A 115,343-nucleotide genomic window follows, 5' to 3' on the forward strand; every position below is an offset into this window, starting at 1 on the left:
TTCTAGGATGCCGGCCTCATCTGATGCGCTCTTCGGGGTGTTGAGGGTGTGTGACTGGTCGTTGTTTGAGAACTGCACAGTGGACGCGAGCATCTGTGGCCAAGTTTTTAAGGGCGCACGGTGGATGCCTTGGCACCAGGAACCGATGAAGGACGTGGGAGGCCACGATAGTCCCCGGGGAGCCGTCAACCAGGCTTTGATCCGGGGGTTTCCGAATGGGGAAACCCGGCAGTCGTCATGGGCTGTCACCCGCTGCTGAACACATAGGCAGTGTGGAGGGAACGCGGGGAAGTGAAACATCTCAGTACCCGCAGGAAGAGAAAACAACCGTGATTCCGGGAGTAGTGGCGAGCGAAACCGGATGAGGCTAAACCGTGATGGTGTGAGACCCGGCAGGGGTTGCCATCGCGGGGTCGTGGGATTTTTCTTGACCGGTCTGCCGGCCGGTCGGCGAGTCAGAAACCGTATGGGTAGTCGAAGGACATGCGAAAGGTCCGGCGTAGAGGGTAAGACCCCCGTAGACGAAATCTGTACGGCTCGTTTGAGAAACTCCCAAGTAGCACGGGGCCCGAGAAATCCCGTGTGAATCTGGCGGGACCACCCGCTAAGCCTAAATATTCCCTGGTGACCGATAGCGGATAGTACCGTGAGGGAATGGTGAAAAGTACCGCGGGAGCGGAGTGAAATAGTACCTGAAACCGTGTGCCTACAAGCCGTGGGAGCGTCGTTCATCAGCTTGCTGGTGGGCCGTGACTGCGTGCCTTTTGAAGAATGAGCCTGCGAGTTTGCGGTGTGTAGCGAGGTTAACCCGTGTGGGGTAGCCGTAGCGAAAGCGAGTCCGAATAGGGCGTCTGAGTTGCATGCCCAAGACCCGAAGCGGAGTGATCTAGCCATGGGCAGGTTGAAGCGCGGGTAAGACCGTGTGGAGGACCGAACCCACCAGGGTTGAAAACCTGGGGGATGACCTGTGGTTAGGGGTGAAAGGCCAATCAAACTCCGTGATAGCTGGTTCTCCCCGAAATGCATTTAGGTGCAGCGTCACGTGTTTCTTGCCGGAGGTAGAGCACTGGATAGGCGATGGGCCTTACCGGGTTACTGACCTTAGCCAAACTCCGAATGCCGGTAAGTGAGAGCGTGGCAGTGAGACTGTGGGGGATAAGCTCCATGGTCGAGAGGGAAACAGCCCAGAACACCGACTAAGGTCCCTAAGCGTGTGCTAAGTGGGAAAGGATGTGGAGTCGCAGAGACAACCAGGAGGTTGGCTTAGAAGCAGCCACCCTTGAAAGAGTGCGTAATAGCTCACTGGTCAAGTGATTCCGCGCCGACAATGTAGCGGGGCTCAAGCACATCACCGAAGTCGTGTCATTGCAGCATATAGGGCCAACGCCTGCTGTGATGGGTAGGGGAGCGTCGTGTGCCGGGTGAAGCGGCGGTGGAAACCAGTCGTGGACGGTATACGAGTGAGAATGCAGGCATGAGTAGCGATACAAGAGTGGGAAACTCTTGCGCCGATTGACCAAGGGTTCCTGGGTCAAGCTGATCTGCCCAGGGTAAGTCGGGACCTAAGGCGAGGCCGACAGGCGTAGTCGATGGACAACGGGTTGATATTCCCGTACCCGCTTTGAAGCGCCAACGCTGAACCAGGTGATGCTAAGGCCGTGAAGCCGGCCCGGAGTCTTCGGACAAAGGGACGTGGTGGAGCCGCTGAACCAAGTCTGTAGTAGGTGAGCGATGGGGTGACGCAGGAAGGTAGTCCAGCCCGGGCGGTGGTTGTCCCGGGGTAAGGGTGTAGGCCGAGTGATAGGCAAATCCGTCACTCATTGAGGCTGAGACCTGATGCCGAGCCGATTGTGGTGAAGTGGATGATCCTATGCTGTCGAGAAAAGCCTCTAGCGAGTTTCATGGCGGCCCGTACCCCAAACCGACTCAGGTGGTCAGGTAGAGAATACCGAGGCGTTCGGGTGAACTATGGTTAAGGAACTCGGCAAAATGCCCCCGTAACTTCGGGAGAAGGGGGGCCATTCCTGGTGACGGCACTTGCTGTCAGAGCTGGGGGTGGCCGCAGAGACCAGCGAGAAGCGACTGTTTACTAAAAACACAGGTCCGTGCGAAGCCGTAAGGCGATGTATACGGACTGACGCCTGCCCGGTGCTGGAACGTTAAGGGGACCGGTTAGCTTGGATTCGTCCAGGCGAAGCTGAGAACTTAAGCGCCAGTAAACGGCGGTGGTAACTATAACCATCCTAAGGTAGCGAAATTCCTTGTCGGGTAAGTTCCGACCTGCACGAATGGCGTAACGACTTCTCGACTGTCTCAACCATAGGCCCGGTGAAATTGCATTACGAGTAAAGATGCTCGTTTCGCGCAGCAGGACGGAAAGACCCCGGGACCTTTACTATAGCTTGATATTGGTGTTCGGTTCGGCTTGTGTAGGATAGGTGGGAGACTTTGAAGCAGCAACGCCAGTTGTTGTGGAGTCGTCGTTGAAATACCACTCTGGTCGTGCTGGATGTCTAACCTGGGTCCGTGATCCGGATCAGGGACAGTGTCTGGTGGGTAGTTTAACTGGGGCGGTTGCCTCCTAAAGAGTAACGGAGGCGCCCAAAGGTTCCCTCAGCCTGGTTGGCAATCAGGTGTTGAGTGTAAGTGCACAAGGGAGCTTGACTGTGAGACTGACGGGTCGAGCAGGTACGAAAGTAGGGACTAGTGATCCGGCGGTGGCTTGTGGAAGCGCCGTCGCTCAACGGATAAAAGGTACCCCGGGGATAACAGGCTGATCTTCCCCAAGAGTCCATATCGACGGGATGGTTTGGCACCTCGATGTCGGCTCGTCGCATCCTGGGGCTGGAGTAGGTCCCAAGGGTTGGGCTGTTCGCCCATTAAAGCGGTACGCGAGCTGGGTTTAGAACGTCGTGAGACAGTTCGGTCCCTATCCGCTGTGCGCGTAGGAGTGTTGAGAAGGGCTGTCCCTAGTACGAGAGGACCGGGACGGACGAACCTCTGGTGTGCCAGTTGTCCTGCCAAGGGCATGGCTGGTTGGCTACGTTCGGGAGGGATAACCGCTGAAAGCATCTAAGCGGGAAGCCTGCTTCGAGATGAGCACTCCCACCTCCTTGAGAGGGTAAGGCTCCCAGTAGACGACTGGGTTGATAGGCCGGATATGGAAGCCCTGTGAGGGGTGGAGTTGACCGGTACTAATAGGCCGAGGGCTTGTCCTCAGTTGCTCGCGTCCACTGTGTTGTTCTGAAACAACGACCCCAACCCGTTTGGCTACGGGGTTGGTGCGGTTGACAGTTTCATAGTGTTTCGGTGGTCATAGCGTGAGGGAAACGCCCGGTTACATTCCGAACCCGGAAGCTAAGCCTTACAGCGCCGATGGTACTGCAGGGGGGACCCTGTGGGAGAGTAGGACGCCGCCGAACAATCATTCACAGAGAACCCCCATCCGGGAAACCGGATGGGGGTTCTCTGCGTTTCCGGGGCTTTGGGACTTCAAGGTCTCAGAGCTGGGGAAGGCCTCAGAGCTGGAGTTTGAATCCGACGTGCGACGGGACGAAGCCGAGCTTCTCGTAGAAGCGGTGGGCGTCGGTGCGGGTCGCGTCGGAGGTGAGCTGGACGAGGTCGGCACCGAGTTCGCGGGAACGCTCGATCGCCCACTGGATCAGTTCGGTGCCGAGGCCGCTGCCCCGCTCGTCGGCGTGGATGCGGACGGCCTCGATGACGGTCCGGGTGGAGCCCTTCCGGGAGAGGCCGGGGATCACGGTCAGCTGCAGGGTGCCGACGGTCCGGCCGGCGCGCTCGGCGGCGACCAGGTGCTGGTGCGGGTCGCCGTCGACGCGGGCGAAGGCGGCACGGTACGGCGTGAGGTCGTCGGGGCTCTCGCGGGTGGCACCCAGGGCGTCGTCGGCGAGCAGGGCCACTATCGCCGGCAGGTCCTCCGCGGTGGCCCTGCGGATCGTCAGGTCAGTCATGATCAGAGGATAGGCGCGCCCTGTTTCCCGTACCCCCGCCGCCGCTGCCCGTAGAGCCCCCTCACGCCCCTTCTCGGGGGTGATCTGCCGTCACTCCCCGGGCTTGGCGCTGGTGATGACGGCGAAGACGGCGCCGTGCGGGTCGTGGAACTGGGCGAGGCGGCCTACGCCGTGGACGTCCATGGCGGGGATCCGCACGGTGGCCCCGAGCTTGTCGGCGATGGCGAGGCTGGCGTCCACGTTGGGGACCTCGAAGTAGGGGAGCCAGTGCGAGGTGGTGCCGCGGGCGGTCTGTTCGGGGCCGAGCTGCATGATGCCGCCGTGGGCGTCGTCGCTGCCGGCGCCGGCGGGGGTGAGGACGGTGTAGGAGGTGCCTTCGAGTGGCACGTCCTGTTCCTGCCAGCTGAAGACGGTCCGGTAGAAGGTCTTGGCGCGTTCGGCGTCGACGCTGTAGCACTCGGCCCAGCAGAGGCTGCCCTCCTCGTTGACGACCTCCAGGCCGCGGGTGTCGTGCGGCTGCCAGACGGCGAACTCGGCGCCGGTCGGGTCGGTGTAGCCGGCCATCCGGCCCGCGGTGAAGACGTCGAAGGGGGTGAACCGGACGTGCCCGCCGGCTTGTTCGACGAGTTCGGTGGTGCGGTCGGCGTCGAGGGTGGCGAAGTACAGCGTCCAGGCGGGCAGGGAGCCCTCCTCGGCGAGCGGGCCGAGGGCGGCGACCGTCCGGCCGTCGAGCTGGAAGAAGCCGTACCCGCCGGCTTCGGGGCCGGCCGGGTCGAAGGTCCAGCCGAACAGGGCGGTGTAGAAGTCGACGGAGGCCCGGGTGTCGGGACTGCCCAGGTCGAGCCAGTCGGGGGAGCCGGGGCGGAAGGCGGTGTTGAGCATGGGCACTGCTCCTCGGACGGGGCCCGGACGGGCGCGATCGTGCCCCCCTGCCCGTCCCAGCCTGGCACCTCGGCGGGGGCGCTGCACGGCAGGGGCCCGGGGGCGCTCCTGCCGCGGGGGCGGTCGGGCGCGGGTGCGGGCTTGTCGTGGCCGGGCGGTACGGTGCGTAACGAAAGGTCCACCCGTACTGGTCGAAGGGGGTCCCGGTGGCCAGGCAGGCGCAGTCGGGGCAGGAGGCGCCGCGCCAGCTCGCGCAGGTCGAGGGCGTGCTGGAGCGGATCACGTACGCCAACGAGGACACCGGTTACACGGTGGCCCGGGTGGACACCGGCCGGGGCGGGAACGACCTGCTGACGGTGGTGGGCGCGCTGCTGGGAGCCCAGGTGGGGGAGTCGCTGCGGCTGCACGGGCGGTGGGGCTCGCATCCGCAGTACGGGCGGCAGTTCACGGTGGAGAACTACACGACGGTGCTGCCGGCGACGGTGCAGGGCATCCAGCGGTACCTGGGTTCGGGGCTGATCAAGGGGATCGGTCCGCGGTTCGCCGAGCGGATCGTGGAGCGCTTCGGGGTGGACACCCTGGAGGTGATCGAGCACGAGCCGGGCCGGCTGATCGAGGTGCCGGGGCTGGGGCCGAAGCGGACGAAGAAGATCGCGGCGGCCTGGGAGGAGCAGAAGGCCATCAAGGAGGTGATGGTCTTCCTCCAGGGGGTCGGGGTGTCGACCTCGCTCGCGGTGCGGATCTACAAGCAGTACGGGGACGCCTCGATCGGGGTGGTGAGGAACGAGCCGTACCGGCTGGCGTCGGACGTGTGGGGGATCGGCTTCCTGACGGCGGACCGGATCGCCCAGGCGGTGGGGATCCCGCACGACAGCCCGGAGCGGGTGAAGGCGGGGCTGCAGTACGCGCTGTCGCAGAGCAGCGACCAGGGGCACTGCTACCTGCCGGAGGAGCGGCTGATCGCGGACGGCGTGAAGCTGCTGCAGGTGGACGTGGGCTTGGTGATCGACTGCCTGGCGGAGCTGGTCGCGGCGGAGGGGGTGGTGCGGGAGTCGGTGCCGGGGGAGGCGGGCGAGGCGATCACCGCGGTGTACCTGGTGCCGTTCCACCGGGCGGAGATCTCGCTGGCCAACCAGCTGCTGCGGTTGCTGCGTTCGGATTCCGACCGGATGCCGTGGTTCGGCGGGGTGGACTGGCCGGTGGCGTTGGAGTGGCTGGCCAAGCGTACCGGGGCCGATCTCGCGCCGGAGCAGGAGCAGGCGGTGCGGCTGGCGCTGACCGAGCGGGTTGCGGTGCTGACGGGTGGTCCGGGCTGCGGCAAGTCGTTCACGGTGAAGTCGATCGTGACGCTGGCGCTGGCCAAGCGGGCGAAGGTGGTGCTGGCGGCGCCGACCGGGCGGGCGGCGAAGCGGCTGGCGGAGCTGACCGGGGCGGAGGCCTCGACGGTGCACCGGCTGCTGGAGCTGAAACCGGGCGGGGACGCCGCGTACGACCGGGACCGGCCGCTGGACGCCGATCTGGTGGTGGTGGACGAGGCCTCGATGCTGGATCTGATCCTGGCGAACAAGCTGGTCAAGGCGGTGCCGCCGGGGGCGCACCTGCTGTTCGTGGGGGACGTGGACCAGCTGCCGTCGGTGGGCGCCGGCGAGGTGCTGCGGGATCTGCTGGCGGAGGGCGGCCCGATCCCGTCGGTGCGGCTGACCAGGATCTTCCGGCAGGCCCAGCAGTCGGGGGTGGTGACGAACGCGCACCGGATCAACGAGGGGCGGCCACCGCTGACGGACGGTCTGCCGGACTTCTTCCTGTTCGCGGAGGACGACGCGGAGTTGGCGGCCGGTCTGACGGTGGACGTGGTGGCGCGGCGGATCCCGCAGCGGTTCGGCTTCGACCCGCGGCGGGACGTCCAGGTGCTGGCGCCGATGCACCGGGGTCCGGCCGGGGCGGGGAACCTGAACACGCTGCTCCAGGGGGCGGTGACGCCGGCCCGGGAGGGGCTGGCGGAGCGGCGGTTCGGCGGGCGCACGTTCCGGGTGGGGGACAAGGTCACGCAGGTGCGCAACAACTACGACAAGGGGCGCAACGGGGTCTTCAACGGCACAGTGGGAGTGGTGACCGCCCTCAGCGTGGACGACCAGCGGTTGACGGTGCTCACCGACGAGGACGAGGAGGTGCCGTACGACTTCGACGAACTGGACGAGCTGGCCCACGCGTACGCGGTCACGATCCACCGCTCACAGGGGAGCGAGTACCCAGTGGTGGTGATTCCGGTCACCATGTCCGCTTGGACGATGCTCCAGCGAAACCTGCTCTACACCGCTGTGACCAGGGCAAGGAAACTGGTGGTACTGGTGGGGTCACGGAAGGCGATCGCCCAGGCCGTGCGGACCGTCAGTGCAGGTCGACGGCATGCGGCGCTCGATCATCGACTGGCAACTGGATGATTATCCAACAGGATGGTTGCCTCTAATGTTCTCTTGACGTGAAGAGATTTACGGCAGAGCCTAGGGTGGTGCCGATCTTGTCCGGTTCGTACCGGCTGCGGCAGCAGGTTTTGTAGGGGCGGGCCCTTTCGGGCCACCCCGGGTGCGCGGCTGTCCTCCAGATGGGGGATGGTAGAGACAGTCAGGGCACCTTGGAAGAGGATTCATTTCGTCGGTGAGGAAGACGTGAGCGACAACTCGGTAGTACTGCGGTACCAGGACGGCGAGTACGAGTACCCCGTCGTCGAGAGCACTGCGGGCAACGCCGGCTTCGACATCTCGAAGCTGCTCCCGCAGACCGGCCTGGTCACCCTGGACAACGGCTTCGGTAACACCGCCGCGTACAAGTCCGCGATCACCTTCGTGGACGGTGACAACGGCATCCTGCGGTACCGCGGCTACCCGATCGAGCAGCTCGCAGGGCAGGGCGGCTTCATCGAGACCGCGTACCTCCTGATCAACGGTGAGCTGCCCAACGCGGACCAGCTGGCCGAGTTCAACCGCGAGATCACCCAGCACACCCTGCTGCACGAGGACGTCAAGCGCTTCTTCCAGGGCTTCCCGCGGGACGCCCACCCGATGGCCATGCTGTCCTCGGTGGTCGGCGCGCTCTCCACGTTCTACCCGGAGAGCCACAACCCGTTCGACGCCGGCCAGCGCCACCTGTCGACCGTCCGCCTGCTCGCCAAGCTGCCGACGATCGCCGCCTACGCGTACAAGAAGGCGATGGGCCAGCCCTTCGTCTACCCGCGCAACGACCTGAGCTACGTCGAGAACCTCCTGCGGATGACCTTCGCCGTCCCCGCCGAGGACTACGAGCTCAACCCGGTGATCGTCAACGCCCTGGACAAGCTGCTCATCCTGCACGCGGACCACGAGCAGAACTGCTCGACCTCCACCGTGCGCCTGGTCGGCTCCAGCCACGCCAACCTGTTCGCCTCGATCTCGGCGGGCATCTCGGCGCTCTGGGGCCCGCTGCACGGCGGCGCCAACCAGGCCGTGCTGGAGATGCTGGAGAGCATCCAGAAGGACGGCGGCGACGTCGACGCGTTCATCACGAAGGTGAAGAACAAGGAAGCCGGCGTCAAGCTGATGGGCTTCGGCCACCGCGTCTACAAGGCCTTCGACCCGCGCGCCGCGCAGGTCAAGCTGCTCGCGCACGAGGTCCTCGGCCAGCTCGGCAAGAACGACGAGCTGCTGAACATCGCGCTCAAGCTGGAGGAGCACGCCCTCAAGGACGACTTCTTCATCTCGCGCAAGCTCTACCCGAACGTGGACTTCTACACCGGCCTGATCTACCGCGCCATGGGCTTCCCGACCAGCATGTTCACCGTGCTGTTCGCCCTCGGCCGGCTGCCGGGCTGGATCGCCCACTGGCACGAGATGATCAACGACCCGACCAGCCGGATCGGCCGTCCGCGCCAGATCTACACCGGCGTCGAGATCCGCGACTACGTCGCCCTCGGCGACCGCTGACGCTGCACCCGGAAGGGCCCGGTCGCCACTTGGCGGCCGGGCCCTTCCGCGTCCCCGTGCGGTGGGCCCGGGTGGGCGCCCGCGCGGGGGCGGAACCGTACGGCGCACGACTCCGGGGCCGGGCCGAAGCCGGGGACGGCCGCTCAAAGCGTCCCTGACCCGCCGCAACCCCGGCGTCGTGCGCGAAGGCCGTCAAGGTCGACGACCGTCCCGGGGCCCGCCGGAGCCCCGTCGGCGGCAGTCGGTGGAAGCGCGGGGACGCATTGCCGTTCGTCGCGTCCCCGCTCATCGGAAAACTGCCGCACTACCAACCTAAGACGTATCAGGGTGCGAGAAGTTACGCCCGGGGGGTGTGAGCTGCCTCTCGCCACGCTCCGTGTGCACCTCATGCCGAGCCCATATCACACGTTCCCGCGCGCGCGACGTCACCCTCCCCGCAGTCACGGCAACCGAGCGTGATAGGAATCGTGGCATTCCGGTACGGACCGTCCCGCACCCTCGCAGCGTGGCGGCGGAGCTGGGGAGGGAGTGCGCAGATGGCCAGGAACGTCGTTGTCACCGGCGGTGGCACGGGAATCGGGTACGAAGTCGCGCGGCGGTTCGCCGAGGCGGGCGAACGGGTCGTGATCGTGGGCCGCCGCCGCGCGGTCCTGGAGAAGGCCGCGGCGGACCTCGGGCCGAACGTCACCCCGCTGGTGTGCGATCTCGCCGACCCCGATGCCGTCGAGGCCGCGCTCGCCGAACTGCCCGAGCGGATCGACGTCCTGGTCAACAACGCCGGCAGCCGGGAGACCGTGATCGGCGCCGGGCCGCACGCCCTGCTGGCCCGCTGGCGCGGCGACTTCGAGCGCAACGTGCTGACCGTGGTGCTGCTCACCGAGTCGATCCGGGACCGGCTCACCCCCGGCGCCGGCCGGGTGGTCACCATCAGCTCGATCGCCGCCCTGCGCGGGGCCGGCTCGTTCGGCGCGGCGAAGGCCTCGCTGCACGCCTGGAACCACTTCCTGGCCGCCCAGTTGGGTACCTCCGGGATCACCGCCAACATCGTCGCGCCCGGGACGGTGGCCGGCACCGAGTTCTTCGGCCCCCGGCTGGACGAGGCCGAGGTCTCCCGCCGGGCGGCCCGCACCCTGCTGGGCCGGATCGGGGAGACCGGTGAGGTCGCGGCCGCGGTCTACTTCCTGGCCTCGCCCGAGGCCGGGTTCATCACCGGCGAGATCCTGCACTGCAACGGCGGCGAGCTGCTCGGGCGTTGACGCGGTGACGCGTTGACACGGTGGTGCTTTGGCGCGTTGACGCAGGGAAGGGCCCGGACCTGGCGGTCCGGGCCCTTCCGCGTCGCGCGGGCGGGTCAGGCGGGCTGGAAGCGGCGCAGCCGCAGGCTGTTGGTGACCACGAAGACCGAGGAGAAGGCCATCGCGGCGCCGGCGACCATCGGGTTGAGCAGCCCGGCGGCGGCCAGCGGGATCGCTGCCACGTTGTAGCCGAAGGCCCAGCACAGGTTGCCCTTGATGGTGCCGAGCGTGCGGCGGGAGAGCCGGATGGCGTCGGCCGCCGAGCGCAGGTCGCCGCGGACCAGGGTGAGGTCGCCGGCCTCGATCGCGGCGTCGGTGCCGGTGCCCATGGCCAGGCCCAGGTCGGCCTGGGCGAGGGCGGCCGCGTCGTTGACGCCGTCGCCGACCATCGCCACGACCTTGCCCTCGGCCTGGAGCCGCTTGACGGTCTCCACCTTGTCCTCGGGCAGCACCTCGGCGACCACGTCCGCCGGGGCGATGCCGACCTCGGCCGCGACGGCCTCGGCGACCGCCCGGTTGTCGCCGGTCAGCAGCACCGGACGCAGACCCAGCGCGCGCAGCCGGGCGATCGCCTCGGCGCTGGTCGGCCTGACCGCGTCCGCGACCTCCAGGACGGCCCGGGCCTCGCCGTCCCAGCCCACCGCGATCGCGGTCCGCCCGGCCGCCTCGGCCGCGGCCTTGGCGCGGGCCAGGACGGGCGGCAGGTGCTGGGCCCGGTCGGCGAGCAGGGCCTCGCGCCCGGCGACCACCGTCCGGCCCTCGACGACGCCCTGCACGCCCCGCCCGGGGAGGTTGCGGAAGTCCTCGACCGGCGGCAGCGCGCCGGTCCGCTCCGCGGCGGCGGTGGCGATGGCGGCGGCGATCGGGTGCTCGGAGGCGTGCTCCAGGGCGCCGGCCAGGCGCAGTGCCTCGGTCTCGTCGACGCCCTCGGCAGTGTGCACGGCGAGCAGGGCCATCCGGCCGGTCGTGACGGTGCCGGTCTTGTCCAGGACGACGGTGTCCACCCGGCGGGTGGTCTCCAGTACTTCGGGGCCCTTGATCAGGATGCCCAGTTGGGCGCCGCGGCCGGTGCCGACCATGAGCGCGGTCGGGGTGGCCAGGCCCAGGGCGCACGGGCAGGCGATGATCAGCACGGCCACGGCGGCGGTGAACGCCTCGGTGGGGCTGTCCGAGGCCAGGAGCCAGCCGACCAGGGTGGCGAGCGCGAGCAGGATGACGATCGGGACGAAGACGGCGGAGATCCGGTCGGCGAGGCGCTGGGCGGCGGCCTTGCCGTTCTGCGCGTCCTCGACCAGCCGGGCCATCCGGGACAGCTGGGTGTCCGCGCCGATCCGGGTGGCCTCGACCACCAGCCGGCCGCCGGCGTTGACGGTGGCGCCGGTGACCTGGTCGCCGACGCCGACCTCGACCGGTACGGACTCGCCGGTGAGCATCGAGGCGTCCACCGCCGATCCGCCCTCTACCACCACGCCGTCGGTGGCGATCTTCTCGCCCGGCCGCACCACGAACCGGTCGCCCACGGCCAGGCCGCCGACCGGGATCCGGACCTCGGCCCCGCCGCGCAGCACGGTGACGTCCTTGGCGCCGAGGTCGAGCAGGGCGTGCAGGGCGGCCCCGGCCCGGCGCTTGGAGCGGGCCTCCAGGTGGCGGCCGAGCAGGATCAGCACGGTGACGGCGGCGGCCGTCTCCAGGTAGAGGGTGGAGGAGGCGTCGGTGTCGCCGATCGCCAGTGAGAAGTCGTGGTGCATCCCGGGCAGGCCCGCGTGGCCCCAGAACAGTGCCCAGAACGACCAGCCGAAGGCGGCCAGGGTGCCGAGCGAGACCAGGGTGTCCATGGTCGCGGCGCCGTGCTTGAGGTTGGTCCAGGCGGCGCGGTGGAACGGCAGGCCGCCGTAGACCACGACCGGGCCGGTGAGGGCGAAGGCGAGCCACTGCCAGTTGGCGAACTGGAGGGCCGGGATCATCGACAGCATGACCACCGGGACGCTGAGGACGGCGCTGATCAGCAGCCGGTCGTACAGCGGGTCGGCGGTGTCGGTACCGGTACTGGCGTCGGCGCCGGTCGGGAGGGTGGGGGCCGGGGGCGGCGGGAGTTCGGCGGTGTAGCCGGTGCGCTCGACCGTGGCGATCAGGTCCTCGACCGTCACCCCGGGGCCGTAGTCGACCCGGGCCTTCTCGGTGGCGAGGTTGACGGTGGCCTCGACGCCGTCCATCCGGTTGAGCTTCTTCTCGATCCGGGTCGCGCAGGAGGCGCAGGTCATGCCGCCGATCGACAGCTCGACCCGGTCCCGGATCCCGGGGGTGCCCTGGACGCCGGGGGCGGTGGTGACCAGTTCGCTTCGCTCGCTCATGCGGATCGGCTCCTCGGCAGCTCCTCGGTGGGGGTGTACGGCGGGGTCCGCTGCCCAGGCCCCGCCGTACCGGGCGTACAGGGGGCCTAGGCGCTGCGGCCGACCAGTTCGTAGCCGGCCTCGTCGACGGCGCTGCGGACCTGCTCGTCGTTCAGCGGGGCGAGGGAGGAGACCGTCACGGTGCCGGCCTTGGAGTCGGCGGCGACCTCGGTGACGCCGGTGAGGGCGGAGAGCTCCTCGCTGATCGCCTTCTCGCAGTGGCCGCAGCTCATGCCGGTCACGGTGTAGGTGGTGGTGCTGGACATCCGGGCCTCCGGGAGGTGTGGCGCCCCGGGCGTCGGCCCGGGCTCTACTCTGACAACACCATACCCCTCAGGGGTATTTCCGGGAGGGGTGGGTGAAGTGGCGCGCGTCACGGACGCGTGCGCCGGTCGAGCGTATGCGCCGGACCGCCTCAGGCCGGGGAGGCCGGGAGCTGGGCCGGGATCGGCGCGCGCTCGCGCCGGATCAGCAGCCGCAGCCAGAGCAGCCCGCCCAAGGAGACCACGAGCAGTCCGGCCGTGTCGTAGAGGGTGTACAGGTGTACCTGCTCGCTGGTGGGGTCGGGCATGTGGCCGAGCCCGAACAGGGCGCGCTGCCAGGAGCTCGCGGTGGTCTTGGCGACCAGCCAGACGGCGATGCCGCTCGTGCTGTCCCAGAGCGCGTGCAGCAGCGATACGCCCAGGTAGGTGACGGCGACCGGGGTGGTGAAGCGGAACCGCCCGCCGCGGCGCTCGCTGAACAGCACCCCGCCGACGATCGCCGTCCACAGGATGTGGCCGACCGGCGCGAGCACCCCGCGCAGGATCTCCGTCTCGACCAGGTCCTCGAGCGAAAGCCCCTGGATGCTCAGCACGGCGTTGAACGCGTACCCGGCGCTCTCGAACGCGGCGAACCCCGCGCCGACGGTGGCGCCGAGCACCAGCCCGTGCCGCAGCCCGCTGACCCGCAGTCGGCGGCTCACCATGACCAGGGCGGCCAGCTTGGCCGCCTCCTCGATCAGCCCGACGGCGACGTACATCGAGGCCGAGGGCGAGACCAGGTAGCTCTCCAGCACCGAGGCGCCCAGGACGCCGATGATGCCGCCGACGCCGAAGCAGGCGAAGATCCGGTCCGGGCCGAGGTCGCCGGCGTAGCGCTCGTAGGCCCAGATCACCACGGTGGCCGGGACCAGGAAGCTGCCGAGCAGCACGATCGTCGGGACGAGGTTGCTGTTCCCGGTGAGGAACGTGACGACGACGGTGGCGCCCCAGAGCAGCAGGCCGACGGCGAAGACCCTCAGCCAGTGGTCGGACGTGGCCGTCGTGCGGGCCGGGGCGTCGGAGATGCGGGGGGTGTTGCGGTAGCCGGACACCGGTCAGGGCCTCCTCGGGGTAGCCGCTTTGGTCGAACTGTATGACAAATGGGGCATTTAGGGGCGATCGGGACGCCCGTGCGGCGGGGCGGCGATCGCGGCAGACGGAAACGCGGTAGGCGGGCGGGTGGGTGCCGCGAACGTCCCTTATGTTCGGTATGTGTTCCCGACCCGCCGTGCCCAGTCCCCCTCGGCCCCCAGCGCCGCCGGGCTGCCGCCGGACCGGCGGCGCGGCGCCCTGCTGGCCGCCGACCTCCAGGACGTGCCGTTCTGGCGGCGGGCCAGCCCGGCGCTGCTCGCCGTGCTCCTGGTCGCACTCGCTGACCTCCTCTCCGGCAAGGACCGCTACCTGGCACCGCTGATGACCGTCGTCCCGGCCGCCGCCGCGCTCACCCTCAGACCGGGCGAACTGCTCGCCGTCTGCGCGCTCGGCCTGCTCGCGGTCTTCGGGCTCAGCCACTACGACGAGGTCGACAACATCAACGACGCGCGCTTCCTTTACGGTGCGATGGTCAGCTATGCCGTGTTGACGCTCTTCTCCGCCTGGGTCGCCAAGATCCGGATGCGGCGCGCGGCGGCCTTCGCGGCCGTCAGCTCCGTCGCCGAGGCCGCCCAGCGGGCCCTGCTGCGGCTGCCCGGGCCGGCCGTCGGGCCGCTGCGGCTGGCCGTCCGGTACGTGTCGGCGGCCGACGCCTCACGGATCGGCGGGGACCTGTACTCGGTGCTGGAGACGCCGCACGGCACCCGGGTCGCGGTCGGGGACGTCCGGGGCAAGGGGCTCTCCGCCGTGCAGACCGCGGCCGTGGTGCTCGGCGCGTTCCGGGAGGCCGCGTACGACGAGGCCGGGCTGCGGGGCGTCGCGGCGCGGATCGAGGCCAGCGTCGAGCGGCACGTCCCGGACGGGGAGTTCACCACCGCGCTGTTCGCGGAGTTCCGCACGCCCGGGGTGATGGAACTGCTGCAGTACGGGCACGTCCCGCCGATCCGGGTCGACGGTGACGGGCGGGCGCACGTGCTGGACGCCCCCGACCCCTGGGTGCCGCTCGGCCTCGGACGGCTGGCGACGGGCGAACCGGCCAGCTGGGACCAGCCGTTCGGGGCGGAGGACGTGCTGGTGCTCTGCACGGACGGGGTGGTCGAGGCGCGGCACCGCAAGAGCGGGGAGTTCTACCCGCTGGCGGAGCGGGTCGGGCCGCTGGTGCGGGGCGCCACGCGGTCGGAGGGGGATCTGGAGGCGGCGGTGGGGCGGGTGTACGCGGACCTGCTCGCGCACACGGGCGGGGAACTGCGGGACGACGCCCTGCTGTTGCTGATCGCCAGGACGGACGGCTGAGGGCCGGCCTCCTCCCCATCCTCCTCATCCTCCCCGCGCGGGCGTCCGCGCGAGGAGGAGGGTGCCTCAGGACGCGGTGACGTCGGCGAGGGCGCGGAAGAGGAGGGCGGTGGAGGTGGCGCCAGGGTCCTGGTGCCCGATGCTGCGCTCGCCGAGGTAGGAGGCGCGGCCCTTGCGGGCCTGGAGGGGGACGGTGTCGCGGGCGCCCTGGTCGGCGGCCTCGGCGGCGGCGGCCGCCGCCTCGGGGAGGGTGGCCCCGGCGCCGGCCGCGGCACGGAAGGCGGCGACGGCCGGGGTGTAGGCGTCGACGATGGTCTTGTCCCCGGGCACGGCCTTGCCGAGGGTGCGGACGGCGTCCAGCCCGGCCGCCAGTGCCTCGGCGACGGCGGCCGGGCCGGCCGGGTCGGTGGGGTCGGCCAGGGCGGGATCGGGCAGGGCGGCGCCGATCGCGCGGAAGGCCTTGCCGTAGAGCGGGCCGGAGGCGCCGCCGACCTTGGAGATCAGCGTGCTGCCCACCTTGGTGAGCACCGCGCCCGGGCCGGCCGGCCGGAGGCCGTCGAGGGCGGCCAGGGCGGCGGAGAAGCCGCGCCGGAGGTTGCTGCCGTGGTCGCCGTCGCCGATCGCCGAGTCCAGCTCGGTGAGCCGGCCCTGCTCCTTCTCGACGGCCGCGGCGATCGCGCGGACCCAGGCCTCGGCGAGGGGGGTGTCGAAGTCCATGACGTCTCCCGGCTCAGGCCCGCTTGAGGGCGGGGGTGTCGACGGGCGCGTCCCACAGCTCCAGCAGCTGCGGGTCGGCCTTGGTGAGGGTGAGCGAGAAGCCCGCCATGTCCAGACTGGTGACGTAGTTGCCGACCAGGCTGCGGGCCACCGTGATGCCGCGCTCGGCGAGCCGGGCGGCGACCTCGCCGTAGGCGATGTACAGCTCCAGCAGGGGGGTCGCGCCGAGGCCGTTGAGCAGGGCGATCACCTCGTCGCCCGGGGCCAGGTGGTGGTCGGCGAGGATGGTGTCGACCACCTCGGCGGCCAGCGCGCGGGCCGGGCGCAGCTTCTCGCGGCGACGGCCGGGCTCGCCGTGGATGCCGACGCCGACCTCGATCTCGTCCTCGGGCAGGTCGAAGCCGGGCTTGCCGGCGGCCGGGGTGGTGGCAGCGGTGAGCGCGATGGCGAAGGAGCGGGAGGCGGCGTTGACCCGCTCGCCCAGGGCGGCCACCTCGTCGAGCGGGGCGCCGCGTTCGGCCAACGCTCCGGTGGCCTTCTCGACCAGGACGGTCGCCCCGGTGCCGCGGCGGCCGGCCGTCCAGGTGGAGTCCTCGACCGCGACGTCGTCATCGACCAGGACGGTGCGGACCGCCAGGCCCTCCTCGGCGGCGAGTTCGGCGGCGAGCTCGAAGTTCATCACGTCGCCGGTGTAGTTCTTCACGATGAAGACGACGCCGGCGCCGCTCTCCACGGCCTTGGCGGCGGCCAGCATCTGGTCCGGTACCGGGGAGGTGAAGACCTCTCCGGGGCAGGCGGCGTCCAGCATGCCGGGGCCGACGAAGCCGCCGTGCAGCGGCTCGTGGCCGGAGCCGCCACCGGAGATCACCGCGACCTTGGGCCCGGCCGGGCGGGCGGCCCGGGTGATCACCCGGTTGGGGATGTCCACCGTCAGCTCGGGGTGGGCGGCGGCGACTCCGGCCAACGCGTCCTCCAGGACGCTCTCCGGGGTGTTGATCAGCTTCTTCAACGCTCTTCGCTCCCTTGTGCGGGTCGTCGGCCGTGGACGCTGCTGCCCCGACGCTACGCCAGACGGGGGTGGTGGGCACGGGGTGCGACACGCGGGATTCGCGTCACTCTCCCGGAGTAGCAGCGTCGGCCGCGGGGTCGGTCGTAGGGTCGGGCGCATGAGCGAACACGTGGGTATCGTCCTGGTCTCGCACAGCGCCCGACTGGCCGCCGGGCTGCGCGAGCTGCTCGCCGAACTCGCCCCGGGCGGCGTGCGGGTGGTGTGCGCGGCGGGTACGGAGGACGGCGGGCTCGGCACCAGCTACGACCTGATCGCGCGGGCCGTCGCCGAGGCGGACGGCGGGGCGGGCGTGGTCGTGCTGCCGGACCTCGGCAGCTCGGTGCTCACCGCCGTCACGGTGCTGGAGGACGAGCCGCGCCCGGGCGTGCGGCTGGTGGACGCGCCGTTCGTGGAGGGCGCGGTGGCGGCCGCCGTCACCGCCTCGACCGGGGCGGCGCTGGCGGAGGTGGTCGCGGCGGCCGAGGAGGCCCGCTCGTTCCGGAAGCTGTGAAGCCGCGGGGCCGGAGACCGGGAAGAGGGGGCGGCTACTTGGCGTCGGCGTAGCAGTCCACCACCGCCGTCGTGAGCGGGAAGCGGACCGGGGTGTCGCCGAACACCAGACGGCGGGCCTCGTCGGCCGCCTCGGCGACCGCGGCGGCCACCTCGTCGGCGAGGTTGGCCGGGGTGTGCACGATCACCTCGTCGTGCTGGAAGAACACCAGGTGCGGGCGTTCCGCCGGGCCGGCCGTCGGCAGCTCGCCCAGCCGGCGGCGCAGGGCGGCGAGCAGGGCGAGTGCCCAGTCGGCGGCGCTGGCCTGGATGACGAAGTTGCGGGTGAAGCGGCCGCGGGCGCGGGCCTGCCGGCCGCCGGCCTCGCCGGCCGTGTCGGGGGCCTCGGTGAGGTCGAGGAACTCGGCGGAGGCGGGCGGGCAGACCCGGCCCAGCCGGGAGGCGACCACCCCGCCGTCCTCGCCGGTGCGGGCGGCGGCCTCGACGTAGCCCATCGCGGCGGGGTAGCGGTGGCGCAGGGTGTTCAGCAGCGGGCCGATGTCGCCGCTGGTCTGCCCGTACATGGCGCCGAGCAGGCCGAGCTTGGCCTTGTCGCGGTCGCCCTGGAAGGCGTTGGCGGCCAGCGCCTCGTACAGGTCGCCGCCGGCGGCGGTGCGGGCCAGCCCGGCGTCCTGGGAGAGGGCGGCGAGCACCCGGGGCTCCAACTGGGCGGCGTCGGCGACGACCAGCAGCCAGCCCGGGTCGGCGACGACGGCGCGGCGCAGGATGCGCGGGATCTGCAGTGCGCCGCCGCCGCGGCTGGCCCAGCGTCCGGAGACCACGCCGCCGACCACGTACTCGGGCCGGAACCGGCCGCCGCGGGCCCAGGCGTCCTGCCAGGCCCAGCCGTGCGCGGCGTGGATCCGGGACAGCTCCTTGTAGCGGATCAGCAGCGCGGCGGCCGGGTGGGCGACGCCCTTGAGCTCCCAGGAGCGGGTGGAGCCGAGCTGGATGCCGTTCTCGGCGAAGGCGCGCAGCACCTGGGTGTGCGAGTCGGGGTTGAACGGGCGCCCGCCGAGGGCCTGTTGGAGTTCGACGGAGAGGTCGGCGAGCAGTCTCGGCTGGGCGCCGGGGACGGTCGGGCGGGGGCCGAGGAGTTCGGTGAGCAGCTGGTCGTGGACGTCGGCGCGCCAGGGCAGCCCGTCGTACGCGATCTCGGCGGCGACGAGTGCGCCGGCGGACTCGGCGGCGACCAGCAGCCGGAACCGGTGCCGGGCGGCCGGGTCGGCGATCGCGGCGAGCCGGCGCTGCTGCTCGGCGTGGACGGCGACGACGGCGGTCAGCGGGTCGGCGCCGGGCGGCAGTTGCAGCCGGTCGGGCGCGAACAGGGTGTCCTGCCCGTCGTCGGCCTCGGCGGAGCCGGGCTCGGGCAGGTCGTCCGGGACGGGCAGGCCGCGCAGCCGGGACCAGGCGGCGCCGAGCGAGCGCGGCGCGCCGAACCGGCCCTCGTGCGCCAGCAGCAGGGCCTCGACCAGGCGCAGGTCGTGGCAGCGGGCGAGCCGGTCGGGCAGCCGGGGCAGCAGCGGCGCGTAGGCGCTGTCGGTGGCGGCCCACACCCAACGGGAGTGCTCGGCGGCCTCCCGGGCGGCGACGGCGGCGGCGAGGTCGGGGACCTTCTCGGGCGGGCCGAGCGGGGTGCCGGCGTCGTCGAGCGGCTGGAGCCGGCCGCCGGGGCCGTGCGGGTCGGGGGCGAGGGCCGTCCTGGGTGCCACGGGGGCGTCTCCTCTCCGGCGCGCTGTTCTGGCGTGCGGGTACGGGCACGGGTGTGCGGTCGTTCGGGTGTCCGGGCTCGACGTTAACGGGTGGGTACGACAACGGGGGCGGGGGCGCATAGGCAGGGTGGGTGACACGGCGTAGGGTCGGCGAAATGACCGAGAACCCGTTCTTCAAGCCCAGCCCCCTGGTCTACGAACTGCCGCCCTTCGCCGAGATCCGGCCGGAGCACTTCCTGCCCGCGTACGAGCGCGGGATGGCGGAGCAGCTGGCCGAGATCGCGGCGATCACCGCGGATCCGCGGCCGCCGACGCCGGACAACACCCTGGTCGCCCTGGAGCGTTCCGGGGAGCTGCTGCGCCGGGTGGACGCGGTGTTCCGCAACCAGTCGTCCTCGGACACCAGCGAGCCGGTCGACGAGGTGGAGACCGCGGTGAGCCCGCTGCTGGCCGCGCACCACGACGCGATCCACCTGGACCGCGCCCTGTTCGCCCGGATCGAGGAGCTGTACGGGCGCCGCGCCGACCTGGGTCTGGACCCGGAGTCGCTGCGGCTGCTGGAGACCCGGCACACCCGTTTCGTCCGCTCCGGCGCCCGGCTGGGCGAGGCGGAGCAGGCCCGGCTGCGCGAGCTGAACGCCGAACTCGCCGCGCTCGGCACGACGTTCCAGCAGAACGTGAACGCCGCCAGCAAGGCCGCCGCGCTGGTCGTGGACGCGGCCGAGGAGCTGGACGGGCTGTCCGCGGACGAGGTCGCCGCCGCTGCGGAGAACGCCCGGGTGCTCGGGCAGGAGGGCCGGTTCGTGCTGTCCCTGAAGAGCACCTCCGGCCAGCCCGAACTGGCCCGGCTGACCGACCGGTCGGTGCGCGAGCGGCTGCTGGCGGCCTCGCTCGACCGGGGCCTGGCGGTCAACGGCCCGCTGGCGATCCGGATGGCCGGGCTGCGCGCCGAGCGGGCCGCGCTGCTGGGGCACCCGAGCCACGCCGCGTACGTGGTGGAGGACGAGACCGCGGGCACGGTGGAGGCGGTGTCCGGGCTGCTGGCCCGGCTGGTGGGTCCGGCGGTGGCCAACGCCGGCCGGGAGGCCGCCGAGCTGGCCAAGCTGGCGGCGGCGGACGGGATCGAGGAGATCGCCGCGCACGACTGGGCGTACTACTCGGAGAAGGTCCGGCAGAGCTCCTACCAGGTGGACGCGGCGGTGCTGCGCCCGTACTTCGAGCTGGAGCGGGTGCTCCGGGACGGCGTGTTCTTCGCCGCGGGGCTGGCGTACGGGCTGACCTTCACCGAGCGGCCGGACCTGACGGCCCACCACCCGGACGCGCGGGTCTTCGAGGTGTTCGAGGAGGACGGCGGTTCGCTCGGCCTGTTCATCGGTGACTTCCACGCCCGGGCGTCCAAGCGCGGCGGTGCCTGGATGGACGAGCTGGTGAGCCAGGCGGGGCTGACCGGCCGGCGGCCGGTGGTGATCAACAACCTGAACATCGCCCGCCCGGCGCCGGGCGAGCCGGTGCTGCTGGCCTGGGACGAGGTGCGCACGCTCTTCCACGAGTTCGGGCACGCGCTGCACGGGCTGTTCTCGGACGTGCGGTACCCACTGTTCGCGGGCACCTCGGTGCCCCGGGACTTCGTCGAGTTCCCCTCGCAGGTCAACGAGATGTGGATGGTCCGGCCGGAGGTGCTGGCCAACTACGCGCGCCACCACGTGACCGGGGAGCCGCTGCCGGCCGAGCTGGTCGAGCGGATGGTGGCGGCCGAGGGCTTCGGGGAGGGCTTCCGGACGGTGGAGTACCTCGCGGCGACGCTGCTGGACTGGGCCTGGCACACCGTGCCGCAGGGCCGGGAGATCGCGGACGCCGAGGAGTTCGAGGCACGGGCGCTGGCGGAGGCCGGGATCGCGGTGCCGGCGATCCCGCCGCGCTACCGGACGGCGTACTTCCAGCACGTCTTCGCCAGCGGCTACAGCGCCGGGTACTACGCGTACATCTGGTCGGAGGTGCTGGACGCCGACACCGTGCAGTGGTTCGAGGGCAACGGGCGTGCGGTGCGGGAGAGCGGCGAGCTGTTCCGGCGCGAGCTGCTGTCACGCGGCTACGGCCGGGACCCGCTGGAGTCCTTCCGTGCGGTGGTCGGCCGGGCGCCGGAGACCGGGCCGCTGTTGGCGCGGCGGGGCCTGGTCTAGCCGTTTCCCGGGCGGCCCCGGTGGCGGTCAGCGCGGTGTGACCGTGACCGTCACCGGGGTGCCCGGGCGGGCGTGCGGGAGGCGGATCCGGACGGTTCCGGCCCGCCCGCCGGCCGGCTGTTCGACGTCGACGCGGGCGGCGGCGGGGGTGACGGTGACGTCGGCGCCGTGCGGGAACGCCGCCGGGGGCAGGACGAGTTCGCTGCCGTGCCGGGTGCCGTCGGCGCTCCAGCGGACGGTGGTGGCGCCGGTGCGCACGTCCGTTCCGGCGACGGCCGCCGGGTACGGGCCGAAGGCGGGTTCGTCGCCGGGGGCGGGGCGCCCGGCCGGGTCGAGCGCGCAGTAGCCGCCGGTGCCGCGGCACCAGTACCACATGGTCCAGCCCTCGGCGAAGCCGTCCATCGCGGCGACCTGTCGGCGGACCAGCAGGGTGTTGCCCGGCCTGCGGGAGTCGGGCGGGCCCCATTCGCCGACCAGGACGGGCAGGCGGTGGGCGGCGGGGTAGGCGGTGATCGCGGCGGTGTAGCGCTCGACGAAGCCGTCGGCCGGGTCCCAGTCGGCGCCGTTCTCGACCGCGGTGTCGTAGAAGTGCGGTGCGTAGCCGAGCCGGGGCGGGCCGGGGCGAGGGTCGTCGAAGCCGGGCAGCCGGGTGGGCACGCCCTGGCCGACCAGGACGGTGGGTTCGACGAACAGCCAGGCGCGGGAGTCGACCCGGCGTACGGCGGCGATCAGGCGGCGGTACATGTCGGCGAGCCGGCCCTGTTCGAGGGCGGCGGAGGCGGCGGCGAGGACGGCCGGGTCGGTCGGGTCGCCGTCCACCGGGCCGAACGGCTCGTTGAACAGGTCGTAGCCCAGCAGCGAGCGGTGGCCGCGCAGTTCGAGGGCGAGCCGGGTGTAGAAGTCGGCCTGCCAGGCGCGCAGGTCGGGGTCGTCGTAGAGGTGGCGGAAGGCGGCCTGGACGGCGGGCTGGAAGTACCCGGCGAACCAGTCGTTCGGGTCGGGGGTGAACGGCAGGCCGTCGTCCCGGGTGGCCCAGGGCGGGATGCCGCGGTCGCCGCCGCCGAACGCCGGCCCGTAGACGTCCTGGTGCAGGTCGATCAGGGCGAGCAGGCCGTACCGGTCGGCCCAGCCGAGGAGTTGGCGCAGCCGGTGCAGTTCGGTCGGGTCGAGGCGGCCGCGGACGGGCTCCAGCCTGTTCCAGGAGACCGCCACCCGGATCAGGGTGAAGCCCTGCGCGGCCAGGGACTTGAGGTCGGCCTCGGTGGTCTCGGCGTACTTGTCGAGGTTGAAGCCGCGCAGTTGGAGGCGGCGGCCCTGGGCGTCGGTGAAGGCGGTGCGGCCGTCGGGGCCGGTGGCCGTTGAAGCGGGGAACCGCGCGGGCGGGCCGCCGTGGGCGCCGTCGTGCGCGGCGGCGGGGGTGGCGGGGGCCGCGGTGAGGGCCGTGGTGGCGGCGAGCAGCAGGGCGGCGGCGGTGCGGCGCAGGCGCATCGGGACCTCGTACGGCGCGGGGGTGGGGGCCCGATGATGCCTGCGGTGCCGGGTGTCGCACAAGGGCCTTGCACGGAAGGGGAGTTCAGTCGGCGTCCGGAGCCGGATCCGGAGCCGGGGCCGGGGTGGCGGGGGTGGGCAGGTCCGCGGCGGCGGCCAGGCGGCCCCAGAGCAGGTCGGCGAGCGCCTGCACCATGCGGGTGCGTGAGCAGGGTCTGGTCTCCAGCCACCAGTCGCCGGCCGCCAGCACCATGCCGGTGATGCCCCGGCCCCAGGCCTCGGCGAGCAGCTCGCGGTCGGCGCCGAGGTCGACCTGGTTCTGTACGGCCCGGGTGATCTCCGCGGCGATCTGCCGCAGTGCGGGGGCGAGTGCGGTGCCGGGGCCGCTCGGGTCGCCCGGTTCGGGGTGGGTGAGCAGCCGGTAGACCTGCGGGCGGGCCTCGATCCCGGCCAGGTAGGTGTCCAGGACGTGTTCGACCCGGTCGCGGCGCTCCAGCGGTTCGGCGAGGGCGGCCCGGACGGCGGCCAGCAGACCGCTGGTGTGGCGCTCGGTGAGGGCTGTGATCAGGCCGTTCCGGTCGCCGAAGTGGCGGTAGAGGATCGGTTTGGTGATGCCGGCCTCGGCGGCGATGGCGTTCATGCTGGCGGTCGGGCCGTTCCGCTGGATGACCCGGTCGGCGGCGTTGAGCAGCTGCTCGCGGCGGGGCTCTCGGGACATGTGCTGCTCCTTGGATTCGGGGTCTGACTGGGCGTTGACACCGGTTACCAATCAGTAGCAGACTCCGACGATGTTACCCGAGGTAACCCCCCTGGTCGGCCGTACCCCTTCTTCGGAGGCAAGCACCATGAGCAGCACGTTCTCGCTGGACCCGGGTGCGGACCAGCTCGCCGTACGCGACTGGCTGCACGGCTTCGCCGCCGACGTCGTCCGCCCCGCCGCGGCCGAGTGGGACGAGCGTGAGGAGACCCCCTGGCCGATCATCCAGGAGGCCGCCAAGCTGGGCATCTACTCGCTGGACTTCTACGCCCAGCAGTACTTCGACCCCTCCGGCGTCGGCATTCCGATCGCCATGGAGGAGCTGTTCTGGGGCGACGCGGGCATCGGGCTGTCCATCGTCGGCACCACGCTGGCCGCCGTCGCGGTGCTCGCCAACGGCACCGACGAGCAGATCGGCACCTGGACGCCGCAGATGTTCGGCACCCCGGACGACCTCAAGGTGGCCGCGTTCTGCTCCTCCGAGCCCGACGCCGGCTCCGACGTCTCCGCGCTGCGCACCCGGGCGGTGTACGACGGGGCCAAGGACGAGTGGGTGCTCAACGGCACCAAGACCTGGGCCACCAACGGCGGGATCGCCGCCGTCCACGTCGTCGTCGCCACCGTCGACCCGGAGCTCGGGGCGAAGGGCCAGGCCTCCTTCGTCGTCCCGCCGGGCACCCCCGGGCTGAGCCAGGGCCAGAAGTTCAAGAAGCACGGCATCCGCGCCTCGCACACCGCCGAGGTGGTGCTGGACGGCGTCCGGGTGCCCGGCAGCTGCCTGCTCGGCGGCAAGGAGAAGCTGGACGAGCGGCTGGCCCGGGCCCGTGAAGGGGTCAAGCGCCCGGGGGGCAGGGGAAACGCGGCGATGGCCACCTTCGAGGCCTCCCGGCCGGCCGTCGGCGCGCAGGCGATCGGCATCGCCCGGGCCGCGTACGAGGTGGCGCTGGACTACGCGAGGACCCGCGAGCAGTTCGGCCGCCCGATCATCGACAACCAGGGCGTGGCCTTCCAGCTCGCCGACATGAAGACCCGGATCGACGCCTCCCGCCTGCTGGTGTGGCGGGCCTCCTGGATGGCGGCCAACAACCAGCCGTTCACCGCGGCCGAGGGCTCGATGTCCAAGCTGTACGCGGGCGAGACGGCCAAGTGGGTCACCGCGCAGGCGATGCAGATCCTCGGCGGCAACGGCTTCACCCGGGAGTACCCGGTGGAGCGGATGCACCGGGACAGCGCGATCTACTCGATCTTCGAGGGGACCAGCGAGATCCAGCGGCTGGTGATCGCGCGGGCGATCTCGGGGATGCCGATCCGCTGAGCCCGCTGAGTTCGCCGGGCTACCGGGCCGCCCAGAAGGCGAGTCCGGCGGTGAGCGCGCCCACCGCCGCGCCGACGATGGTCTGCGCGGTGGTGTGGTCCCGCAGCACCACCCGGGACCAGCCGATCGCCGCGACCAGCGGGGCGAGCAGCAGCCACAGCGGGCCGAGCGCGATCCCGAGGCAGACCACCGCGCCGGCGGCCACGGCGGTGTGCACGGAGACCTTCCACCAGACGGTGATCACCAGGATCGGGACCAGCGAGGCGAACATCGCCAGCACCATCGCGGTCAGGTCGGCCGGGGCGTCCAGCCAGAGCATCACGGCGAAGCTGGTCGCGACCGAGCCCATGATGAACGGGATGACGGTCAGCCGGCGCTGCCGGTGGCCGACGTGGCGGTCCTCCAGGGTGCCCTTGCGGATGCCGCGCTGGATGAACATGGTCGGGATGACGGCCGCGAACAGGGCCGCGAAGGCCGCCCAGCCGAGGCCCGTCCAGCCGTAGCGGATGACGCCCATCAGCGGGAGCATCGCGATGATGACGTTCTTCGGCTCGACGCCGTCGGTGACCCGGCGGGCCCAGATCGTCCGGCTGGTGGGGGCGGTCGTGGCCTCGGTCGTCATCGGGGTGTGTGCTCCGGGTGCGCAAAGGGGTCGGCGTGAGGGCTCGGCGTGAAAGGTCGGCGCGACGGGGGCGTCGGGGCGCGGGCGTCGGGACGGCCCGGCGCCGATCGGATGATCGTACGCGAGCCCGTCCGCGCGGCCGGTGCCCGGACCTGGTGCCCGGCCCCGGTCGGACCTGGTGCCCGGCCCCGGTCAGAACCGCGCCGGGCGGCCCTCCAGGAACGCGGCCAGCCCCTCGGGCACGTCCGAGGTCTCCCGGGAGCGGCGCTCCCAGGGCGCCAGCGCCTGCGCCGCCCGCTCCGCCGGGACGGCCAGCGCGGCCTTCACCGCACCGATGGTCTGGGCCGAGCGCCGGGTCAGCAGTCGGGCGAACTCCAGCGCGGCGGCGTCCAGTTCGGCGCCCGGCAGGACGCGTTCCGCCAGGCCCAGCGGCAGCGCGTCGCGGCCCGTCACCAACTCGCCGGAGAACAGCAGGTACTTGGCGCGGGCCGGGCCGACCAGCCGGGCCAGCCGTACGGTCGGCACCGCAGGGTAGACCACGCCGAGCTTGGCCGGGGTGATCCCCAGCCGGGCGTCCTCGGCGACGAACCGCAGGTCGCACGCGACGGCCAGCTGGCAGCCGCCGCCCACGCAGGCGCCCTGCACCACGGCGACGGTCGGGTGCGGGAAGGCCGCCAGTGCCTCCTCGGCGGCGACGTTGACCGCGTGGTAGGCGTCCGCGCGCTCCGGATCGCCGTACACCTCGGCGAGTTCGGCGATGTCCGCGCCCGCGCTGAAGGTGCCGCCGGCGCCGGTGACCAGCAGGGCGCGCACCCCCGGCTGCTCGGCGAGGCGCAGCAGCACCTTCGGCAGCGCCTGCCAGATCTCCAGGGTCACCGCGTTGCGCCGGTGCGGTCGGGCGAACTCCAGGACGGCGACGCCGTCCTCGCCGACGTACGCGTGCAGGCCCTCGGCGTGGGCGGGCAGGGCGGAGCGGTCCCGCGTGAGCAGCGGCTGGTCCATGCGCACCTCCGGGCGGTCGTGGTGCGCCCACTCTCTCAGGAGGCGACGGCGCAGTAGTCGCCGAGGCCGCCCTCGACCAGGGCGAAGGCGCGCGCGGCCCGGTCGAGGGCGGCGGGCAGGGCGGCCGCGGCGCGTTCGCCGGTCAGTATCCGGCGCTGGTTCTCGGTGGTCAGGGCCAGTCGGGCGGCCAGCAGTTGGGCGGCGGCGATCTGTGCGGTGAGCTCGTCGTGGGCCGGGTCCTGGGCGAGGAGTTCGGTGGTCAGCAGGCCCTGCGCGTGCCGGCCGAAGCCGGCGGTGGCGCGCATCGCCAGGGCCGGGGTGCGGTGGATCAGCCGGACCACGTCGAGCACGAGCGGTTCGTCGCTCAGCCCGGTGGCCGGGTCGTGCTGCTCCAGCGCGGCGAGGTACTGCTCGCGCAGCGCCGCCACCGCCGAGGTGCCGGGGGCGCGTTCGCGGACCACCCGGGCCGGCTCGTCGAGGTGCTGCTCCATGGGGGCCATGACCAGGTCTTCCTTGGTGGGGAAGTAGTTGAAGACGGTCATCTTGGACACCTCGGCGGCGGCCGCGATCTCGGCCACCGAGACCTGGTCGAAGTCCCGCTCGGCGAACAGCCCGATGGCGGTGCGCCAGATCCGGATGCCGGTCTGGATCTTCTTGCGCTCGCGCAGCGGGAGGGCGTCGAGGTCGCGGTCGTCGTCGGGGCTGAAGCCGGTGTGCGTCGCCATGGCTCGACTGTACCAGGATCAAAGATCGACCAGGATGAAGATTGAGCTGAGCTTAAGAATTGACCAGGTATAAAAAAACTGCCATGGTGAGGACGTGCCGCCGGCCGCACCGGCCCGGCCCGAACTCCACCGACCCTGGGGGGACTTACCGATGGCGCCCGCTGCCCCTGCCTTGATGACACCGGCCCAGCGCAACCTGGGCATGCTGCTCTGCCTGGTCACGATCGTGCTGGCCGTGCTCGACATGAACATCGTGTCCGCGGCCACCGTGCCGATCGTCCGGGAGCTCGACCCCGTCCACGGCGTCGACCGGCTGCCCTGGCTGATCAGCTCGTTCGCCCTCGCCGCGACCGCGCTGCTGCCGCTCTACGGCAAGCTCTGCGACCTGTACGGCGCCAAACGCGTGCTGCTCTGCGCGGTCGGCACCTTCCTGGTCGGCTCGGCGCTCTGCGGGCTCGCGCAGTCGATGGGCCAGCTGATCGCCTTCCGGGCCCTCCAGGGCATCGGCGGCGGCGGGCTGATGAGCGTCACCATGGTGGTCGTCGCCCACCTCAAGGACCCGGCCGAGCGCGGCAGCGGCAAGGGCGGCGCGATGGGCGGGATCGTCGCGGGCATCGGGATGGCGGTCGGCCCGCTGATCGGGGCGCTGTTCACCGACCACCTCGGCTGGCGCTGGATCTTCTACATCAACCTGCCGCTCGGCCTGCTCGTCCTGGTCGGCACCGCCCTGGTGATCAAGCTGCCGCCGGCGGCCGGCCGCCGCAGCCTGGACTTCCTCGGCGCGGCCCTCGCCGCCGCCTTCGCGACCGGGCTGCTGCTGGTCACCGAGTGGGGCGGCAAGGACTACGCCTGGACCTCCCCGGTGATCCTCGGGCTCGTCGCCGCCACCCTGGCCGCGTTCGGCCTCTTCGTGTGGCGCCAGGCCACCGCCGCCGAGCCGGTGCTGCCGCTGTCGCTGTTCCGGATCAGCGTGGTGCGCCTCGGCTTCGCGATCCAGGGCCTGGTCGGGATGGGCATGACCGGCTCGATCGTCTACGTGATGCTCTACCTGCAGATCGCCCGCGGCGTCGACCCCACCTCGGCCAGCCTCTACCTGATCCCGATGGCGGGCGGGATGACGGCGGTCGGCCTGCTGGCCGGCCGGCTCACCGCCCGCGGCTACGCGGAGCGCACCTTCCTGGTGGCCGGCGCGGGCTGCGCGGCGATCGCCCTGCTCCTGCTCGGCCTCAACGGCCCGACCACCGGGCTGTGGGCGGTCTGCGGCGAACTCGTCCTGCTGGGCGTCGGGATGGGCCAGCTGATCGGCCAGCTGGTCACGGTGGTGCAGGAGTCCGTCCCCCGGCACCACCTCGGCGTCGCGACCACCGGGATCCGCTTCTTCCAGACCCTCGGCAGCGCGCTCGGCGCGGCGCTCTTCGGCACCGTGCTGGCCCGGGTCTTCACGGACGGCGAGCCCGGCCTGCCACTCGGCGCCGTCCGGACGCTCGGCGGCGCGGCCCGCGAGCACGCGCTGCGCAGCTTCACGGACGCCGTCGACGTGGTGTTCCTGTCGGCCGGCGGTCTGCTGGTGCTGGTCCTGCTGCTCGCGCTGCGGGTGCCCAGGGCGGTGGCGGCGGCGGAGCCGCCGGTGCTGGCGGCCTGAGGGGCCTGAGGGGCCTGAGGGGCCTGAGGGGCCTGAGGGGCCTGAGGGGTCTTGGGGGTCTTGGGGGTCGGGGACGACGGCCCGGGGTGCGGGGTCCGGTGGGACACGGGGGTGTCCACCGGGCCCCGCCGCGTCCGGTCAGGCCCCGGGCGTCCACTCCGGAGCCAGGATCGACCAGATCTGCTTGTCGTGGCGGACCCCGTTGTGCGGGTACCACTCGCGCAGGGTGCCGTCCAGGCTCATGCCGACCCGCTCGGCGACGGCCCGGCTGCGGGCGTTGCCGGCGGAGCACCACCACTCGGCGCGGTGCAGGCCGCGGGTGGTGAAGGCGTAGTCGAGCAGCACCCGGACGCCGGCGGTGATCAGCCCGCCGCCCTCGCCGGCCGGCTCGGTCCAGGCGCCGATCTCGCAGACGCCGCTCTGGGCGTTGAAGCTCACGAACATCACGCCGCCGACCAGCGTGCCGTCCCGCCAGATGCCGTAGATCCGGCCGCTGTCGGCGGCCTGCTGGTCGGCGTAGCGCTGGAGGGTGGCGCGGGCGGAGTCGAGGTCGGTGGAGCGGGTGGCCCAGGGGATCCACGGGTCGGTGTGGGCGCGGGCGCGGTCGATGTGGGCCAGGAACTCGGCCGCCTGCCACGGCTCCAGCGGGCGCAGTTCGGCGTTCTCGGCGAGCGGTACGGCAAACATGGGCTGGCCTTTCACGGGATGCACGGTCCACGGGATGCGCGGTGTGCTGGGAACCATACATAACAAACGTTTGGTATGTACGATGACCCCCATGACGCCGGCCCGTGGAGACCATGACGCCCGCCGCCTGGAAGTGTCCGAGGGCGTGTGGCGGGTGCTCTCCAGCCGTGGCTTCGAAGGGCTGACCCTGCGTGCCGTGGCCACCGAACTGGGCGCCTCCACCGGCCTGTTGACGCACTACTTCCCCAACAAGCGGGCCCTGCTGAGCCACGCCCTGGACGAACTCGACCGGCGCTCCGGCTCCCGGCCCCGGCGCACCGCCCCCGCCGACGGCACCCCGCCGCCACCCCCCGGGCTGGCCCGACTGCGGGCCGCGCTGCTCGACGTCCTGCCGCTGGACGGGGCGGCGGCGGCCGGCAACCGGATCTGGGTCGGCTCCTGGGACGTCGCCCTGTCGGACCCCGCGCTCGCGGCCGCGCACGCGGGTCGCTACGCCCGCTCGCGCGAGGCCCTCGCGGTGCACGTCGCGGACGCCCAGCGGCTCGGGGAGCTCCCGGCCGGGGCCGACGCCGCCGCGCTCGCGACCGGCGCGCAGGCCTTCGCGCTCGGCCTGGTGGTGCAGGTGCTGTTCGCCCCGGCGGAGTTCCCGCCCGAGCGGCAGACCGCTCTGCTGGACGCCTACCTGGCCGGGCTCGCCACCGCCGACTGACTCACCACCGCTGGCTGACGCGCCACCGGCGGCAGACTCGCCGCCATCGGCTGAGCGGCCGGCCGGGCTCGCGATCACGGGCCGAGCGGCCGGCCGGGGACCCGACCGAGCGGCTTCCGGCCGAGTCGGTGGGGCGGATTGTCCCCGGAGCGTGATTCGCCCGGGATTTCGGTTGTTCGGGTCTTCTCCCGCATCCGATCCGCAGTGGCGGTCATCCGGAGCAGCCTGTTATCGCGGTGGCCATGACACGCATCGTCACGGGTTAGGTGCGGTGGGTGTACGCAATCAGGCGGTGTGCGGAGGGGATTTCCGGGAGCCCGCGACGGCCGGGCAATGCGGCCGCCGGCCTGGCGGCCTGCGGGAATGCCGAGGTGGTGCCCCCAGCAGGATTCGAACCTGCGACCTACCGCTTAGAAGGCGGGTGCTCTATCCGCTGAGCTATGGGGGCGGGACGGGCTGCGCCCGGGCGGGCGTGACCGTGGCCGGGTCGGGCGACGAGCGCCGGGGGCGCGCGTGTCCGGCCCCGTACCGTGAGGGTGGGGGTGGGGGTCGGTGGGCCCTCGACCTGTCGGGGACAGGATAAGGGTGCCCAGTTCCTCGGCCGAGTGTGACGACACCGCCGTTGGTGTGTCGGTTCGGTGGAGCGGTCCGATAATCGCAGGTGAACGCCGTGAGTGCAGCGGTCTGGGAGTGTTCCGAGCCGGACGTTGTGCAGTCGTTACGGGGCTGCCGCCCCACCCGTTATGGATTCGGCACGGAGAATGTGTCGCCACCGGTGCGGGTGGGGGGCCGTATTCGGCTTCCTCCGGTCGGATGACGTGCGCGGACGGTCGGTCGGCGCTGTTCCGGGGCGTGTCGGTTGGGGGCGGCGAGCAGCCGGTTTGTTGTCATGGCCGCGATGAGATGGGCTCGAAGGGGTGCCGAAAGGCCGAAATTCACCCCTGCGAGTGACGTCGGTTTTCCGAGGCATCGAGTTGTCCACAGGATTTCAGAACTCTCTGGCGGGGATTTCCCGCGAAGCGCACTCTCAACGCGCGCCGGTCGATTCCGTACGGTGCATCGGCGAGAACGGAGAGTGCACTGTGAACGAGATGCAGGTGACGATCGTCGGCATTGTCGCGACGGAGGTGAGCTACGGCGAAACGGGCAGCGGGGTGCCGATGGCCAAGTTCCGGCTCGGCTGCACCGAGCGCCGGTACGACCGGCAGCGCGAGTGCTGGGCGGACGGCGAGACGCAGTGGCTGACGGTGACGGCCTGGCGGGGGCTCGCGGTCAATCTGATCGGTTCGCTCGCCAAGGGGGATCCGGTGTTGGTGAGCGGTCGGCTGCGGCTGCGGGAGTGGGCCGACGGCGAGGTGAAGCGCACCGGGGCCGAGATCGACGCCCGATCGGTCGGACACGACCTCACCCGTGGTACCTCGGCGTTCCGTTGGGCGGCGGGGGTGCGCGGGCAGCCGTCGGGCGCCACCGGGCCGAGCGGGGCGCAGGCCGGGGCAGGGGTGGTGCCGGGGTGGATCGCCGACGCGCTGGAGGCGCGGAAGGCCTTGGCGGTGGCCTCGGCGCCGCGCCCGCCGGAGCCCCCGCCGCCGGCGCGGCCGGTGTCGGACGGGGTGTCGGAGGCGGAGGTGGGGGAGCGGGGCAGGGTGGCCGAGGGGGAGCGGGGAGGTGACGAGCAGGCTGCGCTGATCTGACGGGTCGATGACCTTAACTGTCGACAAATATGTTGATCGAGACTGTTGTTGCGCCCGCATGTGCAATCTCGCCCGGATAACGAAAAGTCGCGAGGAGATTCTGGCTGATCGTCAGCTTGTGTCGAAACTGAGGGGGTTGATAACGATCCAGATACGGAATCGTCCTGATTTCGCATGGGGGTTTCGGGGCCTGCGGGGCTCAATAGGATTCGTCTGGTTCATACCCGCAGCAGCGCCACAGGGGGCGCGCGCGGCACGGCAAGTCGGCGGGCTGTCCATCGGTGCGGCCCGGCCCCGGAGGGATCCCAGATGTTCCAGAGGCAGGTGCGGAGTCTCCCCCGCATAACCACTGTCATGCTCACGACCAGCCTGGTGTTGGGCGGGGGCCTGTTCGCGGCCGGTGCGGCGGCCGCGGCGGACACCCCGGGTGCGGGCGTCAAGGCCGTCCTCCAGAACACGATGGTGGGCGAGAAGATCGACGTCGAGGGCAAGGGGACCGTCGACGGCGGTCTGTTCACCCTCAAGACGTCCAACGGCGAGATCCAGACCTACTGCATCGACTTCGACAACCCGGTCTACCTGGACAGCGCCGCGAAGTACCAGGAGTCGGACTGGAAGTCGAGCTCCCTCGGCGGCAAGAACAAGGTCGAGGCGGCCTCCAAGATCCGCTGGATCCTGGAGAACTCCTACCCGCAGGTCAAGGACCTGACGGCGCTCGGCAAGACCGTCGGCGTCGACGGCCTGACCGCCGAGGACGCCGCCGCGGGCACCCAGGCCGCGATCTGGAAGTTCTCGGACAACAAGAACGCCACCCCGCGCAACGCCAAGGCCAAGAAGCTGCGCGACTACCTGCTCGGCGACGCCAACAAGGGCATCGCCGCCGAGCCCAACCCCTCGTTGACGCTCAACCCGGACTCCGTCTCCGGCAAGTCCGGCAACAAGCTCGGCCCCTTCACCCTCAAGTCCAGCGCCGCCGAGGTGAAGCTCACCGTCACCGGTGACGCCGCCGACAAGGTCAAGGTGGTGGACAAGGACGGCAAGCCGGTCGGCGCCACCCTGACCGGTCCGATCAAGGAGACCCAGCTGTTCCTGGACGTGCCGGCCGGCACCCCGGACGGCTCCGTCGCCCTGGCCGCCGCCGCCGACACCGTCGTGCCCAGCGGCCGGGTCTTCCTCAGCGAGGGCTACGACCCGAAGCGGCACAGCCAGAGCATGATCCTGGCCGGCTCCAGCAAGCTCAGCGTCTCCGCCGGCGCCAAGGCCACCTGGAAGCAGGGCCAGGGCGCGCTGGTCGACAGCACCGCCCAGGTCGAGTGCGAGAACAACGGCGTGCGCGTCACCGTCACCAACGGTGGTGACGAGGCCGCCACCGTCACGGTCAAGCCGGGCAAGCAGCTGACCGTCCAGCCGGGCAAGACCGAGAACGTGCTCGTCCCGGTCGCCGAGAAGGCCGCCTACGACATCAACGTCACCGGCCCGAACGGCTTCGCCAAGGAGTTCAAGGGCGTCCTGGACTGCAAGACCGGCGTGACCCCGCCGACCTCCGGCCCGTCGACCCCGGCCGCGAGCGGCACCCCGAGCGGCGCCCCGAGCACCGCCCCGACCGGCACCCCGAGCCAGGCCGGCACCCCGTCGGCCGGTGCCAGCACCGCCGCCGGCGCGCACCCGAGCCCGGCCGCGACCAACTCCGCCCCGGGCACCGGTGGCCTGGCCCAGACCGGTGCCAGTGACTCGACCCCGATCCTCGCCGCCGTCGCCGGTGGCCTGGTCCTGGCCGGTGGCGCCGCGGTCTTCGTCCTGCGCCGCCGTGGCCGCCACGGTCGCACCGCCGCCTGAACCGCCCCGCAGGCCCGGAGGCGCTGACCTCCTGAGGCCCTGACGGCACCCGGCCCGGCCCCCGCACCCGCTGCGGGGGCCGGGCCTTCGCCGTTCAACCCCGCGCTGCGGATACCCCCGTGGGGCACACCGGGCGTTCGGGGCCCCCGGCCGGGTGCGGCACAATGGAAGGCTGCAAGCCGAATACTCCCGACGACGCCGGAGCGATCTCACGTGGCGGAATACATCTACACGATGCGCAAGGTGCGCAAGGCGCACGGAGACAAGGTCATCCTTGACGACGTGACGCTCAGCTTCCTCCCCGGGGCGAAGATCGGCGTCGTGGGCCCCAACGGCGCGGGCAAGTCCACCGTGCTGAAGATGATGGCCGGCCTGGAGCACCCCTCCAACGGCGACGCCTTCCTCTCGCCCGGTTTCACCGTCGGCATGCTGCTCCAGGAGCCGCCGCTCGACGAGACCAAGACCGTCCTGGAGAACGTCGAGGACGGCGTCAAGGAGATCAAGGGGAAGCTCAACCGCTTCAACGAGATCGCCGAGCTGATGGCGACCGACTACTCGGACGCCCTGCTGGACGAGATGGGCAAGCTCCAGGAGGACCTGGACCACGCCAACGCGTGGGACCTGGAGGCCCAGCTGGAGCAGGCCATGGACGCCCTGGGCTGCCCGCCCGGCGACTGGCCGGTCACCAAGCTCTCCGGTGGCGAGAAGCGCCGCGTGGCGCTCTGCAAGCTGCTGCTGGAGTCCCCCGACCTGCTGCTGCTCGACGAGCCCACCAACCACCTGGACGCCGAGTCGGTGAACTGGCTGGAGCAGCACCTGGCCAAGTACCCCGGCACCGTCGTCGCCGTCACCCACGACCGGTACTTCCTGGACAACGTGGCCGGCTGGATCCTGGAGCTCGACCGCGGCCGCGCCATCGGCTACGAGGGCAACTACTCCACCTACCTGGAGTCCAAGCAGTCCCGCCTCAAGGTCGAGGGCCAGAAGGACGCCAAGCGCGCCAAGCGGCTCCGCGAGGAGCTGGAGTGGGTCCGCTCCAACGCCAAGGGCCGCCAGGCGAAGTCCAAGGCCCGTCTGGCCCGCTACGAGGAGATGGCGGCCGAGGCGGACAAGATGCGGAAGCTGGACTTCGAGGAGATCCAGATCCCGCCGGGCCCGCGTCTGGGCAGCATCGTCATCGAGGTGGAGAACCTCTCCAAGGCCTTCGGCGAGAAGATCCTGATCGACGACCTCAGCTTCACCCTGCCGCGCAACGGCATCGTCGGCATCATCGGCCCCAACGGCGCCGGCAAGACCACTCTGTTCAAGATGCTCCAGGACATGGAGACCCCGGACTCCGGTGTGGTCAAGGTCGGCGAGACCGTCAAGATCAGCTACGTCGACCAGAGCCGCGCCAACATCGACCCGAAGAAGACCCTCTGGGAGGTCGTCTCCGACGGTCTGGACTGGATCAACGTCGGCCAGGTCGAGATGCCGTCCCGCGCCTACGTGTCGGCCTTCGGCTTCAAGGGCCCGGACCAGCAGAAGCCGGCCGGTGTGCTGTCCGGTGGTGAGCGCAACCGCCTGAACCTGGCGCTCACCCTCAAGCAGGGCGGCAACCTGCTGCTCCTCGACGAGCCCACCAACGACCTCGACGTCGAGACGCTCTCCTCGCTGGAGAACGCCCTGCTGGAGTTCCCCGGCTGCGCCGTGGTCATCTCCCACGACCGCTGGTTCCTGGACCGGGTGGCCACCCACATCCTCGCCTACGAGGGCGAGAGCAAGTGGTTCTGGTTCGAGGGCAACTTCGAGTCGTACGAGAAGAACAAGATCGAGCGGCTCGGCGCCGACGCGGCCCGCCCGCACCGGGCCACGTACAAGAAGCTGACCCGCGGCTGACACCCAGCCGTCACGGCGGCCCGGCAGACTGCCCCTCGGGGCGGCCTGCCGGCCGCCGGCCCGCCGCCACCGCACGGCGGCGGGCGACCGGACGTCGAGGAGAACACCTGTGGCCCGCCACATCTACGCCTGCCCGCTGCGCTGGTCCGACATGGACGCGTTCGGCCACGTCAACAACGTGGTCTTCCTGCGCTACCTGGAGGAGGCCCGGATCGACTTCATGTTCACCCAGGCCGCCGAGGCCGGGGCGGGGGAGTTCGCGGGCGGCTCGGTGGTGGCCCGCCACGAGATCGACTACAAGCGTCCGCTGGTGCACCGGCCGGAGCCGGTCACCGTCGAGACCAGGGTGACCCGCATCGGCGGCGCCTCGCTGACCGTGTCCTACGAGATCAAGGACGTCGCCGAGGACGGCACCGAGACGGTGTACGTCCAGGCGTCCACCGTGGTCGTGCCCTACGACCTGGCGGAGGGCCGGCCGCGCCGGATCTCGCCCGTGGAGCGGGAGTTCCTGTCCCGCTTCATGGACGAGGAGCCCGCCGTAGTCGCCGCCTGAGCACCCACCTCCGACGATTCGAGCTGACCCGCGTTGACCATCACCGCCCGCCTCGCCCTCACCGACGCCGGGGAGGCCGCCGACCTCTCCGCGTTCCTGCTGCGCCTGCTGCGCTTCGACAAGGCGGCGGCCGTCCGGTTGCAGGCGGTGGCCCCGGCCGGGGAGGACGGCGTGCTGGCGGTCTTCGGCCGGCTGCCGCTGGGCGGTTCGGGCGCGCTGGCGATCCGCACCGCCCGGCTGACCGGGCCGGCCGAGCCGACCGATCTGACGGTCTCGGCGGGCCAGTTGCTGGACGGCGTGGACGCCGGGACGGGTGCCGTCGCGCTGCCCGCCCCGGTGACTGGACCGGCCTGGGCCGGGCTGCTGCCGCCGCGCACCGGCTGGCGGCCGGTCGGGGCGCCGCCGGCGGCCGAGGTGTACCCCGAACTGATGGCCGGGGTGCGGGAGTTCCGTGAGCGCAGCGAGGCCGTCCCGGCGCAGCACCGCGGCCGTGCGGTGCTGGACGCGCTGGCCGACGAGATCTGGTCCCGCCCGGTCTCCGTGCTGCCGGAGCTGCCGCTGCGGGCGGTGCACGCGGCGTACGTGATCGGCTTCCTGAAGCCCGGGGCCCCGCTCACCGTGCACCGGGCGGGCGGCTGGCTGCGGCTGAGCGCCCCGGCCGGCTCGGTGGCGGTCCGGACAGTGGCCGCACCCGGCGCGGGGCTGGGGCTCAGCCCGCTCCGGTAGGCCCTCTCTTTCGGATCACGCCGGGCGCGCGACGCCGGAGCACGCACCTCGCCGCGTTGTCGTCGGTCGCCGATGCTCCGCATGGACTCCCTCCTCCGCCTTGCGATGCACGCACCCCAACGCCGCGCGCTGATCCGACGTGATCCGAAAGAGAGGACCTGGAGCCAGCCCGGCCCGGGGATCAGCCCGGGGTGTTGATCATCGAGGCGGCGGCGTAGGTGAGGTAGTCCCAGAGCTGCCGCTCGGCCTCGGCGGGCAGGGCCAGGTCGTCCACGGCCGCCCGCATGTTCCTGAGCCAGGCGTCGTGCGCGGCGCGGTCGACCTTGAACGGTACGTGCCGCATCCGCAGCCGGGGGTGGCCGCGCTGCTCGCTGTAGGTGCGCGGGCCGCCCCAGTACTGCATCAGGAACAGGGTCATCCGCTCCTCGGCCGGGCCGAGGTCCTCCTCGGGGTACATCGGCCGGAGCAACTCGTCCTCGGCGATGCCCTGGTAGAACCGGTGGACCAGTCGCCGGAAGGTCGGTTCGCCGCCGACCTGGTCGAAGAAGGTCTCCTCGCTGAACGTTCCTCGCCGGATCTCTTTCACCCGACCATGGTCGCAGACGCCGACGGGGTCGTACACCGGGACCAAAGGCGTACGACCCCGCAGGGCGTGTGTCGGGGCTCAGGCGACCGGGGCGGCGGTCACACGTCCTCCCACTTGAACAGCTTCCAGGAGATGCCGGTCAGCACGGCCGCGAAGAGCAGCAGTCCGCCCATGGTGGGCAGGGCGTCCATGACGCCGCCGCCGCGGGTCAGTACCGACTGGGCGGCCGTCACCAGGTAGCGCAGCGGCATGACCTTGGAGACGGTCTCCAGCCAGCCGGGCGCGCTGTCCAGCGGGATGAACGCGCCGGACAGGAAGGACATCGGCAGCACGATGATCTGCGAGATGCCGTTGGCCGCCTCCTCGGTCTTGGCGACCGAACCGGCCAGCAGGCCGATCGACATGAAGGCGAGCGTCGCGCAGGCCACCAGCGGGATGACCAGCCACCAGTTGCCGGTGAGCTTGAGCCCGAAGAAGTTGGTGGCGACCGTCAGGAACACGGTGGTCTGGAGGAGCGAGGTCAGCAGCGAGACCAGGATCCTGGAGCTGATGACCGTGCCCGCACTCACCGGGGCCAGCCGCAGCCGGCGCAGCACCTTGCTCTTGCGCCACCCGACCAGGGTCAGTGCGGCACCGAACACCGCGCCGGTGGCGACGGCCCAGCCGAGCAGGCCGGGGGTGAGGAACTGGATCGGCTTGAGCGACTGGTCCTCGACCTGCTGGGCGTCCAGCACGTAGGCCGGCTTCTGGCCGGTGGCGGCCTGGTTGGCGCTCTGGACCACCGAGTTGACGATGCCCCGCAGCGCGCCGGCGCGGACGGTGTCGGCGGCGCTGAAGCGCAGCTCGACCTTGCCGTCCGGACCCTGCTCGATCATCGCGTCGAAGTCGCCCTTGCGGACCTTCTCCAGCGTGGCGGCCGCGTCGTCGGTCCTGGTGATGGTGAGGACCTTGTCCAGGTCGACCCGGCCCTCGCCCTGGATCGAGTCGAACAGCTTCACCGCCCCGACCTGCGCCACCTTGGCGTGCGGGCTGCTGGAGCCCTTGCCCACGGTGCCGAAGAACACCAGGAACACCAGCGGGAAGAGCAGGATGAAGAAGGTCGCGGTGCGGTCGCGCTTCATGCCGAGCAGCATCGCGCGGGACAGGCTCCAGAACGCGCTGACCCGCTCCCGCTCGGCGCTCGCGCCGCCGCTCGGACCGTCGCTCCGGGCGGGGGTCTTCGGCTCGGTGGACGTGCTGGCGGTCATGCGCGGTACTCCCGTCCGGTCAGCTGGAGGAAGACGTCCTCCAGGGTGGCGCCGCGCACTTCGAGGCCGCGCAGCGCGTTCTGCTCGGCCAGGACGCTCAGGACCGGGGCCGGGAGGCGGGTGGAGACGGAGAGCGAGACGCTGTCGTCCTCCAGGGCGGCGATGTCGGCGCCGGCCGCGGTGAGCAGGTCCCGGGCGCGTTCGACGGTCAGCTGGCCGGACGCGACGCTGATCCTGACGGTGTCGTCGATCTCGCGGATCAGCGTCGCCGGGGCGCCGGTGTGCAGGATCTTCCCGTGGTCCATGATCGAGACCCGGTCGCAGAGCACCTCGGCCTCGTCCAGGTAGTGGGTGGTGAGGACGACCGTGCGGCCCTCGCCGTTGATGTCCCGCAGGAGGTCCCAGAGGTTGCGCCGGGCCTGCGGGTCGAGGCCGGTGGTGGGCTCGTCCAGGAAGACGATCTCCGGGTCGTGGGCCAGCGCGCAGGCGATCGACAGGCGCTGCGCCTGACCGCCCGACATCTGGTCGGTCATGACGTCGGCCTTGTCGGTCAGGCCGACCCGCTCCAGCATCGCGTCGGCCCGCTTGGGGCCGACCCCGTAGAACGACGCGAAGGTGCGGATGGTCTCCCGGGCCGTCAGTTTCCGGAAGAAGGCGGAGGCCTGGAACTGCACGCCGATGCGCGGCAGCAGTTTCGGATTGCGCGGCCAGGGAGCCATCCCCAGCAGCTCGACCCGGCCCTCGTCCGGCTTGCGGACGCCTTCCAGGATCTCCATCGTGGTGGTCTTCCCGGCGCCGTTGGGGCCCAGGATTCCGTAAAATTCGCCGGCCTCGACGGTGAGGGACACCCCGTCGACGGCCTGCACGTCCCCGTACCGCTGACGGATGCCGTCGGCGGATATAGCTGCAGTCATGTGGCCTGAGCCTAGGGCTTGCGGAGGGCCCTGTGCACGTCGGCGACGACGAAATTTGTGGATTGTCCGAGGGATCGGGAACAAGCCGGGCCGGGCGGAAGTTGAATTCCACCCGGCCCGGCCGGAGTTGTTGCCGACGGTCTTTCAGGCGCGGTGCACCGTGATCGTCGTCCAGGCGCCGATGTGGATCCGGTCGCCGTCGTTCAGCGGCACGGCGGTGTGCGGGGCGATCGGCTCCGCGCCGCCGTTCACGGTGGTGCCGTTGGTCGAGTCCTGGTCCACCAGGACCCAGCTGCCGTCCGCCTGTTCGGCGAGCAGCGCGTGCTGGTGCGAGGCGCCCGGGTCCTCCGGCGGCACCGACAGGTCGATCTCCGGCACGGTGCCGCGGTGCTGGCTGCGCCGCCCGATCCGCAGCTGGCCGCGGCCGGTCAGCGGGATGCGCCGCTCGGGGCAGTACGGCGGGAAGAACAGCCCGGCCGCCTCGGGACCGCTGCGGGCCATCATCTCGGTGAAGTACTCGCGGTCGGCCGAGACCACCGCGATCCAGTTGGTCCGGAGCGGCTCCGCGGGGGCCGCCGGCTGTGGCTGCTGAGGCTGGGGCTGCTGCTGATGCGGCGGGGCGAGGTGGAACGAGGTGCCGAAGTCGCCGCCGCGGTTGTTGGGGCCGGGGGGCTCGGCGTACACCGGGCCGGAGTCCTCGCGGACGGGGGCCTCGGGGAACGCCCCCTCCGGCGCGGGTCCCTCCGGCCCGTTGGCGGGCAGGGAGGGAGGGTAGCCGTAGGTGTGCGCGGGCGCGGCGGCCTGCTGCGGGTGCTGGGTGTGCTGCGGCTGTGGCTGCTGCGGGACGGGCGGGCCGTACGGCGGTTGGCCGTACGGCGGCTGGGCGGCCGGCGCGCCGCCGTACGCCGCCGGGATGTTCAGCGGCTGCTGCGCCTGGCGGCGCGAGGGGGTGGAGAGCTCGTAGTCGTACCCGCACTCCTCGCAGAACCGTCCGGTCTGCGGGCTGCGGCAGATCGGGCAGACCGTCAGGCCCTCGGTCAGGTTGGGGTAGCCCTGGGCCGGTGGCGGCGGCATCGCGCCGGGCTGTGGCGGGACGTTCCCCGGCGGCACCGGCGGAGGCGACGGCGGCGCGCCGTAGGGCGTACCGCGGTGGTCCGGGTGCTGGGACTGCTCGAACGAGCCGGGCGCCTCGGGCGCCGGGTGGGAGCCGTACGCCCCCGGGTGGGTCCCGTGGGCCCCGTGGGCTCCCGGGTGGGCTCCGGGCGGCGGCGGGGCCGGCGGAGTCATCGGGAAGCCGCAGAAGTCGCACCAGTCCTCGGCCTGCGACTCGTGGCCCCTCGGGCAGATCGGCATCAGTTCCCCCTCACATCGAGCCGGCTTGGGGCGGCGTCGCACCGGGTCGTCGGCCCGGTCACGTCTTCAGCGGTCACTTCTTCACACGCACCGTCTTGGTCGACCGGGTCTCAAGGGTCATCGAGTCGGCCTCGCTCACGTTCTTACGGAACCGAACCGTACCCTCCTTCGGGTCCACCACGTCCACCACCTTCTGCAGCAGTTTGTAGGTGCCCTCGTTGCCGGTCGCGTGCGCGATCCGGACGGCGGCGCCCAGCTTGGAGGTGGCGGTGTCGACGTCCCCGGCCCGGTGGGCCTCCAGGCCCTCCTGGATGGAGGAGGCCAGCTCGGCCTGCCCGGTGTAGTGGGCGACCTGCGGGCTGATCCGGGTGGAGGAGGCCAGGTCGTCGGTCCACACCGCCTTGACCAGGCCCTGGGAGAGCACCTCGGGGGTGCCGCTGCCGACCTGCGGGGGCAGCACCAGGCTGATCCGGGCGGCGAGCATCTCGTTGCCGATGGAGGCGGCCGGGACCTCGACGCAGACGTGGTAGTCGCGGCTCTCGTCGCCCCAGGAGCCGGTGGGGTAGTCGCCGGCCCGGGGGCCGGCCTCGGCGCGCCGGGCGGTGAGGTCCTCGACCGCGGGGGCGACCTGCTTGACGAACTTGACCGCGGCGTTGGCCGGGGTCCAGATCCGCAGCGCGACGTCGGCGACCTGCTTGCCCATGGCGCCGGCCATCATCGAGCGGAAGTCCTCGGCCAGGCCGGAGGGTTCGGCGACGATGTCGACGGTGCCGAGCAGCGCCGAGGAGATCTTGCGCAGCTCGTCGATCCGCCAGTCGGTGCCGACGCCGCGGCAGTCGGCGGTGAAGTGGCCGGTGACCCGCTCGATGGCGCGTTCCAGGTCGACCGCCGACTCGTGCTCGTTGTTGCCGTCGGTGAGCAGGACGGCGTGCCGGATGGCGATGTCGCGGCGGGTCAGGAAGAGCTTGTCGGCCTTGGCCAGCCAGGTGCCCATCGCGGTGCCGCCGGCGGCGGTGAGGCGGCGCAGGGACTCCTTGGCGTGGCCGCGGGTGGTGGCGGAGGCGGTGGCGAGGGTGCCGTCGCCGGGGTAGATGTCGCGGGCCTCGTGGGTGCCGGCGACCACGGCGAAGGCGGTGCCGTCGCGCAGCGCGTCGATGGCGGCGGCGGTGGCCTCGCGGGCGCCGTTGATCTTGGTCTTGGGGTAGTCCATCGAGCCCGAGCAGTCCACCAGGATCACCACGGCCGCGGCGGTGTCGGCGCTCTGCGGGCCGCCCGCGTCGGCGATGCCGAGCGGGCGGCCGCCGGAGGTGCCGCCGCCGGTCGCGGTGACCGTGACGATGGCGTTGACCTCGCGGGCGCCGTCGGCAAGGTACTCGTTCTGGAAGATCTCCACGTCGAACCTGGGCAGGTTCGGCTTCGCCAGTGTTGCCATGGGCCGGTGGCTCCCGTCGGAAGGGTCGTCGGTACGGATCGGTCGGTGGGGGCCGGCCGCGTTGGGGGCGGGCCGGCGGACCGGGTGGCCGCCGGGGTCGGCCCCGGGCGGGCGGCGTCCGGTCAGGCCGTCGGCGGGTGCGGCGGCTGCGGGGGGACGGCGGGTGCGGTCGGCGGTGCGGGCGGTGCCGGCGGGGCGGTGGGGGGCAGCGGGGCGGCGGGGGAGCCGATCACCGGGAGGTCCGGCAGGGTCGGCTCGTAGTCCTCGTCCTCCTCGGCGGCCCTCCTGGCACCCGCCGCGGTGATCAGCGGCAGGTCGAGCGCGGTGGCGGTCCGGGGGTCGTCCTCGTCCTCGCCCTGGTCCTCGGCACCGGCACCGGCGCCCGCGGCCGGCGGGTCGATCGGCAGGACGGCGACGGTGATGTTGTCGTGGCCGCCGGCGGCGACCGCGAACTTCACCAGGGTCTGCGCCGCCGCGAGCGGTTCGGTGCGGGCGTCCGGCCGGACGTAGTACGCCAGGTCGGTGGCGGCCTCGGCGTAGTTCCACAGTCCGTCGGTGCAGATCAGCAGCACCCCGGGGACGTGCGGCGTGAAGTCGAGGGTGTGCGGGACGACCTCCTCGGCGTCGGCGCCGAGCCACCCGGTGATCGCGTGGGCGCGCGGGTCGGCGTACGCCTCGGCCTCGCTCATCAGCCCGGCCTCGACCATCCGGGCCGCCCAGGAGTCGTCCTGGGTGAGCCGGAAGGGCTCGGCGCCGGCGCGGTCGTCCGGGATCCAGTAGGCGCGGGTGTCGCCGACCCAGCCGATGGTGATCCGGCCGCCGGAGGCTATGGCGCTGACGTAGGTGCAGGCGGGTGCGTTGACGTCGGGCCGGGTGGGCCCGGGGCCGGCCTGGGCGAGGTCGGCGACGGCCCCGGCGGCGTCGGCGATGGCCTGGCGCATGGCGGCGGTGGGTTCGCGGCCCGCCTCCAGGGCGCTCAGCAGCGACTCGGAGGCGGCGTCGACGGCGGTCTCGGAGGCCTCGTCCGGCCGGTCGGAGGAGGAGACGCCGTCGCAGACCACGGCGACCACGACGGGCTCGCCGCCGGGCAGCGAGGTGGCGGCGATGGTGAAGGAGTCCTCGTTGCGGTGGTGGCGCAGGCCGCGGTCGCTGACCCCGGCGACGCCCGCGAGGGACTTCTCCATGTGGTCGCGCGGGCGCGGCTGGGCGCCGCCGCAGGCCTCGCAGTAGCCGTCCGCGGTGACCTGCGGCAGCCCGCAGTGCGCGCAGACCGGCCCGTGCTGGGGCGGGGCGCCCTCGGCCCGGGCGGCGGCCCAGTTCGCGGGCATCGCGCCCGGGGCGGCCCGGCCGTCCCGGCTGGCGCCGCAGGCGCCGCAGTAGGCGTCCTCCGGCTCCAGCGGTTCGGAACAGCTCGGGCACACGGTCTGCTGCGGCATCGGCTACACCCACGTCCTGGGGCGGGCGCGGTTGGCCCGCTCCACCATTTCGATCCTGGTCTCGGCCCGGTCGGCCAACCGGGCGAGTACCCGGTAGGACTGTTCCAGGGCGAAGCGCAGTTCCCGCTCCACCGCAGGTCGTCCCAGGACCGTGGTGCCGCCGCCCTGCTGGGCGCCGGTCGAGCCCGCGGTGACCCAGCCGAGGGCGGCGCCGAGCAGTTCGACGGCCAGTTCCTCGCGGCGGCGGTCGTCCAGGCGCAGTGCGGTCAGCTGGTCGGAGCTGGCGCCGAGGTCGGCGGCGAGCGGGTCGGTGGCGGGCCGTTCGCGCAGCCGGGCGCGGACGGCCGCGATCCGGGCGGCGGTGTACTGGTTGGAGGTGGCCGGGACGGACTCCAGGACGCGGACGGCGCCGGTCCGGTCGTCCTCGGCGAGCCGGACCCGGGCGAGCCCGAAGGCGGCGCTGAGGTAGGCCGGGTCGGTGGTCCAGACGAGTCGGTAGAACTCGGCGGCGTCGCCGCCGTCGCCGAGGAGTTCGGCGCAGATGGCGAGGGCCAGCTTGGGGGCGGCCTCGCCGGGGAAGGCGTCGTAGACCGCGTCGAAGGCCTCGGCGGCGGCGCGCAGCCCGGCCTCGTCGGGCGAAGCCGGGCCGTCCGGGTCGTCCGGGCCGCCCGCGGCGCCGACCAGGGCGACCGAGCTGCCAGGGCCGTCCGGCCCGTTCGGTCCGTCCGGCCCGTGCGCGGCGCCGACCAGGGCGACCAGGCCGCGGTACCAGACGACCCGCCAGTCGTCCGGGTACTCCCGCTCCAGGGCGGCGAGGGCCTCCTCGGCGGCGTCGCGGCGGCCGAGTTCGAGGTGGGCGCGCAGTTCGCGCAGCCGCCGTTCGATGGAGAGGGCGGGCGCGCCGGCCAGGGCGGCGAGCGCCTCCTCGGGGTCGGTGGCGAGCAGGGTGGCGAGGAAGCCGGCGTTGGGGTCGCCGGGGTCGACGCGCGGGACGGGCAGTGCGAGGGCGGCGGCGGCCGGGTCGAGGGCGGTCACCAGGAGCTGTCCGGGCTGCTCGGTGGGCATGACCAACTCGGTGTCCACGACGCGTAGTTCGGGGCCGAAGAGGGTGGACAGGGCGGGCCGGGCCCGGCCGTCCTGGAGGGCGAGTATCTCGCGCAGCACGCCGGTGAGCTGGTCGGCCATCTCGTCGGCGGAGGAGAAGCGGCGGGCCGGGTCCGGGTCGGTGGCGCGGACCAGGAAGCGGTAGTACGACTCGTAGCGGGCGAAGACCTCGACGTCCTCGGGGCCGGGCAGGGTGTCCCGGTAGGTGGTGCTGTAGCCCTGGAAGTCGAAGGTGAGCACTGCGAGGGTGCGGGCCACGGTGTAGAGGTCGGAGGCGGGGGAGGGGCCGTGGGTGGCGATCTCGGGGGCCTGGTAGCCGACGGTGCCGTAGATCGGGCCGTCGTGGTCGAGGCGGCAGACGGCGCCCATGTCGATGATCTTGAGCGCGTCGCCGCTCTGGATCACGTTGTCGATCTTGAAGTCGCAGTAGATCAGGCCCCGGCTGTGTAGGTACCCGAGTGCGGGCAGTGCCTCCAGCGCGTACGCGATCGCCTGCTCGACGGGCAGCGGCTCGCGCCGGCCGTCCGGGGTGCGGCGGTCGTTGGCGATGTCCTTGAGCGACTTGCCGCCGACGTACTCCATCACGATGTAGCCGTCGGTGGAGCCGGAGCCCAGGTCCAGGTGCTCGGCGAAGTTGATGATCCGGACGATGTTCGGGTGGTCCACCTCGGCCAGGAAGCGGCGCTCGGCGACGGCCACGGCGAGCGCGTCCTCGTCCCCGGTGTCCAGCAGGCCCTTCAGGACCACCCACTTGTCGTTGACCCGCCGGTCGATCGCCAGGTAGATCCAGCCGAGGCCGCCGTGCGCCAGGCAGCCCACCACCTCGTACTGCCCGCCGACCAGGTCGCCGCGGCGCAGCTTGGGCGTGAACGAGTACGGCGTGCCGCACTTGGTGCAGAAGCCGTCCGGCCGGCCCGGCCGGCCGTTCTTCTCCCGGCCCACCGGGGTCTCGCACTTGGAGCAGAACCGCTTGCGCTCCGGGACCTCCGGGTTCTCCAGCACCGCCAGCGACGGGTCGGCCGTCTCGACGGTCGGCACCGTCACCAGGCCGGCGCCCAGCCGGTTGCGGGTGCCCGCGCTGACGCTGCCGCGGGTGCTGCGCACCGAGACCGAGCGGCTGCTGCCGGTGCGGGTCGAGCGGTGCGAGCGGGAGCGGCCGGACATCGAGCGGGCCGAGCCGGTGCGGGTCGAGCGGATCGAGCCGCTGCGCGCCGAGTCGGTGGAGACCCGGGAGGAGGGGACGTAGGGCTGGGTGACGCCGGTGTCGCCGCCGGGCGGGGTGAGGCCGCACTCGTCGCAGTAGCCGTCGGCGTCGATGGCGCCTGAACAGTCCCGGGGGCAGGGCGCGCCGGGGCCGGCGGCCGGCGGGGCGCCGGTGGCCGCCGTCGAAGCTGCCACGGTGCCGCCGCCCGCCGGGGCGAGCCCGCACTCGTCGCAGTAGCCGTCCGCGTCGATCCTGCCGTTGCCGGAGCACTCCGGCCGTACGCACGTCCCGCCCATCAACCTCAGCCCCCCTGGACCTGTCCGTCGACCGGCGTCTGGCCGGTCGTCTCCTGTGCGGCCTCGGCCTGCGCCGGCCGCAGCGACTGCTGGAAGCGGGCCACCGCGGCGGCCGCCGCCCGCAGGTCGCAGGGCGCGCTCCACAGCAGCCAGCGCGCCTTCTCGTACCGCTCGATCACTTCCGGGTCCTCGGAGACCCGCAGCCGGGCGGCCATCGCCTTGTAGGCGTCCAGCCGGCCGCGCAGTTCGGCGCGGACGGCCAGCGGCTGGGTCACCTCGGTGAGCGACTGCCGGGCCCGGGCCAGCTCCTTGGCGGCGGCGTCCTCCAGCGTGTCCAGCAGCGGCGCCAGCCGGCCCCACTGCCCGCCCTGGCGCAACTCCAGTGCCGTCACGATCCGTTCGCGCAGCGCCGAGGCCGGCCCGGGCACCGCCGGGACGTCGCTGGAGGCTATCTTCGCCAGCACCTCGCCGCGCGCCCGGCGGGCCTCGGCCAGGGTGGCGTCGGCCCGTTGGAGCAGGTCGCCGACGCCCTGGAGGCGCTCCTCGGCGTCGTCGCGCAGCCGCAGCAGGTTCTCCAGTTCCACCCGGACGCCGTCCAGCGCCCGCCCGGCCCGGTCGAACCGCTCGGTGTCCACCACCCCGGCGGGGGTGGCGAAGGCGCCGCCCTCCGGCACGGTGCCGCGCTGGGCGGGCACCCGGGCCGGGCGCCACAGCGCCAGCGGGTCCTCGCGCACCTCGGCGCGCAGCCCGGTGAGGTCGGCGTCCAGCCCGGCCAGGTCGTCGGCGAGCGGGTGGCCGCCGGCCCGCACGCCGAGCGAGGCGGCGAGGTTGCCCACCCGGTGGAGTTCGGCCAGCAGCAGGTCGATCCGGGCCGGCAGCGCCGACCAGACCGCGTCGGCGGCGCTGACCACCTCCAGCACGGTGGCGTACCAGGAGTTCATCCGGGTCATCAGCGCGTCCAGGCTGATCCGCTCGACCAGCCGGGCGGGCGCGCCGAGCAGTTGCGGGCCGTCCGGCAGCGCGCCGCCGGGGACGGTCACCGCGTCGCCGGTGAGCAGTTCGCTCAGCTCGGCGAGTTCGGGCGCGCCGGGCTTGGCCTTGCGGGCCCGTACCGCGCGCGCCGAGGCCAGTGCCTCCGCGTAGCGGTCGAACAGGGCCCAGAGCAGTGGCAGGCCCTTCCCGGCGACGGACCAGCGCTCCAGCGTGCGTCCGGTCAGTTCGGCGCCGTCGAGCAGCCGCAGGCCCGGATGGTCCTGGAGGGCGAGCAGCGCCGACTCGACCGCGTCCCGCTCCGCGCCGAGGCGCGCCAGCGCGCGGTCCACCTCCTCCCGGTTCAGTACCGGGCCAGCCGAAGCCGCCAACGCCGTGTCCTTCCTTCCTCGCGTGCGATCCCGACGTACCTGACGTGCGATCCCACGACAACCCCCGTGCCCACCACCGGTCTCCCCGTGGTGATCGTCCCGAACCCTAGCCGGTGGCCGTTCGGGCGGAGCGGGCGGTGGGCGTCAAGACCGCGTCAACGGCCTGCTGACGCGCGTGCGCCGCCCGGTGCGTCAGCGGGCCGGCCAGTACAGGCCGGGGTCCTTGGAGTTCTCGGGCAGGTAGGGCTGGACCCACCGCTCGAACGACTTCTGCCAGCCCTTGTCCTTGTCCGCGTAGTAGTCGGAGATCACCTGGTTGACCCGGGCGGTGAGGTCGGTGCTGTTCTGGCGCATCGCGACACCGATCGTCTCCGGCTGTTCGAAGCCGTCCACCACCTTCACCGTCTGGTCCTGCGCGGCCTGGCCGACCGCCAGTTCGTCGTCGGTCATGGTGGCGTCGACCTTGCCGAGCTGCATGCGGACCAGGCAGTCGAGCTGGTTGGTCACCAGGACGAGCTGCTTGGCGGTCTTCTTGGCGTTCAGCACGTCCTTGGCCACCGAGCCGTCCGCGGCGCAGACCGTCTTGCCGCCGATCGCCTCGTCGAGGTTCTTGACCGTGGACGACCGGGGCACCAGGACCCGCTGCTTGATATTGAAGTACGACCGGGAGAAGGCGACCTTCTTCAGGTTGGCGCAGCTGATCGTCATGGTGCGGACGATCAGGTCGACCTGGTTGCCCGTGAGGGCGTCGGCCCGGCCGGCGGTCGACACCGGCTTGAGCACCACCTTGGCCGGATTGCCCATGATGGCCACGCCGATCGTCCTCGCGAGGTCGATGTCGAAGCCTTCGAGCTCACCGGTGTTCGGGTTGCGGGCGCCCCAGCGGTAGCTGTTCTGGTCCACGCCGATGATCAGGGTGTCCTTGGCCTTGATGGCCTTCACCGCCGGGCCGTCCACGGTGCTCGGCGGCACGGTGCTGGTCAGGTCGCAGGACTCGGCCTCTTCCTGTCCGGCCTGTTCCTGCCCGGTCGACCGGACGGCCTGCGGTGCGCCCGTGGCGGCCGCGGCGCCGGACGGCCCGCCCCCGCCGAGCACGGCCGCGCCGGCGGCCAGCAGCGCCAGCACGGTGGCCGGCCTGGTGCCTGCGGTTCTCCTGCGCATGTGTCCGTTCCCCCTCTACCGGTACTCGGCCAGTCGGCGGCCCAGGCCGCGCAGCGCGGCGGCCGCGGCCACCACGCCGAGCAGCGCGGCCGCGAGGGCGGCGAGCCGGAGGTCGCCCTCGGTGTCCTTGGCGGAGCGCTTGAAGTGCTCCTGTTCGGTGGTGGCGGCCTGGTCGAGCGCCTTGTCGGTGGCCTTGAAGGCGCCGTCCGCGGTGTTCGCCTCGGCGGCCGGGTCCGCCGTCACGGTCGCCTGCAGTGCGCCCTGGTAGTCGGCCTGCTGGGTCTCCATGGCGTATGCCGCGTCGTGCCGGGTGCGCCACGTCTCGTACTGCCGGTCGGCCTCGCCGATCTGCTGCCGGGCGTCCGCGGGGGCCAGGTCGAGGGCCTGGCGCAGCGAGCCGGAGTGCTGCCCCATCGGGACGTTCGCGGGCTCGCCCCCGGCGAGCTGCTGGGTGATCGCCTTCCACTGGTCCGCGTACGCGGTGGTGGAGCCGCGGGCGACGAGGTTCAGGTTCTCCGCCAGCCGGGCGGAAAGCACCTGCACCCGGGCGGTGTTGAGCGCCCGCAGCGGCTGCGCGCCCTGCTTCCAGCTCTGCTGGAGCGCGGCGTTGGTGGTCAGGCCGGTGACGGCCAGCCAGAGCGCCCCGGCCAGGACGGCGGCGGTGGCCCCGAGCAGGCCGGGGTTGAACACCCGGTTGGTGCGGCGGAACAGCGTCACCTGCACCCAGACCAGCGCGCCGAGGGTGAGCACCCCCAGGCCGTACGCGGCCCACGGGCTGGACTTCGCCTCGGCGTAGTCCTTGTCCAGCTCGTCGTTCTCGATGGCGGTCAGCTCGGCGGCGCGCTGCAGCAGGGTGCCCTGCATCTGCTCGGAGGCGTACCGCAGGTAGGCGCCGCCGAGCGGCAGGCCCAGCCGGTTGTTCGCCCGCGCGGTCTCCACCAGGCCGGCGTAGACGGGGAGTTGATTGTTCAGCTCGGTGAGCTTCCGGTACGCGGGGGAGTCGATGGTGGTCTGCGCGGCGGCCTTGGTGATCAGGCCGGTGGCCGAGGCCAGATCGCCCTCGTAGTCGCGGCGCACGGCCTCCGTCTCCTCCCCGGCGAGCAGGAAGCGGGTGGCCGCGGTGGTGTCGGCGTGGGCCAGCAGGCGGTGGATGTCGGCCGCGTCCTTGCTCAGCGGCTGGCTGTGCTGGACCACCCGGTTGGCGGCCTCCGCCTTGGTCTCCAACTGCCAGGCGGTCAGCGCGCCGAAGGCCACGGTCAGCACCGCGAGCACCGCCCCGGCCAGCCGCAGCCGGCCCGGCGCCGTCCGGGTGGCGTTCGCCAGCCGGGCCCGCAGGCCGGACAGGCCGCGCGGCGCGGGCCCGGCCGACGGCCGCCGGGCGGGCGCGGCGCCGGGTCTGGACGCCGGGACGCCCCGGACGCCCGGCACGGCCGGTGCCGTGCCCGGCGGGCCGCTCGGCCGTGCCGGGACCACGGCGCCCGGTGCGCCGTTACCTACTGGTGTTGCCACCCGCCTCATCCTCCCCAGGGGCCGGGCCCGCTGTCCGGGGCCCGGCCGATGCCAGCAGTATGGCCGTGACTCCCCCTGGCCACACCCGAATTGCGCCGATCTTGAGCTTGCCCTGCACGTGCGGCGCACGCCTCCCGCGCGCCCCCGGGGCCCCGCTGCCCGGCGGCCGGCGGTGAACCGTCCGACGCGGGATGCACCCTATGCGGTTCCTCCGACAGGCCGGAGCGGCGAGGTCCGGTTGCGGCGGCGGCACGCGGCGAGTCGAGGACGGACCCCGGTCCGATCGCGGCGTCGGCGCGCAGGGAGTCGAGGCCGGACCCCGGGGCCGGCTGCGGGGGCGATCCCGCCGTGACGCCACCGTTCCCGGCGCGGTCGGTGCACCTGGTTTCGGCGGACACCCTCCGTACGATGGGCAGCATGCGCCTGCTTGGAACGATCACGCCCGACCGCCCGCTGCTCGTCGTCGCCGTGCGCGAGGAAGCCGCCCACCTCGACGACCGGCTGCCCGTCCTGCTCACCGGAATAGGGAAGATCAACGCCACCGCCGCGCTGGCCACCGTCCTCGCCCAGGGCGAGAAGCCGTCCGAGGTGATCAACCTCGGCACGGCCGGCGCGCTGCGCCCCGGCTGGGAGGGCACCCACCACGTCGTCCAGGTCATCCAGCACGACCTCGACACCCCGGCCCTGCTGGCGCTCACCGGCCGCAGCTACGGCGCCCCGTTGGTGGTCGGCAAGGGCGACGGCCCGGTGCTGGCCACCGGCGACCTCTTCGTCTCCGACCCGGCGGCCCGCGACCGGCTCGCCGAGCACGCCGACCTGGTCGACATGGAGGGCTACGCCGTCGCCGCCGTCGCCCACCGCTTCGGGGTGCCGGTGCGCCTGGTCAAGCACGTCAGCGACGAGGCCGGCGAGGGCGCGAGCCACACCTGGCGCGAGTCGGTCGACGCGTGCGCCCGCCACCTCGCCGACTGGGTCGTCGCGCAGGGCTGGTGACGGCGCGTCCCGAGGACGTGCGGCGCCGACCGGTGCGGGCGGGTGAGAGGGCGGCCGGCCTCCCTCTCGCCCGCCGCGTTCAGTCGCGGAACCTCGCCCGCCACGTTCAGCCGTGGAACCTCGTCCGCCGCGTTCAGTCGCGGAACGCCGAGAGGTCCAGCGCCGCCAGCCGCTCCGGATCGGTGAGCACCTCGATCGCCGCGATCGCGCCGTCCACCACGGTGAACGCCATGACCGACAGTGGCCGGCCGCCCTCGCCGATCGCCACCGCGCCCGCGGCGCCGTTGACCAGCGCCGGGCGGGCGAACGGCGACAGCCCGCCCCACAGCACCGGCTGGTCGGCCACCGCGGCCGCGCCCGTCAGCACCACCGGGTGCCGGGCCCGCACCGCGCCGCCGTCCGAGCGCAGCACCACGCCCGGGGCGAGCACGGCCACCAGCGCGCCCAGGTCGCCGGCGCGGGCGGCCGCGAAGAAGGCGTCCACGGCGGCCCGCTGACGGCCCGGGTCCGGGTCGGGCGCCGGCGCCTGGTCCTGAACCCGGCGGCGGGCCCGGTCGGCCAGCTGGCGGGTCGCGGCCGCCGTCCGCTCGATCAGCGGGGCGATCTCGGCGAACGGCACCGCGAACAGGTCGTGCAGTACGAAGGCGATCCGCTCGGCCGGGGCCAGCGACTCCAGCACCACCATCAGCGCCAGGCCCACCGAGTCCCCGAGCAGCACCTCCTGCCCGGGGTCGGCCACCCCCTCGCGCCGCAGCAGCGGGTCCGGGATGCGCGCCGGGCCCGGCTCACCCGCCTCGGCCTCCGGCGGCTCCTCGCGGCGCAGCTCCCGGCCGCGCAGCAGGTTGAGGCAGACCCGCGAGACCACCGTGGTCAGCCAGCCGGGGAGGTTCTGCACGTCGGAGGTGTCGGTGCGGTCGTAGCGCAGCCAGGCCTCGTGGACGGCCTCCTCGGCCTCGCTCACCGAGCCGAGCATCCGGTACGCCACGGCCCGCAGCCGGGGCCGCTGCGCCTCGAACAGTGCGGCCCGCTCGTCCGGAGGTAATTTCTCGTCCACCGTGTCACATTCCTTCGCCGCTGGGGGTCAGAGCAACAGGAGCCACCCAACAACGGCTGCGCCGTAGAGATCAACTCCCCACCCGGGGCGAGTCGGAGACGACGGGTGGCGGGGTGGGTGTCACCGCCGGGTTCTAGTCTGGCGGCCATGCCGACGACCCCGCTGCTCGACGCGATCCGCGCCAACCCCGCCGCCCTCGACTACCTGGCCTGGCCGGGCGACCTCAGCCTCGACCACTACCCGCACGTCGAGGAGGTGGTGCTCGCCTCCGGGGAGGCCCTGGAGCCGGTGGCCAAGGACGGCGCGGGCGGCACCTTCTTCCTGTGCGGGGAGGGCGGCGAGGAGCGTCCCGTCCTGTACGCCGACTCGGAGGGCGGCGCGGCGGTGCTGGCCGTCGGGCTGCCGGAGCTGGTCCGGCTGCTGCTGGCGGTGCCGTGGTGGCGGGACTGCCCGCGGCTGACGGTGGAGGAGAGCGCGGAGGCCGCCGAGGAGTATCTGGAGGACGAGCCCGGCCTGTACGCGGAGCGGGACGCGGCCGCCGCCGCGCTCGGCCTCGAAGTCCCGGGCGTGGCTGCGGCGTTGGCTCGGCTGCGGGAGGTCGCGCTCGGTCTCGGGCCCGCGTACGTGCTGCTCAACGCCGAGGAGGGCGGCGCCTACGAGCCCTTGTTCCGGGTCTGAGCGGGTGGTCGTGCCGGTGGTCGTGCGGGTGGTCGTGCGGCCTGGCGGCATCAGCTCTCCGGCCCCGGGCATACATGAGGGGTTGTCCGGCATCGGGTCGTGACGGCGGGAGACCGGCCCCGGATCCGACCGTGGGCGGCGCGAGGGAAGAGGCGATCGTGGGCGAACTGGACGGCAGGACGGCGCTGGTGACGGGCGGCTCGCGCGGGATCGGGCGGGCGGTGGCGCAGCGGCTCGCCGCCGACGGGGCACTGGTCGCGGTCCACTACGGCGGCAACGAGGCGGCCGCCGCGGAGACCGTGGAGCTGATCGCCAAGGCCGGCGGCCGGGCGTTCGCGGTGCGGGCCCGGTTCGGCAAGAGCGGTGCGCTGGACCAGCTGTTCGAGGGCCTCGCCGCCGGGCTGGCGGAGCACGGCGAGCAGGGTGGGGACGGCGAGGTCGGTGGGGACGGCGGGGCCGGCCTGGACATCCTGGTCAACAACGCGGGCATCCACCTGGCCGGGTCGATCGGGCAGCTCACGGAGGAGGAGTTCGACCGGTTGATGGCGATCAACGTGCGCACGCCGATCTTCGTGATCCAGCGGGCGATTCCGCTGCTGCGGGACGGCGGGCGGATCGTCAACGTGGCCTCGGCGGCCGCCCGGATCGGCTCCCCGGTCCAGATCGGCTACACCGTCAGCAAGACGGCGCTGGTGGCCCTCGCCGCACCGCTCGCCAACGAGCTCGGCCGGCGCGGGATCACCGTGAACACCGTCAACCCCGGGGTGATCCTGACCGACATGACGTCCCAGTGGACGGGCGTCCCCGAGGCGATGGCCGGGCTCGAATCGATCACCGCACTCGGCCGGATCGGCCAGCCGGAGGACGTCGCGGACGTGGTGGGCTTCCTGGCGGGCCCGCAGGGCCGCTGGGTGACCGGCCAGACCATCGACGCCTCCGGCGGCACCTACCTCGGCCCGATCCCGCCCGCGTGACCTGAGTAGGACCGACTCGGCCGGACAGGGCCGAGTGCCGAGAAGCCGACGGGGTGGCAGCCCTCAGCGCCGCCACCCCGTCGGCTTCTCGGCATTGAAGGTGGGGTTCATTGAGCCAAACCCCACCTTGGAGTGATGTTTTGAGATGGCGTCAGATCTCCGAAGGCGGCTGGAGGGCCAGGCCGATGGCGGACGCCCCGCGGAACGCGGGATTCCCCTAACTGGCCTGTCGATCAAGGGTGGTTCTAACCCCGAGAGCGTGTGCTTTTTGGACGTTCGCCGGACTCCGGGCATGCTCCGTGGCGGGTGCGGACAGACGTGTCGGGAGCGTTCTGGCGTCATCGGGGTAACAATCGAGTGAACCGGGGATTCGACACGTGGCAGAGGTCCGCACCGCTGAGGTTCAGACAGGGAGTTTCACGGAGGACGGTTTCCTGGTGCTGCCGGGCTTCCTCCCGGCCGGTCTCGTGGACCGCCTCGTTCCGGAGGTGGACAGATGGGTGGAGGAAGGGTGGCGTCAGCGGTCCATAGAGGCCAGTCTGCGTCCGGGGGCGCGCGCACCGGAGGTGATCGAACTGGACCTGCTGGCGCACGGTGAGCTCGCGGTGCTGCCGGCACTGCTGGACCTGCTCGGCCGCCCCGAGCTGCTCGGGCCGTCCTTCGTCTTCCACCACCTGCACAGCGACCGGCGGCCGGCCGGGGGAGCGGGCAAGAGCTGGCACCACGACTACGAGCAACGGCCCCAGCGCGACCGCCGCCTCCCCATGATCCACGCCCTGCACTACATCGGCGGGCTCCAGCCGGAGCTGGGTGGTCTGGCCGTCCTGCCCGGCTCGCACCGGGAGGTGGCCCAGAAGGACGCCCGGAGCCACCTGGGAACGGGTGTGCTGTCGGGGGAGACGGTCATCGACGAACTGCCGCCCGGGTCCACCGTCGTGCTCCATTCGGCGCTCTTCCACACGCGTAGGTCCGCCCCCGGGGCGGATCCGGGTACGGGGCCCCGTTACATGATCGACGGCTCGTACTGTCGTACCGGCACGCGGTGGCCCCCGGTCAAGCCGTACTGGCGGCAGGTGCTGGCGGTGGGGCGCGCCCGCGGCCTGGACGCGGGGTGGCCGGAGCTCTTCGCCGAGCGGCACTTCGGCGAGTACGAAGGAACGGAGAGGTCCGGCGGATGAGGATTCTGGGAGCGGTGCGATTCGACACGGTCATGCGCCGTTTCGCCCGTGAACACCCCTTCGACGGGGCTGACGAGGCCAACTCCAACGATGAGGCCGAGGGGCACATCCGCAATGCCCAGCTCGGGTCGGGCGGCCGTTGGCATCGCGTGCTGCTGGAGGGGCCCGAGGTACGCGGGGTGGTGCTCCCCTGGCACCTGGGCGAGGACGGTGCGGCCGAGCTCATCCCCAGGACCGGGCTGAGCGTGGCCGCGACGTCCGACCGGCTCGCCGCGCTGGGCGCCTCGTACGCCCGGTCCAACCCGCTGTGCGCGTACAAGCTCGCCCGGCAGAGCGCGGCCGACTGCCTTCCTCTCTACCTGAGCACCCGTCCGGCGCCCGGTCCCGACTACGAGTGCCTGACCGTCCGCGAAGGGCTGATCCATCTGGACGGGCTGCACCGGATGCTCGCCTGGGACCAGGCCGGGCGGCTGGCGCCCGGCAACTGGTTCGAGGCGTACGTGGCCGGGCTACCCGCGCCCGACGTACGGCATGGCGCTGGGCATGACCAGGACGGACTGGATGTTCACCCCGGGGGGCAGGTCGGCCATGGCCCGCACCGTGTCGACGACGTGCCGCACGTCCATGGTGGGTTCGACCCGCCGTGACCCGTCGGCCTGGAGGACCGCCGGCTGGGGGCCGTCCGGCGGGGTGACGTTCCCGATGTCGATCTGGCCGCAGGAGATGTCGTGGCGGCGGCCGTCCAGGGACAGCGAGCGCGTCATCCCGGCCACGGCGTGCTTGGCCGCGGTGAAGGCGATGGAGTCCGGCCGGGGTGCCTGTGCGGAAGGCGCCCCGTTGTTGATGATCCTTCCCCCGCACGGATCCTGACGCTTCATCACCCGGAAGGCGGCGCGCGAGCAGAGGAAGGTCCCCGTGGCGATGGAGTCCATCACCCGGTGCCAGTCCTCGACGGCCACGTCCTCGGTCGGGGTGTACGGCATCACGTCGGCCGCGTTGTTGAACAGCAGGTCCAGCCGGCCGAACCGCTCCACGACGGAGTCGAACAGGCCGTCCACGGCCGCCGGATCGGTGATGTCGACGGAAAGCGGGACCGCGCGGTCACGACCGGCGGAGTCGGCGAGCGCCACCGTCCCGTCCAACGGGCCCTTGCGGCGACCCACCAGCACCACCGTCCAGCCGTCCGCCAGCAGGCCCAGGGCGCACGCCCGCCCGATCCCGCTGCCCGCTCCGGTGACGACAGCCGTCCTCACAGCCATGCCCACGTCCCATCTTCTCCACGAATCCCGTCAATTCCACGCCTACGAAGGGCAGTCCGAGCGTGCCCGACCAACCCTCGACCAAACAGGAGCCGTACATGAATGGCCGTATCCAGCCGCCGGGCGCAACCGACAGCAGCCGCCGGTGGTTCGAGCGGGCCCAGACGTCGCTGGCCGGCGGCATCAGCTCCTCCGCCCGGATGACCTCGACCGGTCCGAACCCCTACCCGCTCTACATGGCCGACGGCTCGGGTGCGCGCATCCGGGACGTCGACGGCAACGAGTACCTCGACTACCTGGTCTCCTACGGCAGCGCGGTCCTGGGCCACGCCAACCCGCAGCTCACCGAGGCGCTCACCGCCGTCCTGCACACCGGCACGATGTTCGGCACCTGCAACACCGTCGAAGTCGAACTCGCCGAGCTGATCCAGGCGATGGTGCCCTGCGCGGAGCTCGTCCGCTTCGCCAACTCGGGCAGCGAGGCGGTGCAGGGCGCCGTGCGGGCCGCCCGCGGTTACACCGGGCGCTCGAAGGTCCTCAAGTTCGAGGGCCATTACCACGGCTGGTCGGACACCCTGGCCGTCTCCAACCGCCCCGACGCCGCCGAGGCCGGCCCCTACGCCGCGCCGCACGCGGTACCCCATTCCCCCGGCATCCCGGCCGGGGTCGTCGGCGACGTCGTCGTCTGCCCGTGGAACGACCCCGCGGCGCTCCGAGCCGTCCTGGACGCCCACCGCGGCGAGTTCGCGGCGGTGATCTGCGAGCCGATCGTGGCCAACAACGCCTGCACCATGCCCGCGCCGGGCTACTTGAGCCTGCTGCGGGAGGAGTGCACGGCCCGCGGGATCATCCTCGTCTTCGACGAGGTCTGCACCGGATTCCGCACCGGCCCCGGAGGCGCCCAGGCGCTGTTCGGGGTCGTGCCCGACCTCGCCGTCTTCGCCAAGGCACTGGGCGGAGGCCTGCCCATCGCGGCCTTCGCGGGACGGCGCGACGTGATGGAACCCCTGGCCGCGGGGCGGGTCAAGCACGGCGGAACCTACAACGCCTCGCCGCTGTGCGCGACCGCCGCACTGGTGACGCTGCGCCACCTGAACCAGCCGGCCGTCACGAAGCACATCGAGGAGAGCGGCCTGCGGATCATGGAGGCCGTCCAACGGGCCGCCCACGACCGGCGCATCCCCTGTGTGGTGCAGGGCGTCGGAGCCATGTTCCAGACGGTGTTCACCGCGGACGGGATGCCGAGCCGCCAGTACCGCGACCTGCTCCGCGCCGACCAGGCCCGCCACGGCGCGTTCCGGCATGCGCTGCTCGGGCGAGGGGTCCACGTCAACGCCTTCGGCATGGCCTGCTGGTTCGTCTCCGCTGCGGTGACGGATGACGATCTGGACGCCACGTGCGAGGCCGTGGAGGGCGCCTTCAGCACGCTGTGAGCCGTCGGCAGGCGGTGATGCCTACGGGTCGGCGAAGACGGCGGTGGACGCGGCCAAGGCGACCGCCCAGGCCCAGACTCCTGCCGAGTACGCGCAGAAGGCCCGGGCCACCGCGCAGGCCGCCGCCGAACACGCCGCCCAGGCCCAGCAGGCCGCGCAGGCCGCTGCCGAGCACGCGGACAAGGCCGAGGCTGCCGCTCGCAGCCTCCCGACCGCCTGATCCGGTCGCTCCATCTGCGCCCGTCCCACGTACGGCCTCCGCCCGTGGGGCGGGCGCGGTCCGCGAGGAGCGCGTACGCCGCAGGCCCCGGTGCGCGCCGTCCTCGTGATGGGCCATGCCGGTGTCCACCGCGGGTGCCGGACCAGGCCGCTGGTAGTGGGGTGTCACGCAGGAGGCGACAGGACATCGAGCCCGATTGCCTCGGCGGCAATGGTCATGGCGGCGTCGAAGTACGCGGGGTAGTCCGTGATCACCTCGTTCAGGTGACCGAACAGCTCGAAGCTGATCGTGCCGATCAGGGAGATCCACAGGGTGAGCGACCGTTCCACCAGGTCCGCGTACGGTTCGGCCGGTGCCCCTCCCGCGCTGTCGAGCACCTGCTGGGCGACGAGCCTCGGCCCGGGGAGCGGCTGCGTGGGGGGTCGCAGGAGGCCCGAGGCGTGTGCCTCGACGACGAGACCGGCCATCAGGCGGGTGACCCGGGTGGCGGGGTCGACCGTGTCGGTGGGGGCCTGGTAGCCGGGGACGGGCGAGCCGTAGACCAGGGCGAACTCGTGCGGGTGGGCCAGGGCCCACTGGCGGACCGCCCGGCATGCGGCAAGCCACCGGGCGCCCGGATCGGCGGGAGCGGCGGACGCCGCCCCTGACTCCGCGGCCGCTCCGACCGCGTTGAACGCGTCGATGATCAGCGCGGTGAGCAGTGCGTCCCGGCTGGGGAAGTAGCGGTACAGCGCCGAGGAGGCCAGGCCCAGGTCACGCGCCACCGCGCGGAGCGACAGCGCGGCCGCCCCGGTCTCGGCGAGCTGGCGAGTGGCGGCTTCCTTGATCGCGCGAGTGAGCTCGGCGCGGGCCAGCTGCCGCGCGGTCTGCGATGCCGTCATGCCGTTCATCCTCTCATTCGAGAGCAGTGCACACAAGAGAGAGCACTGCTCTTGACTTCTCCCCGCCGCTGCGCGAACACTCCTCAATGAAGAGAGCACTGCTCTCTCAATTCTCCAGGAGGACCTGCATGGCACGGCACATCGTCATCGGCAAGGGCCCCGTCGGCGCCACCACGGCGCGACTGCTCGACGAACAGGGGTACGAGGTCGTCGTCCTGAGTCGCTCCGGCGGCGACGGGAGTACGGCGCTCGACGTCACTGACACGGCGTCACTCCGGCAAGCCACCAAGGGCGCCGAGGTGATCTACAACTGCGCGAGCCCGCTGTACCACCGGTGGCCCACCGACTGGCCGCCGATCTCGAACGCCCTCCTCGACGCGGCGGAGGCCGCCGGCTCGGTGCTGGTGACGATGGGCAACCTGTACGGCTACGGCCCCGTCGACGCCCCCATCACGGAGGACCTGCCGCTCGCAGGCACCGGCACCAAGGCCCGGGTCCGCATCGGCATGTGGCGCGACGCGTTGGCCCGGCACCAGGCCGGCCGGATCCGCGTCGCGGAGGCGCGCGCCTCGGACTTCTTCGGGCCCGGCGTCACCGAGGCCGGCCACCTCGCCCAGCGGATGATGCCCGCGCTCCTGGCCGGCCGTGCAGTCAGGCTGATCGGCAACCCGGACGCACCGCACAGCTTCACCTATATCCCCGACATCGCCCGTGCGCTCGTACGGCTTGGTACCGACGAGCGGGCGTGGGGGCGCGCCTGGCACGTTCCCACCGCCCCGCCGCTGTCGACCCGGGAGGCGGTCCGGCACCTGTGCCGGCTGGCGGGTCTGCCGCCGGCCAGGGTCGGCCGGATTCCTTGGTGGCCACTCCACCTGGTCGGCCTGGTCAACCCCATGCTCGGGGAACTGCGGGAGGTGCAGTACCAGTTCGACCGGCCGTTCGTGCTCGACTCCCAGGCGTACACCGCGACCTTCGGCGAGGTGTCGACCCCGATCGACGAGGCGCTGGGGGCAACCGTCGAGTGGTGGCGGGCGCGGCTCGGCCGGTAGCGCCACGTGCGCGGCATCGGCTGTCGGGCTGTGCAGACCCTGCGGCGAAGTCAGGAGCGGGCCGAAGCCGCGTTCAGTGAATCAACTCCGAGCACAGCGTGGCGTAGAGCAACGCCGTGCAGTCCACTCTCCGAGGAAATGATGACGATCCGCCTCTGGCACCGCCCGCTGGTACTGCTCGCCGCTGCCATGGCGGCCCTCGCCCTGGCATCCGCCGTCGGCCTCGCGGTCGACGACCGGATCCTGGTCGGGGAGCCGATCTGGCTGAAGCCCTTCAAGTTCTCCCTCTCCATCGCGATCTATTCGGTGACCCTCGCGTGGATGCTGTCCCTGGGCCGCACGGCCCCCCGCTGGGTCTGGTGGCTCGGGACGACGATTGCCGCCGCCAACGTGATCGAGATGGTCGTCGTCGTTGGCCAGGTGCTCCGCGGCAGGCAGAGCCACTTCAACGTCGCCACACCGCTGGACGCCGGCCTCTGGTTCGCGATGGCCGCCTCGATCGTCACCTTGTGGCTGGCCAACCTCGGCATCGCGGCCAGGTTGTTCCGCGAGCGGACCGGGGACCGCGCGGCCACCTGGTCCGTCCGGCTCGGCCTGCTCCTCGCACTGGTGGGCATGGCATTCGGCTTCCTCATGACCAGCCCGACCCCTGCCCAACTCGGTGCCATGCGCAGCGGGGCCGCCGTGGGCATCGTGGGGGCACACAGCGTCGGCGTCGCCGACGACTCGCCCGGCATCGCCATCACCGGCTGGAGCAGCACCGGCGGCGACCTGCGCATCCCCCACTTCGTCGGAATGCACGCGCTGCAGGCCATCCCGCTCTTCGCCTGGCTGCTGATCACACTGTCCCGCAGGTTCCCGCGGTTGGCCGACGAGCGGACGCGCCTGCGCTTGGTCCTGGTGGCGACCGGGACCTACGCGGGCGTGCTGGCGATCCTGACCTGGCAAGCGCTGCGCGGCCAGTCGCTCGTCCACCCCGACGGTGCGACCCTGACGGCCTTGGCCCTGCTGGCCGTTGGCATGGTGGCGTCCGTTGTGGCGGTCGCCCGGCACCACCATGTGCCACCGGCGCCGCACAGCAGCGCCGGCATGACCGGCCGCCCGGTCAAGCCGCGCTGCACCCGCGTCGCCGCGGACTAACCGAACGCCGAGCCCACCGTCACCTGCGCCCGGGGACCTTCTTCGCGCCGTCGTATCCGCGTGAGGACGCCGGCACCGTGGCCGCCGCGCGCAGGCACTGCGCGTCGATCACCGCGGCGGTCGGCTCCGGGTCGCGGCCGGCGTCCTCGCGGACCATGCCCCCATCCGGTCGTGGAACTCGGCCCGCAGTCCCCGCGCGCGCCACCGCCGCGCGAAGGCGACGGGCAGCCCGTGCAGGGTGCACACCAGGTGCAGGCGCAGGCCTCAGAAGAACCGGGAGTGGCTGGCGCAGTAGCCGTACTCGGCCCATCCGGCCAGGTCGGAGCGCTTGGCCGTCTCGCGGGAGCGCCCGCACTCCACCAGTGTGGAGTCGACGACCCACACGGTGTCGGTCCACAGCGAGGTGTCGGTCGCCAGCAGCCGGTTGACCTGTGCGATCAGGTCGGCGGCCTTGCGCAACCGCCGGTTGTAGCCCGACTGCCCGAGCAGGTACGGGAAGGGATGACGCAGGTGGGCATCGGCGTGGCGGATCCACCGGCGCTCGGAGGTGAAGCCGAGAAGGGCCTGCATCACGGGGAGGGTGACCAGCTCGGCATCACTGAGTCGGGGCGCGATGCCGATCTCTGGACTCCCTCGCTTCATGTCATGCGCGCCAGCGAGCCCTTGGCATCATTCATCTAGGCAGAATCAGGCCACTGCGGCCCTGGTGGCAGGCCCTGACCCTGGTGAACGAGATACGCACCCGGGCGGCCGGCCATTTCAGGCTGGAAGATGCTCATTGGGCGGTCGGCGGGTGGACATTGGCGGGGATGTCTGCCGGGGCGCAAGCGAGTTGGGCTGCGGCGGTCTCCAGGCTGCGCGGCGTGAAGCCATAGCCCGCTTCGTCATGAACGTGCGGCTTGGGCGCGGTTTCGGCAGTGGGCGAGCGCGTGCTTGAGGCGGGGGTCGGGGGTGGTGGTGGTGAGGAGTTCGCCGGCGGTGGTGAGGGTGGTCCAGTAGTGGGTGGGGTTGCCGGTGGTGGGGTGGGGTGGGGTGGTGGTGAGGGAGAGGTAGGCGGTGGTGAGGTTGCCGGTGGTGAACCAGCGGGTGAGGCCGTGTTGGTGGCCGGCGCGGATGCTGCCGTGGGCGTCGATGGCGGTGAGGAAGAGTTCGATGATGGCGAGGTCGCGGCTGTCGGGGGTCTTGGGGATGTCGAAGACGCCGAGGGCTTCGAGGAGTTCGCCGGTGTCGTTCTCGGTGCCGGGGCGGGGGGTGGCGAGCAGGGCGTCGTAGCAGTCGTTGAGGCGGCGCTGCGTCTCGGCGGCGGGGATGCCGAGGGCGATGCAGACGGCGCGGGCGGAGCGCAGCGGTTCGCGGGTGTGGCGGGCGAGGGTGGCGTAGGTGTCGGCGGGGGTGGAGCCGGTGTCGAACAGGTGGCGGGCGGTGAGGGGCAGTCGCATGGTGGGCACCTTGTTCAGACGGTGAGGAGGGTGGAAACGGGGGTGGGTGCGGGGGCGATCAGGGCCCAGACGAACTTGCCGACGCCGCCGGCGCGGGGGCAGCAGCCCCATTTCTCGGCCAGCTCGTTGACGAGGAGGACGCCGCGTCCGTGTTCGTCGTCGGGTGTGGGGGTGTGGAGGGAGGGGTGGCCGGTGCCGGCGTCGTGGACTTCGAGGCGTAGGCGGTCGTTGGTGAGGGCGAAGTGGACTTCGATGAGGCGGTCGGTGGGGGCGTCGGCGGTGTGTTGGACGGCGTTGGCGAAGAGTTCGCCGAGGAGGAGTTCGGCGGTGTCGCGGTAGCGGTCGCCGGTGGGGAGTGCGGCGAGGTAGGCGCGGAGCAACTGCCGGGCGATGGGGGTGGATTCGGTGCGGGAGTCCAGGCGGGCCGCGAACGGGCGGGGGCGGTGGGCGGTACGGATTTTGAGCATGGCGGGGCACCTCAAGGGGGCGGATGGGGGAGCGCGAGGGTAGTGCGCAATCACGCTGTGCATGCGAATGATTGCGCTCTGGTGTCAATCATCGAGGTTCCAGAGGTACGGTGATGGCCGAAATCGGGTGCCAGGGGCACGTGGTGCGTGAGGGGGCCGGCTGTGGCACATCGGCGGTTCAAGCGGGAGTTGACGGCAAGTTCGGCCGAGCTGTTCGGCGAGGAGCTGCGGTTCTACCGCGAGCTGGCCAGCTACACCCAGGAGGAGCTGGGCAAGCTGCTGCACTGCAGCCGGACGAACATCACCAGGTACGAGACCGGTCAGCGCCGTATGCCGCCGGAAATGGTGGAGAAGGCCGACGAACTACTCAACACGGGCGGTGCGTTGAGGCGGATCTGGGGGAAGGTGGACTGGAACGCTCAGGTTGAACACCCGGATTGGTTTCAGACCCATGTCGACACGGAGGCTGAGGCGGTCGGGCTCCAGGTGTTCCAGACCGACTACATGTTTGGGCTGCTTCAGTGCAGGGATTACGCGCGAGCGATGTTCGAGGCGGGCGGGACTGATGAACGCCCTGAGGTAATCGAGGAGCGGGTTGCGGCGCGGCTCGCACGGCAGGGGCGGTTCCTCGTCGAGGGTGGGCCGCAGTTGGTCGTTCTCCTGGATGAAAGTGCCATTCGATCGGTAGTCGGCGGACCGAAGGTGATGGCACGACAGATGCAGCACCTGCTGGACATTGCCCGGCTTGGGAACATCATCATCCAAGTGGTGCCGTTCACGGCTCGGACGACCATCATCGACACCTCGATGGTCCTTCTGGAGATGCCGGACGGTCGACACTCGGTGTACTCGGAGAGCCTTGACAGGGGCAATCCTGGCGACGATCCGGCCATCGTTTCCGGGCATCGGCGGCGCTATGATCGGCTTCGTGGCGATGCGCTCACAGTGACCGAATCGCTCGCGCTGATTGCCGAGGCGCTGGAAGGGTTCAAAGATGATGCGCAACGAGCTCGACGCGGCCAGTTGGCGCAAGAGCAGCTACAGCGGTACGAACGGCGGCAACTGCATCGAGGTGGCCCCCGGATTCCCCGGCCTCGTCCCCGTGCGTGACTCCAAGGACCCGCAGGGTCCGGCCCTTGTTTTCCCTGCGACGGCCTGGGAAGCCTTCGTGTCGGCCGTCCGTGAGGGCGACTTTCCGGCGTAAGTCTCCAAGGAGGCAGCTGTGTTGACCTGGCGCAAGAGCAGCTACAGCGGCGGCAACGGAGGCGACTGCATCGAGGTCGCCCTCGCCTGGCGCAAGAGCAGCTACAGCGGAAACAACGGAGGCAACTGCATCGAGGTGGCCCCCGGCTTCCTTCCCGACGCCGTCCCGGTGCGTGACTCGAAGGATCCCGACGGCCCGGCCCTCGTCTTCCCCGCCGCCTCCTGGGACTCCTTCATCGCCGCTGTCCGGGCCGGCGAGCTCCTGCTCTAGCCGGTCATCCCCTGTCGCACCCGAACGATTTCGATCAGTTCCGGTGCGTCGGTGGTGCCTTGAGTAACCAGGCCACTACGGTCGATCACTGTGCGCACATGACCTGCTCGCATCGACCGAGGCGGTACCTCCATGGCACAAGAACCCCGTATCGACGTTGCCCTGACGGCCCTCAAGGAAGGTCAGGCGGAGCCCACCAAGGCCGAGTTGGCGGAGATTGCCAACTCGATCTCGCCCGGCGCCTGGTTCACCAGCGCGCTGTCGGGCGAGCGGGCCGGCCGCGACGCCGACGTGACGTGGGAGCTGACCGGCTCGCCGTACAAGGGGCAGACGGCGACCGGGCAGGCGGCGGTCTACTACGCCAACCCGAAGATCGGCCTGCGCAAGCCCTTCCTCTTCGCGGACGGCTTCAACTACGGCCCGAGCGACCTCCCCGGCCTGTTCGCCTACTTCAGCACCGCCGCCGACGGTGGACCGGGCCTCTTCGACCAACTGCTCAGCCGGGGCTACGACATCGTGCTGATCGGCTTCACCGAGCGGCACACCCACATCCAGGCCAACGCCGGGGTCGTGATCGACGCCGTCTTCCGGTCCATCGCGGAGCGCATCGGTGACGAGCGGCTGACCGTCGGCGGGGTGAGCATGGGCGGCATCATCACCCGCTACGCGCTCGCCAAGCTGGAGACCGAGCGGATGGACCACCAGACGGGGACGTACCTCTCCTTCGACTCGCCGCACAACGGTGCCTGGATCCCGCTCGTCCTCCAGCAGATGGCGTACTTCTTCGAGGACTACACCCCGGCCGGGCCGGACGGCGTCAAGCAGGCCGACCTGATCCGCAGCCCCGCCGCTCAGCAACTGCTCTGGGCGTGGGTCGAGAACGCCAAGTACTCCGGCCCGGTGGCCACCTCCAGCGACCTGCGCAAGGAGTTCCTCGCCGATCTCGCGCGGGTCGGCAACTTCCCGCAGATCCCGCGCAAGCTCGGCGTCTCCAACGGCCGCCGCGACGGGGCCGGTCTCCCGCTGCCGGCGGGCGAGGTGGCCTTCGACTGGCAGGCGCTGATCGCCAGCGCCACGGCCCGCTTCCAGCCGAACAAGGGCGACAAGCAGCGGATCGGCGGCATGCACCTCGGCCTGGCCGTGCGCCGCAGCACCACCAGCGACGTCCCGGCGCTGGACGCCGTGCCCGGCGGGACCCTGGACTCCTTCGGCAAGGTCGCGGACGCGCTCAAGGCGAAGATCTCCGAGGACTACCGCAGCGGCACCTTCGTGCCGGCCGTCAGTGCGGTGGCGCTGGACTTCGACCCGGTGAAGTGGGACGTCGACCCGGCCGCCGCGATCACCGACGCCGCCCTGGAGAACGGCCACCTGGACGCCGTGAAGTTCGACGACGCCAACACCGAGCACAGCCACGTCTCCCGCGTGCTGGTCGACTGGATCGTCGAGCAGCTCAGCTACTGACCCTCCCACCTGGTTCGGAGCACCCCCGCGGATGGGCTAAGCTATTCCACATCACCCAGATGCGCGGGTGGCGGAATAGGCAGACGCGCTGGATTCAGGTTCCAGTGCCCGAAAGGGCGTGGGGGTTCAACTCCCCCCTCGCGCACATATGAACGGCCGGTCGAATCAACAGTCGACCGGCCGTTCTGTTGTCCGGAGACGCCGTCTCGGCGTTGGGCTGGTGAAGCAGGAGCGAGCCCCGCCCGTTCAGGGCCGTTGTGGCCGCTTGCGGCCTGGCCCGCGGCAGAAGGCCAGAGGCAGAGCAGGCTCTCGGTGCGAACTGACAGCATGGCCCCATGGATGCAGTGGACCCCGGCGAATTCGTTGTGCGTCGTGCCAAGGAGCCAGAAGCGGACACGCTGGTAGGTATCGACTCGGTCGCGGCTGCGGGTGACCGGGAGCGGGTGGCGAGTATCCGAAGGTGGTGCCGGCAGGGCCTGGTGGTCGTAGCGGACGGTACGTCCGGCCTGCTCGGCTACTGCGTAGTTGAGTACACGTTCTTCGATCAGGGCTTCGTCACGATGCTGATGGTCGCACCATCCGCCCGTGGCAGAGGCGTCGGCCTTCGGCTGCTGGACACCGTAGCGGCCTCGTGCGAGACCCCGAAGCTGTTCACCTCAACCAACGTCTCCAACCACCCCATGCAGCGGCTGCTGGAACGAGCAGGGTGGAGGGCGGTCGGCCTTCTCCACGGCCTTGATGAGGGCGACCCCGAACTGTTCTACCTCTGCCAGACGCAGACTGGGGCGACGCACCCTCGCCCCGTGACGTGACGGCGGCCGCACGCCGCCGCGCTCGCCCAGCTCCACGCACCGCCCGCTCCACGGTCTCCCGCGCCGTCGGTGAGATCCGCAACCACGGCCGGCCCGGCTGTTCCGGTTGCTCACCCCCGTCCCGGCCGCAAGGAACTTCACTGTGCCGATCCCCCTTCCACGACCCGCCGCACGCGGTGTCGGAGCCCGACGCCTGGGCGCTGCCGCGCTGGCGCTCTGCCTGCCACTGATCCTCGGAGGATGCGCGTCCACGCCCGGCCCCAGCGATCCTCTTCCGGTCAAGGCCCGCCAGGACGCCCAGGACTGGGCCAAGCACATGACCGAGTACATGGCGCAGACAGCTGAAATCACCCTCGACACCGGCAGCGTCGAGCCGCTCTTCACCGACTGTGTCGGCAGGAACGACGAGGTCGTCAAGGACGGCCGGTACAAGCTGTCGTACGCGGTCCACAGCTCCGCCCCGCTCGAACAGCACCCCGAAGCCATCCGCAAGGTCCGCTCGATGCTTGAGCAGCAGGGCTTCAAGATCGACGGCTATCGGGAGAGCGCCAACGGCAAGGTGGACACAGCCCTCGACGCATCCCAGGCGTCGAGCCGGTACCTGATCACCGTTGAGACCACGAAGGGAGGACTTCTCCTCTTCCTGGTCAAGACCCCCTGCCTGATGCCTCCCGCAGCAACGGAGGCTCCTCGCTGACACCACCTTGCCGCGGGGCGGTTCCCTGGCTCCTCCCTTTCAGGCCGTCCCTCTCAGGTCGTCCCTCTCAGGTCGTCCCTCGGAGGCCGTTCAGCACCATGTCCGTCAGGCGCTCCGGCAGATCCGGCTCGATCGGGCGGTGACCGAGCAGGCAGCGGGTCTGGAGCGGGGCGCAGAGCAGTTCCAGTGCCAGGGCCGTGTCGGTGCCCGTCGGGAGTTCCCCGCGTTCGACGGCCCGGCTGACGATGACGCCGGCCTGGTCGAGGCGGGACTGCCAGAAGGTCTGCCAGGCCTCGGCGAGGTCAGGGTCGTCGGAGCTGAGTGCGGCCGCCCGGGCGACGGAACGGCCGGTCGGGGTGGCGAGGTACTCGGCCAGCGCGCGGGCGAAGGCGGCCAGGTCGGTGCGGACGGCTCCGGTGTCGGGGACGGGGATGCCCTCGTTGCTGCCGGTGAGCATGGTGTCCAGTACGAGCTTCTCCCGACTTCCCCAACGCCGGTACACCGTGGTCTCGTTGACCCCTGCGCGGGCCGCGACCGCGGCGATGCTGAGCCGGTCGATGCCCTCCTCGGCCAGCACCTCCGCGGCGGCGGCCAGAACGGCCTGGCGGACGCGCGCGGCACGGCCGCCCGGGCGGCGGCGGATCGGCTCCGGCTCCGGCGTTGGCTCCGGCTCTTCTTCGGTCATGTGTCGATCACCTCGGCCACCACATTAACGCAAGAGCGCTTGCATTAGGTGTTGCTCGGGCGCATAGTCGTTAATGCAAGCGTCCCGGCTTTAAGTGCAGCAGGAGGCACCACTATGTCCTTCACCTGGCCCCTGGACCCGCAGGACCTGTTCGTCGAGCGTTACCCGCAGATGACCCTCGGCCTCCCCGCCGACGAGGTGGACGCCGTCCGCGCCGCCATCACCGAGATGTGGCCCGACCGGCCCGGCAGCTGGGTGTACGAGTGGTCCGCCCTCGCCGCCCGGCACGCCGAGGCCGGGCGCCACCGTCTGGCCGCGCAGGCGTACGGCTGGGCCAAGTTCCCCTCGCTCGCCGACGACCCGAAGCGAACCGCGCTCGCCCGCCAGGTCGGGCAGTACGTCCTCGCGGCCCCCGGCTTCCCGGTGGAGTTCGAGCGCCGCATGGTCACCGTCCCGTACCGCGGCGGCGACGCCACCCTGCCGATCCACCTGATGGCCGCCCCCGGCCTGCCCGCCGACGCGCCGGTCGTGCTGGCCAGCGGCGGCGTGGACTCCTGGAAGACCGACCTGCACGGCATGTGGGAGCAGCTCGCGTTCACCCTCCCGGCGCGGCTGCTGCTGTTCGACCTCCCCGGCACCGGCGAGACCGCCCACCTGCCGATGACCCCGGACGGTGGGGCCGAGGTCATCGCCGGACTGGTCTCCTTTGCCCGCGCGGCCGGCAACGGAAAGGTCGGCCACTTCGGCATCTCGATGGGCGGCTACTACTCCGCCCGGACCGGACTGACGGGGGCGGTGGACGCCTCCGTGGTGCTCGGTGGCCCGGTGGAACGCTCCTTCGCTCCCGGTCGCGGCTTCGCCTTCGGCATGGACGGCATCGTCGGCAACGCCCTGGGCTTCGACGCCGCGCCGAGCGGGGCCGAGCTGGAGAAGGCCTTCGCGGCATTCGACCTGCGCCCGCTGCTGGACCAGGACGCCAACGGGCCCATGCTGGTGGTCAACGGCACTGAGGACGTCCACGTCCCACTGGACGACACCCTGGTGTTCGAGGGGCGCCGGGACACCCGGGTAGAACTGATCCCGGACACCGGCCACTGCGCCATCTCGCGCTTCGGCGAGGCGATGGCCGTGATCACCCCTTGGCTGAAGGACACCCTGGCCGGCTGATCCGGCGCTCCTGCCGTAGGGAGCTCACCGTGGCAGTCGGTTCAGGTCCGGGACGGCTTCCTTCGTCTGGGACTGTGTCGGTTCGCCACGCAGGAGCGGCCGGTCGACTCGACAGTCGACCGGCCGTTCTGGTTCCACAGCGGCGGAGGGGTGTCGATCGCACCGGCACCCGGAGCCGGCTGCCGATCAGGCGGGGATGGGGCGACAGCCCTGCCCGTTCACCCACAGGCCGCCCTCGGCCCAGCCGCTCTGGCACTGGTACGCCCCGCCCGAACCCCGGTCGATGAGGGTGAAGTTGCTCAGCGGCCCCCAGGTGGTGCTGTCGCAGTCGCGGCCCATCACGTTCGGCAGGTCGGCGTTCACTTCGTTGCACCGGATCACTTCACCGACCCGCTTGCCGGGGACGCCGTGCGCGCTCCCGTCGGCCGCACCGGCGGCGCCGACACCGGTCAGGCCCAGGACGGCGGTGGCCATGCCGGCGACGAAGAGCAGTCGTTTCATGAGGAAACCTCCTTGATGGGGATGGGGCTCCGCAGACAGTTCCCTTGCAGTCCACCCGCGTATCGACCCATTCGCATGAACACGTCATCCCGTTGCGTGCCCTGGCGACGGCAGCGAACCGAAGAGGCCGGCCGCCCCGACATCACGTCGGATCGACCGGCCTCTTCGCCGTCCGGAGGGTCAGGCGATTCTCACGCTCGCGCCGAACTCGAACGTCTTGGTCTCGCCCGGGTTCACCACACCGATGACGGGCCCCTCGCAGCCCGGCCGATCGTGGACGTCGGCGGGCTTGTCGGTGAGGTTCTCGACGATGAGGGGCCAGATGTCGCTCTGGTAGCAGCCCGAGGGGTTGTTGTAGGTCTTGAACCCGACCCGCAGCTGACCAGTGGCCGCCTGGGCCGAGCCGGGCACCGCCACTGCCACCGCCGCGGCCAGGGCCACCGCGCCGAGCGCCTTGCTGATCCGTCGCATGTCGTCACTCCAGAGTGTCCGGGGAGCCGCCGCGGATGGCGGCTGCGCCGGAGGACTGCCCCGATCCGCCGCAGGTCACAGCCCTGCGGCGGCCGAATCACCTGATCGGGCGCCCCAGGCCGCCGCCGTGCGGTCGGCGGCCCACTCGCCACTCCTTACCTGCCGTTCGCTGCTCGCCACCTGCTACTTGGCGAAGCGGACCTCCGGGAAGGCCGCCGAGGGGCCGTCCAGCAGTCGGCTCGGGCGGTTGAGCAGGTGCCGGTCGAAGAACGCGCCGAGGTACGCCCGGGTGGCGGCGAGCGCGCGGTCGCCCTTGATGGTGCCGTACTGCTCCGGGGTGGTGTCGGGCGGCAACTGGTCGCGGACACCGAGGGAGTCCACCAGCCAGTGCATGTCGCAGAACGACAGGTGGCCGGCCTCCGGCAGGTCCAGCCAGCGTTTCCAGCCGGTCAGGTGCTGCCAGGTCTCGTCCCAGTTGGCCGTCGCGGGCCTGCCGGCGTGCCGCTGGGCGCCGAGCAGCAGCACCGGGCGGGCGAGGCCGTCGGCCGGCAGCGGGGCGAAGAAGTCGCCGTCCAGGTTGGCGGCGGCGCGGATCCGCCGGTCCTCGCTCATCGCCTCGACGGCGCTCGCGCCGCCGATCGAGTGGCCGGCCGCGCCGATCCGGGAGCGGTCGACCTGCAACCCGCGGACCAGCCCGGGGCCGGGCGCGGTCAGCCGGTCGATCAGGAAACTGATGTCCTTCGCCCGACTGCGGGTGACCTCGGCCGCCCGCTGGTCGTCCACGTGATCGCAGATCAGGCAGGTCTCCACCCGCCCGTCGGGGAACTGCACGACCGTCTCGTACGTGTGGTCCAGCGCGGCCACCACGTAGCCCCGGGCCGCGAGGTCCTCGGCAAGGGCGGTGAGCGAGGTGCGGCTGTAGCCGTAACCGGGGGAGAGCACCACCACCGGGTGCCGCCCGGGCGCGGGCACCGTACGGGCCTTCACGCCCGTCCGCACCTCGCTGACAGCCGGGGTGCCGAACAGCGCGGACGACACCTCGGGTGAGACGTACGGCAGTTGCTCCCCGTGCTCCCCGTGCTCCCCGCGCGCGGGCTGCGCCGGGTACCAGAGGGTGGCCATCAGCTCGCGACTGGCGGCGTCCGCCCGCCAGGGATCGTGCCGGGCCTTGTCCACCAGGTGCACCGACGTGGCACCGACCGGCCGCCGCGTCGTCGGCGCGGGCACCTGGGGCGCCTCCTCCGCCGCACTCAACGAGAGCGTTCCGACCGTCGGGGAAGCCGCCAGTGCGGCCTGCGGGCCGGCCAGCGAAATCAGGACGGCAATGGGCACGGCGAGCAGAACGGCACTCCGCCACCGAGAATTAGTCGACATACCGTCACGCTAGGCCCGCCCCCACCCCCACCGCGTCCTGCCCACGACGTAACCCCCTCCACCCCAGGTCGCACCCGCCACGCCGCCCACGCCCCCCACCCGGACACCCCCACCTCCACCCGCCCGCCCTTGCGCAAGTCCCCCACTTTTGCACAGAGTTGGACGCCCCACCGACCGTGCCCGCCCTGCGGCGCATCGGAGCCCACACCGGCCGCGCCTCCTCTAAGTCGTGGAACTCCTCGCCGCCATCCGGCACGGCAGAGACCTCGACCAACTGCGCACGCAGATTCGACAAGCAGCGGCGCTGCCGCCGCACTGCTCTGCCCACCAAGTGTGTCCGCTCGCTGAAGTAGCGACGCCCCGGCGACCACCGTCCAGGCCCTACCCGCCCATTTGGTCCGCTCGCTGACCTGGGACCAGGGCGCCGAGATGGCCGCCCACGGCTCGTTCACGATCGTCACCGACATCCCGGTCTACTTCTGCGATCCTGCCAGTCCGTGGCAGCGAGGCTCGAACGAGAACACGAACGGCCTGCTGCGGCAGTACTTCCCGAAGGGCGCGGACCTGGCCGTCCACGGCCCGGAACACTTGGCCCACGTCGCTGCCGAACTCAACGGCCACCCACGCAAGGCGCTCGGCTGGGAAGCCCCAGCCGAGCGCCTGAATAAACTGCTCGCGGCTTGATCAAATAGCCACGTGTTGCAACGACCCCTGGAAACTTCCCGCTATTGGTGGGGCTTCTCCTTTGCTGTCGCTCAGCACTCCAGATTCAAGAATCGAGAGTGAATGTCACGGCAGTCGGGGGGTATCGAATTCATTCCCAGATTCGCTCGAAACCCACTAGCGCCTGCTGGGCCGCGAGGCGCAGTTCATCCCATTCGGATGCCTCTGAAAGCGATTCATCATCCCAGAGGTCTTCTTTGCTTTCGGTCATTTCTTTCAGCTGAGAATCGATCGGCAAGAGCAGCTCCAGAATCTCGGGGCTCAGCGACCCTTCGTCCACTGCCCCCTGAACTAGGTTGAGAACATCGTCAAATTGAAGAGCGATTTCATCGACGCCCACTCGCTCGGTCTTGATGTATTCAAGCTGCCGAGCCGGGGGGCAACCAATCAAGTCCACGACGCGAACAACCCAGTTCCTGACCGCCTCCAAGTCCCGACCAGCACTCATTGGATCACCCCTCCGAGATCCCCGTTCACGCCAACAATCCTCCAGTATGGGAGTTCGCCATGATGCCACCCGCCCGGATGCCAACGAATCATTCGACCGGTCGGCCCGCCTTGCACGCCGTATTCACGAAGAACGTAACCCTGGCCCGCACGACTCCCATGTGCCAAGGTCTCCTCTCTCCAGCCTGGAGCACCGCTCACCACGCCTCGAATCTGGTCGGGAGTTGCACCTCGCAGCACAGACGGCGTGTCGAAAATATCATCCATGGTTCGGACCGAGCTCAGCTGCCCGGCCTCACCACTGAGCTGCTGACGCAGGCGCTCACCATTTGCTGCACTCGATGCCCCTCCGGGGATGTCGCAGTCAGAATTGTGAACGAGGACCGGAGTATTCCCGACGAGTACATAGTACGTGTGGAACTGGTTGATGGTCAGGTTGTGGGCAGTTTGGGACCGAGTGTGGTAGTTCCGGACGGCCTGGACGGTGGCGAGTGTGTTGGCGGTGGAGGTCAGGAGCTGGTCGCCGATGTGGAGGTCGGTGGCGTCCGTCCACTGCTGGGTGGTGACATTCCAGTACGGGTGGTGCTGGGTTGAGGTGAGATGGAGGCTCTTGGTCCGTTTATCTGTTGGTTCGGAAGCGATTCCGGGCTGTTGTGTGGTGCTCAGGGTGAGGTCGGTGAATTCCTGGTCATCGAAGCCGGTGATGATCGCAGTGACGGGTTGCGGCTTGGTGGTTCCGGTTTGCGGGTCGGTGGCGGTGGCTGTGTCGCCGGTGGTGACCTTCTCGATCGGTTTGGTGGTGCCGTCGCCCAGAAGGACCAGTGTTCCCGCCGGAAAGCTGTTGCACTTCCCGACCGCGTACTCGAGACCCTTTTCGAGCCCGCGTTCCAAGGCTTTGGCCTTGTTCCATCCGATGAGGTTCAGCGCAGTGTTGAGGCACCCCATGGCTTGGGAATTTCCGCTGCCCGAGATGCAGTTTTTTGCATCCGTGACGCCGGTCAAGTCGGCCGCAGTGTCGACAATTTTGGCCCAGGTGGCGTTGGGGGCGAACTTAATCCACTGTGAGGTGCTGTTTGCGGGCTGAGGCTTCTTGGCGTTGAAGTTGATCTTCTGCTCGACTTTGAGAGCCCCGCCACTCCCTGGAGCGCCGTAGTAGACGGTGCGGCCCCACTCCCATCCGCCGTGGTTGTCCGGCTTCCATGTCTCGGTCGTGCCATCGGGCAAGAGGCTGCTGGTGCCGCCGTACATGCCGTCGGGGCGAAGGCCGCTGGGGTCGGAGAGGTTGACAGGGTTGTTGTTGCTGTAGGCGTAGCCGTTCCACTGTTGGGGGTCGGCTGCGTCGAGGATGGGGTCGGGGCTGATGAGGCGTCCGCGGATGGGGTCGTACTGGCGGGCGCCGAGGTTGGTGAGTCCGGTGGTGTCATCCTTGCTGCCGCCGACGAAGCCCTTGGTGCCGGCCCACTGATTAGCGGTGGGCTGGGCGCCGCGGGGGTTGCCGAACGGGTCGGTGGGGCGGCGGGTGACGGTCTGGGTCGCGTTGGTGTTGACCTGGAGGCCGCTGGTGCCGTGCGGGTCGGCGGCCTGGATCAGGACGGTGCCTCCGCCGATGGCGGCGGTGACGCGGGTGTAGGTCAGTCCGCCAGGGGCGGTGATGGAGCGGACGTTGCTCGTGGAGCCGCTGCCGGTGTCGAGGGTGAGCTCGTCGGTGGGCAGGTTGAGCGTGGTTTTGCCGGGGTTGCGGCGGATGAGTTGGTTGCCGTCGGCGTCGTAGAGGTAGGTGGTGGCGCCGGCCTGGCCGGTCTTGGTGACGGAGTCGAGCTTGTCCTCGCCGTTCCAGGCCAGGGTGGTGGTACCGCCGGTGTCCGTGATGGCGGTGGTGTTGCCCTTGGCGTCGTACTGGTAGCTGACGGCCTTGGTACCTGCCGGCCCGCTGGTGGTCGAGGTGAGCAGGGCGTGGGGCCCGCCGGTTCCGCCGCCGGTGTTGGGGGCGCTGGTCGGGGAGTTGGTGCTCTTGGCGGCTCCGAAGGTCTGGGTCGTGGTGATGTCGTTGAGGCTGTTGCCGCTGATGTCGTGCTGCACGAGGCCGGTGCGGTTGCCGGTCGCGTCGTAGGTGTAGGTGTTCCAGTAGGGTGCCGGGCCGCCGATGGTCCGTCCACCGGGGTTGACGGTGGCCGGGCCGTTCGCGTTGTTGCAGCCGCCGACGCCGGGCACGGTGGTGGAACTGCCGGTGCCGTGGACCTCGCCTGAGGAGTCGGTCCAGTCGGCGGTGGTGAAGGTGCCCGCGGTGTCGGTCCAGGCGCCGGTCAGCCGGCGGAGGTGGTCATAGGTGAAGCACTGGGTGTCGGTCGCCGAGGCGTCCTGGATGGTGGTGGCCGAGGTGATCTGGCCGGACTGGGTGTAGGTGTAGCTGGTGGGAGGTGAAACTCCGTTGTTCGGGGGTGGGGCTCGCGGCGATGATTTCGGGTGTGGCTGACACCAGGTTCGAAGGCTCCGCGTTGCGGCCGTACCCCAAGATCTCGGGGAGGGGGCGGCTCTCCGCGTCCGGGAATCGGGAGTGGGTCGCGGTGGAGAAGGTGCACGGGGCGCACTTCGCCGTGGTCTGCGAGGGGGGTGCGGTCCGTCCGGCCAAGCGGCGGGAGCTCCTGGGCGAGGACGAGTTGGACGGCTTCTTCGGCGTCAGCCGGGTCTGGCCGGCGCTGGCGGTGGCGGCCGCCCGGTTTGCCTTGGCGGTGCGCGAGGCAGTGGGCGGGGGTGCGGGCGCGGGCGCTGTGGTGACTGTTTACGGTGAACTGGCCGGTGGGTGCTACCCGCACCTCGACGTGCCCGCTGTCGCCGGAGTCGAGCCTGTACAGACCGGCGTCTGGTACGCGCCGGGGCTGGAGTGGCTGCTCTTCGACGCCACCGTCGACACCGCCGAGGGCCGGTCCTGGATCTCCGACCGCGACCTGCGTGACGCCGCGGCCACCGCCGGCCTCGGCTGCGCCCCCTCGATCGGGCGCGGTGCGCTCACCGTGCTCCAGGAACTGCCGGCCGCCTTCCCCACCCTGGTCCCCGCGCTCCTCGGGCTCCCCGAACTCGCCGACAACCTCGCCGAGGGCTACGTCCTCAAACCCGCCGGCACCTGGCGGGAGACGGGCCCCGAGGGGGTCGGCGCGCGTCCGGTGGTGAAGGTGAAGCAGCAGGCCTTCGCCGAGGACGAGCGCTACGACGGTGCCCGCCCGTACCTGCCGCCGCCGCAGGGCGCGGCCGGGGTCCCCGCCTGGCTCCTGGTCCAGGCCGCGGCACTCCTCACCCCTGCCCGGGCGGCAGCCGCCGTCAGCAAGCTCGGCCCGCGCACGCCCGAGGACGTCGTGGCGGCGGAGCTCACCCGGGACGTGGCGGAGGAACTCGCCGAGGCGGTGGGGGGATTGGACGATGACGTCCTGCGCGTACTGGAAGCCGCCCTTGGGCCCGGAGCGCGCTCCCTGGTGGCGTTCGACGCCGAGGACCGGCGCTCGCCGACGAGCCGGGCCGGCTGACGGCCTGACTGGTCAGGCTGGTCAGGCCGGTCGGGTTGATCGGGCGCGGAAAGATTCCTGAAGAAAGTCGCCCGCCCATGTGGAGGGCCCGTCGCCGACTCCGACCGAAGGGTGACAGCGCAAGGGTGGGCGGGGCGTGGGGATGGGAGGGGCGTTCGGGAAAAATATGTCGGTCGGTCTACTGATTCCATGCCACCACCCGAGTGGTGCGCGCACAGGAAGTCGGCCTGGTCGACTTCCTGTGCGGGTGGAGGCGGTGGAAGTGGCGGCGATGGAGAAACTGTAGACCGGTCTACATATTTCTTGCCGGCGGGTGCGTTGGCGGTCGAGGGCGGGTGAAGGGGGCATCGAGGGGGGCTTCCGTCTGGGGTGGGTCGGGCCCATCATGGGCTCCCGGTCCGAGTCCCCGGTCGAGGGCTCCGGGTGAGGCTCCAGGAGGCAGCAGAGATGACGATTCCCTTCCCTGTCCGGATCCAGGCCGCGGTCGTCCGGGGCGCGTATGCGCTGCCGGAGGGGCTGCGGCGGGCGATCGCGGGCGCGCCGGTGGTGCGGGACGGTCAAGTGCTGTCGCTGGACGCGCAGTTGATCCTCAAGTTGCAGCGCCTGTCGAAGGCGGCCCTGGTGCTGCCCGCCGGGGTCGGGTCGTCGCGGGAGGCGATGGAGCACGCGCGGTACCTGGTGGGCGGGGCGACGATCCAGCCGGTCGCCGTCCGGAGCGTCGGAATCCCGCAGGAGTACGGCGAGTTGGCGGCCACGCTGTACACGCCGGGCGGGCTGGCGGCGGGTTCCGGGCTGCTGGTGTACCTGCACGGTGGGGGCTGGGTGGTCGGCAGTCGGGCCAGCCACGACCACGTGGTGCGGTTCCTGGCGCAGCGGGCGCAGGTGCGGGTGCTGTCGGTGGAGTACCGGCGCGCGCCCGAGCACGCGTTCCCGGCGGCTGCGGACGACGCGCTGGCCGCGTTCGACTTCGCGTGCGCCAAGGCGGCCGACCTGGGCGCGGATCCGGAGCGGATCGCGATCGGCGGCGACAGCGCGGGCGGGAACCTGGCGGCCGTCACCGCGCAGGCGGCGGTGCGGCGGGGCGGTCCGGCGCCGGTGTTCCAGTTGCTGCTGTACCCGGCGGTCGACGCCTCCGTCCGGCGGCCCTCGCGCGACCTGTTCGCCGACGGTTTCTTCCTGACCAGCGCGGACATGGACTGGTTCCTGGACCGCTACGCGCCCGCGCCGGCCGACCGGACGGACCCGCGCCTGTCGCCCCTGCTCGCCGCCGACCTGTCCGGGCTTCCGCCCACGTACGTCGGCACCGCGGGCTTCGACCCGCTGCGGGACGAGGGCGAGGCCTACGCCGAGGCGCTGAAGGCGGCCGGGGTGACGGTGCGCCTGAGCCGGCAGCCGGACCTCATCCACGGTTACGCCAGCTACCTCGGCATCGGCCGCCGCTTCCGGGAGGCGACGGCGGAGGCGGTCGAGGCGCTGCGGCAGGCGCTGGGCGCCGCGTAGCGCGCAACCAGGGGCGGTACGGATCGGAGGCGCTCGGCGCAGCACCGGGCGGGGGCTCGTTCGGAGGACTCAACGGCCCCTGCCCGCCTGCTCGTTCAGGCCGGGATCCACCGTGCCGCGGCGAGCTCCGACGCCTGCGCGCCGTGCGCGAGGAGATACTCCGCCACCGATCCGTGGTGACTCCGGATCGACAGCAGCGCGCGCCGCAGATGCACCTCGCGTACGGGCAGGGCGTTGTGCGCGGCCCCGGCCGGTGGCTGGTTGGTCAGGCCCAGTTCGTCGTTCGAGCGTAGGAAGTCCTGGAGGACCTCCGCCTCGGAGGCGCCCAGCAGCGTCTGCAGGACGGCGACGACGACTCCCGTGCGGTCCTTGCCCGAGGCGCAGTGGACCAGGACCGGCGCGGCCTCGCCCCCACCGGCGAGCAGTCGGCGCAGAACGGCCACCGCCGCCGCGCCGGCGCGCTCGGCCATCAGCGGGTACAGCTCCAACTGGTCGGCCGGCCAACGCCGTTCGCTGAAGACCGGTGCGTGCAGGTACCGGGCGTCGACGAGGTCGACGGCGTCCGGGCGCTCCGCCACCTCCGGGTCGCTGCGCAGGTCGACGACCGTCCGCAGGCCGAGGCGCCGCAGCGTGTCCGTACCCTCCGCCGCGAGGCCGTGCAGGCGGTGCAGGGCGGCGGAGCGGTACAGCACGCCGCGCGGCAGGGAGCCGACGCCGCCGGCGTCGCGGAAGTTCCGTACGCCGGTGGGGGCGACGCGCTCCGGCCCCGCCCCGGGCTGGTCGGTGATCACGCCTCACTGTATCCGGGGGCGAAGGGGAAGGAGGGGGCGGCTGGGGGAGGTCACGGACGAGAAGGGGCGCGGGAGTTGTGGTCGTGCGCCCGTCCGGTGCTGCGCAGGGGGTTCTCGGCGGCGGGCTCTTATTGTACTGTCCGTCTAATAAGCGGGTGAGCGGGCACCCGTAGGGGCAGGCATCTGGAGGCAGCCATGGCTCTCACCAACGCGGCGGCAGGGCGGGCGGCGAGTGCGCACGGGCACACCGCAGCCGACGACGACGTCTCGAAGCGGCTGCTGGAGTCCGCCGCGACCCTCTCCTACGACCCCTCGACCGAGATCGACTGGGACGCGCCCCTCCCCGCCGACCACTACGGCCTCAACCCGGAGTGGAGCACCCTCTACGGCACCCGGCTGTGGGGCGAGATGACCGAGCAGCAGCGGGTCACCCTCACCCGGCACGAGGTCTGCTCGATCATGAACACCGGAATATGGTTCGAGATGATCCTCCAGCAGATGGTGCTGCGCGATCAGTACCTGAAGAACCCCGCCAACGCCGAGTTCCAGTTCGCGCTCACCGAGATCGCCGACGAGTGCCGGCACTCGATCATGTTCGCCCGCGCCTGCGAGAAGATGGGCGTCCCCGCGTACCGGCCGAACAAGGTCATCGCCCAGGCCGGGCGGGCGTTCAAGGCCCTGGCGAAGGGTGAACTCGCCTACGGCGGCATCCTGGTGGCCGAAGAGGTGCTCGACGTCATGCAGCGCGACTGGATGCGCGGCGAGAACGTCCTGGAGATCGTCCGCGGCACCTCCCGGATCCATGTGGTCGAGGAGTCGCGGCACATGAAGTTCGCCCGGCAGGAGATCCGCGAACGGGTGCGCCACGCCGGCCCCGCCCGCCGCCGCGCCTCGGCCACCGGCATCGCCGTCGGCGCGTACGTCATCGTCTCCAGCATGGTGCACCCCGGGGTCTACCGGGCCGCCGGGCTCGACACCCAGCGGGCGATCGCCGAAGTGCGGGCCAACGAGCACCGCAAGGCGATGATGCGCACCAGCTCCCGGCACCTGATCGCGTTCCTCGCCGAGACCGGACTGCTCACCAGCCGCTCGTCCGCCATCTACCGGCGCATCCACATGCTCTGACGGTACGTCAAGAACGACAAGGCTCCGACTCCCGCACTTCACCACCTGTAGCGAGGGACCCCACCCCGGCCATGGCCTACGCGATCACCCGGACCTGCTGCAACGACGCCTCGTGCGTGTCCGTCTGTCCGGTCAACTGCATCCACCCGACCCCGGACGAACCGGAGTTCGGCACCACCGACATGCTGTACATCGACCCGGCGGCCTGCATCGACTGCGGCGCCTGCGCGGACGCCTGCCCGGTGGACGCGGTGTTCCCCGTCGACCGGCTGTGCGGGCCCGACACCGTGTTCGGTGACCTCAACCGCGACTGGTACCGCGATCACCCCAACGACCACGCCTGGGGCGCGCCCACCTTCCCGCGCAGCCTGCCCGACGGGCTCGGCACGCTGCGCGTCGCCATCGTCGGCACCGGCCCGTCCGCCGGGTACACCGCGCAGGAACTGCTGCGCAGCACCGGCGCCGAGATCACCATGATCGACCGGCTGCCCGTCACCGGCGGCCTGCTGCGGCACGGGGTCGCGCCCGACCACCAGTCCACCAAACGCATCGCGGACAGCTTCGCCGGCGTCTTCCACGACCCCCGGCTGCGGATGCACCTCAACGTGGACATCGGTACCGACCTCACCCACGAGGAACTCGCCGCCCACCACCACGCCGTCGTGTACGCCGTCGGCGCGGCCGCCGACCGGCGGCTCGGCATCCCCGGCGAGGACCTGCCGGGCAGCCTGCCCGCGACCACCTTCGTCGGCTGGTACAACGCCCAACCGACCGTGCCCGCCGACGCGGTGGAGCTGTCCGGGCCCGGCGCCGAACGGGTGGTCGTCATCGGCAACGGCAACGTCGCCGTCGACATCGCGCGCATCCTGCTCACCGACCCCGACCGGCTCGCCACCACCGACATCGCCGACCACGCCCTCGCTGCACTGCGCCGCAGCCGGGTACGGGAAGTCGTGCTGCTCGCCCGGCGCGGGCCCGCCCAAGCGGCCTGGACCAAGGCGGAGTTCCTGGCGTTGCGGCAACTGCCGGGCGTCGAGGTGGTGGTCGAGGACCACCCGGAGGTGCGGGCGGCGATCGAGGAGGCGGCCGGGACGACCGCGTCGGACGCGCGGGCCGCGCTGCTCGCCGGGCTGCCGCTGGTGCCGTTCGACGGGGGCGCCGAGCCGGCGCCGGGCCGGCGGATCGTGCTGCGCTTCCTGTCCGCGCCGACCGCGCTCACCGCGTTCACCCCGCCCGGCGAACCCGGCGGGCCCGGCGCGTCTACCGGGGGCGGGCGGGTGACGGGCCTGACCGTCGCCCGGACCACTCTCGCGGGCGGCCGGGCAGCCGAACCGACCGGGGAGACGGACACGCTGCTGACCGGCCTGGTGGTGCGTTCCATAGGGCACCGGGGCGTACCGGTGCCCGGGTTGCCCTTCGACGAGCGGACGGCGACGGTCGCGCACCGGGGCGGGCGGGTCGTGGACCCGGCGACGGGGCGGCCGCTGCCCGGGGCGTACGTGGTGGGGTGGGCCAAGCGCGGGCCGTCCGGGGGGATCGGCGCCAACCGGGCGTGCGCCCGCGAGACCGTGGGCGCGCTCCTGGACGACGCGGCGGCCCACGCGCTGGCCGCCCCGGCGGCGAGCCGCACGGACTTCGACCGCCTCGTCCGCCACCGTCGCCCGGACGCCGTCGGGCTCAAGGGACTGCGGGCCGTGGAGCGGGCGGAGCGCGCCCGGGGCGAGGCCGAGGGCCGGCCCCGCGTCAAGCTCGCCACCGTCCCCGATCTGCTGGCGGCCGCCCGCCGACGGTAGACGGGCAGCGGGTTGGCGCTGGTCGGTGCGAAAGAATATGTCGGTCGGTCTACTTAATCTGAACCGGTTGCGCACAGGAAGTCGGACAGGCCGACTTCCTGTGCGCGGGCTCCATCGAGCAGCCAAATGTAGACCGGTCTACATATTTCCCTGGGAGCAAAAAAGGCCCCCGGCCGACGGCGTGCATCGTGGAATCGTGGAATCGTGGAACGGAGGTTGAGCCACCTCGCCGGGTCGCCGAACCGGCGCGGTCCGACTCGATCGAAACTCTCCCGCACGGGGGCGCTCTGCGCCGCAACCTGGTCGCCGCTACGACGTTGAACCGGGCATGGACAACAATGCCGCACCGCTCGGTGCTTGGCGAGGACTCTCGTTGGCGGCAGAGACCGGCTGGGTTCCCGACCGCCACATCCTCAGGGCGCTTCATGCCACGACGTTCGGCAACCGGTGGTTCACCCAGATCAGCGCGACCGAGCTGGCGGGCCTGGCCGCCATGCCCGATGCGGCCGTCGTGCTCGGAAGCCGACGCGGCTACTTGGCGGACAATCCGGGGAACCAGGCCCTCGCAACCCTGCTGCGCGAACGGCCGGAGGAGTTCGGGCTGGCCGGCCCCATCATCCTCGGTGCGCAGAGCCTGCACTGGGAGCCGGACCGAGCGGCCGGGGCGGGGCGGCTCGGGCTGGCGGGGGTGCAGTGCTTCGACGGGTTCCAGCGACTCGTCACGATCGCCCACATCTCCCGCGAACTGCCGCCCGCGGACCTGGCCAAGGCCGTCCTGTCGGTCATCGTCGTGACCGGCGACGGCCGCCACCGGGTCCGCGAGTTCTGCGACCAGACCGATCGCTACGTCAACTTCGCCGTGCCGCAGGACAACCTCGCCCGTTGTCCGCACCTGCTCGCGGTGCAGGCCGAGTTCCGGGCGGAAGGGAGCTACTTCGATCCCCGGCGAGGCATCGTGGCCGGGCCGCACCCGGTGGGATTCACACCCGCGGACGTGTTCCGGTCGCTCGCGGCGCTGTCGGCCGCGCCGCGCCCTTATCTGAGCCATCAACTCCACACCGCTGAAGGCCTGGACGCGCTCTGGTCGGACATCACCGGTGCCCCCTACCGGAGCATCGTGCACGAGCACCTGCGGGCGACCAGCGTCCAGGTCGCGGTGGAGGCCAGGCGCGAGACGCAGAAGGCCGTCGCCCGCGTCCGAAAGCGTCATAACACAGGCTGCTACAAGCTGTTGGAGTACGCGCCTGAGCTGGTGACCTGGACGGCCTGCCGGGTCCTTCCGCTGGAGAAGCTCTACGACGGCGGCAGGAATGCGCCGCGCTGGACCGACCTGATCCACGGGGTCCTACCGGCCGAGACCGAGCGGGTCGCCCACCAGCTGGTCGCCTCCTACGAGCGGCTGCGCGGCTCGAAGCACATCTTCAAGCTCGCGGCGCCTGAACTCGACCTGTGGCTGGAGCTCGTGGACGACGTCCTCGGCCGGGCATAGCCGGCCGGTCCTCGTCGGCGGCCGACTCCGGTGGATCCGGGTCGGCCGCCGGGCCCGTCACCCCCGCCGCGTGTGCTTGAGCTCCTCCCAGCGGGTGGCCTGGGCGGGGGTGAGGCAGCCTCGGAGTTCGGCCAGCTTCAGCAGCTGTGCTTCGGCGTCGGCGCCGAGGGGTCGGGCTTCGGCGCGGTAGTGGTCGGTGAGGAGGGCGTCGAGTTCGGGGCGGGTGAGGGCCGGGTCGAGGCGCTGGGCGAGTTTGGCCATGTTGCGGTAGGAGCCCTGGAGGAGGAACGGGGGTTCGGTGCGGGTCCGGTCGTCCTGGGCGGCGGAGGCCAGGTAGGCGCGGTTGACGGCGAGGACGGTGCTGCGCAGGTGGAGCAGTCCGGCGAGGACGGCGGTCATCCGTTCGGCCTCGGCGGCGGGCCAGGCGCCGGTGAGGGGGCCGCCCGGGGTGCCGGTGGCGCGGGCCAGCAGGGTGTCCAGGTCGGCGCGCTCGGCGGTGGCGAGCGGGGCCAGGTGCGGGTTGGCGGGCAGGGCGTTCTCGACGAAGCTGAGCGCGAAGAGGTCCTCGCGCCCGGCGATGACGTCGCCGAGGTTCCAGACGTCGGCGCGGTTGGCGAGCATGTCGGGCAGCCGGAAGAGGCGGCCGGACTCGGTGTACGGGTTGGCGGCCATGACGACGGCGAAGCGCTTGCCGCGCAGGTCCCACTCGCGGGCCTCGCCGTCCCACACCCCGTCGATCCGGCGCTGGGCGTCGCAGAGCGGGATGAAGCGCTGGAGGAGCTCGGGCGAGGTGTGCTGGACGTCGTCGAGGTAGAGCAGCACGTTGTCGCCCGCGTGCAGGGCGAAGTTGAGCTTCTCGATCTCGCGGCGGGAGGTGGCGTCGGGGGCCTCGGCGGGGTCGAGGGAGGTGACCCGGTGGCCGAGCGCGGGGCCGCTGACGGTGACCAGCAGCAGGCCGAGCCGTTCGGCGAGGTACTCGACGAGGGTGGTCTTGCCGTAGCCGGGCGGGGAGACCAGGAGCAGCAGGCCGCTGCGGTCGACCGGTCCGCCGGCGTCGGCGGTGCCGAGCTGTTTGGCGAGGTTGTCGCCGACCAGCGGCAGGTAGACCTGGTCGATGAGTCGGTTGCGGACGAAGCCGTTGAGCGGGGCCGGCCGGTACTGGTCGAGCCGTAGCCGGGTGTGCTCGGCGGCCAGCAGGTCGGCGCGCAGTCGCTGGTAGGAGCGGTATCCGGGGGCCTCGGTGGCGGCGAACTCCGCCACCCGGGCCAGGAGTTCGTCGAGGCGAAGGTCGAGCGCGCCGCCCGGGAGCCGGGGGTGGTCGCCGAGCAGGCCGGTGAGGCGGGTGGTGGCGGTGCCTTCGGCGGGCCGGCGCGGCAGGGACGGGCAGAGGAGCGCGGCGGCGGCCTCGGCGAGGTCGCCGGGGTCGGCGTCGACGGCGCTGGACTCCAGCCAGGCCTGGGCGAGTTGGCGTCGGGCGGGCAGCAGTGCGGGCTCGGCGGGCAGTGCGGCCAGCGCTTCGGTGAGACCGGCGGACTCGGGTGCGGCGTGGAACTTGTCGAGCAGGGTTGCGGCCCCCGGCGCGTAAGCGAACGTGGGTGTGGCGGCGGCGAGTTCGGCCACCAGGTACGGGCCTGCGGGTTGCGGGCACGAGGTGAACTCCGTGACGGCGGAGCTCAGTTCGTCGGACAGGTCGGACAGCGCGGTCAGGGCCGCCGGTGCGGCCGGGGCTGGCGCGGCCGGGTCCGGTGCGGCCGGCAGGCCCAGCCGCGGCGCGGCGCCGAAGGCCTGCCGGGCGAGGGCGCGAGCGAGGGAGAGCGAGCGGGCCCGGGTGTGCCAGACCAGTCGCTGCCGCTCGTCGGCGCCGTGCGCCCAGTACAGCTGCGCGGCCGCCCGGGCGGCCGCCGGGTGGCGCAACAGTCCTGCCTCGGCGTGGAGTTCGAGCAGGGCGCGGAGCAGCATCGCCGCGTCGTGGTCGTGGACGCCGCGCTGGTAGCCCTCGTCCGGGCGCTGTTCGGCGGCGCGGCGGACGAACTCCAGCAGGTCGCCCTCGGCGCGCAGGGTGTCCAGCCCGTCCGGTTCGGCGGCCAGCAGCAGACTGGCGGCGAGGTATTCGGACCGGTACAGCGCGGGGGTCTCGGAGGCCAGCGGTCGGCCCCAGTAGCGCTCGGTGGCGGCGAACGCCGGGTCGGTGACGGGGGAGCGGTAGTCGGTGCCGGTGAGGGTGAAGGCGGGGCGGCCGCGCCAGGGGACGAGGGTGAGTTCGGGCCGCTGGGTGGTGACGGCGAACAGGTGGCGGCCCAGTCGCAGGGTGCCGGGGCCGTCGCCGGCGAGTTCGGCGCGGTCGCGTCGGGCCCGGTGGGCGCGGCTACGGGCGGCGCGCAGCCGTCCGGTCAGCTCCTCGGCCCGGACCCGGTCGCCGAGCGCGGTCAACTGGGCGGCGAGGTCGCGGAGTTTGACGGCGGTCGGGTCGGCGGCGAGGGCGGCGTCGATCTCGGCCGCGGTGTCGAGGGCGGTGAGCCGCCGGTGCAGGGTGTCGAGGATGCGTTCGGCGGAGGCGGCGATCCGGTCGGCGCGGCGGGCGCGTTCCTCCAGCAGGTGCTGGCGTCGGGCGGTGAGGGCGTCGTGGATTCCGGTGCGCCGGTCGGCGAGTTGTTCGCCCAGTGCCGGGTCGGCGTCGGCGAAGCGGGTCTCCAACTGCTCGATCCGCAGCAGGAGTCGGCCGAGCTGGTCGTCGCAGGCCTCGGGGGTGTCGGCGGCGGCGAGCGCGGCGGTGGTGGCCTGGGCGAGCAGGGCGGTTTCGGCGGCGAACTCGGCGGCGGCCTCGCGGGTGCGCAGGTCGCGACGGCGGACGGTGAGGGCGGCGCGGGCGCGGTTGAGTAGTCCGAGGACGTCGGCGAGCCGGTCGAGGATGGCGGTGCGGGTGGTGGCGTCGGCCAGGTCGAGGGTGCCGACGAGCTCCGAGACGGTCTGCAACGCCTCGCTCTGCTCGGAGATCTGGAGGCCCAGCGGCTCGGCTCCGGCGGCGGTGGCGAGGGCGGTGCAGCGGTCGGCGAGTTCGTCGGCGCGCCGGCGGTGCGGGGCGAAGGCCTCGGGTTCGGCGAGGTGTCCGACGGCGCGGGCGGCGGCCTCGGTCAGGCCCTCGGCGAGGTGGGCGGCGAGCGCGTCGATCCGGGCGGGCTCGGCGCGCGGCAGGTCGCGCAGCGCCTCGACCCGGCCCTGGGCGCGGCGCAGCCCGGCGAGCCGGTCGACCCATTCGGCGGCGTCGGCGAGGGTCTCGCCGCGGGCGGTGCGCAGCAGGCCTTCGACGTGTTCGGCGGCCTGTTCGGTCTGCCGGGCGGCGTGCGCGGTGAGTTCGGCGACGGCCTCGTACTCGGCGATGACCTGCCGGGCGGTGTCGCGGATCTCGGCGAGCGGGGCGGTGAGGTCGCCGAGGCCGGGCTGGCCCAGCCAGTGGTGCCGGTCGGCGGTGCGGGTGCAGGCGGCGAGGACGGCCTGGTGGCCGGCCGGGGTGTCGGCGCCGGCGGCGGCGAGCCGGGCCAGGGAGAGGCAGTCGGCGAGGCCGCGGACCAGGTCGGCGTTGCCGATCCGGGCGAGCGGGCCGGTGCCGGGCGGCTGCGCGGCCGCGTGGCGCTCGCTGGTGAACGGGGTCTGCCACAGCTGGACGGGGTGCCGCCGGGTGGGCCCGTCCTCGGCCGGGCGGAGGGCGATCAGGGTGCCGTCGGCGAGCAGCGCGTAGCCCTGGCAGGGCAGCGGGGCGGCGGCCTCCTGGCGGACGCTGTTGTACGGCTGGAGCAGGGCGCGGCCGTCGGCGGGGGAGCGGAACTCGTACAGCACGTCCTCGCCGTTGGGCGAGACGAGGGTGCGCTCGTAGGCCAGGCCGTCCACCGGCTGGTCGTAGCTGCGCACGGTGCCGTCGGTGAGGTGGCAGCCGCCGGGGAAGGCCACGCCCTGGTCGGCGGGCAGCCGCAGGCAGGCCTGGCCGAGCGCGTCGATCCGGGTGACCCGGCCGGTGGGCAGATGGCAGACCAGGTGCCGGACGGTCTCCTCCTGGTACGGGCGCACGCGCACCAGCAGCAGGGTGCCGAGCCGGGCGTGGGCGATCTGGGCGTCGGCGAGGGTCTGCAGGGCCTCGGCGAGGGGTTCGTGGTGCAGCTCCCGGCCGTCGGGGGAGGTGACGGTCAGCCGGCCGCCGTCGATGCCGAGCCGGAGTTCGCCGCCGAGGTCGGCGCGCGGCGGGCTGCCGGGGGCGGCGGGCAGCTGGTCGTCCCGGGTGAGGGCGGTCCAGGTGAGCTGCTGGCCGTCGGCGGCGGTGTGGTCGCGTTCGCCGCGCCCGTCCTGGTAGGCAGGGTGCCCGTCGTCGGCGAGGTCGTCGACGGGGCGCCAGCGCAGCACCCGGACGTCGGCGGCGGCGGGGCCGGTGCGGAAGACGGCGAGCAGGCGGCCGCCGAGGGGGCGCAGTCGTTCCAGCCGGGCGTCGCGGAAGTAGCGGTGCAGGTCGGCGAGGTCCTGGCGCAGGCGCGGGTCGTCCAGCAGGGTGCCCTCGGCGGGGGCGGGGGTGAGGTCGGGGTGGTGGACGCTCAGGACCTCCCCGAGCGGCCCGGCGCCCGGGGATCCCTCGGCCGGGGCGCCGGCGGAAACGGAGGCGGAGACGGCGGAAGCGGAGATGGCGGCGGAGACGGAGGAAGCGGAGACGGCGGCGTCGGGCGCGCCGCCCGGGCGGGTGCCGAGCAGGAGCAGCCCGCCGGCGGCGGTGAGGTCCTGCGGGAGGCAGGCCCGGCCGGTGGTGAGCCGGCCGGTGCCGACCAGCCGCAGCTCCCCGCCGCCGAACTCCCCGACCCGGCGGGCGTTCAACGCCTGTGCGCGTTCGGCGAGTTCGGCGGCGGACCGGGCGAGTCGGCCGCGCAGGACCTCGTAGGTGCCGGCGTCGAGCCGGGCGTCGAGGGCGTCCACCACGTCAGTTCCTCAACTACTCAGTTTCTCGACTGCTCAGGAGATCGGGTACTCAGGCGACTCGGGCGACTCAGGCGTTCACGTTCACCTGGAACCGTTGACCGACGCCAGCGCCCCGATCGACGTCTCGGCGATCCCCAACTTCTGCGCCGAGGTGAGCAGTTGCCGAAGCTGCCCGGCCTGCTCGCCGCCTCCGGCGCCGATCATCCGCATCAGCAGCGCGGATACCGTCAGGTTCTGCACGTCCGTCGTGGACACCGAGGACAGCACCCGGGTCAGGTCCTCGGTGAAGCTGGCGCTGCCGTCGAGCCAGGGCCCGGCCAGGGCCTGGGCGGTCTGCGAGTGCCCGACGAAGGCGTCGACGCTCTTGGCGGCCGTCACCGACTGCACCAGGCGGTCGAAGAACACCCCGTCCCCGCCGACGATGTCGATCTTCGCCTTCTCCAGCCCGGCCGCGACCAGCGCGGCCTGCGCCTCGGCGATCTGCCGCTGGGTGTCCAGCCCGGCCAGCCGGACGTCCTTCTCGGCGGCCAGCCGCAGCCGGTACTCCTCGTGCCCGCGCGAGGCCTCGTCCAGCTTCGCCATCGCCGCGGCCTTCTCGGTGAGGCCCTCGGCCTCGGCCTTCAGCTTGGCGCCGATCTCCAGCGCGGCGGCCTTCGCCTTCTCGGCCTGGACGGCGGCCTCGGCGCGGCCGACCTTCTCCACCGCCGCGGCCTCCTGCTCGCGCACCTGCACCTGGGCCAGCCCCTCGGCGGCGGCCTCCGCCCGGATGCCCTCGGCCATCCGGATCTTGGCGGTGGCGTCCAGTTCGGCGGTCTGCTGCCGGGCCTCGGCCAGCACCAGCGACTCGCGGGCCTTGTGCGAGGCGGCCTGCTCGGCGGCCTCGGCGGCCTTGATGTCCTTGACGAGCTTCTCCTGCGCCTGCGCCTCGGCCTGGATGATCACCGCGCGGCGGGTGCGCTCGGCGTCCTCGGTGGCGCGCAGCGTCTTGACGGCCTCCTCCTGCTCGGCGACGGTCCGCTCCACCGCCACCCGCTCGCGGACCACGTCGGCGACCTCCCGCCGACGGGACTCGACCTCCTTCTGCTTGGCCATGGTGGCGAGTTCGGTCTCCCGGTCGCGGCCGATGACCTCCAGCAGGCGGTCCTTCTCGATCCGCTCGTTCTCCACGGCGATCACCCGCTCGCGGTTCTTCTGCGCCACCGCGACCTCGCGGGCCTGGTTCTCGCGCTGCACGCCGAGCAGTTCCTCGGTCCGGAGGAAGGCGGTCTGGGCGTTCAGCCGTTCCTCCTCCTGGACCCGGGCGATCACCGCGTCCTCCGTGGCCCGCAGGGTCTCGATCTCGCGGCGCTGGCGGATCTCGGCGTCGGCCTGGCGGCGCTGGAGTTCGAGGACGGCCTCCCGGGCGTCCACGTTCTGCCGGGTGATCTCCTTCTCCTCGGTGCGCTGGTACTCGTTGGTGCGCACGTGCTCGATCGCCGTCAGCTCGGTGATCTTGCGGATGCCCTGGGCGTCGAGGATGTTGTCGGAGTCCAGCTGGTTCATCGGGGTCTGTTCGAGGTGGTCGATGGCCGCGTCCTCAAGGGTGTAGCCGTTGAGGTCGGTGCCGATGACCGCGATGATCTGGTCCCGGAACTCGTGCCGGTGCGTGTAGAGGTCGGTGAAGTCGAGCTGCTTGCCGACGGTCTTCAGCGCCTCGGCGAACTTGGCCGCGAAGAAGTCCTGGATCGCGGACGGGTCGCTGGCGCGGGCGGTGCCGATGGCCTGCGCGACCTTGATGACGTCCTCGACGGTCTTGTTCACCCGTACGAAGAAGGAGATCCGGATGTCCGCCCGGATGTTGTCCCGGCAGATCAGCCCGTCCCGGCCGGCGCGGTGGATCTCCACCGTCTTCACCGAGATGTCCATCAACTCGGCCTTGTGTAGCACCGGGAGGACGATCGCGCCGGTGAAGGTGACGTCCACCTTCTTGGTGCGGGAGACGATCAGCGCCTTGCCCTGCTCGACCTTCTGGAACAAGCGGCCCACGAACAGCAGCATGGCGAGCACGATGAGCAGTACGACGGCGACGAGAATGCCGAAACCCACGGCGATGGTGTCCATCACGGAGTCCTTTGACGAGATGACGAGATGGTGCGAAGTCGAGCGGATGAAAGCAGATGAGAGCAGAGCAAGCAGAACAAAGGGGATAAGGGGATAAGGGAACGCCCGGGGGAGTCAGTCGCCCGGTAGCGCCGGGTCGAACGGCGCCACCAGGAAGTGCTCGCCGTCGGCGTCGTAGTCGAAGATCAGGGCGGTGCGGCCGGCCGCCAGCCCGGGCTCCTCGGTGAGCGTGCGGACCTGGACGGTCGCGGTGGAGCCGTCCTCGGCGGTGACCTCCGCCTGCCCGAAGTCGGCCGTCACCCGGCCGGTGCGGATCACGCAGACGCGGCCGACGAAGTCCCCCCGGGTCGCCGGGCGGTCCTCGGGGAACAGTCGGGACAGCGGCCGGACCAGCAGCCGGGTGCCCGCCCAGGAGGCGACCAGCGCGACGGCGAACACGCCGCCGCGCGCCGGTGCCCCCGAGGTGAGGACGGTGCCGGCCAGGCTGACGAACCAGGCGAGCGCGACCAGCAGCGACACCGCCACCGTCACGGGCACCCCGCCCAGCCCCAGCGCGCCCAGCACGCCTCCGTGGTGGTGGGCGCCCCGGCCGTCGGCGCCGTGCCCGTCCTGGGCGCCGGGTCCCCCGTGTCCCCCGTGGGTCGCGTGCCCCCCGGCACCGTGGCCCAGGTCGCCCGCGTGGCCGGCATGGCCGACGTGACCGGCATGCCCGACGCCGTGTCCCCCGTGCAGGGCGTCGAAGCCCAGGCCGCCGACCAGCATCAGCAGCCAGTACCCGACGACCACCACCAGCGCGAAGCTGAACAGCGCCGTCGGAAAAGCCAGCGCGGCCGCGACGAATCCCCCCATCTCGGCCACGCTCCCCCGCTGTTCCCACGGCGCCGCACCTCGGCGCCATGGAGATCGTGACAGCGGAGGGGCCGTTCGCACATTGCCAGGATCCGGCAATCTTTACGGCTCTTTGACACCCTGGAACGCACGGCCCGGGGGCGTTTGGCCGCCGTCTACAGCGGCTGCTCCGGCCAGTTCAGCAGCCGGGCCCCCATGGCCGCCGTCTCCAGGGTGAACCGCTGCAGGGCGTCCGACGGGTCGTAGCCGGTCAGCGCCTTGATCCGCTCCAGCCGGTAGCCGAGCGTGCGCACGCTCAGCCCCAGCCGCCGGGCCGCCTCCGCGTTCACGTACGCGGCCTCCGCCTGCACCGCGATGGTGTCCAGCAGGGGGCGGGCGCCGCCGCGCGCCTCGGTCAGCGGGCCCAGCACGCTGCGCACCAGGTCGGCCATCGCTGCCCGGTCGCGCATCAGCACGGGGAAGACCAGTAGTTCCTCGGCCTTCAGCTGCTGTGCCGGCAGGTCCAGCCGGTCCGCGTAGTCCAGCGCGCCCAGCGCCTCCTCGTAGCTGCGCAGCACCCCGGTGGCCCCCGAGTGCCGGCGCCCGGTGGCCACCCGCAGCACCGGGCGGTAGCCGGGGCCGGGGCGCAGCGTCAGGTCGGCGAAGGCCTCCAGGACGGCGCGTTCGGTGTCCGGGGCGATGCACACCAGCCGGCCGTCCTTGCCGGCGAGCAGGACGTCCCGTTCGCCGAACCGCCCGACCAGCTCCCGTTCCACCCGGTGCACCAGCGGGTGGACGTCTGCGTACGGCGTGTCGCCGACGGCCACCGCCACCGCGTACGCGCCCGCCAGCCGCAGCCCGAACCGCTCGGCGCGCTCCGCCAGCAGGCCCAGGTCGCTGCGGCCGTACAGCAGGTCGTCGATGAACTCGCGCCGTGCGGACTCCTGTTGGCGGACCGCCATGCGCTGTGCGCGGTCGTGTCCCTCGCCGAGTGCGGCCAGTGCGGCCTCGGTCGCCGCGAGCACGGCGTCGCCGAGCCGGCGCAGTTCTCCGACGCCGCCCGCCGCGGTGATGCCCGGCAGTGTCTGCCAGGCCCGCCGGGTGGCCGACAGGCAGTGCGCGACGACGTCGCGCAGCCCGTACCCGGCCTCGGCGCAGTGCTCGCCCAGCGTGCGCAGGCACTCCAGTTCGTCCCGGCGCAGCAGCCTCCCGGTGCGGGAGGCGTCGGCGAGCAGCCCGAGGTAGACCTCGGCGAGTTCGGTGGGTATGTCGTGCTCGGTCCCCTCGGACACCGCGGTACTCCGCCCCCCGTGACGCGTGATGATCCGGCGCGGAACTTTAGCAGGATCGATACGGTGCCGAACGGTGCGGGGTGGGCGGCTGACCTGGTGCTATCGCGGGCCGGGTGGAGGTCCGGATCACCGTGTCCATCCGGGGCGGCTCGGCCGCCGCCCGTCCGCCGCCGGTTCCCCGCCCTCCTTCTTCCCGTCCCCGCCCTCCGGTCGACGGGGCCGGTCGGCGGGGGTGGGATGGAGGGGTGCGGGCGACCGTGGTTTGCTCCGCACCCCGGGGAGGGACTAGACATCTAGACGTCTAGATGGACGTCTGGATGTCAGGCCCCCTCCCCCCACGGCCCCACCGAAAGGCCCCGCGCATGTCCCTGGTCAACTTCCGCGACCCCGCCGTCCTCGGCGACCCCGAGGGCCGGCGGATCCGCCCCGGCGTGCTGTACCGCTCCGCCCAGCCGTTCCCGGCCGCCGACGAGGCCACCGTCGCCCAGCTGCGCGCCTGCGACATCCGCACCATCGTCGACCTGCGCGACACCCGCGAGACCGACCCCGCCGACTGGGCCGCCGCCGAGGCCGCCGGGATAGCCGTCGTCGCGGCCCCGGTGAACCCCACCGGCGACGGCCTCGCCGCCCGGATGCGCACCATGGCCACCGCCGCCGACCTCGGCGACTACTACGTGCTGCTGGCCGAGTCCGCACCCGAGGCCGTCACCGCCGCCGTCGAGGCCGCCGCCCGCCCGGGCGCCGTCCTCCTGCACTGCGCCGCCGGCAAGGACCGCACCGGCCTGCTGACCGCCCTGCTGCTGGACCTCCTCGGCGTGCCCGCCGAGCGGATCGTCGCCGACTACGCCCGCACCGCCGACGCCCTGCCGCAGATCTTCGCCGGCCTCTCCGAGCGCCACCGCACCGCGCTCAACGCCCGCGGCGCCCGGGTCACCGACTCCGAAGGCCGCGAACTCACCATCCCCGCCCCGCTCCTCGACGCCCCGGCGGAGGCCATGGCCGTCTTCCTCGACCGCGTCCGCACCCGCCACGGCGGCGCCGAGGCCTTCCTCCCCGCCTGCGGCGTCCCCGCCGCCACCCTCGGCGCCTTCCGCGCCAAGGCGGCCGCCGCGGCGACCTCGGCCGCCTGACACCCCGGCTTCCGTCGGGGTCAGACGTCCCGCCGCCGCATCAGGACCACCGTCGCCGCCAGCGCGACGGCCGCCCAGGCGCCCAGGGTGATCCAGGAGTCGAGCACGCTCGGCGCGTACTTGCCCATCGTCGTCGAGGAGTTGGGGTTGATCGTCAGCCTCCCCTCGGCGGCGAGCGGCAGGTGGTTGCCGATCTCCTTCAGCCAGCGGTAGCGGTCGCCGCCGAACAGCATCGGCACGATGAACAGCAGCATGACCAGCGAGACGATCGAAGCGGTGGCGTGCCGCAGCAGGGCGCCGAGGGCCATCCCGATCAGCGCGCAGACGGGCACGATCGCCGCGTAGCCGAGGACGGCCCGCAGGCAGCCCTCGTCGGCGATGGAGAGCCCGGCGTGCCGGGAGGCCAGCATGGCGTTGCTGCCGAAGAAGGACACCGCGGACACCACCGCCCCGGCGAGCGTGGTGAGGCCGGCGACCAGCACCACCTTGGCCACGGCCACGCCCCGCCGGTCGGGCACGGCGGCGAAGGTGGTGCGGATCATGCCGGTGGTGTACTCGCCGAACACGGTGATCGCGCCGAGGCTGCCGGCCGCGACGGCCATCAGGGCGCCGGAGATGCTGCTGAGGCCGTGGTACAGCGGGTCGTACCGGTACGGCGGGAAGCCGGGCACCGGCGGGCGGGGATGGTCGATGTAGGTCAGGTCGGTGTGGACGGCGTTCAGGTTGACCACGATCGCGGCCAGCGAGGCCAGCGCCAGCACCCAGTACGTGGACCGCAGCGAGCGCAGTTTGATCCACTCGGCGGCGAGCAGGTCGCCGAACCGGGCCCGCGGCTCGGCCGGGAGGGTGCGGGGGCGGGCGGGGGCGAGGGCGGCGGTACTCATCGGGCATCTCCTGCCAGGTATTCGACGCTGTCGGCGGTCAGCGACATGAACGCCGACTCCAGGGACGAGGTACGGGTGGCGAGCTCGTGCAGCACCAGGCCGTGCCGCAGGGCGAGTTCGCCGATCCGGGCGGCGGGCAGCCCGGTCACCACCGCCCCGTCCGGCTCCTGCGCCTGCCGTACGGCCGCCCCTTCGGCCCGCAACACCTCGGCGAGCGAAGGCAGTTCGGGAGCCCGGACGGCCACGCTGGTGACGGCGTTGCGGGCGGAGAACTCCGCCAGGCTCTCGTCCGCGATCAGCCGGCCCCGGCCGATCACCACCAGCCGGTCGGCGGTGTGCTCCATCTCGGCCATCATGTGGCTGGAGACGAAGACCGTCCGCCCCTCCTCGGCGAGGCGGCGGAACAGGCCGCGCACCCACAGCACGCCCTCCGGGTCGAGGCCGTTGAGCGGCTCGTCGAACAGCAGCACCGGCGGGTCGCCGAGCAGCGCGCCGGCGATGCCGAGCCGCTGCTTCATACCCAGCGAGTAGCCGCCGATCCGGCGCCCGGCGGCCTTGCCGAGGCCGACCTCGGCGAGCACCTCGTCCACCCGCCGGAGCGGGATGCGGTTGCCGCGGGCGAGCGCCGACAGGTGGGCCCGGGCGCTGCGCCCGCCGTGCACGTCCTGGGCGTCCAGCAGGGCGCCGACGTGGCGCAGTCCGCGCGGCCGGTCCGCGAAGGGCACGCCGTCCACCGTGACGGACCCCTCGGTCGGGGTGTGCAGCCCCAGGATCATCCGCAGCGTGGTGGACTTGCCGGCGCCGTTGGGGCCGAGGAAGCCGGTGACGGTGCCCGGCCGGACGGTGAAGGTCAACTGGTCGACGGCCGTGGTGGCGCCGTACCGCTTGGTCAGTCGCTCGATCTCGATCACGGGGACAACGGTGCCGTCCGGGGCCCCGGCCGGGCATCGGGCCGCGGGCCACAACCGCCGGCGGCCGCACTGGCCCGGGGGATTACGCCCTCGGGCCAATGCGCCGCCGCGCGGGCCGCCGCTACCATCGGGCGATGATCACCAACCCTCGTCCGCCCCTGTTCAGGCGCCTGCCGCCGGGCGTGTGGGTGGCGGCGTTCTGGGTGGCCGTCATCACGTTCCGCGGCTTCCAGCGGAGCAACGAGCTGGCCCACCTGTTCCGCTACAACGGCAACTTCGAGGACATGCCGTTGCTGGTCACCGCGGTGGTCACGACCCTGATGGCGTCGCTGCTGGTCCGGCTTCCGCTGCTGGCGGTGGCGATCCCGCTGGCCGCGTGCGCGTTCACGATCGGCATGCGGATCCAGGAGACGGCCGTGGTGCAGCTGCTGCTCGCCGAGGCGGCGATCGGCTACTGCACGGCCACCCGCTCCCGGGCCGTGTCGCTGTGCGCCGCCGCGATGCCGGTCGCCCTGGTGGCCGCCCTGGCGGTCTGGCGGGTGGCGAACGACTACCACACCGACTTCGTCGCCCAAGCCGCGTTCGCCTCGACCGCCGCGATCGCCTGGCTGGTCGGCAACACCGTCCGGCAGAGCCGGGCGCACACCGAGGCCCTGCGCGGCCGCGCCACCGAGCAGGCGATCACCGCCGAACGGCTGCGGATCGCCCGCGAGTTGCACGACATGGTCGCCCACAGCATCGGCATCATCGCGATCCAGGCCGGGATGGGCAGCCGGGTCATGGACACCCAGCCCGCCGAGACCCGCAACGCGCTGAACGCCATCGAGGCGACCAGCCGGGAGACCCTGGCCGGGCTGCGCCGGATGCTCGGGGCGCTGCGCCAGGGCGAGCCGGAGTCCGCGCCGATGGAGGTCGCCCCGGGGCTGGGCGAGTTGGACCGGCTGGTCGAGCAGACGGCCGGCGCGGGCGTGCGGGTCGCGCTCACCCGCCTCGGCGAGCCCCGCCCGCTGCCGCCCGAGGTGGACCTCGCCGCCTACCGCATCGTGCAGGAGGCGGTCACCAACGTGGTCAAGCACTCCGGCACCCGGGACTGCCGGGTCACCGTCGACTACGGCCCCGAGGAGGTCGCCGTCACCGTCGTCGACCTCGGCGCCGGAGCCGGCGGGCCGTCCGCCGGCTCCGGTTACGGCATCGCCGGCATGCGCGAGCGGGTCGGCCTGCTGCACGGCGAGTTCAGCGCCGGCCCGCGCCCCGCGGGCGGCTTCCAGGTCGCCGCCCGACTGCCGCTCCCCGTGGAGGTCTCCCCGTGATCCGTGTCGTCCTGGTCGACGACCAGCCGCTCATCCGCACCGGTCTGCGCGTGCTCATCGCCGACACCCCGGACCTGGAGGTCGTCGGCGAGGCCGGCAACGGCGCCGAGGCGGTGGAGCTGGTCGGCCGGCTGCGCCCCGACGTCGCCGTGATGGACATCCGGATGCCCGGCATGGACGGCATCGAGGCCACCCGCCGGATCACCGCCGACCCCGGCCTGCCGACCCACGTCCTCGTCCTCACCACCTTCGACGACGACGACTACGTGTACGGCGCGCTGCGGGCCGGGGCGGCCGGCTTCCTGGTCAAGGACCTCGCCCTGGAGACCATCCTCGACGGCGTCCGGGTGGTCGCCGCCGGGGACGCCCTGATCGCGCCGAGCATCACCCGCCGGCTGATCGGCGAGTTCGCCGCCCGCCCGCAGCCCGCCGCCGCCCGGTCCGGCCGGGCGACGGTCGACGGGATCACCGACCGCGAGCGCGAGGTGCTGACGCTGGTCGGCCGCGGGCTGTCCAACGGCGAGATCGCCGAGGAGCTGACCATCAGCGTGGCCACCGCCAAGGCGCACGTGGCCCGGCTGTTCACCAAGCTGGACGCCCGGGACCGGGTCCACCTGGTCATCCAGGCCTACGAGTTCGGCCTCGTCGCCCCGTCCTGAGCCCAGCCGGTCCACGGCCGCACCACGGCCGCACCACGGCCGCGCCACAGCCGGATCACGGCCCGACCAGCTCCCCGATCCGCATGATCCGCCCGTGCGAGTCCAGCACCACGTCGTACACGTTGCCGTAGCACCCGTACGGCGGGTCGGGTTCGTGCTCGGCCAGGCAGTCCTCCAGGTGCCCGAGCACGTCCTCCAGCCGGACGGGTCTGGTCGGGTCGGCGTGCGGGTGGTCGACGAGCGTGGCCTCGACCCCGGCGGTCGCGAAGCCGTAGCGGGCCGGCGCCCCCGTCCCCTCGTAGCGGGCCTCGTCGCAGGAGTAGCGGGCGGGCTGGGCGGTGACGTCGCCGTCGTCGGTGGCGATGACCACGAGGACGGTGTGCCCGGGGCGTTCGGTCGGGGTCGGGGTGGCGCAGTCGGCGGAGGGGGAGGGGGAGGTGTCCATGCTGGGCTCGGGGCCGGCGAGGTCGTCGTCCAGCAGGTCGTCCTCGTCGTCGTACGCCCCGTCGGCGACGGCGGCGGCGGAGGCGGCGGCGATGGTGGGCGCGGAGTCGGCGGGAGTGCAGGCGGCGAGAGCGGCTGCGGCGGTGCAGCAGAGCAGCGCGGCGAGGAGGGTTCGGGGCACGGCCATGGCACTAGTCTCCCCGGACAACGGCGGAACTCGTCACACAGGTAGACGACTGGTGCACGGGCTGTGGTTCCCGCCGCCGTCGGATGTGCGGATCCGGCGGCGGCGGGAGTCTTGAGGGGCGGCGTAACGGTCAGACGGTGACGGGCCGTTGCGCCTCGTACGCCTCGCGCAGCCGGGCCTGGGCCGCGGGGCCCGCCCCGAGGTGGTCGAGTCCGAGCAGGGCCGCGCCCAGGACGGGCGGCGCGACGACGACCCGCGGTTCGGCGAGCGGCGCGGCCTCGGCCAGACGGGCGGTCAGGTTGTCGATCAGCAGCGGCTGCCGGGAGGCGAGCACGCCGCCGCCGAGCACCAGCGGGGTCCGCGTGTCGAGCAGTTCCAGCCGCCGAAGGGCGACGACGGCGAGCCGGACGATCTCGTCGGCCTGGCGGTCGATCAGCCCCAGGGCGACCTCGTCGCCCTGCTCCGCGACGGCGAACAGCACCCGGACGATCTCGTGCAGCCGGCTGGTCGGCAGGTGCCCGAGGTGGACGGCCTCGGCGACGGCGCCGGCGCTGGGCAGGCCGAAGTGCTCGGCGATGGCGCGGGAGAGCCCGGTGGGGCCGCCGCGGCCGTCCTCGTGGCGGACGGCGTGCCACATGCTGGTGACGGCCAGGCCCCCGCCGCCGCCCCAGTCGCCGGTGAGCTCGCCGAGGGCGGGGAAGCGGGCGGTGCGGCCGTCGGGCAGCAGGCCCACGCAGTTGATGCCGGCGCCGCAGACGACGGCGACGCCGCGCGGGCCGTCGGTGCCGGCCCGCAGCAGGCCGAAGGTGTCGTTGACGACGGTGTTGCTGGTGCCCCAGGGGTGGGATTCCAGCGCGGCGCGCAGGGCCTCCTCCTCGACGGGCAGGTCGGCGTTGGCCAGGCAGGCGCTGACGTGGCTGGTGAGGACGCCGCTCCAGGCGGGGTGGCCGGCCGCGGCGGCGGCCTGTTCGACGAGCGGGGCGAGGCCGGCGACGGCGGCGGCGCCGCCGATCTTCTGGGGTGCGAAGCCGCCGCCGCGGGCGGTGCCGTGGACGGTGCCGTCGGCGCCGATCAGGGCGACGTCGGTCTTGGAGTTGCCGGCGTCGATGGCGAGGACGCCTGGCAGGGTCGGTTCGGGCTGGTGGGTCATCAGGTCCCCGCGGCTCGTACGTGGCCCGGCCGTGGCGTTGTCCCCGGCCGGGGGTGGTCGGTCTCCTCGCAGTGCCCGGCCCGCGACACCCTCATATCGCGGGCCGGGCGGCTTTCCCGGCGGGGCCCGGGTGCGTAGCCGGGCCCCGGGCCGTCAGGCCCAGGCGAGGTGCTCGCGGTTGTGGGCGAGCAGCCGATCGGTGAGCTGGTCGGCGAGTTCGAGCTGGCCGACCAGCGGGTGGGCGAGCAGGGCGTCGAAGACCCGGTCGCGGCCGCCGTGCAGGGCGGCGTCGAGGGCGAGGTGCTCGTACGCGGTGACGGCGGCGATGAGGCCGGCGTACAGCGGCTCGACGGCCCGCTGGGGGAGCGGCCGGACGCCGTTGGCGTCGACCTCGGCCGGGACCTCGATGACGGCGTCGTCGGGCAGGAACGGCAGCACGCCGTTGTTCGGCGCGTTGACGACCTGTACGGACGTCCCGCCGCCGGTGCCGAGCAGCGCGGCGATCAGCTGGACCGCCGCCTCGGAGTAGAACGCGCCGCCGCGCTGGCCGAGGAGTTCAGGCTTGGTGTCGAGGGCCGGGTCGGCGTACATCTCCAGCAGCTGCCGCTCGATCTCGGCGACCTGGGCGGCCCGCGAGCCCTGCACCTTGAGTTCCTCGACGACGGCGTCGTGCTGGTAGAAGTAGCGCAGGTAGTAGGACGGTACGACGCCGAGCCGCTCGATGACGGGCTGCGGCAGGTGCAGGTCCTCGGCGATGGCCTTGCCGTGTGCGGCGAGCAGCTCCGGCAGCACCTCCCGGCCCGTCGTCGAGCCCGGGGCGTCGAGCAGGGTGACGCCGCGCTCCCAGGTGAGGTGGTTGAGGCCGACGTGGTCGAGCCGGATCAGTTCCGGGTCGACGCCGAGGTGGGTCGCGAACTTGCGCTGGAAGCCGATGGCGACGTTGCACAGGCCGACGGCCTTGTGGCCGGCGTTGCGCAGTGCGCGGGTGACGATGCCGACGGGGTTGGTGAAGTCGACGATCCAGGCGTCCGGGTTGGCGCGCCGGACCTTCTCGGCGATGTCGAGGACGACCGGGACGGTGCGCAGCGCCTTGGCGAGGCCGCCGGCGCCGGTGGTCTCCTGGCCGACGCAGCCGCACTCCAGCGGCCAGGTCTCGTCCCGGTTGCGGGCGGCCTGCCCGCCGACGCGCAGTTGCAGCAGCACGGCGTCGGCGTCGGCGACACCGGCCTCGACGTCGACGGTGGTGGTGACGACGGCACCGTGCCCCTGCTTGGCGAAGATCCGCCGGGCGAGCCCGCCGATCAGCTCCAGCCGGTCGGCGGCCGGGTCGATGAGCACCAGCTCGCCGATCGGCAGGGTGTCGCGGAGCCGGGCGAAGCCGTCGATCAGCTCCGGGGTGTACGTCGAACCGCCGCCGACGATTGCCAACTTGAGTGCGGACATCAGCCCTTGACCCCTGTCAGTGTCACGCCTTCGATGAAGGCCTTCTGTGCGAAGAAGAAGAGGATGATCACCGGTGCCATCACGAGGAGGGTGGCGGCCATGGTGAGGTTCCAGTTGGTGTGGTGGGCGCCCTTGAACGACTCCAGGCCGTACGAGAGCGTCCAGGCCGCGTGGTTGTTGCTGGCGTAGATCTGCGGGCCGAAGTAGTCGTTCCAGCAGTAGAAGAACTGGAACAGGGCGACGGCGGCGATGGCCGGCTTGGCCATCGGCAGCACGACCTTCAGCAGGGTGCGCAGGTCGCCGCAGCCGTCGATCCGGGCGGCCTCGATGTACTCCTTGGGGATGGTCAGCAGGAACTGGCGCAGCAGGAAGATCGAGAACGCGTCGCCGAAGGCCATCGGGATGATGAGCGGCCAGAGCGAGCCGCCGAGGCCGAGCTGCTTGGCCCAGAACAGGTACATCGGGATGACGGTGACCTGCGGCGGGAGCATCATCATGGCGATGACGGCCATCAGCGCCAGGTTGCGGCCCCGGAAGCGGAACTTGGCGAGCGCGTAGGCGACCGGCAGGCTGGAGACGATGGTCAGGACGGTGCCGAGGCCCGCGTAGAGCAGGGTGTTGCGCCACCAGGTGAGGAAGCCGGGGGTGTCCCAGACCTTGCCGTAGTTGCCCCACTGCCAGGAGGTCGGCCAGTAGTCGGTGGTGAGCGCCTGCTGGTCGGTCATCACCGAGGTGAGGAAGGCGAAGACGAACGGCAGCAGGAAGAACAGCGCGGCGGCGATGGCCAGCGAGTGCACGGCCACCCAGTGGAGCATCGCGCGGCGGCGGGCCGCCCGGGCGGCCGGTCCGGAGGCGCGGGAGGGGCCGGCCGGGGCGGGCGCCTTGGTGAGTGTGGAGCTGAGAGTCATGATCGGGTCCTCATCGGTCCGCTGGGTCCGCAGCACACGGACTAGTCGTCACTCGCCATGAAGCCGGACTTGCGGCGGAGCAGGAGCGAGGTGACGGCCATCGAGATGGCGAACAGCACCAGGGCGACGACGCACGCCGCGCCGTAGTTGAAGCGCTGGAAGCCGAGGTTGTAGACCATCTGCGGCAGGGTCCAGGTGGAGCCCTGCGGGAAGCCGGGCTCGAACTGCTGGCCGGAGTTGCCCGCGATGCCGCCGGCGACCTTCCCGGCGACGATCGCCTGGGTGTAGTACTGCATGGTCTGGATGACGCCGGTGACCACGGCGAACATGATGATCGGCGAGATGTTCGGCAGCGTGACGTACCGGAACCGCTGGAAGGGTCCGGCGCCGTCCAGTTCGGCGGCCTCGTACTGCTCCTTGGGGACGTCGAGCAGCGAGGCCATGAAGATGACCATCAGGTCGCCGATGCCCCACATGGCGAGCATGGTGAGCGCGGGCTTGGACCAGTCGGCGCTGGCGAACCAGCCGGGCTGCGGGAGGCCGAGCTCGCCGAGGAAGTGGTTGACCGGGCCGGTGCCGGGGTTGAGCAGGAAGGCGAAGGCGACGGTGGCGGCCACCGGCGGTGCCAGGTACGGCAGGTAGAACGCGGTGCGGAAGAAGCCGGCGCCGGTCTTGACCTTGGTGATGAGCAGGCCGATGCCGAGGCCGAAGGCGACCCGCAGGCTCACCATGATGAAGACCAGCCACACGGTGTTGCGCAGGCCCTGCCAGAACGCCGGGAGGTCGTTGAAGACGTAGTCCCAGTTCTTCAGGCCGCTGAAGGTGGGGGCGCCGAAGCCGTTGTACTTGGTGAAGGAGAAGTAGGCGGTGGAGATCAGCGGGTACAGGAAGAAGACGCCGAAGCCGATCAGCCAGGGGGAGAGGAAGGCGAGGGTGCGGGCCGCCTCCCGGCGGCGCTTCCGGCGCAGCAGGTGCTGCGTGGAGGGCGCCGCCGGGTCGGTCGATCCGGTGCCCTTGCGGGTGCCGAACGCGAGTGACATGGGAGCTCCGTGGACCGTTTCCGCTACTTCGCCTGGGCGATGGCGGCGTCGATCTCCTTGGCGGTGGCCGCGAGGCCGGCCGCGAGATCGGGCTGCTTGCCGGACTCGTAGTCGTAGCCGAGGTTCTGCAGGGAGGCGATGTAGCCGCTGCCGTTGACGGCCGCCGGAGTGGTGCCCGAGTACTGGTTCTTGGCGACGTCGATGAAGGTCTTGAAGTTCGGGTCGTTCGTCAGCTTCGGCGAGTTGAGCGCGTCGAAGGTGCTGGGCACGTTGTGGATCGCGTTGGCGAAGCCGACCACCGCGTCGGTGTCGGTGGTCAGGTACTTGACCAGCTCCCAGGCCGCGGCCTGCTTCTTGCTGCTGCTGGCGATGCCGACGATGGTGCCGGTCTGGTAGCCGCGGCCGTAGGTGTCGGCCTGGTCGTCCGGGACGGGGAACGCGGCGGTGGCCCAGTCGAAGTCGGGCTTGTTGTCGGCGAGGGCGGCGGTGCGCCACTCACCGTCGATGGCCATCGCGACCTTGCCGGTGAGGAAGGGGTTCTTGGCGCTGAACTCCTCGCCGAAGGTGGCGCGGTACTTCTCCAGCTTGGTGTAGCCGCCGAGCTGGTCGACCATGTCCTTCTGCCACTTGAGCATCGCGGCGACCTTCGGGTCGGCGGCGATGTTCGACTTGCCGTCGGCGCCGAAGTAGGTCGGGCCGTACTGGCCGAGGAAGTGCTCGGTGGTCGACTCGTAGCCGTGGTACAGCGGCATGAAGCCGAGCTGCTTGTAGCCGTCGCCGTCCGCGAGGGTCAGCTTCTTGGCGTCCTCGGCGAACTCGCTGAAGGTCTTCGGCGGGTTGGCGATGCCCGCGTCGGCGAAGGCCTTCTTGTTGTAGTAGAGGCCGTAGGCGTCGCCGAGCAGCGGCAGCGAGCACTGGTTGCCCTGGAACTGCGTGTAGTTGAGCATCGCGGCCGGGAAGGTCTTGACCGGGTCGATGCCGCTCTTCTGCAGCAGCGGCTTGAGGTCGGTGAACGCCTTGGTCGAACAGAACATGCCGACGTTGTTGGTGGTGAAGGAGGAGACCACGTCCGGCGCGTCGTCGCCGCCGGCCCGCAGGGCCTGGTTGACCTTGTCGTCCGCGATGTTGTCCACGGCCTTGACGTGGATGTTGGGGTGGGCCTTCTCGAAGGCGGCGATGTTGTCGTTGATCGCCTTCACCTCGTTGTCCTGGCTCCAGCCGTGCCAGAAGGTGATGGTGACGTCCTTGCCGCTGGCCGAGTCGTCGCTGCCGCTGCTCTCGCTGCTGCCGGTGCAGGCGGTGGCGAGCAGGGCCAGGACGGCGGTGCCGGTGACGGCGGCGATCGTGCGACGGCCTCTGCGGGAGGTGGTGGAGTGCACTTCGAGGTCCTCCTGGGGGTGCGCGGGCAGGCGTCATTGCCTCGGGGCCCGCGTTCGGGGGTGGGGAGAGGTGGGTGCAGGGTGCGTGCGGGGTGGCGGGCGACCGGGGAGCGTCGGTGGGTGGCTGTCAGTGGGTGGAGAAGACCGCCTCGCGGGCGTCCGCCAGCGCGCGTTGCAGGGCGCCGAGCAGGACGGGCGAGCCGGGCAGGGCGCTGCTGCGGACCTCGGGCCGGGCGATGGAGAGCCTGGCCAGTTCGTCCTCGACGAGGGCGCGCAGGCGTTCGCCGCCCGCGGTGGGCACCGCGCCGGAGAGGACCACCAGCTGGGGGTCGACGACGGCGACGATCGCGGCCAGTCCGACGGCGAGCCGGCCGGCCAGTTCGACGAGGAAGGCGTCGCCGGCGCCCGGGGTCTCCAGGGCCTTGGCGATCGAGTCCTCGGCGGTGGGCGCGCCGAGCCCGTGCTCGCGGGCCAGGGTCCGGACGGCGGGTGTGCCGACCAGCTCCTGGAACCCGCCGAACTTGCGGCGGCGCACGTCCCGCGCGACCGGCGAGCCGGGCACCGGCATGTAGCCGACCTCCCCGGCGCCGCCGGTGAAGCCGCGGTGCAGCCGGCCGGCGATGACGATCGCGGCGCCGGTGCCCGCACCGGCCCAGAGCAGGACGAAGTCCTCGGAGCCCCGCGCCGCGCCGGAGGCCTGTTCGGCGACGGCGGCGAGGTTCACGTCGTTCTCGATCGACACGGGCGCGCCGATCGCCTCGGACAGCTCCTCGACCAGCCGCGGCGAGTGCCAGCCGGGCAGGTGGGAGGCGTAGCGCAGCTTGCCGGTGACCGGGTCGGGGGCGCCGCCGACGCCGATCGCGGCGGTGCGCAGGCTGCCCGCGGCCAGCCCGGCGGCGCGGACGGTCTCGGCGACGGCGGCGGCGACCTTGGCGACGGTCTCGGCGGCCGGCACGCCCTTGGTCGGCACGGCGTGCTCGGCCAGCGTGGAGCCGGTGATGTCGGCGACGGCGACTCTGATCTCGCTGTTGGTGACGTCCAGTCCGGCGACGTGGCCGGCGGCCGGATTCACCTCGTACAGCTGCGCGTTGGGGCCGGGGCCGCCGGCGGTGGTGCCGACCGGCAGGACCAGTCCGGCCGCCTCCAGGCGGGCCAGCAGCTGGGAGGCGGTGGGCTTGGAGAGGCCGGTCAGGGTGCCGATCTGGGTGCGGGAGAGCGGTCCGTTCTCCAGCAGCAGTTCGAGGGCGGCGCGGTCGTTGATGGCGCGCAGCAGGCTGGGGGTGCCGGCGAGGGGGGCCTTGGCGGTGGTCTTGGTCACGCGCGAAATCCTCCTCTTCCGGCTGGTGGGGGGAGCGACGAGGGTGAACCCTCGGGTTCGGGGAGCCGAACTGTTAGGAAAGTTTCCAGTCGCTTGGGAAGGACCGTACGGGCCCCGTCAGCGGGGTGTCAATGGTCCGCGGCCCGGAGGATGCCGAAGCGTTACCGGGCAGCACGAAGCCCCGTTTCCCAAGGGTCTTGGGAAACGGGGCTTCGTACTGCCGGGCCTGGAAGTCCTACGGCTTCGCGAGGTCGTCGGCCGGCCTCGGTGCCGGTATCGGCTCGGTCGCCCGGTACCGGGGCGAGGTCGGGTCGGACAGCGCGGACGGCGGCGCCGACTCGGTCGCGGGGGAGATCACCACCCCGGTGGCCGGGGCCGCCGTCGCCGCGGCGGCCACCGGCGCGGCCTCCTCCTTGACCTTGATCCCGGCCTGGTCGAAGGCCGTCTTCAGGCGCTGGCGCAGCGCCCGGGACACGGCCGGCGCCTTGCCCGGCGCGGTCCGCGCCTCGATCCGCACCATCACCGAGTCCGCCGCGACCGACTCCACGCCCAGGATCGACACCGGTGCCCAGACCAGCTCGTCGTACGGCGACTCCTTGGACAGCGCCTCGGCCGTCTCCTGGATCAGGTCCTCGACCCGCAGCAGGTCCTCCTTGTACCCGACCTGCACGTCCACCGAGGCGGTCGACCAGCCCTGGCTCATGTTGGCGATCCGCTTCACCTCGCCGTTGCGGATGTACCAGATCTCGCCGTTGGCCCCGCGCAGCTTGGTCACCCGCAGGCCGACCTCCAGCACCGTGCCGGCGGCCACCCCGGTGTCGATCTCGTCGCCGACGCCGTACTGGTCCTCCATGATCATGAAGACCCCGGAGAGGAAGTCCGTCACCAGGTTGCGGGCGCCGAAACCGATCGCCACACCGGCCACACCGGCGCTGGCCAGCAGCGGCGCCAGGTTCACGCCCAGCGCGGACAGCACCATCAGCGCGGCCGTGCCCAGGATGGAGAACGACGCCACGCTGCGCAGCACCGAGCCGATCGCCTCCGACCGCTGCTGGCGCCGCTCCGGGTTCACCACCCCGGTGTTGGCCAGCAGCCCGCCGAGCCGGCTCTCCTCGTGGTGGTCGTGCGAGCGCGCCATCCGTGTGATCAGCTGGGTGATCAGCTTGCGCACCACGGCGCGCAGCACCAGTGCCAGCAGCACGATGAAGACGATCCGCACCCCGCCGGCCAGCCAGCCCTGCCAGTGCGTGTCGAACCAGCTGGCGGCCTGCTTGGTGGTGTCGCTGACCTCCTGCGCGCTGGTCGGGATTCTCAGGTCCAGCTGCGGCAGCTGCGGCGCGGTCGGGCTGGGCGCCGGTGTCGGAGTGGAGAGCGTCGAGGACGCGTCGGCGATACCGGTGGCGCCGGAGCGGAACACGTGCGGGCCTTCCTGCAAGGGGGCGTGGCGGGCCCGCGCCGCGGCACGCGGCCCGCGGACCGTCCGCCTCAGCCTAACCGGCGCCGAACACCCGACCGGACACGCCGAAGGGCGTACGGAGCAACGCGAACGCCCCGTCAGCGCACCGGTGCGCTCCCCCGGACGACGGGGTCGGCCGCTGCTCCGACCGGCCGAGCGCTCCCCCGGGAGGGCCACGGGCGGCACCCCGAGGGCACCCGGGTGCAACCCGACCTTCCCCAGGGCATACCGGCTATGACAGAAGCCACACCGGAAGTTCACACCAGGTCCGTTACACAGGAGTGGTGGCGCCGTACAAAGGCGTAAGGCGACACTGGGGGAGATCGCGCACCAGTTGTGCGATCCAACCGCTCGTCCCGGCGCGAGCCACGCGCCGCAGGCGTCCAAGGAGGCATCCGTGCCGCATGTCCTGGTCCTCAACGCGTCCTACGAGCCACTCGGCGTCGTATCGATGCGCCGCGCACTCATCCTGGTCCTCAACCACAAGGCGGTCAGCCTGGAGGACTCGGAAGTCACTCTGCACAGCGCCACCAGCGCCCTTCCGGCGCCGTCCGTCGTCCGCCTGACCCGCTTCGTCCGGGTCCCGTTCTGCGGGCCCGTCCCGCTCACCCGCCGGGCGCTGTTCGCCCGTGACCACGGCCGCTGCGTCTACTGCGGGGCCGCCGCCACCAGCGTCGACCACGTCATCCCGCGCAGCCGGGGCGGCCAGCACCGGTGGGACAACGTGGTGGCGGCCTGCCGCCGCTGCAACCACACCAAGGCCGACCGCCACCTCACCGAACTCGGCTGGCGGATGAAGCGCCCACCGGCCCCGCCCAGCGGCCTCGCCTGGCGGATCATCGGCACCGGCATCAAGGACCCGCGCTGGCGCCCCTACCTGGAGCCGTACGGCGGCTCCGACCAGTTGCGCGCCCCGCAGTGGGGCGAGTACGAGCACCTCGACCATACCGAGCAGGGCCTCCCCGTCCCGCTCGGCCGGGCGCACTCGGCCCACTCCGCCCCCGTCCGCCGCGGTGAGCAGCCCGAACCGCTCTCCGCCTGACCCCGCTCCACAAGGGCCAGCCCGTCATATCGTCGGTACGCCTCATGGGCCGCCGCGCCCCCCACCGGGGAGCACGGCGGCCCGCCGCGTTGTCCGGTGGGGGGCGCGGTGACTACTTCTTCGGCGGCGCTGTCCCGCCCGTCGTGCCGCCTGTCGTGCCGCCTGTCGTACCGCCCGGAGTCCCGCCCGCCGGGGGCGTGGCCGGGGCGCTCGGAGCGGTCGGGGCCGTGGTCGGGGCCGTGGGCGCGGTGGTGGGCGCGGTGGTGGCGCCGCCGTCCGGCTGGGCCGGGGGGACGGTCGGCGGCTGCGACGGGGCGGGCGGGGTGACGGCGTACAGCTCGACGCCCCACAGCGAGTAGCCGTACTTGTTGGCCCGGGCCACGCCCTGCACCCGGAGGAACCGGGCGCCTGGCGCGTCGAAGCGCACGGTCTCGTCGCCGCCCCTGCCGTTGTCCACCGTCGCCGCGTCGGTCCAGGTGGTGCCGTCCGCCGAGACCTGGAGCCGGTAGGCGGCGGCGTACGCGGCCTGCCAGTGCAGCACCGCCGCGCCCAGGTGGGTCGTCTGCGGCAGTTCCAGCTGCACCCAGGCGTCGTCCTTGGCGGGGGAGGACCAGCGGGTCTTCGGGTCACCGTCGGTGACCGCCGCGGCGGGGAAGTTCGGCGTCTCGTCGCCCGAGGAGGTGGCCTTCGCGTGGAGCGCCAGGTCCGGACCGCTGGTCGGCGGCACCACGCGCACCTGGAGCACCTGCTTCACGGTGGTGGCGCCGGCCACGAACTGCACCGGCACCTGGTACGTCCCGAACGGCGTCCCGGGATCGGCGCTGACCAGCAGCGGCACGCCGATGCGGCCGCCGCGCGGCACGGTCACCCCGGCTGCCGGGGTCACGGTCAGGCCCTTGGCCGCGGCCGGCACCTCGGTGCGCAGCTCGCCGGTGGTCCCCTCGGGGCGGCCGGCCTCGACGGTGGCCCGGGTCTGGGCGGGCGCGGCGGCGCCGGCCACCACGTCCAGGGTCGGGTCGGACAGGCTGAGCCGGGCCGCCGGGACGTCCGCGTACCAGGGGATCACCTGGTTGACCACCGGCGGGTCGCCGCCCGGCTTCCAGGTCAGCCGGAACGCGTCGGCGGCCTGCCCGCCGGCCGGCAGCTCGTTGTAGCCGGGCTGCACGGTGCCGATGTCCGTCCAGCCGCCGTCCGAGCGGCGCACCGAGACGGTGGCGGTGGCGTGCACGCCCGGGTCGGTGAGCACGGTGAGCCGGTCGAGCGGGCGGGCGGCGCCCAGCTCGACGGTGAGCGGCTCGTCCTGCGCGGTGGGCGGCTTGGCGGCCCGGTACGCGGTGTCCGGGTTGCCGTCCAGCACCGCGGACGCCGAGGAGCCGGGCAGCGCGGCGGGGCCGCCGGTGACGCTGGCGGGGGCGTCGTCGGGCGCGGTGACGGTGAACTCGCGCACCGCGACGGCGGTCTTCTGGGCGGCGGTGGCCCGCAGCCGCACCGCCCGCACCACCGGGCCGGCCGGCAGCTTGGCGCTGACCGACTTCTGGTTCTTGACCACGGCGAGCTGCTTCCAGCCGCCCTCGCCGGTGCTGTACTCCAGCACGCCGTCGTGGAGGTAGTCGTCGACCGCGCTCCGGCCGTCCGGCCCGTTGCCCCAGGAGCCCATCAGCACGGTGACGGCGCCGACCGGGCGCCCGCCGCCGAGGTCGACGCCGACCGCGTCGCCGGGCTGCGGGGGAGCGGAGCTCCAGTAGAACGTGTCGGCCACGCCGTCGGTCATCAGCGCGGGCAGGTGGTCGTGCGCGGTGCCCATGGTGGTGGTCGGGGTGATCCCGCCGCCGGCCACCCCGGCCCAGTTGTCGGCGGCCTGGACGGCCCGCTCCAGGAACGGGGCGAGCACGTCCGCGCCGATCGTGGCCGGGCTCTGCGCGAGCTGCTCGCGCAGCCGGTTGAGCTCCACCCGGGCCTTCCAGGCGGCCGCGCCGTCGCCGCCGTGCTGGGCCAGCAGCATGTCCAGCGAGGACTGTCCGGCCAGCCCGTAGTCGTGCAGCGGGGCGAGCCAGGGCGCGGCCTCGGCGGCGAGCTGGGCGGTGGCCTGGGTGCCGGCGAGGGTCTGCTGGGCGGTGGCCATCGCGGCGAAGGCGTCCCGCAGGGGCGCGGCGGCCTCTATCAGCTTGGCGAGGTCCGACGCGGTGCCGGAGGTGGGCTCGGCGGCGGCCCAGAACCGGTCGAGCAGCGGCGTCAGGTAGCCGGACTCCTGCTTGGACAGCGGCGAGGAGGAGCTGTTGCCGGCCAGCGCGGTGACCGCGGACAGGGCGGTGCCGGCGGGCGTGCTGCCGGCGCCGGTCGGGCCGGCGAGCGAGCGCACCGCGGCCTGCCAGGAGTCCTCCGGCCGGTAGCCGGCCGGGTTCCAGGCGAAGTCGCCGGCCGTGGCGAGGGCGATCCGGGAGGCCACCGGCTGCTGCATGGCACCGGTGAGCATCACCGCCGAGCGGGTGGCCACCTCCGGTTCGCGCCCGGTGTAGGCGCCGAGGAAGAGCCGGTCCGGGCTGGCGTCGTTGACCGGGTAGTTGTCCATGGTGACCAGCGGGTGGCCGTACAGGTCGCCGGTCTCGGCGGCCTGGGCGCCGGTGATCTTCTCCGGGATCACCCCGCCCCCGCTCCAGGCCACCTGCACGCCGTCCGGCAGCGCCGCGGCCAGCGCCTTGCGGTACGGCGTGACGCCCTGCTTGTGGTACTCGGTGGGCACGACGGACAGCGGCGCCAGGCCCGGGTTGCGCGCGATCAGCCGGTCCCGCACCTTGGTCACCAGCGCGGCCTGCGCCTTGGCGGCCGCGGCCGGGCCGGTGCCGTACGTGTCGCGGTCGTCGCCGCAGTGCCACTCGTCGTAGCTGACGTCCAGGAACTGGAGCTGGAAGGCGGTGAAGCCGAGCTTGCGCAGCCCGTCCAGCTTGGCCACCAGCGCGTCCACGTCCTTGCCGGAGCTGAAGCAGAGCGACTGCCCCGGGTCGATCGCGTAGCCGAGCGTGACGTGGTCGCGCCGGGCCAGGCCGCCCAGTTGGCGCAGCTCGTCGGCCTGGGCGGCGGGGTAGGCGTCGCGCCAGCGGGAGAGCCGGAACGGGTCGTCACCGGGGGCGTAGAGGTAGAAGTTCTGCTTGGAGCGGCCGAGGAAGTCCACCTGGTCGAGCCGCTGCTGCGCCGTCCACGGGCTGCCGTAGAACGCCTCCGCGGTGCCGCGCACCGGCGCGCCGCTCGGCCAGTCCCGCAGCGTGATCCCGGGCAGGCCCAGCCCGGCGACGCCCGGCGCCTGCCCCTGCCCGGCCGGGACGGCGGCGAGCAGCTGGCGCAGGCTCTGCGCGGCGTAGAAGGTGCCCACCGCATCCGCGCCCGCCAGCACCACCGCGCCGTACGTCCCACCGCCCTGGGCCGGCAGCTGACCGACCGACAGCACATACCCGCCGGCCGGCATGCCCACGGTCGAGGGGGCGGCGCCGTCCTTGCCGCCGGCCGCGGCGGACAGCGCGCGCAGCGCCCGGTCCGTCCGGCCGTCGGCGCCCTCGGCCGGTCCGCCGACGTACACCACCAGCGACCCGGCGGCCGGCGCGTCGGCGTCCGGCTCCGGGGTCACGGTCGTCGCCCCGGCGACCTCCAGCACCTCCCGGACGGCGTCCAACGCCCCGAGGTCCGCGTCCGGCGCCGGCACCAGCGTCACCGCGGCCGGCACCGCGACCGGCTTGCCGGCCACCGTCTGCTCCTGCGGCCGCGGGAACACCTGCGGGTTCGTCATGCTCCCCAGCGGCGTCTGCGGCGCGCTGCTCACCACGTCCGGCCCCGCCGACGCCGCGTACGCCGCCGACGGCATCGGCCCGGCCAGCAGCCCGCCGACCACCGCCGCCGCCGCGACCCCCGCCGCGATCTGCAGGGTCCGCCGCCCCGGCCGCCCCGCCGCCCGCCGGGCCCGCTCCGCCCGCACCGACGCCAGCAGCGGTTCCGTCCCCTTGAGGCCGGCGATCAGCCGGTCCGCCGTCCTGGGCGCCAGTTGACGGCACGTCCGCGCCGTGGCCCGCCGCGCCGCCAGCGCCGCCGGGTGGTACAGCACCTCCCGCAACGCCGCACTCCGCTCCAACCGCTGCCGCAGCCGCCGCCCGGCCACAACGGACACTCGGGCTTCCACAGGAGCCTCCTCGCCAGGCCTGGACCACATCGCCGCAACCCCACCAGCTACCCAACCCGGTGTCAACGCGGCCGCCCGCTATGCCTGATTTAGCATCATTAGTCACTCTCTCTGTACTTTCCCGCCAACGCCCCGGGCCTGCCCCGCCGATTGGCGGAACAGGCCCGGTACGAGCTCAGGACGCGCAGCTCAGGAGCGCGGCGGAGCGGGCAGCACGGCTGTCCGCAGGGCCGGGACGGGCCACTGCTGGGACTCCCTGAAGTGGCAGTCGTACAGCTGGAGCTGGTTGCCGTTCACGGCCTGCCACCCCGGGAGGTCCAGGCAGCGGCCCGAGAACGGGTGGTACAGCGCGTTGTTGGCGAGCGGAATCCACTTCTGCGGGTCCGTGCCGTCGCAGAGGTGGTACTCCACCTTCGTGTAGTTGTCCTTTCCGGCGTTCACCGGCGCCATGCAGCCGCCCAGCACGCGGACGGTGCCGTCGTTGCCGAGCGAGAACTGCTGCGAGGCGTCACCGTGGCAGCCCCACAGCTGGATCGCGGCGCCGTTGGCCGTACCGAAGCCGTTGTCGTCGATGCACATGTTCGCGTCGACGCCCGACCTGATGACACCACTGGTGCCAGGCGCGGTGGGGGCCACCGCGAAGGGGTAGACGGCGGTGCTGCTGATGCTGCCGTCGAAGGACGGGCTCGGCTGGTCGTTCTGCTTGTAGCGGCCCAACACGAACGGGCCGGACGGTGCGGAGCTCTCGGCGGCCGAGTGGTAGCCCGTTCCGGCGAGAACCCCGTCCACGTACAGCGACATCAGCCCGGTTCTGCTGTTGTACGAGGCCGTGAGCTGGGTCCAGACGCCGACCCGGGAGTTCACGTTCGCGTTGGTGGTGCTCGTGTAGTGGAACGGCCATCCGCCGCCGTCGGTCCAGCTCAGCGCGAACCGCCAGGCCCCGGTGCCGCCGTCGTTGTAGAGCATGAAGTCGGTGGCGTGGTTTGCGGTCTGGGCGGCGACGACGCCGCCTGCCGGGCCGGACTTCACCCAGGTCGAGACGGTGAAGCTCTTACGGGTGTCGACCACCGGACCTTGCGTGGTGATGTTCGAGCCGTTGCCCGGGCTGAAGCCCGCGACCGTGGTGCCCTTCCCACCCACGTTGTCCCAGCCCCAGTTGACGCCGGAGGCGGTGCCGTTGGCCTTGCCCTGGCCGTCGTTGACGGTGTTGCCGCCGTCGGGCGCGGCCAGCCAGCTGGCGATCGGGCGGTCGAGGTTGCCGAGGACGACCGGATCCTTCTCCAGACCGGTCACCGTCGGCCCGCTGTTGACGTCGGACGCCTTGGTGCCGATGCCGGCCCAGGCGACCAGTTGGTTGTTGGTGTCGACGGCCCAGAGGTCCGGGATGCCGTCGCCCGTGACGTCGCCGTTGGAGCCGACCTTCGGGTACAGCCTGTGGTCGATGTCGCTGGCCAGCAAACCCTTTGTGGGGTCGGTGAACCCGGAGGTGTCGAAGGTGCCAGGAGTGCTGCCCTTGGCCAACTGGTAGGCGTGGATGGTTCCGTCGTTCCTGGACCGGCCCCACAGCGTGGGCAGGTTCGTTCCCTTGGTCGGGCCGGGCGTGATCAGGTCGTAGGAGTCCCAGGCCTGGCTCTGCGACAGCAGGATGGCTGGGCCGTCGAGCTTGCCCACGCTCGTCGACAGCGCGAGCCAGAGCCGGCCCTTCTCGACGTAGAGCAGCGACGAACGTGGCAGGCCGACCAGCGTCGTGCCCGGGTTCTTGGGAGTGTCACCGTTCGGGGAACCGAACGCCGCGATTTGGGTGACCGCAGACCAGTCGCTTCTGTTCTCGTAGTCCGCGCACGCGATCGGGGTGCCGTCAGGGAGCCCACACCGGCGGGACTTGGACACCGAGATGGGTGCCTGGCCGTCAAGGTGGGCGGCGATGTCGTCGTTGGCGTAGAGGTAGAGCTCTGCGGCGCCGGGGGTGTGCGCGACCAGGTCGTCGACGTTCCGCTCGGTGAACGAACCCCGGTGGGTGATCTGGACGGTGCTCCAGTCAGTGGTGCCGGGGGCGGAGACGGGCTTGGCGTTCGGTGCGGAGTACGGGTCGGCGTTCGCCCCGATCATGCGCAGGGCGCCGGTGCCGTCCGGCAGAAGGATGTCGGCCTTACGGTCGGCGTCGATGTCGCCCATGAGCGGCGCAGGGGCATCGGGGTTGCTCGGGACGTAGTAGGTGTAGGCGACCGGCTGTGACATGTTGCCGGCGTTGTCCTGTGTCTGCAGGTAGAGGAAGTTGGTCCCCCAGTGCCACGGGGTGTACGTCAGCTGGAAGCTGCCGTCGCCGTTCATCTTGACGACGTTGCCGCCGTCGGTGCAGTTCCAGCCGGTGGCCGCAGCCTGGACGGGGTCGGTCGTCCAGCGGGCGCAGGCCAGGCCGGAGGAGCGGCCGCCGGTGGCCGGAGCCGGATCGGTGCCGGTCAGGGTGAAGACGCCCTCCTGGCCGACGAGCTTCGGGTGGCCGCCGAGCGTGCCGGACTCGGGGAAGTCCGTCGAGGCGACTCGTGCGGTCGGCGGGGTCCGGTCGATGCGCAGGAAGCACATCTGGCTGTTGTCGCTGGTGAGCGTCCCGTCGGTGGTGGCGGCGAACCAGCCGTACTGGTGACCATCGATCAGCGAGCCGACGTTCACGTTCTTGCGGCCCCAACCCGATGTCCAGCCGGTCTCGTAGAGCTTCGAGGAACCGTTGTCGTCGTCGTCCCAGATCTTGAACGTGGTCCAGAGCTGCTCGTTGGTCGGCGACCAGGTGTCCACGCTCAGGTTGATGTCGGTGTTGATGCCGAGCCAGCCCGGGTTGTCCCACGGGTGAGCGGTGCCAGGAGTCTGGCACTGGTCGTAGGCCGCGTCCCGGGCGAATCCCGGGGTCGGGCTGATGACCGGGGTGCCGATGCGGGGCGTGAAGTCGTAGGTGACGACGATGTGCGGGTTGTTGGCGAACCGCTGGCGGTAGAACTTGTAGTTCTCGTTGTCGGGCGCGAACAGGAAGGTCCAGCCGCTCCAGTGCTCGCGCGCCGCCTGCGCCATCTGGCTGTAGACGTTGAACTCGATGCCGCCGGCCCCCTGCATCCAGGTCATGCCGACCTTGGAGCAGTTCGAAAGCTCAGGGCAGGGCTGTGCCTCCCAGCGAGTCCACTGGTTGATCGGGTTGTTGGTGCCCGACCCGGTCGAGTAGAGGCCCATCGGCGTGGAGGTGGAAGGGCTCGACGACTGCGCGACGGTGGCGTAGAGCGTGGCGCTCTGTACGGCCGAATCCCAGAACGCCGAGTTCAGACCGACCTGGAAGTAGGCCCG

Annotated in this window: 91 protein-coding genes, 2 tRNA genes, 2 rRNA genes and 3 pseudogenes (1 of these 98 running past the window's edge); 43 read left to right on the forward strand and 55 right to left on the reverse strand. The window is 72.2% G+C overall.

Going from position 1 to position 115,343, the window contains the following annotated elements; genetic code table 11:
- Window positions 1–97 precede the first annotated feature (97 nt).
- Both A6F73_RS22185 and rrf read left to right on the forward strand, forming a co-directional pair.
- A 23S ribosomal RNA gene (locus tag A6F73_RS22185) occupies window positions 98–3,218 on the forward strand.
- An 87-nt stretch (window positions 3,219–3,305) separates the two neighbouring features.
- A 5S ribosomal RNA gene (gene rrf / locus A6F73_RS22190) occupies window positions 3,306–3,422 on the forward strand.
- A 96-nt stretch (window positions 3,423–3,518) separates the two neighbouring features.
- Here the strand turns inward: rrf and A6F73_RS22195 are convergent.
- Both A6F73_RS22195 and A6F73_RS22200 read right to left on the reverse strand, forming a co-directional pair.
- Window positions 3,519–3,971 (reverse strand): GNAT family N-acetyltransferase, encoded by a 453-nt coding sequence (locus A6F73_RS22195; RefSeq protein WP_063349389.1) that lies wholly within the window; start codon window positions 3,969–3,971, stop codon window positions 3,519–3,521.
- A 90-nt stretch (window positions 3,972–4,061) separates the two neighbouring features.
- Window positions 4,062–4,853: a VOC family protein gene (locus tag A6F73_RS22200; protein ID WP_063349390.1), complete on the reverse strand. Its 792-nt coding sequence runs from the start codon at window positions 4,851–4,853 to the stop codon at window positions 4,062–4,064.
- Window positions 4,854–5,059: 206 nt separating this feature from the next.
- Here A6F73_RS22200 and A6F73_RS22205 point away from each other — a divergent pair, with 206 nt between their 5' ends.
- The 3 genes from A6F73_RS22205 to A6F73_RS22215 all read left to right on the forward strand — a co-directional run bounded on the left by A6F73_RS22205 (window position 5,060) and on the right by A6F73_RS22215 (window position 10,065).
- Entirely contained in the window at window positions 5,060–7,294 is a 2,235-nt protein-coding gene (locus A6F73_RS22205) for an ATP-dependent RecD-like DNA helicase (protein ID WP_063349391.1), read from the forward strand.
- Between the two features lie 225 nt (window positions 7,295–7,519).
- Window positions 7,520–8,809: a citrate synthase gene (locus A6F73_RS22210; protein ID WP_063349392.1), complete on the forward strand. Its 1,290-nt coding sequence runs from the start codon at window positions 7,520–7,522 to the stop codon at window positions 8,807–8,809.
- A gap of 536 nt (window positions 8,810–9,345) precedes the next feature.
- Window positions 9,346–10,065, forward strand: coding sequence for an SDR family oxidoreductase (locus tag A6F73_RS22215; protein ID WP_063349393.1), 720 nt, complete (start codon window positions 9,346–9,348; stop codon window positions 10,063–10,065).
- A 95-nt stretch (window positions 10,066–10,160) separates the two neighbouring features.
- Here the strand turns inward: A6F73_RS22215 and A6F73_RS22220 are convergent, their stop codons facing one another.
- The 3 genes from A6F73_RS22220 to A6F73_RS22230 all read right to left on the reverse strand — a co-directional run bounded on the left by A6F73_RS22220 (window position 10,161) and on the right by A6F73_RS22230 (window position 13,848).
- On the reverse strand, window positions 10,161–12,455 hold the full coding sequence (locus A6F73_RS22220) for a heavy metal translocating P-type ATPase (protein WP_079135888.1): 2,295 nt from the start codon (window positions 12,453–12,455) through the stop codon (window positions 10,161–10,163).
- Between the two features lie 86 nt (window positions 12,456–12,541).
- Window positions 12,542–12,871 carry a heavy-metal-associated domain-containing protein gene (locus A6F73_RS22225; protein ID WP_347878549.1) on the reverse strand — a complete coding sequence of 110 codons (330 nt, stop codon included), beginning with the start codon at window positions 12,869–12,871 and terminating at the stop codon, window positions 12,542–12,544.
- Window positions 12,872–12,909: 38 nt separating this feature from the next.
- Window positions 12,910–13,848, reverse strand: a complete 939-nt coding sequence (locus A6F73_RS22230) for a PrsW family glutamic-type intramembrane protease (protein WP_079135889.1) — start codon at window positions 13,846–13,848, stop codon at window positions 12,910–12,912.
- A gap of 160 nt (window positions 13,849–14,008) precedes the next feature.
- Between A6F73_RS22230 and A6F73_RS22235 the strand changes: the two genes are divergently transcribed.
- Window positions 14,009–15,181 (forward strand): PP2C family protein-serine/threonine phosphatase, encoded by a 1,173-nt coding sequence (locus A6F73_RS22235; protein ID WP_244293462.1) that lies wholly within the window; start codon window positions 14,009–14,011, stop codon window positions 15,179–15,181.
- Window positions 15,182–15,247: 66 nt separating this feature from the next.
- Here A6F73_RS22235 and dhaL read toward each other — a convergent pair whose 3' ends face one another.
- Entirely contained in the window at window positions 15,248–15,898 is a 651-nt protein-coding gene (gene dhaL / locus A6F73_RS22240; protein ID WP_063349395.1) for a dihydroxyacetone kinase subunit DhaL, read from the reverse strand.
- 13 nt (window positions 15,899–15,911) lie between these two features.
- Window positions 15,912–16,907: a dihydroxyacetone kinase subunit DhaK gene (dhaK, locus tag A6F73_RS22245; RefSeq protein WP_063349396.1), complete on the reverse strand. Its 996-nt coding sequence runs from the start codon at window positions 16,905–16,907 to the stop codon at window positions 15,912–15,914.
- Between the two features lie 157 nt (window positions 16,908–17,064).
- On the opposite strand from dhaK, the gene dhaM reads away from it, so the two are divergent.
- A complete protein-coding gene (gene dhaM, locus A6F73_RS22250) occupies window positions 17,065–17,457 on the forward strand; it encodes a dihydroxyacetone kinase phosphoryl donor subunit DhaM (protein WP_063349397.1) in 393 nt (130 codons plus the stop codon).
- Window positions 17,458–17,491: 34 nt separating this feature from the next.
- Here the strand turns inward: dhaM and A6F73_RS22255 are convergent, their stop codons facing one another.
- Window positions 17,492–19,207, reverse strand: coding sequence for a bifunctional 3'-5' exonuclease/DNA polymerase (locus A6F73_RS22255; protein WP_063349398.1), 1,716 nt, complete (start codon window positions 19,205–19,207; stop codon window positions 17,492–17,494).
- A 155-nt stretch (window positions 19,208–19,362) separates the two neighbouring features.
- On the opposite strand from A6F73_RS22255, the gene A6F73_RS22260 reads away from it, so the two are divergent.
- Window positions 19,363–21,387, forward strand: a complete 2,025-nt coding sequence (locus A6F73_RS22260; protein WP_063349399.1) for a M3 family metallopeptidase — start codon at window positions 19,363–19,365, stop codon at window positions 21,385–21,387.
- Between the two features lie 27 nt (window positions 21,388–21,414).
- Here the strand turns inward: A6F73_RS22260 and A6F73_RS22265 are convergent, their stop codons facing one another.
- Both A6F73_RS22265 and A6F73_RS22270 read right to left on the reverse strand, forming a co-directional pair.
- Window positions 21,415–22,875: a cellulase family glycosylhydrolase gene (locus A6F73_RS22265; RefSeq protein ID WP_063349400.1), complete on the reverse strand. Its 1,461-nt coding sequence runs from the start codon at window positions 22,873–22,875 to the stop codon at window positions 21,415–21,417.
- Between the two features lie 85 nt (window positions 22,876–22,960).
- Window positions 22,961–23,593 (reverse strand): TetR family transcriptional regulator, encoded by a 633-nt coding sequence (locus A6F73_RS22270; protein WP_063349401.1) that lies wholly within the window; start codon window positions 23,591–23,593, stop codon window positions 22,961–22,963.
- 127 nt (window positions 23,594–23,720) lie between these two features.
- Here A6F73_RS22270 and A6F73_RS22275 point away from each other — a divergent pair, with 127 nt between their 5' ends.
- Window positions 23,721–24,947, forward strand: coding sequence for an acyl-CoA dehydrogenase family protein (locus A6F73_RS22275; protein WP_063349402.1), 1,227 nt, complete (start codon window positions 23,721–23,723; stop codon window positions 24,945–24,947).
- Between the two features lie 19 nt (window positions 24,948–24,966).
- Here A6F73_RS22275 and A6F73_RS22280 read toward each other — a convergent pair whose 3' ends face one another.
- The 3 genes from A6F73_RS22280 to A6F73_RS22290 all read right to left on the reverse strand — a co-directional run bounded on the left by A6F73_RS22280 (window position 24,967) and on the right by A6F73_RS22290 (window position 27,296).
- A complete protein-coding gene (locus A6F73_RS22280) occupies window positions 24,967–25,569 on the reverse strand; it encodes a hypothetical protein (protein ID WP_063349403.1) in 603 nt (200 codons plus the stop codon).
- A 192-nt stretch (window positions 25,570–25,761) separates the two neighbouring features.
- Entirely contained in the window at window positions 25,762–26,571 is an 810-nt protein-coding gene (locus A6F73_RS22285; RefSeq protein WP_079135891.1) for an enoyl-CoA hydratase/isomerase family protein, read from the reverse strand.
- A gap of 35 nt (window positions 26,572–26,606) precedes the next feature.
- Entirely contained in the window at window positions 26,607–27,296 is a 690-nt protein-coding gene (locus A6F73_RS22290) for a TetR family transcriptional regulator (protein WP_063349404.1), read from the reverse strand.
- 175 nt (window positions 27,297–27,471) lie between these two features.
- Here A6F73_RS22290 and A6F73_RS22295 point away from each other — a divergent pair, with 175 nt between their 5' ends.
- Window positions 27,472–28,938 carry an MFS transporter gene (locus A6F73_RS22295; RefSeq protein WP_208869105.1) on the forward strand — a complete coding sequence of 489 codons (1,467 nt, stop codon included), beginning with the start codon at window positions 27,472–27,474 and terminating at the stop codon, window positions 28,936–28,938.
- Between the two features lie 138 nt (window positions 28,939–29,076).
- On the opposite strand, the gene A6F73_RS22300 is transcribed toward A6F73_RS22295, so the two are convergent.
- Entirely contained in the window at window positions 29,077–29,625 is a 549-nt protein-coding gene (locus tag A6F73_RS22300; RefSeq protein ID WP_063349405.1) for a GNAT family protein, read from the reverse strand.
- Between the two features lie 91 nt (window positions 29,626–29,716).
- Here A6F73_RS22300 and A6F73_RS22305 point away from each other — a divergent pair, with 91 nt between their 5' ends.
- On the forward strand, window positions 29,717–30,334 hold the full coding sequence (locus A6F73_RS22305; protein WP_208869106.1) for a TetR/AcrR family transcriptional regulator: 618 nt from the start codon (window positions 29,717–29,719) through the stop codon (window positions 30,332–30,334).
- 372 nt (window positions 30,335–30,706) lie between these two features.
- On the opposite strand, the gene A6F73_RS22310 is transcribed toward A6F73_RS22305, so the two are convergent.
- A tRNA-Arg gene (locus tag A6F73_RS22310) sits at window positions 30,707–30,782 on the reverse strand.
- 643 nt (window positions 30,783–31,425) lie between these two features.
- Here A6F73_RS22310 and A6F73_RS22315 point away from each other — a divergent pair.
- From A6F73_RS22315 to A6F73_RS22335, 5 genes are all read left to right on the forward strand, one after another.
- Complete coding sequence (locus A6F73_RS22315; protein WP_107453078.1) at window positions 31,426–32,025, forward strand: single-stranded DNA-binding protein; 600 nt, start codon at window positions 31,426–31,428, stop codon at window positions 32,023–32,025.
- Window positions 32,026–32,379: 354 nt separating this feature from the next.
- Window positions 32,380–33,861, forward strand: a complete 1,482-nt coding sequence (locus A6F73_RS22320) for a Cys-Gln thioester bond-forming surface protein (RefSeq protein WP_159398507.1) — start codon at window positions 32,380–32,382, stop codon at window positions 33,859–33,861.
- Window positions 33,862–34,074: 213 nt separating this feature from the next.
- The gene (gene ettA, locus A6F73_RS22325) at window positions 34,075–35,739 is read left to right on the forward strand and encodes an energy-dependent translational throttle protein EttA (protein WP_079135893.1); all 1,665 of its coding nucleotides are present in this window, start codon (window positions 34,075–34,077) and stop codon (window positions 35,737–35,739) included.
- Window positions 35,740–35,848: 109 nt separating this feature from the next.
- Window positions 35,849–36,292 (forward strand): thioesterase family protein, encoded by a 444-nt coding sequence (locus tag A6F73_RS22330; RefSeq protein WP_063349408.1) that lies wholly within the window; start codon window positions 35,849–35,851, stop codon window positions 36,290–36,292.
- Window positions 36,293–36,325: 33 nt separating this feature from the next.
- Window positions 36,326–37,018 carry a hypothetical protein gene (locus tag A6F73_RS22335; RefSeq protein ID WP_063349409.1) on the forward strand — a complete coding sequence of 231 codons (693 nt, stop codon included), beginning with the start codon at window positions 36,326–36,328 and terminating at the stop codon, window positions 37,016–37,018.
- Between the two features lie 181 nt (window positions 37,019–37,199).
- Here A6F73_RS22335 and A6F73_RS22340 read toward each other — a convergent pair whose 3' ends face one another.
- From A6F73_RS22340 to A6F73_RS22385, 10 genes are all read right to left on the reverse strand, one after another.
- Window positions 37,200–37,604: a globin gene (locus A6F73_RS22340; protein WP_063351424.1), complete on the reverse strand. Its 405-nt coding sequence runs from the start codon at window positions 37,602–37,604 to the stop codon at window positions 37,200–37,202.
- A gap of 98 nt (window positions 37,605–37,702) precedes the next feature.
- Window positions 37,703–38,851, reverse strand: coding sequence for an ABC transporter permease (locus A6F73_RS22345; protein ID WP_079135894.1), 1,149 nt, complete (start codon window positions 38,849–38,851; stop codon window positions 37,703–37,705).
- On the reverse strand, window positions 38,848–39,765 hold the full coding sequence (locus tag A6F73_RS22350) for an ABC transporter ATP-binding protein (RefSeq protein WP_063349410.1): 918 nt from the start codon (window positions 39,763–39,765) through the stop codon (window positions 38,848–38,850). Before A6F73_RS22350 ends, A6F73_RS22345 begins: the two co-directional genes overlap by 4 nt.
- 144 nt (window positions 39,766–39,909) lie before the next feature.
- Complete coding sequence (locus A6F73_RS22355; RefSeq protein WP_079135895.1) at window positions 39,910–41,118, reverse strand: FHA domain-containing protein; 1,209 nt, start codon at window positions 41,116–41,118, stop codon at window positions 39,910–39,912.
- A gap of 73 nt (window positions 41,119–41,191) precedes the next feature.
- Window positions 41,192–42,550: a VWA domain-containing protein gene (locus A6F73_RS22360; protein ID WP_063349411.1), complete on the reverse strand. Its 1,359-nt coding sequence runs from the start codon at window positions 42,548–42,550 to the stop codon at window positions 41,192–41,194.
- A gap of 122 nt (window positions 42,551–42,672) precedes the next feature.
- On the reverse strand, window positions 42,673–43,986 hold the full coding sequence (locus tag A6F73_RS22365) for a protein phosphatase 2C domain-containing protein (protein ID WP_063349412.1): 1,314 nt from the start codon (window positions 43,984–43,986) through the stop codon (window positions 42,673–42,675).
- A gap of 3 nt (window positions 43,987–43,989) precedes the next feature.
- Complete coding sequence (locus tag A6F73_RS22370; protein ID WP_079135896.1) at window positions 43,990–46,590, reverse strand: serine/threonine-protein kinase; 2,601 nt, start codon at window positions 46,588–46,590, stop codon at window positions 43,990–43,992.
- Window positions 46,591–46,595: 5 nt separating this feature from the next.
- Window positions 46,596–47,951: a hypothetical protein gene (locus A6F73_RS22375; protein ID WP_063349413.1), complete on the reverse strand. Its 1,356-nt coding sequence runs from the start codon at window positions 47,949–47,951 to the stop codon at window positions 46,596–46,598.
- Window positions 47,952–48,143: 192 nt separating this feature from the next.
- Window positions 48,144–49,112 (reverse strand): transporter substrate-binding domain-containing protein, encoded by a 969-nt coding sequence (locus A6F73_RS22380; RefSeq protein ID WP_079135897.1) that lies wholly within the window; start codon window positions 49,110–49,112, stop codon window positions 48,144–48,146.
- Window positions 49,113–49,127: 15 nt separating this feature from the next.
- A complete protein-coding gene (locus tag A6F73_RS22385) occupies window positions 49,128–50,621 on the reverse strand; it encodes a hypothetical protein (protein ID WP_159398508.1) in 1,494 nt (497 codons plus the stop codon).
- Between the two features lie 417 nt (window positions 50,622–51,038).
- Between A6F73_RS22385 and A6F73_RS22390 the strand changes: the two genes are divergently transcribed.
- The gene (locus A6F73_RS22390) at window positions 51,039–51,614 is read left to right on the forward strand and encodes a nucleosidase (RefSeq protein ID WP_244293463.1); all 576 of its coding nucleotides are present in this window, start codon (window positions 51,039–51,041) and stop codon (window positions 51,612–51,614) included.
- Between the two features lie 133 nt (window positions 51,615–51,747).
- Here the strand turns inward: A6F73_RS22390 and A6F73_RS22395 are convergent, their stop codons facing one another.
- A complete protein-coding gene (locus A6F73_RS22395) occupies window positions 51,748–52,668 on the reverse strand; it encodes a sigma factor (protein ID WP_244293464.1) in 921 nt (306 codons plus the stop codon).
- A gap of 147 nt (window positions 52,669–52,815) precedes the next feature.
- Here A6F73_RS22395 and A6F73_RS22400 point away from each other — a divergent pair, with 147 nt between their 5' ends.
- From A6F73_RS22400 to A6F73_RS39485, 4 genes and pseudogenes are all read left to right on the forward strand, one after another.
- A complete protein-coding gene (locus A6F73_RS22400; RefSeq protein ID WP_063349417.1) occupies window positions 52,816–53,346 on the forward strand; it encodes a hypothetical protein in 531 nt (176 codons plus the stop codon).
- A gap of 158 nt (window positions 53,347–53,504) precedes the next feature.
- Window positions 53,505–54,320 (forward strand): SDR family oxidoreductase, encoded by an 816-nt coding sequence (locus tag A6F73_RS22405; protein ID WP_063349418.1) that lies wholly within the window; start codon window positions 53,505–53,507, stop codon window positions 54,318–54,320.
- Window positions 54,321–54,697: 377 nt separating this feature from the next.
- On the forward strand, window positions 54,698–55,498 hold the full coding sequence (locus A6F73_RS22410; RefSeq protein ID WP_063349419.1) for a phytanoyl-CoA dioxygenase family protein: 801 nt from the start codon (window positions 54,698–54,700) through the stop codon (window positions 55,496–55,498).
- A gap of 32 nt (window positions 55,499–55,530) precedes the next feature.
- A pseudogene (locus A6F73_RS39485) lies at window positions 55,531–55,971 on the forward strand (DUF6309 family protein); the annotation flags it as partial.
- Between the two features lie 36 nt (window positions 55,972–56,007).
- On the opposite strand, the gene A6F73_RS22415 reads toward A6F73_RS39485, so the two are convergent.
- Complete coding sequence (locus A6F73_RS22415) at window positions 56,008–56,757, reverse strand: SDR family oxidoreductase (protein WP_063351428.1); 750 nt, start codon at window positions 56,755–56,757, stop codon at window positions 56,008–56,010.
- A 98-nt stretch (window positions 56,758–56,855) separates the two neighbouring features.
- Between A6F73_RS22415 and A6F73_RS22420 the strand changes: the two genes are divergently transcribed.
- Window positions 56,856–58,190: a glutamate-1-semialdehyde 2,1-aminomutase gene (locus A6F73_RS22420; protein ID WP_063349420.1), complete on the forward strand. Its 1,335-nt coding sequence runs from the start codon at window positions 56,856–56,858 to the stop codon at window positions 58,188–58,190.
- A gap of 43 nt (window positions 58,191–58,233) precedes the next feature.
- Window positions 58,234–58,410, forward strand: coding sequence for a hypothetical protein (locus A6F73_RS41580; protein ID WP_159398509.1), 177 nt, complete (start codon window positions 58,234–58,236; stop codon window positions 58,408–58,410).
- Window positions 58,411–58,574: 164 nt separating this feature from the next.
- On the opposite strand, the gene A6F73_RS22425 is transcribed toward A6F73_RS41580, so the two are convergent.
- Complete coding sequence (locus A6F73_RS22425; RefSeq protein WP_063351429.1) at window positions 58,575–59,291, reverse strand: TetR/AcrR family transcriptional regulator; 717 nt, start codon at window positions 59,289–59,291, stop codon at window positions 58,575–58,577.
- Window positions 59,292–59,419: 128 nt separating this feature from the next.
- Here A6F73_RS22425 and A6F73_RS22430 point away from each other — a divergent pair, with 128 nt between their 5' ends.
- Both A6F73_RS22430 and A6F73_RS22435 read left to right on the forward strand, forming a co-directional pair.
- On the forward strand, window positions 59,420–60,340 hold the full coding sequence (locus A6F73_RS22430; RefSeq protein ID WP_063349421.1) for an NAD-dependent epimerase/dehydratase family protein: 921 nt from the start codon (window positions 59,420–59,422) through the stop codon (window positions 60,338–60,340).
- Between the two features lie 138 nt (window positions 60,341–60,478).
- Window positions 60,479–61,480, forward strand: a complete 1,002-nt coding sequence (locus tag A6F73_RS22435; protein WP_063349422.1) for a hypothetical protein — start codon at window positions 60,479–60,481, stop codon at window positions 61,478–61,480.
- 19 nt (window positions 61,481–61,499) lie between these two features.
- Here A6F73_RS22435 and A6F73_RS40545 read toward each other — a convergent pair whose 3' ends face one another.
- The 4 genes and pseudogenes from A6F73_RS40545 to A6F73_RS22450 form a co-directional block, all read right to left on the reverse strand.
- On the reverse strand, window positions 61,500–61,637 hold the full coding sequence (locus A6F73_RS40545) for a hypothetical protein (protein WP_244293465.1): 138 nt from the start codon (window positions 61,635–61,637) through the stop codon (window positions 61,500–61,502).
- A gap of 110 nt (window positions 61,638–61,747) precedes the next feature.
- Window positions 61,748–62,101 (reverse strand): annotated as a pseudogene (locus A6F73_RS22440) (IS982 family transposase); the annotation flags it as partial.
- Between the two features lie 263 nt (window positions 62,102–62,364).
- Complete coding sequence (locus A6F73_RS22445; protein WP_063349423.1) at window positions 62,365–62,919, reverse strand: hypothetical protein; 555 nt, start codon at window positions 62,917–62,919, stop codon at window positions 62,365–62,367.
- Between the two features lie 14 nt (window positions 62,920–62,933).
- Window positions 62,934–63,386: an ATP-binding protein gene (locus tag A6F73_RS22450; RefSeq protein WP_159398510.1), complete on the reverse strand. Its 453-nt coding sequence runs from the start codon at window positions 63,384–63,386 to the stop codon at window positions 62,934–62,936.
- A gap of 162 nt (window positions 63,387–63,548) precedes the next feature.
- Between A6F73_RS22450 and A6F73_RS22455 the strand changes: the two genes are divergently transcribed.
- The 7 genes from A6F73_RS22455 to A6F73_RS22480 all read left to right on the forward strand — a co-directional run bounded on the left by A6F73_RS22455 (window position 63,549) and on the right by A6F73_RS22480 (window position 67,830).
- Window positions 63,549–64,496: a transcriptional regulator gene (locus A6F73_RS22455; protein WP_063349424.1), complete on the forward strand. Its 948-nt coding sequence runs from the start codon at window positions 63,549–63,551 to the stop codon at window positions 64,494–64,496.
- A complete protein-coding gene (locus A6F73_RS44405) occupies window positions 64,459–64,590 on the forward strand; it encodes a DUF397 domain-containing protein (RefSeq protein ID WP_347878550.1) in 132 nt (43 codons plus the stop codon). The genes A6F73_RS22455 and A6F73_RS44405 overlap by 38 nt, the downstream gene beginning before the upstream one ends.
- A gap of 21 nt (window positions 64,591–64,611) precedes the next feature.
- On the forward strand, window positions 64,612–64,860 hold the full coding sequence (locus A6F73_RS22460; protein WP_244293466.1) for a DUF397 domain-containing protein: 249 nt from the start codon (window positions 64,612–64,614) through the stop codon (window positions 64,858–64,860).
- 132 nt (window positions 64,861–64,992) lie between these two features.
- Complete coding sequence (locus A6F73_RS22465) at window positions 64,993–66,321, forward strand: hypothetical protein (protein ID WP_107452929.1); 1,329 nt, start codon at window positions 64,993–64,995, stop codon at window positions 66,319–66,321.
- Window positions 66,322–66,382: 61 nt separating this feature from the next.
- Window positions 66,383–66,466 (forward strand) — tRNA-Leu (locus tag A6F73_RS22470).
- 190 nt (window positions 66,467–66,656) lie between these two features.
- The gene (locus A6F73_RS22475; protein ID WP_063349427.1) at window positions 66,657–67,133 is read left to right on the forward strand and encodes a GNAT family N-acetyltransferase; all 477 of its coding nucleotides are present in this window, start codon (window positions 66,657–66,659) and stop codon (window positions 67,131–67,133) included.
- Window positions 67,134–67,275: 142 nt separating this feature from the next.
- Window positions 67,276–67,830: a hypothetical protein gene (locus A6F73_RS22480; RefSeq protein ID WP_159398511.1), complete on the forward strand. Its 555-nt coding sequence runs from the start codon at window positions 67,276–67,278 to the stop codon at window positions 67,828–67,830.
- 67 nt (window positions 67,831–67,897) lie between these two features.
- On the opposite strand, the gene A6F73_RS22485 is transcribed toward A6F73_RS22480, so the two are convergent.
- Window positions 67,898–68,515 (reverse strand): TetR/AcrR family transcriptional regulator, encoded by a 618-nt coding sequence (locus A6F73_RS22485; RefSeq protein ID WP_063349429.1) that lies wholly within the window; start codon window positions 68,513–68,515, stop codon window positions 67,898–67,900.
- 114 nt (window positions 68,516–68,629) lie between these two features.
- Between A6F73_RS22485 and A6F73_RS22490 the strand changes: the two genes are divergently transcribed.
- On the forward strand, window positions 68,630–69,682 hold the full coding sequence (locus A6F73_RS22490; protein ID WP_063349430.1) for an alpha/beta hydrolase family protein: 1,053 nt from the start codon (window positions 68,630–68,632) through the stop codon (window positions 69,680–69,682).
- Between the two features lie 186 nt (window positions 69,683–69,868).
- Here the strand turns inward: A6F73_RS22490 and A6F73_RS22495 are convergent, their stop codons facing one another.
- The 3 genes from A6F73_RS22495 to A6F73_RS22505 all read right to left on the reverse strand — a co-directional run bounded on the left by A6F73_RS22495 (window position 69,869) and on the right by A6F73_RS22505 (window position 72,028).
- Window positions 69,869–70,183, reverse strand: a complete 315-nt coding sequence (locus A6F73_RS22495; RefSeq protein ID WP_063349431.1) for a hypothetical protein — start codon at window positions 70,181–70,183, stop codon at window positions 69,869–69,871.
- A 180-nt stretch (window positions 70,184–70,363) separates the two neighbouring features.
- Window positions 70,364–70,654: a hypothetical protein gene (locus tag A6F73_RS22500; protein ID WP_063349432.1), complete on the reverse strand. Its 291-nt coding sequence runs from the start codon at window positions 70,652–70,654 to the stop codon at window positions 70,364–70,366.
- A 183-nt stretch (window positions 70,655–70,837) separates the two neighbouring features.
- A complete protein-coding gene (locus A6F73_RS22505) occupies window positions 70,838–72,028 on the reverse strand; it encodes a hypothetical protein (protein ID WP_063349433.1) in 1,191 nt (396 codons plus the stop codon).
- A gap of 381 nt (window positions 72,029–72,409) precedes the next feature.
- On the opposite strand from A6F73_RS22505, the pseudogene A6F73_RS22510 reads away from it, so the two are divergent.
- Window positions 72,410–72,712: pseudogene (locus A6F73_RS22510) on the forward strand (IS30 family transposase); the annotation flags it as partial.
- Window positions 72,713–72,842: 130 nt separating this feature from the next.
- Here the strand turns inward: A6F73_RS22510 and A6F73_RS22515 are convergent.
- Together A6F73_RS22515 and A6F73_RS22520 are read right to left on the reverse strand one after the other, a co-directional pair.
- Window positions 72,843–73,199, reverse strand: coding sequence for a hypothetical protein (locus A6F73_RS22515; protein ID WP_063349435.1), 357 nt, complete (start codon window positions 73,197–73,199; stop codon window positions 72,843–72,845).
- Complete coding sequence (locus A6F73_RS22520; protein WP_063349436.1) at window positions 73,196–75,409, reverse strand: RHS repeat-associated core domain-containing protein; 2,214 nt, start codon at window positions 75,407–75,409, stop codon at window positions 73,196–73,198. Before A6F73_RS22520 ends, A6F73_RS22515 begins: the two co-directional genes overlap by 4 nt.
- 254 nt (window positions 75,410–75,663) lie before the next feature.
- Here A6F73_RS22520 and A6F73_RS22525 point away from each other — a divergent pair, with 254 nt between their 5' ends.
- Complete coding sequence (locus tag A6F73_RS22525; RefSeq protein WP_159398512.1) at window positions 75,664–76,716, forward strand: RNA ligase family protein; 1,053 nt, start codon at window positions 75,664–75,666, stop codon at window positions 76,714–76,716.
- A 447-nt stretch (window positions 76,717–77,163) separates the two neighbouring features.
- The gene (locus tag A6F73_RS22530) at window positions 77,164–78,216 is read left to right on the forward strand and encodes an alpha/beta hydrolase (RefSeq protein ID WP_063349438.1); all 1,053 of its coding nucleotides are present in this window, start codon (window positions 77,164–77,166) and stop codon (window positions 78,214–78,216) included.
- Between the two features lie 95 nt (window positions 78,217–78,311).
- Here the strand turns inward: A6F73_RS22530 and A6F73_RS22535 are convergent, their stop codons facing one another.
- Window positions 78,312–79,007 carry a tyrosine-protein phosphatase gene (locus tag A6F73_RS22535; RefSeq protein WP_244293467.1) on the reverse strand — a complete coding sequence of 232 codons (696 nt, stop codon included), beginning with the start codon at window positions 79,005–79,007 and terminating at the stop codon, window positions 78,312–78,314.
- 195 nt (window positions 79,008–79,202) lie between these two features.
- Here A6F73_RS22535 and A6F73_RS22540 point away from each other — a divergent pair, with 195 nt between their 5' ends.
- From A6F73_RS22540 to A6F73_RS41585, 3 genes are all read left to right on the forward strand, one after another.
- A complete protein-coding gene (locus A6F73_RS22540; RefSeq protein WP_063349439.1) occupies window positions 79,203–80,132 on the forward strand; it encodes a diiron oxygenase in 930 nt (309 codons plus the stop codon).
- 71 nt (window positions 80,133–80,203) lie between these two features.
- On the forward strand, window positions 80,204–81,925 hold the full coding sequence (locus tag A6F73_RS22545) for an FAD-dependent oxidoreductase (RefSeq protein ID WP_063349440.1): 1,722 nt from the start codon (window positions 80,204–80,206) through the stop codon (window positions 81,923–81,925).
- Between the two features lie 373 nt (window positions 81,926–82,298).
- Window positions 82,299–83,414, forward strand: a complete 1,116-nt coding sequence (locus A6F73_RS41585) for a hypothetical protein (RefSeq protein ID WP_063349441.1) — start codon at window positions 82,299–82,301, stop codon at window positions 83,412–83,414.
- Between the two features lie 57 nt (window positions 83,415–83,471).
- On the opposite strand, the gene A6F73_RS44090 is transcribed toward A6F73_RS41585, so the two are convergent.
- The 4 genes from A6F73_RS44090 to A6F73_RS22570 all read right to left on the reverse strand — a co-directional run bounded on the left by A6F73_RS44090 (window position 83,472) and on the right by A6F73_RS22570 (window position 92,587).
- Window positions 83,472–88,367, reverse strand: coding sequence for a DNA repair ATPase (locus tag A6F73_RS44090; protein ID WP_063349442.1), 4,896 nt, complete (start codon window positions 88,365–88,367; stop codon window positions 83,472–83,474).
- A gap of 81 nt (window positions 88,368–88,448) precedes the next feature.
- Window positions 88,449–90,467 carry a hypothetical protein gene (locus A6F73_RS22560; protein WP_063349443.1) on the reverse strand — a complete coding sequence of 673 codons (2,019 nt, stop codon included), beginning with the start codon at window positions 90,465–90,467 and terminating at the stop codon, window positions 88,449–88,451.
- A 114-nt stretch (window positions 90,468–90,581) separates the two neighbouring features.
- Window positions 90,582–91,316 carry a hypothetical protein gene (locus tag A6F73_RS22565; RefSeq protein ID WP_063349444.1) on the reverse strand — a complete coding sequence of 245 codons (735 nt, stop codon included), beginning with the start codon at window positions 91,314–91,316 and terminating at the stop codon, window positions 90,582–90,584.
- A gap of 155 nt (window positions 91,317–91,471) precedes the next feature.
- A complete protein-coding gene (locus tag A6F73_RS22570; protein ID WP_244293468.1) occupies window positions 91,472–92,587 on the reverse strand; it encodes a helix-turn-helix domain-containing protein in 1,116 nt (371 codons plus the stop codon).
- A 362-nt stretch (window positions 92,588–92,949) separates the two neighbouring features.
- Here A6F73_RS22570 and A6F73_RS22575 point away from each other — a divergent pair, with 362 nt between their 5' ends.
- Window positions 92,950–93,717, forward strand: a complete 768-nt coding sequence (locus A6F73_RS22575) for a tyrosine-protein phosphatase (RefSeq protein WP_063349445.1) — start codon at window positions 92,950–92,952, stop codon at window positions 93,715–93,717.
- Between the two features lie 20 nt (window positions 93,718–93,737).
- Here A6F73_RS22575 and A6F73_RS22580 read toward each other — a convergent pair whose 3' ends face one another.
- Window positions 93,738–94,601, reverse strand: coding sequence for an ABC transporter permease (locus tag A6F73_RS22580; protein WP_063349446.1), 864 nt, complete (start codon window positions 94,599–94,601; stop codon window positions 93,738–93,740).
- Window positions 94,598–95,512, reverse strand: coding sequence for an ATP-binding cassette domain-containing protein (locus A6F73_RS22585; RefSeq protein WP_063349447.1), 915 nt, complete (start codon window positions 95,510–95,512; stop codon window positions 94,598–94,600). Before A6F73_RS22585 ends, A6F73_RS22580 begins: the two co-directional genes overlap by 4 nt.
- 134 nt (window positions 95,513–95,646) lie before the next feature.
- Between A6F73_RS22585 and A6F73_RS22590 the strand changes: the two genes are divergently transcribed.
- Together A6F73_RS22590 and A6F73_RS22595 are read left to right on the forward strand one after the other, a co-directional pair.
- Window positions 95,647–96,822 carry a histidine kinase gene (locus A6F73_RS22590; RefSeq protein WP_063351433.1) on the forward strand — a complete coding sequence of 392 codons (1,176 nt, stop codon included), beginning with the start codon at window positions 95,647–95,649 and terminating at the stop codon, window positions 96,820–96,822.
- Window positions 96,819–97,481 carry a response regulator transcription factor gene (locus A6F73_RS22595; protein WP_063349448.1) on the forward strand — a complete coding sequence of 221 codons (663 nt, stop codon included), beginning with the start codon at window positions 96,819–96,821 and terminating at the stop codon, window positions 97,479–97,481. Before A6F73_RS22590 ends, A6F73_RS22595 begins: the two co-directional genes overlap by 4 nt.
- A 55-nt stretch (window positions 97,482–97,536) precedes the next feature.
- Here the strand turns inward: A6F73_RS22595 and A6F73_RS22600 are convergent, their stop codons facing one another.
- The 8 genes from A6F73_RS22600 to A6F73_RS22635 form a co-directional block, all read right to left on the reverse strand.
- Window positions 97,537–98,112, reverse strand: coding sequence for a hypothetical protein (locus A6F73_RS22600; RefSeq protein WP_063349449.1), 576 nt, complete (start codon window positions 98,110–98,112; stop codon window positions 97,537–97,539).
- A gap of 130 nt (window positions 98,113–98,242) precedes the next feature.
- On the reverse strand, window positions 98,243–99,262 hold the full coding sequence (locus tag A6F73_RS22605) for a BadF/BadG/BcrA/BcrD ATPase family protein (RefSeq protein WP_063349450.1): 1,020 nt from the start codon (window positions 99,260–99,262) through the stop codon (window positions 98,243–98,245).
- 153 nt (window positions 99,263–99,415) lie between these two features.
- Window positions 99,416–100,705: a 6-phospho-beta-glucosidase gene (locus A6F73_RS22610; protein ID WP_063349451.1), complete on the reverse strand. Its 1,290-nt coding sequence runs from the start codon at window positions 100,703–100,705 to the stop codon at window positions 99,416–99,418.
- A complete protein-coding gene (locus tag A6F73_RS22615) occupies window positions 100,705–101,613 on the reverse strand; it encodes a carbohydrate ABC transporter permease (RefSeq protein WP_063351434.1) in 909 nt (302 codons plus the stop codon). The genes A6F73_RS22610 and A6F73_RS22615 overlap by 1 nt, the downstream gene beginning before the upstream one ends.
- Before the next feature lie 41 nt (window positions 101,614–101,654).
- A complete protein-coding gene (locus A6F73_RS22620; RefSeq protein ID WP_079135906.1) occupies window positions 101,655–102,653 on the reverse strand; it encodes a sugar ABC transporter permease in 999 nt (332 codons plus the stop codon).
- 23 nt (window positions 102,654–102,676) lie between these two features.
- Window positions 102,677–104,032, reverse strand: coding sequence for an ABC transporter substrate-binding protein (locus A6F73_RS22625; protein WP_063349452.1), 1,356 nt, complete (start codon window positions 104,030–104,032; stop codon window positions 102,677–102,679).
- A gap of 127 nt (window positions 104,033–104,159) precedes the next feature.
- On the reverse strand, window positions 104,160–105,350 hold the full coding sequence (locus tag A6F73_RS22630) for an ROK family transcriptional regulator (RefSeq protein WP_244293469.1): 1,191 nt from the start codon (window positions 105,348–105,350) through the stop codon (window positions 104,160–104,162).
- 235 nt (window positions 105,351–105,585) lie between these two features.
- A complete protein-coding gene (locus A6F73_RS22635) occupies window positions 105,586–106,767 on the reverse strand; it encodes a mechanosensitive ion channel family protein (protein WP_244293470.1) in 1,182 nt (393 codons plus the stop codon).
- Window positions 106,768–107,203: 436 nt separating this feature from the next.
- Between A6F73_RS22635 and A6F73_RS22640 the strand changes: the two genes are divergently transcribed.
- On the forward strand, window positions 107,204–107,848 hold the full coding sequence (locus tag A6F73_RS22640) for an HNH endonuclease (RefSeq protein ID WP_063349454.1): 645 nt from the start codon (window positions 107,204–107,206) through the stop codon (window positions 107,846–107,848).
- A gap of 112 nt (window positions 107,849–107,960) precedes the next feature.
- Here A6F73_RS22640 and A6F73_RS22645 read toward each other — a convergent pair whose 3' ends face one another.
- Together A6F73_RS22645 and A6F73_RS22655 are read right to left on the reverse strand one after the other, a co-directional pair.
- On the reverse strand, window positions 107,961–112,013 hold the full coding sequence (locus A6F73_RS22645) for a beta-N-acetylglucosaminidase domain-containing protein (protein WP_244293471.1): 4,053 nt from the start codon (window positions 112,011–112,013) through the stop codon (window positions 107,961–107,963).
- 189 nt (window positions 112,014–112,202) lie between these two features.
- Window positions 112,203–115,343 carry the 3' portion of a ricin-type beta-trefoil lectin domain protein gene (locus A6F73_RS22655; RefSeq protein ID WP_063349457.1) on the reverse strand. It continues 1,203 nt past the right edge of the window, so 3,141 of the gene's 4,344 nt are visible here — the last part of the coding sequence; the start codon falls outside the window, past its right edge; it ends in the stop codon at window positions 112,203–112,205.

The organism is Streptomyces sp. MJM8645, assembly GCF_001625365.1.
Classification (GTDB): Bacteria; Actinomycetota; Actinomycetes; order Streptomycetales; family Streptomycetaceae; genus Kitasatospora.

Coding starts and splice junctions, on each gene's coding strand:
- A6F73_RS22360 (WP_063349411.1), bottom strand. CDS start 42,550: ATGGCAACACTGGCGAAGCCGAACCTGCCCAGGTTCGACGTGGAGATC.
- A6F73_RS22315 (WP_107453078.1), top strand. CDS start 31,426: ATGCAGGTGACGATCGTCGGCATTGTCGCGACGGAGGTGAGCTACGGC.
- A6F73_RS22400 (WP_063349417.1), top strand. CDS start 52,816: ATGCCGACGACCCCGCTGCTCGACGCGATCCGCGCCAACCCCGCCGCC.
- A6F73_RS22285 (WP_079135891.1), bottom strand. CDS start 26,571: ATGGACCAGCCGCTGCTCACGCGGGACCGCTCCGCCCTGCCCGCCCAC.
- A6F73_RS22560 (WP_063349443.1), bottom strand. CDS start 90,467: ATGGACACCATCGCCGTGGGTTTCGGCATTCTCGTCGCCGTCGTACTG.
- A6F73_RS22435 (WP_063349422.1), top strand. CDS start 60,479: ATGATGACGATCCGCCTCTGGCACCGCCCGCTGGTACTGCTCGCCGCT.
- A6F73_RS22265 (WP_063349400.1), bottom strand. CDS start 22,875: ATGCGCCTGCGCCGCACCGCCGCCGCCCTGCTGCTCGCCGCCACCACG.
- A6F73_RS22200 (WP_063349390.1), bottom strand. CDS start 4,853: ATGCTCAACACCGCCTTCCGCCCCGGCTCCCCCGACTGGCTCGACCTG.
- A6F73_RS22425 (WP_063351429.1), bottom strand. CDS start 59,291: ATGACGGCATCGCAGACCGCGCGGCAGCTGGCCCGCGCCGAGCTCACT.
- A6F73_RS22610 (WP_063349451.1), bottom strand. CDS start 100,705: ATGTCCGCACTCAAGTTGGCAATCGTCGGCGGCGGTTCGACGTACACC.
- A6F73_RS22305 (WP_208869106.1), top strand. CDS start 29,717: ATGACGCCGGCCCGTGGAGACCATGACGCCCGCCGCCTGGAAGTGTCC.
- A6F73_RS22615 (WP_063351434.1), bottom strand. CDS start 101,613: ATGACTCTCAGCTCCACACTCACCAAGGCGCCCGCCCCGGCCGGCCCC.
- A6F73_RS22505 (WP_063349433.1), bottom strand. CDS start 72,028: ATGTCGACTAATTCTCGGTGGCGGAGTGCCGTTCTGCTCGCCGTGCCC.
- A6F73_RS22605 (WP_063349450.1), bottom strand. CDS start 99,262: ATGACCCACCAGCCCGAACCGACCCTGCCAGGCGTCCTCGCCATCGAC.
- A6F73_RS22465 (WP_107452929.1), top strand. CDS start 64,993: ATGGCACAAGAACCCCGTATCGACGTTGCCCTGACGGCCCTCAAGGAA.
- A6F73_RS22565 (WP_063349444.1), bottom strand. CDS start 91,316: ATGGGGGGATTCGTCGCGGCCGCGCTGGCTTTTCCGACGGCGCTGTTC.
- A6F73_RS22275 (WP_063349402.1), top strand. CDS start 23,721: ATGAGCAGCACGTTCTCGCTGGACCCGGGTGCGGACCAGCTCGCCGTA.
- A6F73_RS22590 (WP_063351433.1), top strand. CDS start 95,647: ATGATCACCAACCCTCGTCCGCCCCTGTTCAGGCGCCTGCCGCCGGGC.
- A6F73_RS22415 (WP_063351428.1), bottom strand. CDS start 56,757: ATGGCTGTGAGGACGGCTGTCGTCACCGGAGCGGGCAGCGGGATCGGG.
- A6F73_RS22195 (WP_063349389.1), bottom strand. CDS start 3,971: ATGACTGACCTGACGATCCGCAGGGCCACCGCGGAGGACCTGCCGGCG.
- dhaM (WP_063349397.1), top strand. CDS start 17,065: ATGAGCGAACACGTGGGTATCGTCCTGGTCTCGCACAGCGCCCGACTG.
- A6F73_RS22215 (WP_063349393.1), top strand. CDS start 9,346: ATGGCCAGGAACGTCGTTGTCACCGGCGGTGGCACGGGAATCGGGTAC.
- A6F73_RS22495 (WP_063349431.1), bottom strand. CDS start 70,183: ATGAAACGACTGCTCTTCGTCGCCGGCATGGCCACCGCCGTCCTGGGC.
- A6F73_RS22580 (WP_063349446.1), bottom strand. CDS start 94,601: ATGAGTACCGCCGCCCTCGCCCCCGCCCGCCCCCGCACCCTCCCGGCC.
- A6F73_RS22290 (WP_063349404.1), bottom strand. CDS start 27,296: ATGGCGACGCACACCGGCTTCAGCCCCGACGACGACCGCGACCTCGAC.
- A6F73_RS22515 (WP_063349435.1), bottom strand. CDS start 73,199: ATGAGTGCTGGTCGGGACTTGGAGGCGGTCAGGAACTGGGTTGTTCGC.
- A6F73_RS22345 (WP_079135894.1), bottom strand. CDS start 38,851: ATGACCGCCAGCACGTCCACCGAGCCGAAGACCCCCGCCCGGAGCGAC.
- A6F73_RS22380 (WP_079135897.1), bottom strand. CDS start 49,112: ATGCGCAGGAGAACCGCAGGCACCAGGCCGGCCACCGTGCTGGCGCTG.
- dhaL (WP_063349395.1), bottom strand. CDS start 15,898: ATGGACTTCGACACCCCCCTCGCCGAGGCCTGGGTCCGCGCGATCGCC.
- A6F73_RS22530 (WP_063349438.1), top strand. CDS start 77,164: ATGACGATTCCCTTCCCTGTCCGGATCCAGGCCGCGGTCGTCCGGGGC.
- A6F73_RS22485 (WP_063349429.1), bottom strand. CDS start 68,515: ATGACCGAAGAAGAGCCGGAGCCAACGCCGGAGCCGGAGCCGATCCGC.
- A6F73_RS22500 (WP_063349432.1), bottom strand. CDS start 70,654: ATGCGACGGATCAGCAAGGCGCTCGGCGCGGTGGCCCTGGCCGCGGCG.
- A6F73_RS22280 (WP_063349403.1), bottom strand. CDS start 25,569: ATGACGACCGAGGCCACGACCGCCCCCACCAGCCGGACGATCTGGGCC.
- A6F73_RS22475 (WP_063349427.1), top strand. CDS start 66,657: ATGGATGCAGTGGACCCCGGCGAATTCGTTGTGCGTCGTGCCAAGGAG.
- A6F73_RS22575 (WP_063349445.1), top strand. CDS start 92,950: ATGTCCCTGGTCAACTTCCGCGACCCCGCCGTCCTCGGCGACCCCGAG.
- A6F73_RS22320 (WP_159398507.1), top strand. CDS start 32,380: ATGCTCACGACCAGCCTGGTGTTGGGCGGGGGCCTGTTCGCGGCCGGT.
- A6F73_RS22370 (WP_079135896.1), bottom strand. CDS start 46,590: ATGGGCGGGACGTGCGTACGGCCGGAGTGCTCCGGCAACGGCAGGATC.
- A6F73_RS22355 (WP_079135895.1), bottom strand. CDS start 41,118: ATGCCGATCTGCCCGAGGGGCCACGAGTCGCAGGCCGAGGACTGGTGC.
- A6F73_RS22350 (WP_063349410.1), bottom strand. CDS start 39,765: ATGACTGCAGCTATATCCGCCGACGGCATCCGTCAGCGGTACGGGGAC.
- A6F73_RS22220 (WP_079135888.1), bottom strand. CDS start 12,455: ATGAGCGAGCGAAGCGAACTGGTCACCACCGCCCCCGGCGTCCAGGGC.
- A6F73_RS22600 (WP_063349449.1), bottom strand. CDS start 98,112: ATGGCCGTGCCCCGAACCCTCCTCGCCGCGCTGCTCTGCTGCACCGCC.
- A6F73_RS22295 (WP_208869105.1), top strand. CDS start 27,472: ATGACACCGGCCCAGCGCAACCTGGGCATGCTGCTCTGCCTGGTCACG.
- A6F73_RS22420 (WP_063349420.1), top strand. CDS start 56,856: ATGAATGGCCGTATCCAGCCGCCGGGCGCAACCGACAGCAGCCGCCGG.
- A6F73_RS22540 (WP_063349439.1), top strand. CDS start 79,203: ATGGCTCTCACCAACGCGGCGGCAGGGCGGGCGGCGAGTGCGCACGGG.
- A6F73_RS22390 (WP_244293463.1), top strand. CDS start 51,039: ATGCGCCTGCTTGGAACGATCACGCCCGACCGCCCGCTGCTCGTCGTC.
- A6F73_RS22490 (WP_063349430.1), top strand. CDS start 68,630: ATGTCCTTCACCTGGCCCCTGGACCCGCAGGACCTGTTCGTCGAGCGT.
- A6F73_RS22450 (WP_159398510.1), bottom strand. CDS start 63,386: ATGCTCAAAATCCGTACCGCCCACCGCCCCCGCCCGTTCGCGGCCCGC.
- A6F73_RS22300 (WP_063349405.1), bottom strand. CDS start 29,625: ATGTTTGCCGTACCGCTCGCCGAGAACGCCGAACTGCGCCCGCTGGAG.
- A6F73_RS22365 (WP_063349412.1), bottom strand. CDS start 43,986: ATGCCGCAGCAGACCGTGTGCCCGAGCTGTTCCGAACCGCTGGAGCCG.
- A6F73_RS22430 (WP_063349421.1), top strand. CDS start 59,420: ATGGCACGGCACATCGTCATCGGCAAGGGCCCCGTCGGCGCCACCACG.
- A6F73_RS22545 (WP_063349440.1), top strand. CDS start 80,204: ATGGCCTACGCGATCACCCGGACCTGCTGCAACGACGCCTCGTGCGTG.
- A6F73_RS22260 (WP_063349399.1), top strand. CDS start 19,363: ATGACCGAGAACCCGTTCTTCAAGCCCAGCCCCCTGGTCTACGAACTG.
- A6F73_RS22445 (WP_063349423.1), bottom strand. CDS start 62,919: ATGCGACTGCCCCTCACCGCCCGCCACCTGTTCGACACCGGCTCCACC.
- A6F73_RS40545 (WP_244293465.1), bottom strand. CDS start 61,637: ATGGTCCGCGAGGACGCCGGCCGCGACCCGGAGCCGACCGCCGCGGTG.
- A6F73_RS22270 (WP_063349401.1), bottom strand. CDS start 23,593: ATGTCCCGAGAGCCCCGCCGCGAGCAGCTGCTCAACGCCGCCGACCGG.
- A6F73_RS22620 (WP_079135906.1), bottom strand. CDS start 102,653: ATGTCACTCGCGTTCGGCACCCGCAAGGGCACCGGATCGACCGACCCG.